91 protein-coding genes and 1 pseudogene (1 of these 92 cut by a window edge) are annotated in these 98,424 nt (G+C 71.4%); 50 read left to right on the top strand and 42 right to left on the bottom strand.

What is annotated here, in order from left to right; genetic code table 11:
- Positions 1-124: 124 nt before the first annotated feature.
- Positions 125-1,000 (bottom strand): D-alanyl-D-alanine carboxypeptidase family protein, encoded by an 876-nt coding sequence (locus ACFY8O_RS19700; RefSeq protein WP_145810047.1) that lies wholly within the window; start codon positions 998-1,000, stop codon positions 125-127.
- Positions 1,001-1,279: 279 nt separating this feature from the next.
- On the bottom strand, positions 1,280-2,179 hold the full coding sequence (locus tag ACFY8O_RS19695; protein WP_387904065.1) for a D-alanyl-D-alanine carboxypeptidase family protein: 900 nt from the start codon (positions 2,177-2,179) through the stop codon (positions 1,280-1,282).
- A 171-nt stretch (positions 2,180-2,350) separates the two neighbouring features.
- Between ACFY8O_RS19695 and ACFY8O_RS19690 the strand changes: the two genes are divergently transcribed.
- Both ACFY8O_RS19690 and ACFY8O_RS19685 read left to right on the top strand, forming a co-directional pair.
- Entirely contained in the window at positions 2,351-3,034 is a 684-nt protein-coding gene (locus ACFY8O_RS19690) for a GntR family transcriptional regulator (protein ID WP_387904063.1), read from the top strand.
- A complete protein-coding gene (locus tag ACFY8O_RS19685; protein WP_387904060.1) occupies positions 3,031-4,338 on the top strand; it encodes an MFS transporter in 1,308 nt (435 codons plus the stop codon). The genes ACFY8O_RS19690 and ACFY8O_RS19685 overlap by 4 nt, the downstream gene beginning before the upstream one ends.
- A gap of 107 nt (positions 4,339-4,445) precedes the next feature.
- On the opposite strand, the gene ACFY8O_RS19680 is transcribed toward ACFY8O_RS19685, so the two are convergent.
- On the bottom strand, positions 4,446-5,270 hold the full coding sequence (locus ACFY8O_RS19680) for a maleylpyruvate isomerase family mycothiol-dependent enzyme (RefSeq protein ID WP_387904058.1): 825 nt from the start codon (positions 5,268-5,270) through the stop codon (positions 4,446-4,448).
- A gap of 200 nt (positions 5,271-5,470) precedes the next feature.
- Here ACFY8O_RS19680 and ACFY8O_RS19675 point away from each other — a divergent pair, with 200 nt between their 5' ends.
- Entirely contained in the window at positions 5,471-6,262 is a 792-nt protein-coding gene (locus ACFY8O_RS19675; protein ID WP_387904056.1) for a carbon-nitrogen family hydrolase, read from the top strand.
- Positions 6,263-6,320: 58 nt separating this feature from the next.
- Here the strand turns inward: ACFY8O_RS19675 and ACFY8O_RS19670 are convergent, their stop codons facing one another.
- Positions 6,321-6,827, bottom strand: a complete 507-nt coding sequence (locus ACFY8O_RS19670; RefSeq protein WP_387904053.1) for an LURP-one-related/scramblase family protein — start codon at positions 6,825-6,827, stop codon at positions 6,321-6,323.
- Positions 6,828-6,891: 64 nt separating this feature from the next.
- On the opposite strand from ACFY8O_RS19670, the gene ACFY8O_RS19665 reads away from it, so the two are divergent.
- Positions 6,892-8,703, top strand: coding sequence for an NHL domain-containing thioredoxin family protein (locus tag ACFY8O_RS19665; protein ID WP_387904051.1), 1,812 nt, complete (start codon positions 6,892-6,894; stop codon positions 8,701-8,703).
- Between the two features lie 42 nt (positions 8,704-8,745).
- On the opposite strand, the gene ACFY8O_RS19660 is transcribed toward ACFY8O_RS19665, so the two are convergent.
- The 3 genes from ACFY8O_RS19660 to ACFY8O_RS19650 form a co-directional block, all read right to left on the bottom strand.
- Entirely contained in the window at positions 8,746-8,967 is a 222-nt protein-coding gene (locus tag ACFY8O_RS19660; RefSeq protein ID WP_145810006.1) for a DUF6458 family protein, read from the bottom strand.
- A 102-nt stretch (positions 8,968-9,069) separates the two neighbouring features.
- Complete coding sequence (locus tag ACFY8O_RS19655; RefSeq protein ID WP_145810004.1) at positions 9,070-10,368, bottom strand: M18 family aminopeptidase; 1,299 nt, start codon at positions 10,366-10,368, stop codon at positions 9,070-9,072.
- A 323-nt stretch (positions 10,369-10,691) separates the two neighbouring features.
- Positions 10,692-12,518: an acyl-CoA dehydrogenase gene (locus tag ACFY8O_RS19650; RefSeq protein WP_387904048.1), complete on the bottom strand. Its 1,827-nt coding sequence runs from the start codon at positions 12,516-12,518 to the stop codon at positions 10,692-10,694.
- A 171-nt stretch (positions 12,519-12,689) separates the two neighbouring features.
- Here ACFY8O_RS19650 and ACFY8O_RS19645 point away from each other — a divergent pair, with 171 nt between their 5' ends.
- The 3 genes from ACFY8O_RS19645 (at position 12,690) to ACFY8O_RS19635 (ending at position 15,399) form a co-directional block, all read left to right on the top strand.
- The gene (locus tag ACFY8O_RS19645) at positions 12,690-13,130 is read left to right on the top strand and encodes an SseB family protein (protein WP_073750539.1); all 441 of its coding nucleotides are present in this window, start codon (positions 12,690-12,692) and stop codon (positions 13,128-13,130) included.
- Between the two features lie 151 nt (positions 13,131-13,281).
- Complete coding sequence (locus tag ACFY8O_RS19640; protein WP_387904045.1) at positions 13,282-14,238, top strand: pirin family protein; 957 nt, start codon at positions 13,282-13,284, stop codon at positions 14,236-14,238.
- 90 nt (positions 14,239-14,328) lie between these two features.
- Entirely contained in the window at positions 14,329-15,399 is a 1,071-nt protein-coding gene (locus tag ACFY8O_RS19635) for an AI-2E family transporter (protein WP_387904042.1), read from the top strand.
- Between the two features lie 75 nt (positions 15,400-15,474).
- On the opposite strand, the gene ACFY8O_RS19630 is transcribed toward ACFY8O_RS19635, so the two are convergent.
- A complete protein-coding gene (locus tag ACFY8O_RS19630; protein ID WP_387904039.1) occupies positions 15,475-17,595 on the bottom strand; it encodes an ATP-binding SpoIIE family protein phosphatase in 2,121 nt (706 codons plus the stop codon).
- A gap of 184 nt (positions 17,596-17,779) precedes the next feature.
- Between ACFY8O_RS19630 and aspS the strand changes: the two genes are divergently transcribed.
- The 3 genes from aspS to ACFY8O_RS19615 all read left to right on the top strand — a co-directional run bounded on the left by aspS (position 17,780) and on the right by ACFY8O_RS19615 (position 21,698).
- Entirely contained in the window at positions 17,780-19,597 is a 1,818-nt protein-coding gene (aspS, locus tag ACFY8O_RS19625; protein ID WP_145809996.1) for an aspartate--tRNA ligase, read from the top strand.
- Positions 19,598-19,760: 163 nt separating this feature from the next.
- Entirely contained in the window at positions 19,761-20,687 is a 927-nt protein-coding gene (locus tag ACFY8O_RS19620; RefSeq protein ID WP_387904035.1) for an intradiol ring-cleavage dioxygenase, read from the top strand.
- A 255-nt stretch (positions 20,688-20,942) separates the two neighbouring features.
- A complete protein-coding gene (locus ACFY8O_RS19615; protein ID WP_387904033.1) occupies positions 20,943-21,698 on the top strand; it encodes a hypothetical protein in 756 nt (251 codons plus the stop codon).
- Between the two features lie 156 nt (positions 21,699-21,854).
- On the opposite strand, the gene metG is transcribed toward ACFY8O_RS19615, so the two are convergent.
- On the bottom strand, positions 21,855-23,468 hold the full coding sequence (metG, locus tag ACFY8O_RS19610; RefSeq protein WP_387904031.1) for a methionine--tRNA ligase: 1,614 nt from the start codon (positions 23,466-23,468) through the stop codon (positions 21,855-21,857).
- Between the two features lie 147 nt (positions 23,469-23,615).
- Between metG and ACFY8O_RS19605 the strand changes: the two genes are divergently transcribed.
- The gene (locus tag ACFY8O_RS19605; protein WP_167526244.1) at positions 23,616-24,269 is read left to right on the top strand and encodes a response regulator transcription factor; all 654 of its coding nucleotides are present in this window, start codon (positions 23,616-23,618) and stop codon (positions 24,267-24,269) included.
- Between the two features lie 62 nt (positions 24,270-24,331).
- Positions 24,332-25,525, top strand: a complete 1,194-nt coding sequence (locus ACFY8O_RS19600) for a sensor histidine kinase (RefSeq protein ID WP_387904547.1) — start codon at positions 24,332-24,334, stop codon at positions 25,523-25,525.
- Here ACFY8O_RS19600 and ACFY8O_RS19595 read toward each other — a convergent pair.
- The gene (locus tag ACFY8O_RS19595; protein ID WP_387904028.1) at positions 25,459-27,468 is read right to left on the bottom strand and encodes a VWA domain-containing protein; all 2,010 of its coding nucleotides are present in this window, start codon (positions 27,466-27,468) and stop codon (positions 25,459-25,461) included. The genes ACFY8O_RS19600 and ACFY8O_RS19595 overlap by 67 nt on opposite strands.
- 359 nt (positions 27,469-27,827) lie before the next feature.
- Here ACFY8O_RS19595 and ACFY8O_RS19590 point away from each other — a divergent pair, with 359 nt between their 5' ends.
- Complete coding sequence (locus ACFY8O_RS19590; RefSeq protein ID WP_387904025.1) at positions 27,828-29,888, top strand: PhoX family protein; 2,061 nt, start codon at positions 27,828-27,830, stop codon at positions 29,886-29,888.
- Positions 29,889-30,122: 234 nt separating this feature from the next.
- Positions 30,123-30,527: an RNA-binding S4 domain-containing protein gene (locus ACFY8O_RS19585; RefSeq protein WP_145809982.1), complete on the top strand. Its 405-nt coding sequence runs from the start codon at positions 30,123-30,125 to the stop codon at positions 30,525-30,527.
- 222 nt (positions 30,528-30,749) lie between these two features.
- Here ACFY8O_RS19585 and ACFY8O_RS19580 read toward each other — a convergent pair whose 3' ends face one another.
- The 3 genes from ACFY8O_RS19580 to ACFY8O_RS19570 form a co-directional block, all read right to left on the bottom strand.
- A complete protein-coding gene (locus ACFY8O_RS19580; RefSeq protein WP_145809981.1) occupies positions 30,750-30,995 on the bottom strand; it encodes a DUF2630 family protein in 246 nt (81 codons plus the stop codon).
- A 35-nt stretch (positions 30,996-31,030) separates the two neighbouring features.
- Positions 31,031-31,969 (bottom strand): NADP-dependent oxidoreductase, encoded by a 939-nt coding sequence (locus ACFY8O_RS19575; RefSeq protein WP_387904021.1) that lies wholly within the window; start codon positions 31,967-31,969, stop codon positions 31,031-31,033.
- A 303-nt stretch (positions 31,970-32,272) separates the two neighbouring features.
- Positions 32,273-33,130: a hypothetical protein gene (locus ACFY8O_RS19570; protein ID WP_387904019.1), complete on the bottom strand. Its 858-nt coding sequence runs from the start codon at positions 33,128-33,130 to the stop codon at positions 32,273-32,275.
- Positions 33,131-33,256: 126 nt separating this feature from the next.
- Here ACFY8O_RS19570 and ACFY8O_RS19565 point away from each other — a divergent pair, with 126 nt between their 5' ends.
- The 4 genes from ACFY8O_RS19565 (at position 33,257) to ACFY8O_RS19550 (ending at position 36,134) form a co-directional block, all read left to right on the top strand.
- On the top strand, positions 33,257-33,667 hold the full coding sequence (locus ACFY8O_RS19565) for a hypothetical protein (RefSeq protein WP_145809975.1): 411 nt from the start codon (positions 33,257-33,259) through the stop codon (positions 33,665-33,667).
- Positions 33,668-33,840: 173 nt separating this feature from the next.
- Positions 33,841-34,812: an ATP-binding cassette domain-containing protein gene (locus tag ACFY8O_RS19560; RefSeq protein WP_387904016.1), complete on the top strand. Its 972-nt coding sequence runs from the start codon at positions 33,841-33,843 to the stop codon at positions 34,810-34,812.
- The gene (locus ACFY8O_RS19555) at positions 34,809-35,666 is read left to right on the top strand and encodes an ABC transporter permease (RefSeq protein ID WP_387904013.1); all 858 of its coding nucleotides are present in this window, start codon (positions 34,809-34,811) and stop codon (positions 35,664-35,666) included. The genes ACFY8O_RS19560 and ACFY8O_RS19555 overlap by 4 nt, the downstream gene beginning before the upstream one ends.
- 105 nt (positions 35,667-35,771) lie before the next feature.
- The gene (locus tag ACFY8O_RS19550) at positions 35,772-36,134 is read left to right on the top strand and encodes a hypothetical protein (RefSeq protein WP_387904010.1); all 363 of its coding nucleotides are present in this window, start codon (positions 35,772-35,774) and stop codon (positions 36,132-36,134) included.
- Positions 36,135-36,282: 148 nt separating this feature from the next.
- Here ACFY8O_RS19550 and ACFY8O_RS19545 read toward each other — a convergent pair whose 3' ends face one another.
- From ACFY8O_RS19545 to ACFY8O_RS19535, 3 genes are all read right to left on the bottom strand, one after another.
- A complete protein-coding gene (locus tag ACFY8O_RS19545; RefSeq protein ID WP_145809969.1) occupies positions 36,283-36,705 on the bottom strand; it encodes a universal stress protein in 423 nt (140 codons plus the stop codon).
- A 94-nt stretch (positions 36,706-36,799) separates the two neighbouring features.
- Positions 36,800-37,459 carry an FMN reductase gene (locus ACFY8O_RS19540; RefSeq protein ID WP_387904544.1) on the bottom strand — a complete coding sequence of 220 codons (660 nt, stop codon included), beginning with the start codon at positions 37,457-37,459 and terminating at the stop codon, positions 36,800-36,802.
- Positions 37,460-37,461: 2 nt separating this feature from the next.
- Positions 37,462-38,565 carry an LLM class flavin-dependent oxidoreductase gene (locus tag ACFY8O_RS19535; protein ID WP_145809967.1) on the bottom strand — a complete coding sequence of 368 codons (1,104 nt, stop codon included), beginning with the start codon at positions 38,563-38,565 and terminating at the stop codon, positions 37,462-37,464.
- A gap of 346 nt (positions 38,566-38,911) precedes the next feature.
- On the opposite strand from ACFY8O_RS19535, the gene trpS reads away from it, so the two are divergent.
- Complete coding sequence (gene trpS / locus ACFY8O_RS19530) at positions 38,912-39,970, top strand: tryptophan--tRNA ligase (RefSeq protein ID WP_387904007.1); 1,059 nt, start codon at positions 38,912-38,914, stop codon at positions 39,968-39,970.
- A gap of 79 nt (positions 39,971-40,049) precedes the next feature.
- Here trpS and ACFY8O_RS19525 read toward each other — a convergent pair whose 3' ends face one another.
- The 3 genes and pseudogenes from ACFY8O_RS19525 to ACFY8O_RS19515 all read right to left on the bottom strand — a co-directional run.
- Entirely contained in the window at positions 40,050-40,511 is a 462-nt protein-coding gene (locus tag ACFY8O_RS19525) for a GNAT family N-acetyltransferase (protein WP_387904004.1), read from the bottom strand.
- Positions 40,512-40,659: 148 nt separating this feature from the next.
- Positions 40,660-42,672: an NAD-binding protein gene (locus ACFY8O_RS19520; RefSeq protein WP_145809961.1), complete on the bottom strand. Its 2,013-nt coding sequence runs from the start codon at positions 42,670-42,672 to the stop codon at positions 40,660-40,662.
- A 218-nt stretch (positions 42,673-42,890) separates the two neighbouring features.
- Positions 42,891-43,253 (bottom strand): annotated as a pseudogene (locus ACFY8O_RS19515) (hypothetical protein); the annotation flags it as partial.
- Positions 43,254-43,544: 291 nt separating this feature from the next.
- Between ACFY8O_RS19515 and ACFY8O_RS19510 the strand changes: the two are divergent.
- Positions 43,545-44,618: a PucR family transcriptional regulator gene (locus tag ACFY8O_RS19510; RefSeq protein ID WP_387904001.1), complete on the top strand. Its 1,074-nt coding sequence runs from the start codon at positions 43,545-43,547 to the stop codon at positions 44,616-44,618.
- Positions 44,619-44,677: 59 nt separating this feature from the next.
- On the opposite strand, the gene ACFY8O_RS19505 is transcribed toward ACFY8O_RS19510, so the two are convergent.
- Positions 44,678-45,133, bottom strand: coding sequence for a tellurite resistance TerB family protein (locus tag ACFY8O_RS19505; protein ID WP_145809958.1), 456 nt, complete (start codon positions 45,131-45,133; stop codon positions 44,678-44,680).
- Positions 45,134-45,280: 147 nt separating this feature from the next.
- Here ACFY8O_RS19505 and ACFY8O_RS19500 point away from each other — a divergent pair, with 147 nt between their 5' ends.
- Positions 45,281-45,802: a BlaI/MecI/CopY family transcriptional regulator gene (locus ACFY8O_RS19500; protein ID WP_387903998.1), complete on the top strand. Its 522-nt coding sequence runs from the start codon at positions 45,281-45,283 to the stop codon at positions 45,800-45,802.
- Positions 45,803-45,813: 11 nt separating this feature from the next.
- Positions 45,814-46,758 carry a M56 family metallopeptidase gene (locus ACFY8O_RS19495; RefSeq protein WP_387903996.1) on the top strand — a complete coding sequence of 315 codons (945 nt, stop codon included), beginning with the start codon at positions 45,814-45,816 and terminating at the stop codon, positions 46,756-46,758.
- Positions 46,759-46,775: 17 nt separating this feature from the next.
- On the opposite strand, the gene ACFY8O_RS19490 is transcribed toward ACFY8O_RS19495, so the two are convergent.
- On the bottom strand, positions 46,776-48,047 hold the full coding sequence (locus ACFY8O_RS19490) for a cation:proton antiporter (RefSeq protein ID WP_145809953.1): 1,272 nt from the start codon (positions 48,045-48,047) through the stop codon (positions 46,776-46,778).
- Between the two features lie 2 nt (positions 48,048-48,049).
- Positions 48,050-48,520 (bottom strand): cation:proton antiporter regulatory subunit, encoded by a 471-nt coding sequence (locus tag ACFY8O_RS19485; RefSeq protein ID WP_145809951.1) that lies wholly within the window; start codon positions 48,518-48,520, stop codon positions 48,050-48,052.
- Positions 48,521-48,976: 456 nt separating this feature from the next.
- Here ACFY8O_RS19485 and ACFY8O_RS19480 point away from each other — a divergent pair, with 456 nt between their 5' ends.
- Positions 48,977-50,059 (top strand): hypothetical protein, encoded by a 1,083-nt coding sequence (locus ACFY8O_RS19480; protein ID WP_387903993.1) that lies wholly within the window; start codon positions 48,977-48,979, stop codon positions 50,057-50,059.
- 36 nt (positions 50,060-50,095) lie between these two features.
- Here the strand turns inward: ACFY8O_RS19480 and ACFY8O_RS19475 are convergent, their stop codons facing one another.
- The 3 genes from ACFY8O_RS19475 to ACFY8O_RS19465 form a co-directional block, all read right to left on the bottom strand.
- Entirely contained in the window at positions 50,096-51,529 is a 1,434-nt protein-coding gene (locus ACFY8O_RS19475; protein WP_387903990.1) for a flotillin family protein, read from the bottom strand.
- Between the two features lie 84 nt (positions 51,530-51,613).
- Positions 51,614-52,135 carry a hypothetical protein gene (locus ACFY8O_RS19470; RefSeq protein WP_387903989.1) on the bottom strand — a complete coding sequence of 174 codons (522 nt, stop codon included), beginning with the start codon at positions 52,133-52,135 and terminating at the stop codon, positions 51,614-51,616.
- Positions 52,136-52,240: 105 nt separating this feature from the next.
- The gene (locus ACFY8O_RS19465) at positions 52,241-52,726 is read right to left on the bottom strand and encodes a peroxiredoxin (protein ID WP_387903987.1); all 486 of its coding nucleotides are present in this window, start codon (positions 52,724-52,726) and stop codon (positions 52,241-52,243) included.
- A 156-nt stretch (positions 52,727-52,882) separates the two neighbouring features.
- Between ACFY8O_RS19465 and ACFY8O_RS19460 the strand changes: the two genes are divergently transcribed.
- The 4 genes from ACFY8O_RS19460 (at position 52,883) to ACFY8O_RS19445 (ending at position 59,569) form a co-directional block, all read left to right on the top strand.
- Complete coding sequence (locus tag ACFY8O_RS19460) at positions 52,883-53,617, top strand: alpha/beta hydrolase (protein WP_145809943.1); 735 nt, start codon at positions 52,883-52,885, stop codon at positions 53,615-53,617.
- Between the two features lie 96 nt (positions 53,618-53,713).
- Positions 53,714-57,256, top strand: coding sequence for a glycosyltransferase (locus tag ACFY8O_RS19455; protein ID WP_387903985.1), 3,543 nt, complete (start codon positions 53,714-53,716; stop codon positions 57,254-57,256).
- A gap of 140 nt (positions 57,257-57,396) precedes the next feature.
- Positions 57,397-59,103: a SpoIIE family protein phosphatase gene (locus ACFY8O_RS19450; protein WP_387903983.1), complete on the top strand. Its 1,707-nt coding sequence runs from the start codon at positions 57,397-57,399 to the stop codon at positions 59,101-59,103.
- 52 nt (positions 59,104-59,155) lie between these two features.
- Positions 59,156-59,569 carry a YunG family protein gene (locus tag ACFY8O_RS19445; protein WP_387903980.1) on the top strand — a complete coding sequence of 138 codons (414 nt, stop codon included), beginning with the start codon at positions 59,156-59,158 and terminating at the stop codon, positions 59,567-59,569.
- A gap of 57 nt (positions 59,570-59,626) precedes the next feature.
- Here the strand turns inward: ACFY8O_RS19445 and ACFY8O_RS19440 are convergent, their stop codons facing one another.
- Positions 59,627-59,845: a hypothetical protein gene (locus ACFY8O_RS19440; RefSeq protein ID WP_145809937.1), complete on the bottom strand. Its 219-nt coding sequence runs from the start codon at positions 59,843-59,845 to the stop codon at positions 59,627-59,629.
- Between the two features lie 442 nt (positions 59,846-60,287).
- Between ACFY8O_RS19440 and ACFY8O_RS19435 the strand changes: the two genes are divergently transcribed.
- The 4 genes from ACFY8O_RS19435 to ACFY8O_RS19420 all read left to right on the top strand — a co-directional run bounded on the left by ACFY8O_RS19435 (position 60,288) and on the right by ACFY8O_RS19420 (position 63,382).
- On the top strand, positions 60,288-60,632 hold the full coding sequence (locus ACFY8O_RS19435) for a MerR family transcriptional regulator (RefSeq protein ID WP_145809935.1): 345 nt from the start codon (positions 60,288-60,290) through the stop codon (positions 60,630-60,632).
- A 305-nt stretch (positions 60,633-60,937) separates the two neighbouring features.
- Positions 60,938-61,141 (top strand): cold-shock protein, encoded by a 204-nt coding sequence (locus ACFY8O_RS19430; protein ID WP_014155340.1) that lies wholly within the window; start codon positions 60,938-60,940, stop codon positions 61,139-61,141.
- 309 nt (positions 61,142-61,450) lie between these two features.
- Complete coding sequence (locus ACFY8O_RS19425) at positions 61,451-63,013, top strand: DEAD/DEAH box helicase (RefSeq protein WP_387903976.1); 1,563 nt, start codon at positions 61,451-61,453, stop codon at positions 63,011-63,013.
- Between the two features lie 60 nt (positions 63,014-63,073).
- The gene (locus ACFY8O_RS19420) at positions 63,074-63,382 is read left to right on the top strand and encodes an SCO5918 family protein (protein WP_145809932.1); all 309 of its coding nucleotides are present in this window, start codon (positions 63,074-63,076) and stop codon (positions 63,380-63,382) included.
- Positions 63,383-63,504: 122 nt separating this feature from the next.
- Here the strand turns inward: ACFY8O_RS19420 and ACFY8O_RS19415 are convergent, their stop codons facing one another.
- Together ACFY8O_RS19415 and ACFY8O_RS19410 are read right to left on the bottom strand one after the other, a co-directional pair.
- On the bottom strand, positions 63,505-64,581 hold the full coding sequence (locus ACFY8O_RS19415) for an acyltransferase family protein (RefSeq protein ID WP_145809930.1): 1,077 nt from the start codon (positions 64,579-64,581) through the stop codon (positions 63,505-63,507).
- 39 nt (positions 64,582-64,620) lie between these two features.
- On the bottom strand, positions 64,621-65,529 hold the full coding sequence (locus ACFY8O_RS19410; RefSeq protein ID WP_387903972.1) for a quinone oxidoreductase family protein: 909 nt from the start codon (positions 65,527-65,529) through the stop codon (positions 64,621-64,623).
- A gap of 302 nt (positions 65,530-65,831) precedes the next feature.
- Between ACFY8O_RS19410 and ACFY8O_RS19405 the strand changes: the two genes are divergently transcribed.
- Positions 65,832-66,596, top strand: a complete 765-nt coding sequence (locus ACFY8O_RS19405) for an SDR family NAD(P)-dependent oxidoreductase (RefSeq protein ID WP_387903969.1) — start codon at positions 65,832-65,834, stop codon at positions 66,594-66,596.
- 78 nt (positions 66,597-66,674) lie between these two features.
- Here ACFY8O_RS19405 and ACFY8O_RS19400 read toward each other — a convergent pair whose 3' ends face one another.
- Positions 66,675-67,628 (bottom strand): ScbA/BarX family gamma-butyrolactone biosynthesis protein, encoded by a 954-nt coding sequence (locus ACFY8O_RS19400; RefSeq protein ID WP_387903966.1) that lies wholly within the window; start codon positions 67,626-67,628, stop codon positions 66,675-66,677.
- Positions 67,629-67,733: 105 nt separating this feature from the next.
- Here ACFY8O_RS19400 and ACFY8O_RS19395 point away from each other — a divergent pair, with 105 nt between their 5' ends.
- The 3 genes from ACFY8O_RS19395 to ACFY8O_RS19385 all read left to right on the top strand — a co-directional run bounded on the left by ACFY8O_RS19395 (position 67,734) and on the right by ACFY8O_RS19385 (position 70,260).
- Positions 67,734-68,378: a ScbR family autoregulator-binding transcription factor gene (locus ACFY8O_RS19395; RefSeq protein ID WP_145809923.1), complete on the top strand. Its 645-nt coding sequence runs from the start codon at positions 67,734-67,736 to the stop codon at positions 68,376-68,378.
- A gap of 91 nt (positions 68,379-68,469) precedes the next feature.
- Complete coding sequence (locus tag ACFY8O_RS19390) at positions 68,470-69,219, top strand: N-acetylmuramoyl-L-alanine amidase (RefSeq protein ID WP_387903963.1); 750 nt, start codon at positions 68,470-68,472, stop codon at positions 69,217-69,219.
- A gap of 171 nt (positions 69,220-69,390) precedes the next feature.
- Positions 69,391-70,260, top strand: coding sequence for a transglycosylase family protein (locus ACFY8O_RS19385; protein ID WP_387903960.1), 870 nt, complete (start codon positions 69,391-69,393; stop codon positions 70,258-70,260).
- A 254-nt stretch (positions 70,261-70,514) separates the two neighbouring features.
- On the opposite strand, the gene ACFY8O_RS19380 is transcribed toward ACFY8O_RS19385, so the two are convergent.
- A complete protein-coding gene (locus tag ACFY8O_RS19380; protein ID WP_387903957.1) occupies positions 70,515-70,733 on the bottom strand; it encodes a hypothetical protein in 219 nt (72 codons plus the stop codon).
- A gap of 162 nt (positions 70,734-70,895) precedes the next feature.
- On the opposite strand from ACFY8O_RS19380, the gene ACFY8O_RS19375 reads away from it, so the two are divergent.
- A complete protein-coding gene (locus tag ACFY8O_RS19375) occupies positions 70,896-71,657 on the top strand; it encodes an HAD family hydrolase (protein WP_387903955.1) in 762 nt (253 codons plus the stop codon).
- Positions 71,657-74,086, top strand: coding sequence for a glycoside hydrolase family 65 protein (locus ACFY8O_RS19370; RefSeq protein WP_387903952.1), 2,430 nt, complete (start codon positions 71,657-71,659; stop codon positions 74,084-74,086). Before ACFY8O_RS19375 ends, ACFY8O_RS19370 begins: the two co-directional genes overlap by 1 nt.
- Positions 74,087-74,138: 52 nt before the next feature.
- On the opposite strand, the gene ACFY8O_RS19365 is transcribed toward ACFY8O_RS19370, so the two are convergent.
- The gene (locus tag ACFY8O_RS19365; protein ID WP_387903950.1) at positions 74,139-74,825 is read right to left on the bottom strand and encodes a class E sortase; all 687 of its coding nucleotides are present in this window, start codon (positions 74,823-74,825) and stop codon (positions 74,139-74,141) included.
- Positions 74,826-74,926: 101 nt separating this feature from the next.
- Positions 74,927-76,585, bottom strand: a complete 1,659-nt coding sequence (locus ACFY8O_RS19360; RefSeq protein ID WP_387903947.1) for an ABC-F family ATP-binding cassette domain-containing protein — start codon at positions 76,583-76,585, stop codon at positions 74,927-74,929.
- 412 nt (positions 76,586-76,997) lie between these two features.
- Here ACFY8O_RS19360 and ACFY8O_RS19355 point away from each other — a divergent pair, with 412 nt between their 5' ends.
- The 4 genes from ACFY8O_RS19355 (at position 76,998) to ACFY8O_RS19340 (ending at position 81,636) form a co-directional block, all read left to right on the top strand.
- Positions 76,998-77,495 (top strand): DUF2975 domain-containing protein, encoded by a 498-nt coding sequence (locus tag ACFY8O_RS19355; RefSeq protein ID WP_387903946.1) that lies wholly within the window; start codon positions 76,998-77,000, stop codon positions 77,493-77,495.
- A complete protein-coding gene (locus ACFY8O_RS19350) occupies positions 77,495-77,713 on the top strand; it encodes a helix-turn-helix domain-containing protein (RefSeq protein WP_145809908.1) in 219 nt (72 codons plus the stop codon). The genes ACFY8O_RS19355 and ACFY8O_RS19350 overlap by 1 nt, the downstream gene beginning before the upstream one ends.
- A gap of 462 nt (positions 77,714-78,175) precedes the next feature.
- On the top strand, positions 78,176-80,482 hold the full coding sequence (locus ACFY8O_RS19345; protein ID WP_387903943.1) for an esterase-like activity of phytase family protein: 2,307 nt from the start codon (positions 78,176-78,178) through the stop codon (positions 80,480-80,482).
- 275 nt (positions 80,483-80,757) lie between these two features.
- Positions 80,758-81,636, top strand: a complete 879-nt coding sequence (locus ACFY8O_RS19340; protein ID WP_208766091.1) for a glycosyltransferase family 2 protein — start codon at positions 80,758-80,760, stop codon at positions 81,634-81,636.
- A 75-nt stretch (positions 81,637-81,711) separates the two neighbouring features.
- On the opposite strand, the gene ACFY8O_RS19335 is transcribed toward ACFY8O_RS19340, so the two are convergent.
- The gene (locus ACFY8O_RS19335; RefSeq protein ID WP_387903939.1) at positions 81,712-82,458 is read right to left on the bottom strand and encodes a DUF1838 family protein; all 747 of its coding nucleotides are present in this window, start codon (positions 82,456-82,458) and stop codon (positions 81,712-81,714) included.
- A gap of 384 nt (positions 82,459-82,842) precedes the next feature.
- On the opposite strand from ACFY8O_RS19335, the gene ACFY8O_RS19330 reads away from it, so the two are divergent.
- Complete coding sequence (locus ACFY8O_RS19330) at positions 82,843-84,024, top strand: macrolide family glycosyltransferase (protein WP_387903938.1); 1,182 nt, start codon at positions 82,843-82,845, stop codon at positions 84,022-84,024.
- 234 nt (positions 84,025-84,258) lie between these two features.
- A complete protein-coding gene (locus ACFY8O_RS19325) occupies positions 84,259-85,020 on the top strand; it encodes a polysaccharide deacetylase family protein (protein WP_387904540.1) in 762 nt (253 codons plus the stop codon).
- Between the two features lie 276 nt (positions 85,021-85,296).
- Here the strand turns inward: ACFY8O_RS19325 and ACFY8O_RS19320 are convergent, their stop codons facing one another.
- Positions 85,297-85,608: an NIPSNAP family protein gene (locus ACFY8O_RS19320; RefSeq protein WP_145809903.1), complete on the bottom strand. Its 312-nt coding sequence runs from the start codon at positions 85,606-85,608 to the stop codon at positions 85,297-85,299.
- Between the two features lie 248 nt (positions 85,609-85,856).
- A complete protein-coding gene (locus tag ACFY8O_RS19315) occupies positions 85,857-86,438 on the bottom strand; it encodes a TetR/AcrR family transcriptional regulator (protein WP_387903936.1) in 582 nt (193 codons plus the stop codon).
- A 140-nt stretch (positions 86,439-86,578) separates the two neighbouring features.
- Between ACFY8O_RS19315 and ACFY8O_RS19310 the strand changes: the two genes are divergently transcribed.
- Entirely contained in the window at positions 86,579-87,397 is an 819-nt protein-coding gene (locus tag ACFY8O_RS19310; protein WP_387903933.1) for an SDR family NAD(P)-dependent oxidoreductase, read from the top strand.
- On the top strand, positions 87,394-88,347 hold the full coding sequence (locus tag ACFY8O_RS19305; RefSeq protein WP_387903931.1) for a DMT family transporter: 954 nt from the start codon (positions 87,394-87,396) through the stop codon (positions 88,345-88,347). The genes ACFY8O_RS19310 and ACFY8O_RS19305 overlap by 4 nt, the downstream gene beginning before the upstream one ends.
- 289 nt (positions 88,348-88,636) lie before the next feature.
- Here ACFY8O_RS19305 and ACFY8O_RS19300 read toward each other — a convergent pair whose 3' ends face one another.
- Positions 88,637-89,791, bottom strand: a complete 1,155-nt coding sequence (locus ACFY8O_RS19300) for a PP2C family protein-serine/threonine phosphatase (RefSeq protein ID WP_387903928.1) — start codon at positions 89,789-89,791, stop codon at positions 88,637-88,639.
- A gap of 788 nt (positions 89,792-90,579) precedes the next feature.
- Here ACFY8O_RS19300 and ACFY8O_RS19295 point away from each other — a divergent pair.
- The 5 genes from ACFY8O_RS19295 to ACFY8O_RS19275 all read left to right on the top strand — a co-directional run bounded on the left by ACFY8O_RS19295 (position 90,580) and on the right by ACFY8O_RS19275 (position 95,677).
- Positions 90,580-91,938 (top strand): ice-binding family protein, encoded by a 1,359-nt coding sequence (locus tag ACFY8O_RS19295; RefSeq protein ID WP_387904538.1) that lies wholly within the window; start codon positions 90,580-90,582, stop codon positions 91,936-91,938.
- A gap of 199 nt (positions 91,939-92,137) precedes the next feature.
- On the top strand, positions 92,138-92,839 hold the full coding sequence (locus ACFY8O_RS19290; protein WP_387903926.1) for a DUF5819 family protein: 702 nt from the start codon (positions 92,138-92,140) through the stop codon (positions 92,837-92,839).
- Positions 92,840-92,912: 73 nt separating this feature from the next.
- Positions 92,913-93,995, top strand: a complete 1,083-nt coding sequence (locus tag ACFY8O_RS19285) for an HTTM domain-containing protein (protein WP_387903924.1) — start codon at positions 92,913-92,915, stop codon at positions 93,993-93,995.
- A 179-nt stretch (positions 93,996-94,174) separates the two neighbouring features.
- Positions 94,175-94,570, top strand: a complete 396-nt coding sequence (locus ACFY8O_RS19280) for a thiol-disulfide oxidoreductase DCC family protein (RefSeq protein ID WP_387903921.1) — start codon at positions 94,175-94,177, stop codon at positions 94,568-94,570.
- Between the two features lie 252 nt (positions 94,571-94,822).
- Entirely contained in the window at positions 94,823-95,677 is an 855-nt protein-coding gene (locus tag ACFY8O_RS19275; protein ID WP_387903919.1) for a helix-turn-helix domain-containing protein, read from the top strand.
- A 173-nt stretch (positions 95,678-95,850) separates the two neighbouring features.
- On the opposite strand, the gene ACFY8O_RS19270 is transcribed toward ACFY8O_RS19275, so the two are convergent.
- The 6 genes from ACFY8O_RS19270 to ACFY8O_RS19245 all read right to left on the bottom strand — a co-directional run.
- The gene (locus ACFY8O_RS19270) at positions 95,851-95,985 is read right to left on the bottom strand and encodes a hypothetical protein (protein ID WP_387904590.1); all 135 of its coding nucleotides are present in this window, start codon (positions 95,983-95,985) and stop codon (positions 95,851-95,853) included.
- 145 nt (positions 95,986-96,130) lie between these two features.
- The gene (locus tag ACFY8O_RS19265) at positions 96,131-96,478 is read right to left on the bottom strand and encodes a transcriptional regulator (RefSeq protein WP_387903916.1); all 348 of its coding nucleotides are present in this window, start codon (positions 96,476-96,478) and stop codon (positions 96,131-96,133) included.
- A 406-nt stretch (positions 96,479-96,884) separates the two neighbouring features.
- The gene (locus ACFY8O_RS19260) at positions 96,885-97,208 is read right to left on the bottom strand and encodes a hypothetical protein (protein ID WP_387903913.1); all 324 of its coding nucleotides are present in this window, start codon (positions 97,206-97,208) and stop codon (positions 96,885-96,887) included.
- Positions 97,205-97,570, bottom strand: coding sequence for a hypothetical protein (locus tag ACFY8O_RS19255; protein ID WP_387903910.1), 366 nt, complete (start codon positions 97,568-97,570; stop codon positions 97,205-97,207). The genes ACFY8O_RS19260 and ACFY8O_RS19255 overlap by 4 nt, the downstream gene beginning before the upstream one ends.
- A 28-nt stretch (positions 97,571-97,598) precedes the next feature.
- Positions 97,599-97,784, bottom strand: a complete 186-nt coding sequence (locus tag ACFY8O_RS19250) for a type II toxin-antitoxin system Phd/YefM family antitoxin (RefSeq protein ID WP_093708058.1) — start codon at positions 97,782-97,784, stop codon at positions 97,599-97,601.
- Between the two features lie 380 nt (positions 97,785-98,164).
- A protein-coding gene (locus ACFY8O_RS19245) for a DNA-binding protein (protein WP_387903907.1) crosses the window boundary here: on the bottom strand, positions 98,165-98,424 show its 3' portion. The gene runs 142 nt beyond the window's last position; the window shows 260 of its 402 coding nt (coding positions 143-402); the start codon falls outside the window, past its right edge; its stop codon occupies positions 98,165-98,167.

The following is a 98,424-nucleotide window of genomic DNA, read 5'->3' as shown; positions in this document are numbered from 1 at the left end:
TGGGGGGGTTCTGCTGAGCTCCCGTCGGCATTTTCTGTGTGTTCCCCCCCGCGGGGGGGGCCCCCCCCCGGCGGGGCCCCCCCACCCTTCTGTTCGTGTCCAGCTGTGCGTGTCCGGTGCCGGATCAGTCGCGCTGTGCGCCCTGGGGCAGCGTACGCAGCTTCATGGTCGACGCGGTGGCGGAGCCGAAGCCGTAGTCCAGCAGCTTGGCCGCGTCGTTGTAGCGGTCGGTGCCGTTCAGGATGACGCCGACGTACGTCTTGTCGCCCCGGGTGGCGGCGAAGAGGAGGCAGGGGCCTGCCGCGGTGCCGGTGCCGGTCTTGATGCCGACGGCGCCGCTGTAGGAACCGAGCAGCTTGTTGGTGTTGTACCAGGTGTACGTGCGCAGTGCGCCGGTGCTGGTCGTCACCGGGGTCACGTACTTGGTGGTGCTCATGATGCCGCGCAGCGTGGAGCCCCGCATCGCGTAGCTGGCGAGCTGCGCGAGGTCACGCGGAGTCGAGTAGTTGTTCCCGGTCGACGAGATGCCGTCGAACGAGTCGAAGAGGGTGTTGGTCATCCCGAGCGAGGCGGCCTTCTTGTTCATCTGGCCGATGAACTGCTTCGTCCGGGCTGCCCGGGTGGTGCCCACGCCGTAGGTGTCGGCCAGCGCGTACGCCGCGTCGCAGCCGGACGGGAGCATCAGGGCGTGGAGCAGCTGACGGACCGTGGCCTTGTCGCCGGTCTTCAGGTCCGCCGTGCTGGCGCCCTTGGCCGTGACGTAGTCGCGGTAGGTCTGCGAGATGGTCACCTTGCGGGACAGATCGACGCCGGGCGTGTTGAGCACCACGGCGGCGGTCATGACCTTGGTGGTGCTGGCCATCTGCCGCTTGATGTCGGCGGACTTGCCGTACTTCTTGACGCCCGTCGCCCTGTCCTGCAGGAACGCGCCCTTGGCGCTGAGTGTCGGCAGGGGGACAGCGGCCTCGGCGGGGGACATGAGGGGCGTGACCGCCAGCATCACGCCACCGGACACGACCGCTGCGACGACGGAGTTGCGCAGGCGCTTGCTGCGTGCCTTGTGGCCGGCCGTGGGGCGGGTCTTGCGGCTCGATATCAATGAACGCTCCGAGTTCGCGAATGCGTAGAGGGGGCCGGGACATGGAGGGGCCCCGATACGAGACTCATGAGCGGCCCGCATGGATGTACGCGGGATGGCAAAGACGTGGACCCGTGGCGCGTGGGCCCGCGCGACGACCGCGCGGGCCCACCGCCGTTTTCGCCTGCTGGGGGCGCCGGGCTACTTCTTGAACCCGTAGTCCAGGAGCTTCTTGACGTCGGACGTCCGCGTCGTCTCGGACGTGGAGGCGAGGACCGCGCCGATCACCGTCCTGCCGTTGCGTGTCGCGGCGAAGACCAGGCAGTACTTGGCGTTCGCGCCGGAACCGGTCTTCACGCCGATCATGCCGCTGTAGCTGCTGAGCAGCTTGTTGGTGTTGGTCCACGACATGTAGCGGTAGCCGCCGCTCTTCGTGGTCACCTTCTGCTTGGTCGACTTCGTCTTCACGATCGAGCGGAACGTGGAGTTCTTCATCGTGCTGCTCGCGAGCTTCGTCAGGTCGCGGGGCGTCGAGTAGTTCGAGCCATTGCTTATGCCGTCGAACGAGTCGAAGTGCGTGTTCTTCAGGCCGAGGGAGGTGGCCGAGGCGTTCATCTTGCCGATGAACGACTTCACGCGTGCGGCACGGGTGGTGCCCGAGCCGAACTTGTCCGCCAGCGCGTACGCGGCGTCGCAGCCGGACGGCAGCATCAGGCCGTAGAGCAGCTGACGCACGGTCACCTTGTCTCCGACGATCAGCCGGGCGGACGAGGCGCCCTTGGAGACGATGTAGTCGCTGTACGCCTTCTGGATCGTGACCTTGGAATCCAGGTTGAGGTTCTTCTGCGTGAGCACCACCCGGGCGGTCATGATCTTGGCCGTGGAGCCCGTGGCGCGGCGGGTGTCCGCCGCCTTGCTGTAGAGGGCCTTGGCCGTGCCGTCGTTCATCACGAAGCCGCCGGGGGCGACGATCTTGGGAACGGCCGGAGTGGCGGCCTGCGCGGTGGAGGCGAATGCCGCGCTCGCGATGACGGCGCTCGCCGTCAGGGCGACCGTGGCCGCGACGGAAGCGCGGCGGGTGCCCAGAATGCCGTGTGTCAAAGTAGACGCTCCAAATGTCCCTTGAGGGCCGTCGCACGGGAGTGCCGCCCTGACATGAGACTCGCGAGAGCGGCGGATGGCTGTGCACCCGAACGGGTGAGTTCGAGCGGTTCCGGTCCGGATCGCGGACGCCGGCGACGGACGCACCCATCTTGTATCTATGCTGTGTGCATGCCTGCCGCACCCCTTGCCTCCCCAGCCGCCCGCAAGGCGGACCCCAAGCCGCCGCCCGCCGCCGAGCGCGTCTACACCCACATCAAGGAAGCGGTGCTCGACCGCCGTTACGAGGGCGGCACCCTGCTGACCGAAGGCGACCTGGCCGAGGCCGTCGGTGTCTCCCGGACCCCGGTGCGCGAGGCGCTGCTCCGCCTGGAGGTCGAGGGGCTGATCAAGCTCTATCCGAAGAAGGGTGCCCTGGTGCTCGCCGTCTCCGCCCAGGAGATCTCGGACGTGGTGGAGACCCGGCTGCTCGTCGAGGAGTTCGCCGCGCGCAAGGCGGTCCCCGCGCCGCCCCGGCTGATCGCCCGGCTCGAACAGCTCCTGGAGGAGCAGCGGCAACTCGCCGAGGCGGGAGACCTGGCCGCGGTGTCCGTCAAGGACCGCTGCTTCCACGCGGAGATCGTGAAGAACGCGGGCAACGAGATCCTCTCGCGCCTCTACGACCAGCTCCGCGACCGGCAGTTGCGGATGGGCGTCGCCGTGATGGAGGCGCACCCCGGCAGGATCGCGGCCAACATCACCGAGCACGGTGAGCTGCTCGACGCCATCAGGGCGGGCGACCCCGAGGCTGCGGCGCAGGTCGTACGGCGCCATGTCAGCCGGGTGAAGGTGCTGGTCCGGGGTGATGACCGATGAGCTCGGCCTCTCCCACCCTCTCCCTGCCCGGAGATCCGCCCGGCGGTCGTCGTGCCGTCCGCGTCTGGGGCATCGGGGTCGCCGTCTACTTCGTCGCGATCATCTTCCGCACCAGCCTGGGGGTCGCGGGGCTCGACGCCGCCGACCGGTTCGACGTCAACGCCTCGGCCCTGTCGACGTTCTCCATCCTCCAGCTGCTGGTCTACGCGGGCATGCAGATACCCGTGGGCCTGATGGTCGACCGGCTCGGGACGAAGCGGGTCCTCACCCTCGGGGCGGTGCTGTTCACGCTCGGACAGCTCGGCTTCGCCCTCTCCCCCTCGTACGGGATGGCGCTCGCCTCCCGCGCGCTGCTCGGCTGCGGTGACGCGATGACGTTCATCAGCGTGCTGCGGCTCGGCGCCCGGTGGTTCCCCGCCCGGCGGGGTCCGATGATCGGTCAGGTGGCCGCGCTCTTCGGGATGGCGGGCAACCTCGTCTCGACCCTCTTCATCGCCCGCGCGCTGCACGGCTTCGGCTGGACCACGACCTTCGTCGGCAGCTCACTGGCGGGCGTGGTGGTGCTCGTCCTGCTGCTGCTCTTCCTCAAGGACCACCCGGAGGGCCACGAGCCGCCGCCCGCCGAGCACGCCGGCGCGGCGTACGTGCGCAAGCAGATCGCGGCGGCCTGGCGGGAGCCGGGTACCCGGCTGGGGATGTGGGTGCACTTCACCACGCAGTTCCCCGGCATGGTCTTCCTGCTGCTGTGGGGCATGCCGTTCCTGGTGGAGGCGCAGGGGCTGAGCAGGGGCACCGCCGGTGAACTCCTCACCCTGGTGGTGCTCTCCAACATGGTGGTGGGGCTCGTCTACGGGCAGGTCATCGCCCGCCACCATGCGGCCCGCGCGCCGCTCGCCCTCGGTACGGTCGCGCTGACCGCGCTCGTCTGGGCGTCCGCGATCTTCTACCCCGGCGACCATGCGCCGATGTGGCTGCTGATCACCCTGTGCGCGGTGCTGGGCGCCTGCGGCCCCGCGTCGATGATCGGCTTCGACTTCGGCCGGCCGGCCAATCCGCCGGAGCGCCAGGGCACCGCCTCGGGGATCGTCAACATGGGAGGCTTCATCGCCTCGATGACCACGCTCTTCGCGGTCGGCGTCCTGCTGGACGCGACCGGGGACGACTACCGCGTCGCGTTCTCCTCGATCTTCGTCCTGGAGGCGATCGGAGTGGTGCAGATCCTGCGGCTGTACGCCCGTGCCACGCACCGGGAACGCGAGCACCACGTCGTCAGCAGGGTGGAGGCCGTGCACGTGCCCGCGTGAGCCGCTCCCGGCGGTACGCCCGTCCCGGTCCGCCGCGGGACGGGCGTCACGTCACGGGCTCCACGGTGCTGCGCGCTCCCCGCTCCGCCTTCCGGAGGGCCCGCCGCTCACGGGGTGACGGCGAAGTGGCGCAGGATCGCGCCGGCCAGCTCCTGGTCGCCGTCGATCTTGATCCGGTCCTCCACGGCTGCCGCCCGGACCCTGCCGCACGCCAGCCGGTAGTACGTCTCCCAGTCCATGGCCAGCGTCGCCGCCGGACCGAGCGACGGCGCGCCGTCGACCGAACCGCGGCCCTCGACGTCGACCCGGACGGTGCGCAGGAACTCCAGCGGTCCGTGCACGTCGAAGACCACGGCCGAGTTGGGCGGAGCGCCCGCGTCCTTGGCGACCACCTTCGGCAGGGCGAGCAGCAGGGTGTCCCGCACGATCAGGGCGCCGGGGGAATCCAGGTTCCCGGGCCGGCCCAGCGTCGTACGCAGATCCTGTTCGTGCACCCAGACGTCGAAGGCCCGCATGCGCAGGGCCAGTTCCAGGGTCTGCTCGGCGCCGAGGGGAGCCCGCACCATGGTCTCGGGGTCGCGCGTCTCGTTTCGCAGCTGACGCATGCGCCGGATGAGCGTGTACTCCAGCTCGGAGGTCATCTCCGGCGCGGTGTGGTGGCGCCGTACGTCGACCTGCATCTCCATGTAGCGCTGGTGGTCGTTCTGCACGTGGTAGAGGTCGCGCGGCAGGGTGTGGATCGGGCGGGGGTCGCCGAGCTGCTCGCACTCCATGCCGATGATGTGCGAGACGATGTCGCGTATCGACCATCCCGGGCAGGGCGTCCGGCCGTTCCACTCCCCCTCGGCGAGTGGCTTGACCAGCTCGGCTATCGACTCGATGGAGTGGGTCCAGGCATCGGCGTAGGTCTGGAGGCTGGGATGGACGGTCACGGGACCCCTCGTGCGGTTCTGCGGTGCATGGGCTGGAGAGCAGGGAGTGTGCCGGCGGGCGGCCGGCACCGACGGTGCTGTCTGCGGGCTGCGTGGGAGGTTCGCTCGCTAAGTTACGCTGCGAGCAGGCACCCCGGCAGTGCTTTCGTGTGACGATCGTAGGCCCGTGTTGACGACTCTCATGCCAGGACGGTGGTAGTGTGCACGCCTCCCTCATCCAGATCGCAGTAAACTCGGATGAATCGGTCAATTCCCGTAGAGAGCGCGCGGCTTCACTGGTCGTGGCCCAGCGGGGCGCCGATCTGGTCGTCCTTCCGGAACTCTGGCCGGTCGGAGCGTTCGCCTACACCGCCTTCGCCGAGGAGGCGGAGCCGCTGGACGGCCCCACCCACGACGTCATGGCGAAGGCCGCTGCCGAGGCCCGCGTCTGGCTGCACGCGGGCTCCTTCGTGGAGCGGGCCGGTGACGGCACCCTGTACAACACCTCGCTCGTGTTCTCACCCGAGGGGAAGTGCGCCGCCGCGTACCGCAAGATCCACCGCTTCGGCTTCGACAAGGGCGAGGCGGTGATGATGGGGGCCGGTGAGGAGCTCGTGACCGTCGCGCTCCCGGAGACCACGCTCGGGCTCGCCACCTGCTACGACCTGCGTTTCCCCGAGCAGTTCCGGGGCCTGGTCGACGCCGGCGCCGAGACGTTGGTCGTCGCCGCGGGCTGGCCGGAGCGCCGTCGTTCGCACTGGACGTTGCTCGCCCAGGCGCGTGCCGTGGAGAACCAGGCCTACGTCCTGGCGGTCGGTTCCGCCGGAACCCATGCGGGGGTCGAGCAGGCGGGCCACAGCATCGCCGTCGATCCCTGGGGCGAGGTGCTCGCCGAGGCGGGAGCCGGCGAGGAAGTGCTCACCGTCGAGTTCGATCCGGCGAGGACCGCCACCACGCGGGCGCAGTTCCCCGCGCTCAAGGACCGGCGCCTGGGGCTTGCCGCCCCGCGCTGAGCCCGGTGCCGGCCTGGCGCCCGGATGGCCCTGTTTCACGTGAAACAGGGCCGGCGGCTCAGTCCTCGCCCTGTTCCTTGCCGTGTTCCTTGTCAGCGAGGACGATCACACAGACGGCCACCGCGAGCAGCAGCGGCACATCGGCGTCCTCCCGCACGACGTCGATGCCGTAGGTGTCGCGCACGGTCAGCCAGCGCCGGGAGATCTGGGCGAGCAGCTCACCGTCGTAGTCGATGGCGAACTCGCGGTCCAGGATCTTTCCGCTGACGTCCAGCTCGGTGCCGTCGGCCATCGTCACGCGGTAGTGGTTGCGCAGCAGCGAGAGCCGCTTCCGCTTGATCCTGGCCAGCTCGTCGCCGTCCCGCTCGATGACCATGGTGTCGCGCAGGCTGATCAGCTTCTGGCGGATCTCCACCAGCACCCTGCCGCCGGGGTCCTTCAGCTCGAAGGTCTCCCGCAGCCGCATCGCCTTGCCGTCGACGAGGAAGAGCTTTTGCCCGTCGGCGTCCTCGATCCAGTAGTCGTCGCCGACGCCGAGCAGTCGCTCACGCACGAGAAGTCTCATGGATCACAGGTTCCCTGACGCCTGACCGGAATGCGTGCAGGCCGCGGTGCTGTTGACTGGTGTCATGACAGCACGTGCACGCGTCCGCGCCCCCGAACTGATCGGCAAGGGCGGTTGGCTGAACACCGGCGACCGCCAGTACACCCTCGCTGACCTGCGAGGGCGCATCGTGATCCTCGACTTCTGGACGTTCTGCTGTGTGAACTGTCTGCACGTGCTCGACGAGCTGCGTGAGCTGGAGGAGAAGCACCGCGACACGGTGGTGATCATCGGCGTCCACTCGCCGAAGTTCGTGCACGAGGCCGAGCACCAGGCCGTGATCGACGCCGTCGAGCGGTACGAGGTGCACCATCCCGTCCTCGACGACCCCGAACTCGCCACCTGGAAGCAGTACGCCGTACGCGCCTGGCCGACCCTCGTCGTGGTGGACCCCGAGGGGTATGTCGTCGCCCAGCACGCCGGTGAGGGGCACGCGCACGCCATCGAGAAGCTGGTCCAGGAGCTGGAGGCCGAGCACGGCGCCAAGGGCACGCTCCGGCGCGGGGACGGGCCCTACGTGGCGCCCGAGCCGGTCGCCACGCACCTGCGCTTCCCGGGGAAGGCACTCGCCCTCCCGGACGGCGGTTTCCTGGTCTCCGACACCACCCGTCACCGTCTCGTCGAACTGGAGGCGGACGGCGAGACCGTGCGCCGCCACTTCGGCACGGGCGAGCGGGGGTTCGCGGACGGCGGGCCCGGTCAGGCCAGGTTCAGCGAGCCCCAGGGACTCGCGGTCCTGCCCGACGGCCGCATCGCCGTCGCCGACACCGTCAACCACGCCATCAGGGCGCTCGACCTCGCCACGGGCGGGACCAGCACCCTCGCCGGGACCGGCCGCCAGTGGTGGCAGGGCTCGGCCACCACCGGCCCGGCCACGGAGGTGGACCTCTCGTCGCCGTGGGACGTGGCGTGGTTCGGTGACCGGCTGTGGATCGCCATGGCCGGGGTGCACCAGCTGTGGACCTACGACCCTGAGCAGGGCACGGTGCGGGTCGCCGCGGGGACGACCAACGAGGGCCTGGTGGACGGGCCCGCGGACGAGGCGTGGTTCGCGCAGCCGTCCGGTCTGTCCGCGGCGGGGGACCGGCTCTGGGTGGCCGACTCGGAGACCTCGGCGCTGCGCTACGTGGACCTGGAGGGCGGAGTGCACACCGTCGTCGGTACCGGGCTCTTCGACTTCGGCCACCGGGACGGCCCCGCCGCGCAGGCGCTTCTCCAGCACCCGCTGGGCGTCACCGCCCTCCCGGACGGCTCCGTCGCCGTCAGCGACACCTACAACCACGCGCTCCGGCGGTACGACCCGGTGAGCGGCGAGGTCACCACGCTGGCCACCGACCTCCGGGAGCCCAGCGACGCCGTGCTCGTGGAGGGGGATCTGGTCGTCGTCGAGTCCGCACGGCACCGGCTGACCCGGCTGCGGCTTCCCGAGGAGGCCGTGCGCGTGGCCGACACGGCGCACCGCACCCAGCGGGCGGCCACCGAGATCGCACCGGGCACGCTCCGGCTCGACGTGGTCTTCCAGGCCCCCGCCGGGCAGAAGCTGGACACCCGCTACGGGCCCTCGACGCGGCTCCTGGTCTCGTCGACCCCGCCGGAACTGCTGGCCGAAGGCGCGGGGCAGGGTACGGACCTGAGCCGTGACCTGGTCCTGGCGGACGGCCACGGCGAGGGCGTCCTGCACGTGTCCGCGATGGCGGCGTCCTGCGACGACGACCCGGAGAACGAGTACCCGGCCTGTCACGTGCACCAGCAGGACTGGGGCGTGCCCGTCAGGGTCACCGCCGGGGGCGCGTCCAGGCTCCCGCTGGTGCTCGCGGGGATGGACGAGCACGCCTGAGCCCGAGGCCGTTGCCGGGGCGGCCGGTGCCGCCCCGGACGGTCACTGGTAGCGGCGCTCGTCCTCCGCCACCACCGTGGTGGTGGGCGGGACGACCATGCGCCGGCGGCGCGCGATGCTCACGTAGACGAAGACCCCGACGAGGCCGACGAGCATCATGATCCAGCCGACCAGGTCGACGTTGACGGTGTCCATCTCCCAGTCGGTGGCGAACGCCAGAATCGCCCCGGCACCGATCAGGAGAATGCATCCTCCGAGTCCCATGATTTCCGCCTCCTCGACGGCCCGGTGACTCCGGGCCGGTGTACGGATCGCGTACCCGGCGAGGCAACAAGCATGTGCGTCAGGGTGGTTCGGGGCTCGGGATCAGCCCGCCATGAACGCGGCGAGGGCGTTGGCCAGCAGATACGGGTCGTCGGCGCCGCAGAGCTCACGTGCGCTGTGCATCGACAGGATCGCCACACCGATGTCGACGGTCAGGATGCCGTGCCGGGCCGCGGTGATCGGGCCGATCGTCGTCCCGCACGGCATCGAGTTGTTGGAGACGAACGTCTGCCAGGGCACGCCCGCCTTCTCGCAGGCCGCCGCGAACAGCGCACGGCCCCCGCCGTCGGTCGCGTACCGCATGTTGACGTTGACCTTGAGGATCGGCCCGCCGTTGGCCACCGGGTGGTGCGTCGGGTCGTGCTTCTCCGCGTAGTTGGGGTGGACCGCGTGGCCCGTGTCCGAGGAGAGGCAGACCGTCCCGGCGAAGGCCCGCGCGCGGTCCTCGTACGCGCCGCCACGGGCGAACACGGACCGCTCCAGGACCGTGCCGAGCAGCGGGCCGTCGGCGCCGGTGTCGGACTGCGAGCCGTTCTCCTCGTGGTCGAAGGCGGCCAGCACGGGGATGTACGGGATCCGGTCGTCCGGCTGCCCGGCCACGGCGATCAGCGCGGCGGTGGCGGCGTGCACGGAGAGCAGGTTGTCCATGCGCGGCCCGGCGAGCAGTTCACGGTCCCGGCCGAGGTAGGCGGGCGGTTCGACGGGGTGCGGCATGAGGTCCCAGCCGGTGACCTCCTCGGGGGCGACACCGGCCTCCTCGGCGACGAAGCGGATGAGGTCGCCCTCCTGCACCTCGCCCAGTCCCCAGATCGGCTGCATGTGCCGCTGCCGGTCGAGCTTGAGGCCCTCGGGGTTGGCGGACCGGTCCAGGTGCACGGCCAGCTGGGGCACGCGCAGCAGGGGCCTGTCGATGTCGACCAGCCGGTGGGTGCCGTCCCGCAGCGAGAGCCGCCCCGCCAGGCCGAGGTCACGGTCGAGCCAGGTGTTGAGGAGCGTGCCTCCGTAGATCTCGACCGCCACCTGGCGCCAGCCGTAGGCCCCCGTGTCCGGCAGGGGCTTGACCCGCAGGTTGGGGGAGTCGGTGTGGGCTCCCACGATCCGGAACGGGGTGTGGGCCGAGGCGCCCTCCGGTACGTACCAGGCGACGATCGCACCGCCGCGCAGGACGTACTTCCCGCCCGTGGAGCCGTCCCACGCGTCCGTCTCCTCGACCCGGCGGAAACCGGCCTTCTCCAGTCGCGCGGCGGCGGTCGCCACAGCGTGGTAGGGGGAGGGGGAGGCCATCAGGAAGGCCATCAGATCGTCGGTGTGCCCGCGGTCGAAGCGGAGGGGAGAGCTCATGTTCTTCACCTTAACGACGCCGGACAGGGAGGCTTCACCGCGGACGGGGGTCGCGCCGCGGGGGTGTCCGGAAAGCAGCCGTCGCCCCCGCCGGCGGTGGCCCCGGCGGCCCTGGGCAACGCCGGTCCGGTGACGGGGGTTCCGCCGCACGGCGGCCTCCCGCCTCTGCGGAGGGCGCGGCCCTTCGGCCTGCCCGGCGATGTCCGGTCCACGCCCGTCCCCCACCTGCAACGCCCGCGGTCCGGTGGCCGCGCTGGGCCGGCCACGACGAAGCCGCCGCCCGGAGAGGCCCGGGCGGCGGCTTCGGTCGAGCGGGGCGAGGACTAGAAGGCGGCCTCGTCCAGCTCCATCAGCGAGTTGTCGACGGTCTCGGCGAGCGCGCGCTCGGTGGAGACGCCCGGCAGGACGTTCGCGGCGAAGAACTTCGCAGCGGCGATCTTGCCCTGGTAGAACGCCGCGTCCTTCGCGGAGGCGTTGCGCAGCTTCTCGGAGGCCACGACCGCGCCCTTGAGGAGCAGGTAGCCCACGACGACGTCGCCGGAGGCCATCAGCAGGCGGGTGGTGTTGAGGCCCACCTTGTAGATGTTCTTGACGTCCTCGCCGGTCGCGGTGAGGTCGGTGATCATCGTGCCGACGATCGCCTCGAGGTCCACGGCGGCCTTGGCGAGGTTGTCCAGCGCGCCGGACAGCTCCTCGTCGCCCTGCGCACCCGCGAGGAACTTCTTGATCTCCTCGGAGAGGGCGTTGAGCGAGGCGCCCTGGTCGCGGACGATCTTCCGGAAGAAGAAGTCCTGGCCCTGGATCGCCGTCGTGCCCTCGTACAGGGTGTCGATCTTGGCGTCGCGGATGTACTGCTCGACCGGGTACTCCTGGAGGTACCCGGAGCCGCCGAAGGTCTGGAGCGACTGGGCGAGCTGCTCGTAGGACTTCTCGGAGCCGTAGCCCTTCACGATCGGCAGCAGCAGGTCGTTGAGGCCGTTGAGCGCCTTGGCGTCCTCGCCCGCGGCCTCCTTCACCTGGATCGCGTCCTGGACGGAGGCGGTGTACAGGACGAGGGAGCGCATGCCCTCGGCGTACGCCTTCTGCGTCATGAGCGAGCGGCGCACGTCCGGGTGGTGCGTGATGGTGACCTTGGGGGCCGTCTTGTCCATGAACTGCGACAGGTCGGTGCCCTGGACGCGCTCCTTGGCGTACTCCAGCGCGTTGAGGTAGCCCGTCGACAGCGTCGCGATGGCCTTCGTGCCGACCATCATGCGGGCGAACTCGATGATGCGGAACATCTGGCGGATGCCGTCGTGCTTGTCGCCGATCAGCCAGCCCTTGGCGGGGTGCTGGTCGCCGAAGGTCATCTCGCAGGTGTTGGACGCCTTGAGGCCCATCTTGTGCTCGACGTTCGTCGCGTACACGCCGTTGCGCGCGCCGAGCTCGCCCGTGGTCCAGTCGAAGTGGAACTTCGGGACCATGAAGAGGGAGAGGCCCTTCGTGCCCGGTCCGGCGCCCTCGGGACGCGCCAGCACGTAGTGGATGATGTTCTCGGACATGTCGTGCTCGCCCGAGGTGATGAAGCGCTTCACACCCTCGATGTGCCAGGAGCCGTCCTCCTGCTCGACCGCCTTCGTGCGGCCGGCGCCGACGTCGGAGCCGGCGTCCGGCTCGGTCAGCACCATCGTCGAGCCCCACTGCTTCTCGACGGCGATCTCGGCGATCTTCTTCTGCGCCTCGTTGCCCTCGTCGAAGAGGATGCCGGCGAACGCGGGGCCGGAGGAATACATCCAGACCGCCGGGTTGGCGCCGAGCAGCAGCTCCGCGTAACCCCAGATCAGGGAGCGCGGGGAGGTCGTGCCGCCGATCTCCTCGGGCAGGCCCAGACGCCAGTACTCGGAGTCCATGAAGGCCTGGTAGGACTTCTTGAAGGACTCGGGGACCGGCGCGGTGTTCGTCGCGGGGTCGAAGACCGGCGGGTTGCGGTCGGCGTCGGCGTACGAGGCGGCGAGCTCGTTCTCCGCGAGGCGGGTCACCTCGTCCAGGATGCTCTTCGCGGTGTCGACGTCCATCTCCGCGAACGGACCCGTGCCGTACAGCTTGTCGCGCCCGAGGACCTCGAAGAGGTTGAACTCGATGTCGCGGAGATTCGACTTGTAGTGCCCCATGGGAAGGCTCCGTAATCAATAGCAGTGGCGCGCAGCGCCCCGGGGAGGAGTGAGGATCGGGCGACGGACGGCCTGGCGTGGGTATATCACCTGACCCCTCCGATGATGCTACCCGTCAGTAATAAGACGCAACCCCTCAAGGCACAGATGTGTCCGATTACTCTTTGCGGCATGTATGGCTACGACCAGAACCCAGGTGCACAGCAGCAGATGGGCGGCGGCTACGGCGAGCAGCCGTTGTACCCCGAGCCCTCGCCGCCGTCCCTGGCCGACGCGGTACGGGCCTTCACGACCGGTTCGCTGTCCGCGGAGGACTTCCAGCAGATCTTCGCCACGGCCAAGGTCTACTGCCCGCGCGGCGACAACCCCGGATTCCTGGCCCTGCACAACACCCAGCAGCCGGTGATCCCCATGTTCACGACGCTCAAGGAGCTGCGGAGCTATGCGGGCAAGGAGTCCAAGTACTTCGTGATCACCGGAGCCGAGGTGATCGACCTCCTGCCGACCGGCTACGGCTTCGTCCTGGACATGGAGGGTGATCACCGCATGGTCTTCGACGCCAAGGCCGTGGAGCAGATGGTGGACTTCGCGATGCGCCGTATGTACGGCTGAGGAGCCCTCCGCGTCAGGGCAGTCCGAGGGCCCGCACCGAGCCGGTGCGGGCCCTCGGTGCTGTCCGGGAGCGGGCGGGAATGGATACCGCCTTGCAAGATGTTCACTGTTCAACTAAATTGGGATCAGAAGACTCCCGGAGGTGGCTCCCATGCCCGCAGTGACCGTCGAAAACCCGCTGACCCTTCCCAAGGTCGCGGCCCCGGCCGAGGCCCAGGCACGTCCCGTGCTCACCGTCACGACCGCGCCCAGCGGTTTCGAGGGTGAGGGATTCCCGGTGCGGCGCGCCTTCGCGGGGATCAACTACCGGCACCTCGACCCGTTCATCATGATGGACCAGATGGGTGAGGTGGAGTACGCGGCCGGTGAGCCCAAGGGGACTCCCTGGCACCCGCACCGCGGCTTCGAGACCGTCACCTACATCATCGACGGCAGCTTCATCCACCAGGACAGCCACGGCGGTGGCGGCGCCATCGAGAACGGCGACACCCAGTGGATGACGGCCGGCTCCGGCCTGCTGCACATCGAGACGCCGCCGGAGGCCCTCGTCATGTCGGGAGGCCTCTTCCACGGCCTCCAGCTCTGGGTGAACCTGCCCAAGGCGGACAAGATGATGGCCCCGCGCTACCAGGACATCCGCGGTGGCCAGGTCCAGCTCCTCACCTCGCCGGACGGCGGCGCGCTGCTGCGCGTCATCGCCGGTGACCTGGACGGACACGAGGGGCCGGGCATCACGCACACCCCGATCACCATGGTCCACGCGACCATCCGCCCGGGCGCCGAGGTGACGCTCCCCTGGCGCGAGGACTTCAACGGCCTCGCGTACGTCCTCGCCGGGCGCGGCAGCGTCGGTGAGGGGCGGCGCCCCGTCCACACCGGGCAGACCGCGGTGTTCGGCAAGGGCTCCTCGCTGACCGTCCGCGCCGACGAGACGCAGGACGGCAACACCCCGGACCTGGAGGTCGTGCTGCTCGGCGGCCGTCCGATCCGGGAGCCGATGGCGCACTACGGGCCGTTCGTCATGAACACCCAGGACGAGCTGAAGCAGGCCTTCGAGGACTTCCAGGCCGGCCGCCTCGGCAAGGTCCCCGCCGTCCACGGCATGTGACACCGGACCGCCGGGCGTACGGGTGACGGACCGTCACCCGTACGCCCGTGCGGGAGGGACACCGTCCCCGGCCCGTGATCGGGTGGGAGAGTGCCTACCCGGAAGCCCCTCCTGCCCGATGTCGCGCGGCGGACGGCCGCCTGGTGCGGCGTTCTGCTCCTCGTGGCCGGTGTCGCGGCGGTGGCCATCTGGCTGTGCGTCGCGCTCAAGACCGCGGTCACCCCGGTCCTGCTGGCGCTGCTGGGGACGGCCCTGCTCGGGCCCGTGCACCGCTGGCTGACCGGGCGGAAGGTCAACAGGTCGGTCGCGGCAGGCCTCACCTGCGCCCTGCTCGTCGCCGTGGGCGGGGGTGCCGGGTACATCGTCGTCACCGCCCTCGTCGACACAGGCGACCAGATCGTGGCCTCGCTGAAGGACACCGCGCAGTGGGTCATCGACCACTTCGACATCGAGGGCGTAGCGAATGTCGACGATCTGGCGGACAACGCGAAGGGTCTGGTCGAGAAGTTCGGCGCGAGCGCGGCGGGCGGGCTGCTCACGGGGATCAGCCTGATCGGCTCACTGGTGGCCACGGGCGTCCTGGCCCTCCTGCTCACCTTCTTCTTCCTGCGCGACTCCGACCGGGCCGTGAGCCTCGCCCACACCCTCGCCCCGCGCGGCACGGGAGACCTCGTCGAGGCCATGGGGCGCAGGGCTTTCGAGGCCGTCGAGGGCTTCATGCGCGGTACCACCTTCATCGCGCTGATCGACGCGCTGTGCATCACGGTGGGGCTGCTGATCCTGCGGGTGCCGGGGGCGGTGGGGCTGGGCGCGCTGGTCTTCGTCGGCGCCTACATCCCGTATCTCGGGGCGTTCATCTCCGGTGCCGTCGCCGTGCTCGTCGCGCTCGCCGACCGGGGCCTCGTGATCGCGCTCTGGACGGTGGGCGTGGTGCTCGCCGTCCAGGTGCTGGAGGGACACGTGCTCCAGCCCGTCATCCAGAGCCGCACGGTGCAGATGCACCCGGCCATGATCATGATCGCGCTGACCGCGGGAGCGAGCGTCGCCGGACTGCTGGGCATGCTGCTCGCGGTGCCGGTGTGCGCCGCGGCGTTCGGAGTGATCGGCGAACTGCGCAAGGGCTACGAGGCGGAGCACGGCGGGGTCCCCGAGGGCCCGTGACGCGGGCGGGGGCCCTGGCCTTGTGGTGCGGCGGAGGCCCCGCGCGTTCTCGCCCTCTCCGCAGGCCCGACGGGGTCACGCGCTGCCGGCCGCCGCGAATTCCGCGGGTTCGGCCGACTCGTACAGCTCGAACCAGATCGACTTCCCCTCGCCCCGTGGGTCCACCCCCCACGCGTCGGCGAGCATCTCCATCAGCACCAGCCCCCGGCCGCTGGACGCCATCTCGCCGGGCCGCCGCTTGTGGGGCAGCTCGTCACTGGTGTCGGCCACCTCGACGCGCAGCCGTCGCTCGCCGCGCTCGCCGCTCACCTCCGCCACGAGCAGCGCGTCGCCGTCCGTGTGGACCAGCACGTTGGTGGCCATCTCGGAGACCATCAGCTCGGCGGAGTCGACCTGCTCCGCGTCCGCCCAGTCGTGCAGCAGCTCCCGCAGCTGCTGCCGCGCCGATGCGATCCGCTCGGGCTCCGCCTGGGCGATGGTCATCGCCGACCGGCGGCCGGGTGCCCTGCGTGCCCGCTGCCCCTCCCGCCGCAGCACCAGGACCGCGATGTCGTCCTCGCGGCGGTCCACCAGCGGTCCCGTCGTGTGGTGGGAGCCCGGACCGTGCACGGCCTGGACCAGGGCGTCGGCGAGCCTCTCCAGGTCCTCGACCGGCTCTTCGAGGACCGGCCGCAGCCGCGTCCAGCCGGTGGCCATGTCGTGGCCGCCGGTCTCGATGAGCCCGTCCGTGCACAGCATGATCGTTTCGCCCGGCCCCAGGACCACACGGGTCGTCGGATAGTCGGCGTCCTTCTCGATGCCCAGCGGCAGCCCGCCCGCCGTCTGCCGGATCACGGCGGTGCCGTCCACGCTGATCACCACGGGGTCCGGATGGCCCGCACGGGCGATGTCGAGGGTGCCGGTCTCCGGATCGGCCTCCGCGTACAGGCAGGTGGCGAAGCGCATCGCGTCGGACGCGTCCTCCCCGTCGCCGAGGCCGTAGGCGTCCGTGAGCCCGGACAGGAACCGCGAGGCCCGGGAGAGCACCGCGTCGGGGCGGTGTCCCTCGGTGGCGTAGGCGCGCAGGGCGATCCTCAGCTGGCCCATGAGCCCGGCCGCCCGCACGTCGTGCCCCTGGACGTCACCGATGACGAGGGCGATACGGCCGTTGGGGAGCGGGATCATGTCGTACCAGTCGCCGCCGACCTGGAGCCCGCCGCCCGTCGGGATGTAGCGCGCCGCCACCGTCAGGCCGGGCACGCCGGGGCCGAGCGAGGGCATCATCGCCTTCTGCAGGCCCAGCGACAGCTCGCGTTCGGTCTCCGCCGCACCGGCGCGGGTCAGCGCCTGTGCCAGCATCCGCGCCACCGTCGTCAGCACGGATCGCTCGTCAGGGGAGAAGGCCACGCTGTGCCGGAAACCGGCCATCCAGGCCCCCATGGTGCGCCCGGAGGAGATGAGGGGCAGGAAGGCCCAGGACTGGCGCCCGAAGCCCTGGGCGAGCGGCCAGGTGGTCGGGTAGCGCCGCTTGTACTCCTCCGGCGAGGAGAGGTAGATCGCCTGGCCCGTCCGCACGACCTCGGCCGCCGGGTAGTCGGTCTGCAGGAGCATCTCGGTGAACGGCTTCTCGTCGCCGACGTTGTGCCCGTGGTGCCCGATGACCGTCAGCCGGTCGCCCGCGACCCCGAAGAGGGCCAGCCCGTCCGGTGAGAAGCCCGGCATCGAGAGTGACCCCGCGACCCGCAGGACCTCCTCGGTGGACCCCGCCTCGGCCAGCGCCCGGCCCGCGTCCAGCAGGAACGCCTCGCGCGAGCGGCGCCAGTCGCCGGTGAGGGGGGTGGAGGCCGCGGAGCCGGTCGGCTCCGCGACCTCCTGCAGGGTGCCCATCAGTACGTACACATGGCGGCCGGGCGACTCGACCGGGACCGGCTTCGACCGGCTGCGCACCGTCCGCAGCACGGCTCCGTGCTCGTCCAGGATGCGCATCCGCGCCTCGGCCACGGTGTCCTTGGCGACCGCGAAATTCACCACCCCGTCGATCTCGTTCCAGTCGGCGGGGTGGAAGCGGGGGCGCACCTCACCGCCGGGGCGGACCGTGGGCTCGGCCGGCAGCCCGAGCAGCCGGGCCGCCTCCGCGTCGAGCGTGACCGTGCCTGACGAGCTGTCCCAGCTCCACAGACCGGTCCCGATCGCAGCCAGGATCTCCTCGGTGCGCATTGCCCCACTTTAGGAAGATGTTCTCCGTCGACGCCACCGAGGGGCAGCCGCACGGAAACGCCCCGCGGGGCCCGTACGGGCCTCCCCGGCGGGTGCACGGCGCCCATGTCAATGAAGTGGTGCCCCTACGGGCGGTAGCCTGGGGTGTCATTCCACCCCGACCGCGAAGACTGGATGAACGACGATGCATCGGTACAGGTCCCACACCTGCGGCGAGCTCCGCGCCTCTGACGTCGGCACCGACGTCCGGCTGAGCGGCTGGCTGCACAATCGCCGAGACCTGGGCGGCATCCTCTTCATCGATCTGCGCGACCACTACGGTCTGGTGCAGCTCGTCGCCCGCCCCGGCACCCCCGGCAACGACGCCCTGGCGAAGCTGACCAAGGAGACCGTGGTCCGGATCGACGGCAAGGTCTCCGCGCGCGGAGCCGACAACGTCAACCCCGAGCTCCCCACGGGCGAGATCGAGATCGAGGTCACCGAGGTCGAGGTGCTGGGCGAGGCCGCCCCGCTGCCCTTCACGATCAACGCCGAGGACGGGGTCAACGAGGAGCGGCGCCTGGAGTACCGCTTCCTCGACCTGCGCCGCGAGCGCATGCACCGCAACATCATGCTGCGGTCGTCCGTGATCGCGTCCATCCGCTCCAAGATGGTCGCCCTCGGCTTCAACGAGATGGCGACGCCGATCCTCACCGCGACCTCCCCCGAGGGCGCTCGTGACTTCGTGGTGCCCTCCCGGCTGAACCCGGGCAAGTTCTACGCCCTCCCCCAGGCGCCGCAGCAGTTCAAGCAGCTGCTGATGATCTCCGGCTTCGACCGCTACTTCCAGATCGCGCCGTGCTTCCGCGACGAGGACGCCCGCGCCGACCGTTCGCCGGGCGAGTTCTACCAGCTCGACGTCGAGATGTCGTTCGTGGAGCAGGAGGACGTCTTCCAGCCGATCGAGAAGCTGATGACCGAGCTCTTCACCGAGTTCGGCAACGGCCGCGAGGTCACCTCGCCGTTCCCGCGCATCCCGTTCCGCGAGTCGATGCTGAAGTACGGCAACGACAAGCCGGACCTGCGCGCCAAGCTGGAGCTCGTCGACATCTCCGACGTGTTCGCGGACTCCGGCTTCAAGGCCTTCGCCGGCAAGCACGTCCGTGCGCTCCCGGTCCCTGACACCGCGGGCCAGTCCCGGAAGTTCTTCGACGGCCTGGGTGAGTACGCCGTCGAGCACGGCGCCAAGGGCCTCGCCTGGGTCCGCGTGGGCGAGGACGGCACGCTGGCCGGACCGATCGCGAAGTTCCTCACCGAGACGGACGTCAAGACCCTCACCGAGCGCCTCTCGCTCGTCCCCGGTCACGCGGTCTTCTTCGGTGCGGGCGAGTTCGACGAGGTCTCCAAGATCATGTCGGCCGTCCGGGTCGAGGCCGCCAAGCGCGCCGGCCACTTCGAGGAGGGCGTCTTCCGCTTCTGCTGGATCGTCGACTTCCCGATGTACGAGAAGGACGAGGACACCGGGAAGATCGACTTCTCGCACAACCCCTTCTCGATGCCCCAGGGCGGCCTGAAGGACCTGGAGGAGAAGGACCCGCTGGACATCCTCGCCTGGCAGTACGACATCGTCTGCAACGGCATCGAGCTGTCCTCCGGCGCCATCCGTAACCACGAGCCCGAGCTGATGCTCAAGGCCTTCGAGATCGCGGGCTACGACCGCGAGACCGTCGAGCACGAGTTCGCGGGCATGCTCCGCGCCTTCCGCCTCGGCGCCCCGCCGCACGGTGGCATCGCCCCGGGTGTCGACCGCATCGTGATGCTGCTGGCCGACGAGCCCAACATCCGCGAGACGATCGCCTTCCCGCTCAACGGCAACGCCCAGGACCTGATGATGGGCGCCCCGACCGTGCTGGACGAGACCCGGCTGCGCGAGCTGAACATCCAGCTCCGCAAGCCCGTCGCGGCAGCGAAGGACAAGCCCGACGTCACGGACGCCGTGGCCAAGGACACCGGCGCGAAGTAAGCGCCACCGGTTCCGCTTCGGTTCCACGTGAAACAGCCCCCGGCCGCTCAGCGGATCACCGGGGGCTGTTTCGTCCGTTCTCCTCGGGTGCGCACCAGGGCCCACAGGAACACACAGCCCGCACCCATGTGACTGCCAGCTCGGCTGCCTAGTCTCCCGGCCCATGACAGAGAATCAGGGACCCGCACACAAGAAGGACCTGACCCGGCGCCGGGTGATCCTGGCCGGCGGGGCGGTCGTGGCCGCCGCCGGAGTCGGAGCCGGTGTGGTCGCCACGGCCTCGGCCGACGAGGAGAGCAGCGCCTCCTCGGGAGGGGCCACCGGCCAGGGGGAGGCCTGCTACCGGCTGACCTCGGAGACCACGGAAGGCCCGTACTACATCGACGCCGACAAGATCCGGAAGGACATCACCGAGGACAAGGAGGGCATCCCGCTGACCCTCCGGCTCAAGGTGATCGACTCCGGCACCTGCAAGCCGCTGAAGAAGGCGGCGGTCGACATCTGGCACTGCGACGCCCTGGGGATCTACTCCGGCTACGAGAACATGAGCCAGGGCGGTCCCGGCGGAGGCACCCCACCGAGCGGGTCACCCTCCGGCGCCCCGCCCGAGGCGCCCTCCGGGGCCCCCACGGGAACGCCCCCGTCCGGGGCTCCGGGCGGCGGCGGACACAGCGAACCCACCGACGACGAGCGCTATCTGCGCGGGACACAGCTCACCGACCAGCACGGGTACGTGGAGTTCACGACGATCTTCCCCGGCTGGTACCAGGGCAGGGCCGTGCACATCCACACCAAGGTCCACGTCGGCGGGAAGATGACCGAGGCCGGCTACGAGGGCGGGCACACCTGCCACACGGGACAGTTCTTCTTCGCCGAGTCGGCGGTCCTGGACTCCGCGAAGGAGCAGCCCTACTCCACGAGCACCACCACCCGTACGACGCTGACCGAGGACACCATCTACGACCGGAGCGGCGTGACGGGCGGACTGCTGAAGCTCTCGTACCGCAAGGGCCGCATGGCACGCGGAGTGACCGGTTCGATCACCATGGGCGTCGATCCCGACGAGACCCACGACGGCACCGGCCTCTGACCGGCACCCGCGAGGCGTACCGGCGGGGCGGTCCACCGGGCGCGGTCACGCCTGCCGGCCCCCGGGCGCAGGGCCCGGAACCACCCACGGTTCCGGGCCCTGCGCCCGCGCACGGGGGACAGGCAGAACTCTCCGGACTCGGGGTACACGGAGCGGGTACATCCGGATGGCCCCGGTTCGGGTTCGGCGCCGCCGGGCCCGGCAAAGACTGGCACCGGAAGCGCCCGTCCCTCCCGCACCGAGGAGTCCCGCACCGTGACCGCCCCGCGTCGCCCCCACGTCATGCTCGTCATCCTGTTCCTGCTGGTCATCGGCTGCTCCGCCGGTGCGGTGCGGACCACTTCCCCTCCGCACGGCGCGGCCGGCCCCGGGTCCCCGGCCGCGTCGTCCTTTCCGGTGGAGCCGGCGGTCCCTCCCGCGGAGATTCCCGGGCTCGGCCCGCAGACCCGCTCGCGGATCCCCGCCTCCGCCCGGCAGGCGGTCGTGGTCACCGGTCAGGGCCCCGACTCCAACCGCTCCACCGTCGTGCTCTACAGCCGCGAGGACTCCGCACGCGGCTGGAGACCCGGGGCGGGACCCTGGCCGGCCCACAACGGCATGGAGGGCTGGACCGACCACCATCTCGCCAACGACCTCCGGTCCCCCGTCGGGGTCTTCGGTCTGACCGACGCCGGCGGCCTGCTGCCCGACCCCGGCTCGCTGCTTCCGTACGACCAGGAGTCCCGCTTCGCGGTGAGCGGGGAGGGCTTCCTCGGGGAGCCGCTGGAGGGCTCCTTCGACCATGTCATCGCCATCAACTACAACCGCACCCCGGGCACGAGCCCGCTGGACCGTACCCGGCCGCTCGGCGAGGAGCGGGGCGGCGGCATCTGGATCCATGTGGACCACGACGGCCCCACGCAGGCCTGTGTGTCGGTGACCGAGGACCGCATGCGGGAACTGCTGCTCACCCTCGATCCCGCGAAGTACCCCGTGATCGTGATGGGGGACGCCGCATCGCTGGCCCGGTGACCGGCGCAGCGCCTCCTGCTCCGCCCGGACACCGGCGGCGGCGCGTGGACGAAGCCCTCAGCCGCGCCCGACGGAGCGCGGTGAGGGAGCGGGTACGACGAAGGAGCCCGGACCCCCGATGCGCTCGGGTCCGGGCTCCTTCGTCGTGCGCGCCGCTTACGCGGGCTTCTCCTCCAGACGCGGGAACAGCACCGCGCCCTTCGTCACCGTCGTGCCGGCCGGGAGCAGGCCCCAGTCGCCCGCGTCCTGCACCCGCTGGTCGGCCAGGGCGCCCAGGGACGCCTCGGCGCCCAGGGACTCCCACAACTTCTGCGAGGTGTCGGGCATCACGGAGTTCAGCAGGACCGCGACTCCGCGCAGCGACTCGGCCGCCGTGTACAGGATGGTCGCGAGCCGGGCCTGGCCCTCCGGCGACTCGTCCTTGGCGACCTTCCACGGCTCCTGCTCCGTGATGTAGCCGTTGACCTGCTTCACGAACTCGAAGATCGCCAGGATGCCGGCCTGGAAGTCCAGCTCCTCGCCGATCTTGGCGTCGGCCGTGGCCACGGCCTTCGCCAGGCCCTCCTGGACGGCCCGCTCCGCGTCACCGGCGGCCGTGGCCTCCGGGAGGGCGCCGCCGAAGTACTTGCCGACCATGGCCGCGACGCGCGAGGCGAGGTTGCCGTAGTCGTTGGCGAGCTCGGAGGTGTAGCGGGCGGTGAAGTCCTCCCAGGAGAACGAGCCGTCGCTGCCGAAGGCGATGGCGCGCAGGAAGTACCAGCGGTACGCGTCCACGCCGAAGTGCGAGGTCAGGTCCTGCGGCTTGATGCCCGTCAGGTTCGACTTGGACATCTTCTCGCCGCCGACCATCAGCCAGCCGTTCGCCGCGACCTTGCCGGGGAGCGGCAGACCCTGCGCCATCAGCATGGCCGGCCAGATCACCGCGTGGAAGCGCAGGATGTCCTTGCCGACCAGGTGCACGTTCGCCGGGAAGGTGCCGTCGAACTTCTCCTGGTTGGCGCCGTAGCCCACCGCCGTCGCGTAGTTGAGCAGCGCGTCGACCCACACGTAGATGACGTGCTTCTCGTCCCAGGGCACGGGGACGCCCCAGTCGAAGGTCGAGCGGGAGATCGACAGGTCCTGGAGGCCCTGGGTGACGAAGTTGACGACCTCGTTGCGGGCCGACTCGGGCTGGATGAAGCCGGGGTTGGCCGCGTAGAACTCCAGCAGCTTCGGGCCGTACTCGCTCAGCTTGAAGAAGTAGTTCTCCTCCTTGAGGAGCTCCACCGGCTTCTTGTGGATCGGGCAGAGCTTCGTGCCGTCCTCGGCCTCGATCAGGTCGCCGGGAAGCTTGTACTCCTCGCAGCCCACGCAGTACGGGCCTTCGTACCCGCCCTTGTAGATCTGCTCCTTGTCGTACAGGTCCTGCACGAACTCCTGCACACGGTCCGTGTGCCGCTTCTCCGTCGTCCGGATGAAGTCGTCGTTCGCGATGTTCAGGTGCTCCCAGAGGGGCTTCCACGCCTCCTCGACGAGCTTGTCGCACCATGCCTGGGGCGTGACGTCGTTCGCCTCGGCCGTGCGCATGATCTTCTGACCGTGCTCGTCCGTGCCGGTGAGGTACCACACCTTCTCACCGCGCTGGCGGTGCCAGCGCGTGAGCACGTCGCCTGCGACGGTCGTGTAGGCGTGGCCCAGGTGAGGAGCGTCGTTGACGTAGTAGATGGGGGTCGATACGTAGAAACTCTTCACGCCGTCGCCCCCTTGCTTCTCGGATCCAGTGGCCGCCATGGCCGAAATCCTAACGGCCCGTGGGAGATCCACTCACATCGATAACGGCGGGTCCGCCCATGGAGAGCTTTGCGAAACATCCTTTCCCGTACCAAAGACGCATCCTGGGAGGAGTGGGCACGCGTGCACGAGGCAGGGGACAACACGATGCGGGTACTGGTCGCCGAGGACGAGGAGATCCTGGCGGAGCTGGTGGCGACCGGGCTGCGGCGGGCCGGATTCGCCGTCGACACCGTGTACAGCGGGGACGCGGCTCTCGCCTATCTCGGGCTGCACGACTACGACGTCGTCGTCCTCGACCGTGATCTTCCCCGGGTCCACGGCGACGACGTGGCGCGCAGGCTCGTGGCCGCCGGCTCCCGCACCAGAATCCTGATGCTCACCGCCTCCGGGACCATGGAGGACCGCGTGGAGGGGCTCGACCTCGGGGCCGACGACTACGTGAGCAAGCCCTTCGAGTTCCCCGAGCTGGTGTCCCGGGTGCGCGCCCTGCGACGGCGCAGCGCCCGGCCCGTACCGCCGCAGCTGGAGCGGCACGGCATCAGGCTCGACAGCGTGCGGCGGGCGGCCACCCGGGACGGGAGGGACCTGGACCTGTCGCCGAAGGAGTTCACCGTGCTCCAGCTGCTCCTGGAGGCCGACGGGGGGACGGTCAGCGCGGAGGAACTGCTGGAGCGGGCGTGGGACGCCAACGCCGACCCCTTCACGGGCGCCGTCCGCGTCTGCATGAGCAAGCTGCGGGCCAAGCTGGGGGAGCCTGCACTGATCCGCACGGTGCAGGGCGTCGGGTACGCCCTGTGAACCGGCTGCTGAGGCTGGTGCGCGCGACCGGAGTGCCCCCGGTGCGGCACTCGACGATCCGGATGCGGATCGCGCTGGTGTACGGCGGTGTCTTCCTCGTCCTGGGGACGGCGCTGCTCACCACGGTGAATCTGGCCTCCCGCGCCGGCACGGACTCCCAGGCGCGTGCCATCGCCACCTCCGCCGCCGTCTCCCAGCCGGGCTTCGCGGTCAACGGCCCGCTGCACGCCCGGGGCCGCCTCGGCCCGCCCACGGTCTACGACGTCACCGACGACGTCAGCGACGCCGCGAGCCGGGAGCTCCTGTACTGGTCGGCCGCCGCCCTGCTCGTCATGACGGGGTGCGCGGTCGGGGTGGGCTGGTGGACCGCCGGCCGGGTACTGCGGCCCGTGCACGCGATGACGGCGAAGGCGCGGCGGCTCTCCGAGCACACCCTGCACGAGCGGATCGCGTCGAGCGGCCCCGACGACGAGCTGAAGGAGCTGGGGGAGACCCTGGACGCGCTGCTCGCGCGGCTGGAGAAGGCCTTCGACAGCCAGCGGCGCTTCATCGCCAACGCCTCGCACGAGCTGCGGACCCCGCTGGCCACCCAGCGGGCCGCGATCCAGGTGGGTCTGGACGACCCTTCGCCGGAGGACCTCGTACGCACCCGGCAGACGCTGCTGGACAGCAACCGGCGCAGCGAGCGCCTCATCGAAGGACTGCTGGTGCTGGCGCGCAGCGAGCGGGGGCTGGCGAGGAGCGAGCGCGAGGAGGTGGATCTCGCGCAGGTGGTGGCGGAGGAGGCCGCCCGGCCGACGGCGGTGACGGAACGCGCGGCCTTCCGCCCGGAGCTCACGGTCGAGGCCGAGCCCTGCGGCGTACGGGGGAACCGGCAGCTGCTCGCGCAGCTGGTGGCGAACCTGCTCTCCAACGCGGTGCGCTACAACGTGCCCGGCGGCTCGGTCCGGGTGTCACTGTCGGCGGGCGGGGAGCTGGTGGTCCGCAACACGGGGCCGGTCGTGGCCGAGGCGGACATCGCGGGGTTCTTCCAGCCGTTCCGGCGCGGGGAGGGACGGGACCGGATGGGCCAGGGCTCCGGCCTCGGTCTTTCGATCGTCCGTTCCATCGCGTGGGCTCACGGCGGTACGGCCACGGCGGAACCCTGCCCCGGGGGCGGGCTCGCCGTGACCGTACGGCTGCCGGTGGATCAGCCCTCCGCGAGGTCTCCACGGGCCGCGGCCCAGACGGGCAGTCCGGCGAGGACCTCCCGGTAGAACGTCGCGTCGGGCACCTCGCGCGGGGCGGGGCCGGCGTGGAAGAACCCGGCGTTCGCCGCGTCCAGCCTGCGCAGGAAGTCGAAGCCCTTCGCGTCCTCGTCGCCGAACGCGACGAACTGGAAGAACAGCGGCAGCCGGGCCGCCTCCACCAGCGCCTGCTTGGCCGCCACCTTGGCGTCCGGGGCGCCGTCCGTCTGGAAGATCACCACAGCCGGGCCGGTGGCACCGGACTTCTCGTAGTGGGTGACGACCTCTTCGACGGCCCGGTGGTAGTTGGTGCGGCCGAGGCGGCCGAGGCCGACGTGCAGCTCGTCGATCCTGCCCTCGTGCGCGGTGAGGTCGATCGCGCCGGTTCCGTCGATGTCGGTCGAGAAGAACACGACGGGCACCGTGGCACTGCTGTCCAGGTGCGCGGCGAGCGCGAGGGTGCGGTCACCCAGGTGCTGCGCGCTGCCGTCCTTGTAGAAGGGCCGCATGGAACCGGAGCGGTCCAGCACCAGGTAGACGGTGGCCCGCAGGCCGGTCAGCCCGTGTGCCTTGAGCGCGGCCTGGGCGGCCTTGTACGGGGCGACGAGCCCGGGTGCGGCGGACTTCACCCGGGCGAGGGTGACGGCCGGCCTGCCGGCCGGAGCGGCTCCCGCCTCGGCGGGGGTCCCGGGCCGGTCCTCGGACACGGGCGCGAGGACGGCGGCGACCGGCTCGGCCTCGACGGCGGACCCGGCGGGGACATCGGTCTCCGGTACGGGGACGGCCTCGGCGGTGGCCAGCTCGGGAGTGATCGTGATGACGGGCTTCGCGGGGACCTCGGCGACCGGCGGGGCGGCGGCGGGCGCGGGCTCGGCGACCGGCTCGGGCTCGGTGACGGCCTCGGGCTCGGTGGCGAGGGGCTCGTCCTGCGCGGCGGGCTCGGGGGCGGCGACCGGCTTCTCCTCCGCGACGGCCTCGGGCGCGGTGGCGAGGGGCTCGTCCTGCGCGGCGGGCGCGGGCTCGGCGACCGGCTCGGGGGCGGGCTCGGCCGTGGTGACGGCCTCGGGCTCGGTGGCGAGGGGCTCGTCCTGCGCGGCGGGCGCGGGGGCCGCGACCGGCTTCTCCTCCGCGACGGCCTCGGGCGCGGTGACGGCCTCGGGAGCCGGCGCCGGGTCCTGGGCCGCGGGCTCCTCGGTGGCGAGGGCCTTCGGCTCCGCGGCGAGGGCCTCGGCGGCCGGCTCCTCCACGGCGGGTTCGACCGCCGCGGGCGCCTCGGCGGCGGGTTCCTCGTCGTCGACCCCGGCTGCGGGGGCCTCGACGGCGGGCGTCTCGGTGACGGGGGTGTCAACGGCGGCCGTCCCGGCGGCGGGTGCGGCAGGCTCGGCCTCAACTCCCGACGTGGCGGCGGCTTCCGGCTCCGGCGTCACGGCAGGTGCCTCGACCTCCGGCTCCGGGTCGAAGTCGATCGTGATCGGCGCGGCGGCGACCGGCTTCTCCTCGATCTCCGCGACGGGCGCGTCCGAGGCGTCGGAGACGACCGGGGCGTCCGGGGTGTCGGAGGTGACCGGGGCGTCGGAGACGGCAGGCGCGTCGGAGGGGGCCGGCGCCGCAGGGGTGGCGGAAGCGTCCGAGGCCTCGGCATTCGCCGCTGCCCGCGTCTCCGGGTCCGACGCCTGGGCCGGCACCTTCGGCGCCGCGGCCGGGGCGGGCGCGGCAGCCGCCTTGTCGAAGGCCGCTGCCACCAGGTCCGAAGCCTGTCCGCTGTCGTGCTCGGTGTCCGTGGACCGGCCGCCCGACGAGGGGGAGGCCGGTGCCGGTACCGAGGCCTTCACGGATTCGGCCGCCGAAGTCGTGGGCTCCGCCTCCGGTTCCGTGGGCTGGGTGCGCTCGGCCTGGGGCGGGACGGTGGCCGTGGCCGACTCGTCCTGCTCCGTGCGGCCGAACACCTTGCGCAGCAAGCTCCGAATGCCCATGGGCGAGGCCTTTCGCATGAGTTGGGTGCGATAAATGTCCGTACTGCGGGAATTGATCCCTGGCCAGGGCGGATACGTAAGGTTAGCGGCCGGATCCGGCCGTTCGGTGGCGCGGCCCGCCCCTGTGTCAACCGAGCTCCGACCGAGTCCCGGCCGAGTCCTGGCCGAACCCGGACCAGGGGGCGGGGCACACGCACGGACGCGGGAGGGGCGAGGGCCCGAACGGGGGCCGCACGGGGCGCGATCGGTCCGGCGGACAGCGGTGTCCTGGACTTCACCCTCCGTTCATCAGCAGTCCCACGAATGGCGCGGATGCGCTCCTAGCGTCACGTGCGACACACAGACGGAGGGACGAAAACGTGCGCAACCTGCTGCCGCTCATCGGCTCGCACCCGGGCGGGCGCTCTGCGCTGACCTGCCGCTACCGCTGCGGTGACGCCTGCTTCCAGGACATCCCGAACACCAGCGACAACGAGTACGCTGGCGATGTCATCGCCGGTGCCCTGTCACGCCGGTCGATGATGCGCGCCGCGGCGGTGGTGACCGTCGCCGCTGCCGCCGGAACCGCCGCTCTCGCCGGTCCGGTGGCGCCGAGTGCCCAGGCGGCGCCGTTCGCGGGTCGCCACGGTGGCAAGCCCGGGCCCGGCACCTCGGGCGCCCGCGGTCTGCGCTTCGCGCCCGTCGCGCCCAACACGGCCGACGCGGTGACGGTCCCCGAGGGCTACGGCCAGAACGTCGTGATCCGCTGGGGCGAACCGATTCTGCGCGGAGCACCCGCCTTCGATCCGGACAAGCAGTCCGCCAAGGCGCAGGCGGGGCAGTTCGGTTACAACAACGACTTCCTCTCCCTGCTCCCGCTGCGTGGGGAGCGTGGCCGCCAGGTGCTGGTCGCCAACCACGAGTACACGGACGAGATCCTGATGTTCCGTGGATACGATCCGGCCAACCCGACCCGTGAGCAGGTCGAGATCGCCTGGGCGGCGCACGGACTCTCCGTGGTCGTCGTCCAGGAGGAGAACCGCACCGGCAAGCTCGGCCCGGTCAGCCGTCACCCGCTGAACCGCCGCCTCACCGCCACCAGCGAGTTCGAGGTCACCGGCCCGGCCGCGGGCAGCCCTCTGCTGCGTACCTCCGCCGACCACACCGGCCGCAAGGTGCTCGGCACGCTCAACAACTGCGCGGGCGGCACGACTCCCTGGGGCACCACGCTGCACGGCGAGGAGAACTTCAACCAGTACTTCGCCAACGGCTCCAGCGCCACCGACAAGCGCTACGGCATCGGCACGGCCGCCACGGAGCGCAAGTGGGAGCGGTTCGACAAGCGCTTCGACCTGGCTCAGGAGCCCAACGAGGCGCACCGTTTCGGGTGGGTCGTCGAGCTCGATCCGTACGACCCCGACTCCACGCCGCGCAAGCGGACCGCGCTCGGCCGCTTCAAGCACGAGGCGGCGCAGCCCCGGCTGACCGCCGACGGCCGTCCCGTGGTCTACATGGGCGATGACGAACGGTTCGACTACTTCTACAAGTTCGTCTCCAGCAAGCGGATGAAGAAGGGGAACTCCCGGGCCGCCCGGGAGCACAACCTCACGCTCCTCGACGAGGGCACGCTGTACGTCGCCAAGCTGACTGGCGACTCCCCCACAGCGGAGTTGGACGGCACGGGCAAGCTCCCCGCCGACGGCGAGTTCGACGGCAGCGGCGTCTGGATCCCGCTCGCCACCGGCACCACCTCGCACGTCCCCGGCATGACGGCCGAGGAGGTCTACGTCTTCACCCGGCTGGCCGGTGACAAGGTCGGCGCCACGAAGATGGACCGCCCCGAGGACGTCGAGCCCTCCCCGCGCACCGGCCGGGTCTACATCGCCCTCACCAACAACACCGACCGCGGCAAGGCGGGCAAGCCCGGCGCGGACGAGGCCAACCCGCGCAACGCCAACAAGCACGGCCAGGTCCTGGAGCTCGCCGAGCACGGGGACGACCCGGCCGGTGACGGCTTCGCCTGGCGGCTGTTCCTCGTCGCGGGCGACCCGGAGGACCCGGCGACGTACTTCTCCGGCTTCCCGAAGGAGAAGGTCAGCCCCATCTCCTGCCCGGACAACGTCGCGTTCGACGACCACGGAAACCTGTGGATCTCCACGGACGGCAACCAGCTCGGTTCGCACGACGGGCTGTTCGGTGTGGCCACCCAGGGTGAGCGGCGCGGTGAGCTGAAGCAGTTCCTCACCGTGCCGAAGGGCGCCGAGACCTGCGGCCCCCTGATCCAGGACCGCCGGGTCCTGGTCGCCGTGCAGCACCCGGGCGAGGTCGACGGCGCGTCCGTCGAGAAGCCGGCGAGCACCTGGCCGGACGGCCCCGGAAAGATCGTGCGGCCCTCGGTCGTCGCCGTGTGGCGCAAGGACGGCGGCGACATCGGCGTCTGAGGCGGCAGCGCCACGGGCACGGGCGGGAGCGCGCTTCCGCCCGTGCCCGTGGGGTGAGCGCCCGAGGTGGGTGTACGAACGGCAGGCGCACCGCTGGTACCCCTGCCGTGACCCGCACACCGGCGCGGAGGGCGGTGCGTGCGGGTGGCTGCCGCACGCCGGTGCCACGGGCGGGAGCCGGCGGGTTCGGCTCCCGGTCCCACCGGGCCGCCTCACCGGATTAGAGTCGGTTCCATGGTTTCCGGTGAGGCACCGCAGGCGGAGGGAAGTGTCCGGGTCGACGCCTGGATCTGGGCGGTCCGGCTGACGAAGACCCGGTCGCAGGCCGCTGCCGCCTGCCGGGCGGGACACGTGCGGGTCAACGGCGAGCGGGCCAAGCCCGCCCAGTCCCTGCGCGCGGGTGACGAGGTGCGGTTGCGGCACGCGGGCCGGGACCGGATCGTGGTCGTCTCCAAGATCGTGAAGAAGCGCGTGGGCCCGCCGGTCGCGGTGGAGTGCTTCGTCGACAACAGCCCGCCCCCGCCGCCGCGCGAGGCGGCACTCCAGGTCCCGGTCCGCGACCGGGGCGCGGGGCGCCCGACCAAGCGGGACCGCCGGGAGATGGAGCGCCTCCAGGGGCGCGGCCCGAATCCGCTCTGAGACCTCCCGCCCGACCCGGATCTGAGCGGACCCGGCCCGCCTGTCCCAGAGCGTGCCGCACGCAGCCCAGGCCATGGGCCGGGCCGCGGCAGGACCGAACCCGGCCCAGCCACCAGCGCACCGCGCGCAGCCCTGGGCGCGGGCCGGATCAGGCGGACCCGCCCCCGGGCCCCGCCATGAGCGTGCACGAGCCCGGCGGCGCCCCGACCGTGCACGAGCTCGTCAGCTCCGGTATCCCTCCACCTCGTCGGCCGGCCGCACCTTCGCCGCCGAGGGGTCCTCGCCGAACTCGACGAGCGCGCGCCGCTGCCGCAGCAGGTCCCAGCACTGGTCGAGCTGGACCTCCACCTCGTGCAGCCGTGACCGGTCCTCGGGCGAGAGGCCGAGCGTCGCGTCGGAGTGGGAGCGCAGGGCACGCTCCTCGGTGACCAGCACGTCTATGCGCTCGAATATGTCCTGGTCGGCCATGAGTCTCTCCGGTGTGTGTCGTACGGGGCGGCGCGTCAGACGGCGAAGACCGTCTTGCCGCGCGCCCCGCCCGCGCGGTTCTGGGCGAGTGCCTGCGGCGCCTTCTCCAGGGGGAGTTCCATGTCGACGGGGACCTCCAGCTCGCCGCCGGCCACCGCGGAGGTCAGAGCGTCGAGGACCCCGGCCGCCGGGGCGAGCCTGAAATCGGTCCAGGCGATGCCCGCCGGGGCGGCCACGCCCCTCGTGGTGACGGCGACCCCGCCGTCCGCGAGCAGCGCGGTGTACGAGGCGAACGAGGCGGTGTCCGTGGAGACGAGGTCGACGAGCGCGTCCACGCCGCCCGGGTACAGCTCCCGCACCCTCGCCTCCAGCGCTCCCGGGTCGGTCGTGTCGACGGTGGCGGTGGCGCCGAGCGCCCCCATCCGCCGCCCCTCGTCGCCCCGCACCGCCGCGACGACACCGATGCCACGGGCCGCCGCGAGCTGGGTCAGGAACCCGCCGACGCCGCCCGTGGCCCCGACGACGAGCAGGCTCACCCCGCTGCGCACCGCCGTGCTCGACAGGATCTGTGCCGCCGTCGCGCCCGCCGTGGGGAGGGCTGCCGCGATCCGGAGCGGCAGGTCGCGCGGGACGAGTGCGATCGGCGAGTCCTGGGGGACGCACACGTACTCGCCGTACGCTCCGCACCGCCCGACGGGCGGGGCCGTCACCCGGCCGAGGACGGGGTCGCCGACCCGGAAGCGGTTGTCGCCGCTGCCGACCATGTCGACCCGGCCCGCGAAGTCGGTGCCCAGCACGAGCGGGAACACGTGGGGGGCGACTCCGTCGAGGGCTCCGTCGGCGGTCTGCCAGTCGAGAGGGTTGAGCGCCGCGTACTCGACCTTCACCCGCACCTCGCCCGGCCCGGGGTCGGGCTTCGGCACCTCGACGAGACAGGGCTCCGCACGAAAAGCGCTGACAGCGATGGCTCGCATACGGCAGACCTCTCAGTCGACCCCCTGCTCTCACGCATCCCACTCTCGCCCGGCCCACGCACCCGCGCATGTCGGGCCCCGGGGCGCGGACTCGGCCGGAGCGGAGCGCTGGGGAGACGAACAGGGCGCGGTGGCCGGGGCCGCCCGGGCCCAGGACCCGGGCGACGGCGCGGGAGCCGGGGACCGGTGTGACGCCGAGCCGCAGGAGCGCGGCGCCCGCACCCCCTGCGGTGCTGCTGCTCCCACCGGAGCCCCGCCCCCGCGAGCGGAGCCCGCCCGCCCTCGTGGCCGCGTCCCGCGCCCCTACCCCCGGCGGCCCGCCACGAGCCGTCCCACCAGGGCGGCGACGGCCAGCACCGCCCCGGCCAGGAGCACGACCCACACCGTCGTCCGCAGGGAGGCGGTCAGCGCGTCGTACACCGCCGCCGCCGCGCCCCGGTCGGTGCCCGGCACCTCGTCCAGCACCCGGTCACGGCCCACGGCGACGGCGATCCTGAGCAGGGCCGCGCCGAGCACGAGCCCGCAGCCCGCCACGGCTGCGGCCAGGAGACCGGCCCGCAGCCCGCCCCGCACCAGCGCGAGGCCCAGTACGAGGACGAGCAGGACCGCCGTCCCGACGGCGGGCCAGACGCTGCAGTGACGCAGCCACCCGAAGGAGGACCGCAGTTCGTCGGCGCGGTCGGCGGAGAGGACGGTGATCGACGTGCCCTGGACGGGGATCAGGTCGGCGAACGGCACTCCCTTCTCGGTCAGCTCCTGTCTGACCTCCTTGATCACGGGCTCCAGGTCGATGGTCACGGCCTGCCCGTCCTCCCCGCGCAGTGCGGCGGTGACCTCCTGGTGCGCCGCGCGGTTGGCACTGTCCCAGGCGCGCCGGAAGGTCTCGGTGCCGGTGAACGACAGGGCGGCCTCGTGCAGGAACTCCTCGACGGTGTCCTGGAGAGGCCCCACGTCGATGTTCCGCATCGCCTCGGCCGTGACCAGGGTCGCCACGGTCTCCCGTACGTCCTCGTCGGAGGCCAGCGGGGACACGGTGGCGAGATACCGGTCGGTGTCGTCCAGTTCGAGATCGACCCACGCGGAGAGGGCGCTCACCGGCACCAGCACGGCAAGCAGTACGAGCAGTACCGCCGAGAGAGCCGCTGAGAGAGAGGTCCGCACAGGACCCAGCCAATCCCGCGCGACGCCGGTGCGCCCCGGGCCGTAGGCCATCCGAGTTGCCGAAGGCCCCGGCCGGGTGTGCGCTGGAGGGAGACAGGCGGGGGCGACGGAAGGAGCTGTGCCGTCATGGCCACACACGCAACGATGCCGACGCGCCGCCGTATGCACGCCCGCACACCTGCCCGGCGGCAGCCCACCGCGCTCGCCTGGGCGGTGCCCGTGGTGCTGGGAGTGATCGTCGGGTTCTGGGCCTTCTTCATCAACCGGGACGGAGGAACCACCACGGCCGGGCAGGTCTGGCTCGGTGTCGTCTCCGGGGTCGTGTTCGCCGTGCTCTGCTACGCGCTCCTGCGGGTCCGCTGGGCCCTGCCGAGGGAGATGCGCGCCGCGGCGTTCGGCGTGCTGGCCGGCGGCACGGTGGGCTTCCTCTCCAGCCTGAACGGCAACAGCGTGCTGACGTCGACCGTGATCGGGCTGGTGGTCGCCGCGGGGATGTTCTGCACGATGTTCTACACCTACTACACCCGCGAGAACTGACACCCGGGCGGTACTCCGAACGGGCCCGTACGGCCTCCGGGGCGGAACCCGGCGACCGTACGGGCCCGTTTCGTGCGATACGCCCCGCGGTGCGGCCGGGCCGTGTCATCGTGTCCCCGTGTCCGCCCTCGACACCGCCGACACGGCTCGGAACCGCCGACAAGGAGGGGCACATGAGCAGCGAACTGGCCATCGAGACCACGGGGCTGGTGAAGGTCTTCGGGGAGAACCGCGCGGTGGACGGCGTCGATCTCGCCGTGCCCGCGGGCACCGTCTACGGGGTCCTGGGGCCCAACGGAGCCGGGAAGACCACCACCGTGCGGATGCTGGCGACCCTGCTGCGTCCGGACGCGGGCGGGGCCCGGGTCTTCGGGCACGACATCGTGCGGGACGCCGACGCGGTGCGGGGCAGGGTCAGCCTCACCGGGCAGTACGCCTCGGTCGACGAGGACCTGACCGGTACGGAGAACCTCGTGCTGCTGGCCCGGCTCCTCGGCCACTCCAGGCCCGCCGCCGGGGCCCGGGCGGCCCAGTTGCTGGAGGCGTTCGGGCTGGGCGAGGCGGCGGGCAAGCAGGTGAAGAACTACTCCGGGGGGATGCGGCGCCGGATCGACATCGCCGCCTCCATCCTGAACACCCCGGACCTGCTCTTCCTGGACGAGCCGACGACGGGCCTCGACCCGCGCAGCCGCAACCAGGTGTGGGACATCGTGCGCGCCGTCGTGGCCCAGGGCACCACGGTCATGCTGACCACGCAGTACCTCGACGAGGCCGACCAGCTGGCCTCCCGCATCGCTGTGATCGACCACGGCAAGGTGATCGCGGAGGGCACCAAGGGTGAGCTCAAGGCCTCCGTCGGCGCGGGCTCCGTCCATCTGCGCCTGCGCGACCCCGCTCAGCGCCCGGAGGCCGAGCGGGTGCTGGCGCTCGTGCTGGACGCCCCGGTGCAGCTGGACCACGACCCGGTGGCGCTGACAGCCACGGTCAGCGGGCACGGCACCGAGAAGGGGGCGGCCGAGCAGGCCGCACGCGCCCTCGCGGAGCTGGCCCGGTGCGGCATCCACGTCGACAACTTCGCGCTGGGCCAGCCCAGCCTAGACGAGGTCTTCCTCGCGCTCACGGACAGGAAGGGAGCCGCGGCATGAGCATCGCGCCCGCCGGGACCCGGCAGGACGACACCGAACTCGCCGCACCGGACGCCGAGACCCTCGCCTCCCTGCTGGTCGGCCAGGAACGGCCGGCGCGGCCCGGGGCGCTGTCGGCATCCCTCACCTTCGGGTGGCGGGCCATGCTGAAGATCAAGCACGTGCCGGAGCAGCTCTTCGACGTGACGGTCTTCCCGATCATGATGGTGCTGATGTTCACGTACCTCTTCGGGGGTGCGCTGGCCGGGTCGACCGAGGGGTACATCCAGTTCCTGCTGCCCGGCATCCTCGTCATGAGCGTCGTGATGATCACGATGTACACGGGTGTCGCGGTCAACACCGACATCGCCAAGGGCGTGTTCGACCGTTTCCGTACGCTGCCGATCTGGCGTCCGGCGCCGATGGTCGGCTATCTGCTCGGCGACGTCGTGCGCTACCTCCTGGCCTCGGTCGTCATGCTCACGGTCGGCCTCGTCATCGGCTACCGGCCGGCCGGCGGAGTGCTGGGGGTGCTGGCGGGTGTCGCGCTGCTGCTTGTGTTCTCGTTCGCCTTCTCCTGGATCTGGACGATGTTCGGGCTGATGCTCCGCTCCGAGAAGTCGGTGATGGGCGTCAGCATGATGGTGATCTTCCCGCTCACCTTCCTGAGCAACGTCTTCGTCGATCCCCGGACGATGCCCGGCTGGCTCCAGGCGTTCGTGAACAACAGCCCGGTCACCCACCTCGCGGCGGCGGTACGCGAGTTGATGGCGGGCAACTGGCCCGCGACGGACATCGCCTGGTCACTGGGCTGGTCCGCGCTGTTCGTGGCGGTGTTCGGCGCGGTGACGATGCGGCTCTACAACCGGAAGTGACGGCACCAGGGCCCTCCCCGCCGGTCATCGCCGCCCTCCGGCGTCGCGCCTCCCCGGGGCCGGGGCCAGACTGGAAGGGGGACGGAGAACGGCTCTGGAGGAGCCATGACGTCAACGACACGGGACGAGACGCCCGTTGCGATGCAGACCGACGACGCGGAGCTGCGCAAGAAGGAGATCGGCGGCGATCTGACGGTCGCCTTCATCCGGCTCGTCAAGGGCGCGGACATGGGCCCGGGGCTCAAGGGCCTCCCCGACGACATGTGCCCCTGTCCTCACTGGGGCTACGTGGTCAAGGGCCGGCTGAAGCTGCGGACCGGCGCCGATTCCGAGGTGTACGAGGAGGGCCAGGCGTTCTACTGGGCGCCGGGGCACGTGCCCGAGGCGCTGGAGGACTGCGACTTCGTGGACTTCTCACCCACGAAGGACTTCGACCAGGTGATCAGCCACCTCACCTCTCAGGCCTGACACCGCACCACCGCACGCGTCAGGGGTACGCGCCGCCGGGACGGCCGCGCGCGTGCCCCCGGGGCACGGCCGGCCCCGCGTCCCCGCGGGCACGGGCTGCGGTCCGCCGCCGTACGGTCCCGCGGGCTCGGTCGTGTACGACGCCGGCTCAATCGCGTACGACGGTGACCGGGCAGGCGGCGTGCTGGGTGACGTGGAGGCTGACCGAGCCGAGCAGCGTCGCCTTGAAGCCGCTGTAGCCACGTGCGCCGACGACCAGCAGGTTCGCCCCCTTGGAACGGTCCAGCAGGGACTGGGCGGGGTTGCCGATCACCACGACCTTCTCGACGGCCGCCGCGCCCTCCGCGCCGAGGGCCTCCTCCAGGGTCTCGGTGAGGGCCACCGTCGCCACCGCCTGCGGGTCGAAGTCCTCGGGCATGCCCGGCATCATGGACGCCCAGCTGGTCGAGGGGTACTCCCAGCTGTTGACGGCCTCGACCGTGTCGCCGGTCAGCTCCGCCTGGCGTACCGCCCAGCGCAGCGCCTTGACCGACGCGTCCGATCCGTCCACGCCCACGACGATCCTGCCCATGTCTGCCTCCGGTGTGTGCGAACTTCTACGGCATTCATCGGCAACTCTAGTCAAACCAGACATCGAGGGCTCTTTCGGGCCCTCGATGCCCGGGTCAGCCGATGTTCAGCTCGGCGAGCTGCTGTGCGAACGGAACGACCGCGTCCTCGCCGTCGTCGAGCGTGAGGGCCCGGGACGCGCCGGAGACGGTCCGCCCGGTGACGGCGGAGGCGAGCTCGCCGCCCGCGCGCCGGATCCGGGACGGCAGCCCTTCGGTGTACTCGTCAGCCTGGGAGCCCCAGTCCTCCGACGCCGCGTACACCGAGGTCGGCAGGGTCACGGCCCGCAGGTAGGCGAAGAGCGGGCGCATCGCGTGCTCCAGGACCAGCGAGTGCCGGGGGGTTCCTCCCGTCGCCGCGATGACGACGGGCTTGCCGGTCAGCGCGGTGTTGTCGACCAGGTCGAAGAAGGACTTGAACAGTCCGCTGTACGAGGCGGTGAACACGGGCGTCACGGCGATCAGGCCGTCCGCGCCCGTCACCGCGTCGAGCGCCTTCTTCAGGCCGGCCGGGGGGAAGCCGGTGACCAGGTGGTTGGCGATGTCGACGGCCAGGTCGCGCAGCTCGACGACCTCGATCTCGACGCGGCGGTCCTGGTCGGCGGCCAGCCTCTCGCGGGTCGCCTCGGCGAGCCGGTCGGCCAGCAGCCGTGTGGAGGAGGGGCTGCTGAGTCCGGCCGCGACGGCGACGATCCTCAGGGGGGCCGTGGCGGGCATGGTCATCGGAGCTCCTTCGGGTCGGCCGAGGCGGCGGCGCGGGCGGCGGTGACCGCCGGGTGGACGGGGGCGTCCGGCACTCCGGCCGGGCGCAGACGGGCGAACTCCTTGCGCAGGACGGGCACGACCTCCTCGCCCAGGATGTCGAGCTGCTCCAGGACCGTCTTCAGCGGGAGCCCCGCGTGGTCCATCAGGAAGAGCTGGCGCTGGTAGTCACCGACGTCCTCGCGGAAGGACAGGGTCCGCTCGATGACCTCCTGCGGGGAGCCGACGGTCAGCGGGGTCTGCTGGGTGAAGTCCTCCAGCGAGGGCCCGTGCCCGTAGACCGGCGCGTTGTCGAAGTACGGGCGGAACTCCCGGACCGCGTCCTGCGAGTTCTTCCGCATGAACACCTGGCCGCCGAGGCCCACGATGGCCTGCTCGGCGGTGCCGTGCCCGTAGTGGGCGTAGCGGCGCCGGTAGAGGTCGACCATCTTCTTGGTGTGCTCCATCGGCCAGAAGATGTTGTTGTGGAAGAAGCCGTCGCCGTAGTAGGCGGCCTGCTCGGCGATCTCCGGGGAGCGGATGGAGCCGTGCCAGACGAAGGGCGGCACGCCGTCCAGCGGGCGCGGGGTCGCGGTGAAGGACTGCAACGGGGTGCGGAACTTCCCTTCCCAGTCGACGACGTCCTCGCGCCACAGCTTGTGGAGCAGCGCGTAGTTCTCGATCGCGAGCGGGATGCCCTGGCGGATGTCCTTGCCGAACCAGGGGTAGACCGGTCCGGTGTTGCCACGGCCCATCATCAGGTCCACGCGGCCGTCGGCGAGGTGCTGGAGCGTGGCATAGTCCTCGGCGATCTTCACCGGATCGTTGGTGGTGATCAGCGTGGTGGAGGTGGAGAGGATCAGCTTCTCCGTGCGGGCGGCGATGTAGCCGAGCGTGGTCGTCGGCGACGAGGGGACGAACGGCGGGTTGTGGTGCTCGCCGGTCGCAAAGACGTCCAGGCCCACTTCCTCGGCCTTGAGCGCGATCGCGAGGGTCGCCTTGATCCGCTCGTTCTCGCTCGGTGTCGTACCGGTCGTGGGGTCGGTGGTGACATCCCCGACGGTGAAGATCCCGAACTGCATGGCGCCCGCCTCCAAGTAGATACTGCGAGGTTGGTTGAACGTTGAACTATGTGAACACACCCTACAACGGAAGGCCCCCGATCTCTATTCCACCCGTCCGGGGAGGCGTCGAAGGCGCCCCGGAGCGGGGTCGTGCGGGCCCGGGAAAGCCCTGCTCCGCAAGCCGGTGCGCGGTACACTCACCCTCATGACCTCCGTCCCGTGCCGTACCTGGTGGCGCTCCTCCTAGGAGCGGCCACCCTTCAGCACGGAACCAGGGCCGTTCGACTTCGGACGGCCCTTTTCGCTGCCCCGGCACCCTCCGGCGGGCCGTCCTCCACGCACAGACCACCGCGAGGAGAGCCACGTGACCATCACCGCCGACCTGCCCGTCAGCCCCGCCCAGCGCCGTAGCGCCGAACTGGAGCGGCAGCTCGCCGCCGATCCGGGCCGCTTCCGCGTCCTCACCGGGGACCGGCCCACCGGCGCCCTGCACCTGGGGCACTACTTCGGCACCCTCCAGAACCGGGTACGCCTCCAGGATCTCGGCGTGGACGTCTTCGTCCTCGTCGCCGACTACCAGGTCCTCACCGACCGGGACGTCGCCGAGCGCCTCACCGAGCACGTGGAGGGGCTGCTCCTGGACTATCTCGCCGTCGGCATCGACCCCGCCCGCGCGACGGTCTTCAACCACAGCGCGGTCCCCGCCCTCAACCAGCTGATGCTGCCGTTCCTGTCCCTGGTCTCCGTCGCCGAACTCGGGCGCAACCCCACGGTGAAGGACGAGATCGCGCACTCACGCCAGGCCGCGGTCAGCGGGCTCATGTACACCTATCCGGTGCACCAGGCCGCCGACATCCTGTTCTGCAAGGGCAATGTCGTGCCCGTGGGCCAGGACCAGCTTCCGCACCTGGAGATCACCCGCACCGTCGCCCGGCGCTTCAACGAGCGGTACGGAGCGGTCTTCCCCGAACCCGACGCGCTGCTCTCCGCCGCGCCCTTGCTGCTCGGCACCGACGCCACCAAGATGAGCAAGAGCCGGGGCAACGCCATCGCCCTCGGGGCCGACGCGGACGAGACCGCACGGCTGATCAAGGGCGCGACCACCGACGCGGAACGCCACATCACCTACGAGCCCGAGCGGCGGCCAGGGGTGGCCGGCCTGGTGCTGCTCGCCGCGCTCTGCCTCGACCGCGACCCCTCCGAGCTCGCCGAAGAGATCGGGAACGGCGGCGCGTCGGGGCTCAAGCTGACCGTGACGGACGCCGTCAACACGCGGATGGCCCCGATCCGAGCCCGCAGGGCGGAGTACGCGCGGGACATGGGGTACGTACGCGGCGTGCTGCGCGCCGGGAACGAGCGGGCGAACGCCGTGGCCGAGGCGACCCTGCGGGAGGTGCGCGAAGCCATGGGAATGTTCCGGTGAGCCAGGGGCGTGCGGCGGCACAAGGCCCACGGCCCCGACAGGCCTCCGGCCGCACCCCCTCGTCCGCGGCCCGCGGGTCCTATGCCGCGGGCTGCCACCGGTAGCGGACGTCCGGCTCCCGTTCCTCGTTGCGGTGGCCGTCGGTGCTCTCGGCGGCGACGAAGCCGTGCCGTTCGTAGAAACGGCGGGCCGGCGCGTTGACCTGGAACGTCCACAGCGCCAGCCCGTCCGGACGACGCCGCTTCGCCACCTCCACGAGACGGCCGCCGACGCCCCGGCCCTGCATGTCCGGATCGACGTAGAGCTGGTCCAGGTCGTCGCCGTCCAGCACCATCAGCCCGGCCACGGCGCCGTCGGCCGTCGCCACCCAGGTCTCCTGACCGGGCACGACCACCTCCCGGCACCAGGACCGGACCTGGTCGTCCGTATGAGCCCGGCGCACGTCCGGAAGCGCCGCGCCGAAGGAACGCAGCCACACCTCGGCCACGGCCACGGCGTCGGCGCCGACCGCACGCCGGATGACGAAATCGTTGGTCTCCACAGCGCCGCATGCTGGCAGACAGGCGGCCTGCGGCGCATCCGACTTCTCCGCGGCACCCGGACCGCGACCCGGTGGACCAGCGTGCCGGAGCGCCGGGGCGGCCCCGCACGGACTCCCCGGGAGCGCCGGCCCGCGCCCGCCTCGCCGTTCAGCGCCGGACCGCGGAACGCTGCCCGCGCAGCAGCTCCGCCAGTCCGCGCCGGGTCGCCGCGATCACCACCCGGTCCTCGGGCCGCAGCACATAGCCGGGGTGCAGGTCCCAGACGAGGCCGGCGGGCCGGTCCGGCCCCCCGGGACCGGCCGGCGCCAGGGGGTCGTACGGCGGTACGGCGGCCAGATCGGGAAGGCGGTCGGCGGGCGGGGTGGCGTCCAGGGCCAGGACCCGCCAGGCGCCGGCCCGGAAGGCCTGGTCGACGGTGCGGCCCTCCAGCCGGGGGTTCCCGGCCACCTCCAGCGCGGCGAACAGCATCACCTTGCGCTCGACCGGGACCGCACCGAGGATCTGCCGGCCCATCATGGCGACGGCGAAGGCCGGGGCGGCCAGGTGGGACACCGAACGCGAGCGGGTCAGGGCCTGCGGGTGCGCGGTGCGCAGGGTGCGGTAGACGGCGGTGGCGAACTCGTCGTCGTACAGGCGCAACGCCACCCGCAGGTCCGGCTTCACCGAGCGGGCGTACAGCGTGGCCTCGAGATTCGTCGTGTCGACGCTCGTCAGGGCGAGCAGCGCGCGGGCCCGGCGGATCTTGGCCGCCTCCAGGACGCCCTCCTGGGTGACATCGCCCAGGACCGTGGGGACGTGCAGGCTGCGGGCCAGCGGGATGCCGCGCGCCTCGGGATCCTCCTCCACGACCACCACGGGGATGTCCAGCTCGCGCAGCCGCACCAGGACGCGCGTGCCGATCTTGCCGAGACCCAGCAGCACCACATGGCCGGACAGGCCGCGCGGCGGACGGCGCAGCGAGGACGCGGTGCGCATCGTGCCGAAGGCCTCCAGGACCGCGGCGACCAGCAGGGGCAGCAGCAGGAGCCCGGCCGTCCCGGAGAGCAGCTGGATGAGTCGGCGCGACAGCGAGTCGGTGTCCTCCACGGCGGGGTCGCCCATCGCCAGCAGGTCGAGCAGGGTCATGTGGGCGGCGTGCAGCGGGCTGTCACCCGTGGTGATCACCGACGCCACGGCGAGGGCGACCACGGCCGCCGCCACCCCCAGCGCGGACCAGCGCAGCCGGCGCGAGAAGACCTGGCCGAGCGGTGCGCCCCTGCCTCCCATGCGGCGGGGGGCGCGGTCGGGGCCCGCCTGGCTGATCGCCTCCAGGACGACGGTGCCCCGGCCCGTGGCGGCGTTCACGGTCTCCCGGTCGGGCAGCAGCTGGGGACCCTCGTCCCCGCTGCTGTCGGAGCCCTCGGTGCCCGCCGGGTCCTGGCTGGTGGAGGAGAGCAGGGCGAGGGTGCACAGGCCGGGGTCGGCGAGTTCGCCCGGCGCGGGCGGGGTGCGCTCCACGGCGCGCAGGAGCAGGCCCTCGGCCTGGATGACCTTGCTGCTCCCGGTCAGCGCGGTGGCCGCCAGGGCCGGGGCCGCGGTGTCGGCGTCGGACAGGACGGTGGTGGAGGCGTCCAGCACGGCGGGATCGATGCCGGGTACCGAGACGGCCGCCGCCTGGTCGAGCAGCGTCTCCAGATGCTGGCCCAGCTTGCGGTTGTAGAGCCGGATGACCAGCCGTAGACGGGGGTTGAGCCGACGGGCCGTCAGGGCGGCGCGGATGTTGCGCTCGTCGTCGTCGTAGACGAGCGCGAGCGCGGCGGCACGGTCGACGCCCGCCTCCTCCAGCACCTCGTCCGAGGGTTCGTGGGCCTCCATGATGCGGACGGCCTCGACCCCGGCGTTCGTGTCGCTGTCGCCGCTCCCGCCGCCCGCCCCGTTGCGGTTCATCGCGGCCGACATCCGGCCGAACAGGGCCACCGCGCGCGCCCGTTGGGTGAGCGGCAGTTCGGGCCTGGTGGTGTCACGGCCCGGCGGGAGCAGGAGCGTGACCCGCTCCCCGTACACGTAGCGCAGTTCGACGGCGAGCCGCCGGGCGAGGGTGTCGTCGCCGCAGACCACCATGTGGCCTCTGCTCGGCGGGTGTTGGGGCTGCTGCGGAAGGGGAGGCACGAAACCCAGCATGCCTTGTCCTGCCCTTCGTCCGTCTTCCCGGTGGGTGTCGGGCGTCCGCGCGCGGACCGCCTGCGCGGACGCCCGCGGCGGTGGTCGGTCGCTCACGTGGCCGGAGCCCCGCGGCGGTGGTCGGGGGCCGGGCGGCGGGGCGCCGCACCGGCCGGCCGGCGCGGGTGGCCGGCGGTCGTGTGCGCGGGTCAGCGGGGTTCGGCGTCGTAGGCGTACCGCTCCGCCGGCGACCGTCCGCGGATGAGCCGGACCAGCAGCCGGACCGCGCGCCAGGCGATCAGCAGCGCCCCCGCCAGCACGGCGACGTGGAGCACGGCCCGTACGGTGCCGGTGACCCCGCTGTGGATCACCAGGGCCGACCCCGCGAGGGCCGCGAACCAGGAGACCACCACGACCAGCGAGACCGACAGGGCGACCGGCACCCCGGCGAAGCCGACCGCCTCGGCGTCCAGGTCGGTGTCGAAGGAGCCCGGCCCGGTGAACCCGGCCAGGACCAGCAGCCAGAAGCAGACGACGACCACCAGCGCCGCGCCGAAGATCACGGTGGGAAAGGCGAGTGCTGCGGAAAGCAGTTGGGACATGCGGTCCACCCCCGAGGACTCCGCGCGCCTGTACGGTCCGGGAGATGCCGCGGTGGGGGGACCGGAGGTGCCGGCGCCACGAGACCGCTGACGGTCCCGCGGCCACCGGTTCTTCCCCCGTGATCCCCCGTGCTTCCCCCGTGTGGTGCTGAACAGATCATGTCAGCGGGGACCGCCGAACGCACTGCCGGAGTCCGGCAGAGTTCACGGGGTCCCGCTGCCGGGCACCAGCACCCGCCCTTGATCGTTGGTGTGTTGAGATTGCTGGTCGGTGTGGAGGAGGAGTGCCCTGTGGCGGAGCCGGAGATCCCCGGGAGATTTCTGGAGGGCTATGCCCCGATGCTGGCCGAGGTCGCCGACACCGGCCGCCGGCTCACCCGGGACGAGCTGGACACGAGGCGCACGCTGGGCCGGGAGGCCGCGGAGGCCGGGCACCAGCTGAGGGCCCTGGTCGGGCTCCACCTCGCCGCCACCCGCACCGCCTGGCCCCCGGCCGCCTCCCGGCAGGGGGCCGTGGCCACCGATGCCGTGCTGGCGGCGGTGGAGCAGGCGGTCGACGCCTTCGCCGAGGGATTCGAGCGTGCGCAGCGCCTGACCGTGCGGCGTGAGGAGGCGGCCAGGCGGGAGTTCATCGACGACCTCCTGTACGGACGCAGCGACCTGGGCCGGCTCGCGGAGCGGGCCACCCGGTTCGGGCTGCGGCTCTCCCGGGCCCACGCGGTCGCGGTGGCCGCGGGCCCCGAGGCGTACACCGAGTCCGACGGCGTGTCCCGCAGCGTGGAGTCCGCCCTCCTCGCGCGCTTCAGCGGCCGGAAGATCCTGCTGACCACCAAGGACGGGCGTCTCGTCTGCATAGCCCCCGGCAGTCAGCCGGACGTCCTGCGGTACTTCGCGAAGCAGGCCCATGTCGCGACGGACGGCGGACAGGTCGCGGTCGGCCGCCCCCACCGCGGCCCCGGCGGGGTGGTCCACTCGTACGACGAGGCGCTCGAAGCCCTCGACCTGGCGCGGCGGATGGAGCTGGAGGACCCCGTGCTGTACGCCGCCGACCTGCTCGTCTACCCGGTGCTGACCAGGGACCGGCAGGCGATGGCGGACCTCGTGCGCAGCGAGCTCGGCCCGCTCCAGCAGGCGCGCGGCGGTGCGGAACCGCTGCTGCGGACGCTGTCCGTGTACTTCGACGCGGGCTGCGTGGCGGCGGAGACGGCCCGCAGGCTCTCGCTGAGCGTGCGCGCGCTGACGTACAGGCTGGAGCGCATACACAAGCTGACCGGATCGGACCCCTCGGACCCGACGCACCGGTACACGCTCCAGACCGCGGTCATCGGCGCCCGGCTGCTGGACTGGCCCGCGAACGAGCTCTGAGGGCAGCGGCCCGGCAGGGGCGCACGGCCCGGTGCTCCGGGCCGCACGCGCCGGTGGTCCTACAGGTCGAACTCGTGCGGGGGCAGGTCGAGCGCGAAGCACGCCTCCCGCACGACGGCCTGCTCGGACTTGTCGAAGTCACCGTCGGCGCCGCCGATGACGATGCCGATCTGGATGACGGCACGCGCCTCGGCCGGCTTCTTCCTGGCCTTGGCGATCTCCTGGAGCACGCTGACCTTGCCGAAGGCGAAGTCGGCGGTCAGCTTGTCCACATAGGCGTTGAAGCGGCGCTGGAGGTCGTCCGCGGGGAAGTTCTGAAGCACGTCGTTGGTGGCGATCAAGGTGGCGACGCGCTGCCGCTCGGACGGGTCGATGGAACCGTCGGCCGCGGAGACCAGGGCGCACATGGCCATGCTCGCGTCCCGGAACGCCCCGCTCCTGAGGTCGTTCTTCTTCGCCTCCAACTGCGTCTGCATCGTCGACGCGGATTCCTTGATCCGATCCCAGAGGGCCATGTCGTCTCCATACGTTGCGGTGCGTGTGGTGCGGGAACCCGTCAAACTCTACAGCGGTGTAGAAGAACCGTGGAGGGACCCCGGGAGCACGGGGCCGACATACGGGTGTTCGGACCATCGGTCCGGACACTCAGTAGGATGCGGCGGATGAACAGGACCGGAGCCAGGGACGACGGCGCCGCCGGGGACGGCCCGCGGCTGCCCAGGCGGGGCCAGGGACAGCTGGAGTCCCAGGTCCTGACCGTCCTGCGGTCGGCGGGCGGCCCCGCCACGGCGGGCTGGGTGCAGGAGCACCTCGACGGCGACCTCGCCTACACCACCGTGATCACGATCCTCACCCGCCTCTACGCGAAGAACGCGGTGACGCGCACCCGCGAGGGGCGTTCCTACGTCTGGACCCCCGCCTCCGACGAGGCGGGCCTCGCGGCCCTGCGGATGCGCCGGGTCCTGGACGGCGAGCGCGACCGCGAGGCCGTCCTCGCCCGCTTCGTCTCCGCGCTCTCCCCGGGCGACGAGGCCCGGCTGCGCGAGCTGCTCTCCCGCGCGGACGCCGAGCCCGGCCCCGGCGGCCACGACGAACCCGCGCCCGGCCATCCCGCGGCGCCTGCCCAGCCCGGCGGCCACCCGCGACCTGCCGGCCCCGGTGACCCCGACGCTCCGGAAGGCTGAGAGCGACCACGATGGGCGTCTTCGTCTACCTGCCACTCGTCCTGCCGCTGACCGCGCTGCCCATGGCACGTCTCGCCGAACACCACCTGCATCCCAGGAGCGCCACCCGCCTGCTGGCCGCCGTCGGGACGACGCTGGCGCTGTGCAGCACCCTGTGCCTGGCCCTGCTCGTGGTGGTGGGTACGGCGCAGCTCCCCGGCAACCCGCTGCCGGACGGCTGGTCCGACCCGGAGGTGCGGGCGGCGCTGCCGTACGAGGAGCGGACGGGCCCGGTCGCCATCGGTGTCCTCGCGGCGGTGCTGGTGGCCTGCGGCGGCACCCTGCTGCGGCACGTCAGGACCCGCGTACGCGCCACCCTGGCCCTGCCGCCCTCGGCCGGACCCGGCGGCCTCGCGGTGGTGCCGTCCCCCGATCCGTACGCGTACGCCCTACCGGGAACGCGCGGTCGTGAGGGCCGGATCGTCGTCTCCACCGCCCTGCTGGACTGCCTCGACGACCGTGAGCGGCAGGCGCTCGTCGCGCACGAACGCGCGCACCTGGAGGGCGGGCACCACCGCCATCTGCTGGTGACGCAACTCGCGGCGCGCGCCAACCCGTTCCTGCTGCCCCTGCGCACGGCGGTGGCGTACAGCACCGAACGCTGGGCGGACGAGGAGGCGGCCTGCGCGGTCGGCAGCCGGCGGGCGGTGGCCACGGCCGTCGGCAAGGCGGCGCTGTTCTCCCGCGGCGCGCCGGGCCCCGGCGCGCTCGCCGCCTTCGCGGCGGCCGGACCCGTCCCGCGCAGGGTCGCCGCGCTGCTCGACCCCGAGCCCCCGGCCGGACTCTGGCCGCCGGCCTCGGCGCACCTGGGCCTGGCGGCCCTGGTCGCGACCGTGGGCACGGCGGCCTCCGCGGTGTCCTCGCTCAACGCGACGGTGACGCTCGTGCGCATCCTGCACGCGGCGACACCGCTCTGACCTCGGTCCGCTCCCCGTCAGTCGGAGTCGCGCCCGGCGTGTTCCGGGGTGAGGTCGTCGTGCGACGGCATCGGCCCGTCGGCCGCCGGGGACGGGATCGCCTCGGCCGCCTCGGCCGGCTTCTTCCGCCTGTCGGCCAGTGCGGCCTGGAGCTTCGAGGCGACCGGTTCCGTCCACCGGGCGGTGAGCGGCCCGGCGATCACGAGGATCAGTACGTACGCGGTCGCGATGGGCCCGATGCGCGGTTCCGTCGCCACGGCCAGCCCGGCGATGACGATCGAGAACTCCCCGCGCGCCACCAGGGTGCCGCCCGCCCGCCAGCGGCCCCGCGGGCCGATGCCCGCCCGGCGCGCGGCGTACCAGCCGGTGCCGATCTTCGTGAAGACCGTGACGATCGCCAGCAGCGCGGCGGGGAGCAGCACCGGGGGGATGTCGGCCGGATCGGTGGACAGCCCGAAGAACACGAAGAAGACGGCGGCGAACAGGTCCCGCAGTGGCGTCAGCAGCTTGCGGGCGCCCTCGGCCACCTCACCGGAGAGCGCGATGCCCACGAGGAACGCGCCGACGGCCGCGGAGACCTGGAGCTGCTGTGCCACCCCGGCCACCAGGACGGTCAGCCCGAGGACGACCAGCAGCAGCATCTCCGGGTTGTCGGACGACACCGCGCGGCTGATGAGCCGCCCGTGACGCAGCGCCAGGTAGAGCACGAAGCCCACGGTCCCGAGAGCGATCAGGAGCGCGACACTGCCCCCGGCCAGACCGACTCCGGCCAGCATCGCGGTGAGCAGCGGCAGGTAGACGGCCATCGCGAGGTCCTCGATGACGAGGACGCCGAGGATGACGGGCGTCTCGCGATTGCCGAGCCGCCCCATGTCGGTCATCACCTTGGCGATCACGCCGGACGACGAGATCCAGGTGACCCCGGCGAGCGCGACGGCCCCCACGGGCCCCCAGCCGAGCATCAGACCGGCGGCGGCGCCCGGTGTCGCGTTGAGGACGAAGTCCACGGCTCCGGACGGGTACTGCGTCTTGAGGCTGGTGACGAGCTCCGACGCGCTGTACTCCAGCCCGAGCAGGAGCAGCAGCAGGATGACGCCGATCTCCGCCCCGATGGCGGTGAACTCCTCGCTGGCTCCGAGCGGGAGCAGCCCGCCCTCACCGAAGGCGAGCCCGGCCAGCAGATAGAGGGGGATCGGCGATAGCCCTATTCGCCCGGCGAACCTCCCGATGATGCCGAGTCCGAGGATGACGGAGCCCAGCTCCACCAGCAGTGCGGTCGTGTCGTGCACGGTCAGCCCTCCGCAATGATCTCGGAGAGCGTGTCCACGCCCTCACGCGTACCTACGACGACGAGCGTGTCCCCGATGGCCAGCCGGAAGTCCGGCCCCGGCGAGGGATGCGCACTGTGGGTGCGCAGCACGGCCACGATCGACGCGCCCGTCCGCGTCCGCGCCCGCGTCTCCCCGAGGAGCCGCCCGCCGTACGGGGACCGGGTGCCGAGCGGGATGTGCTCGGTGACCAGGTCGATGCCCTCGGTCCGCACGGCATCGATCGGCGCCGCGTCTATGAGATGGGCGAGCCCCGTCGCCTCCGCCGTGGTCAGGGGTACGGACAGGACGCACGAATCTGGGTCGTCCTTCTCGTAGAAGCCGAGAAACCTCCGCCCGTCGTGGTGCACGACCACGGAGATGTGCTGTCCCGACTCGGTCGTGTAGTCGTACTGCACGCCGACTCCCGGCAGCGATGTGCGGTGGGTTCCCATGGCTTCCTCCGGAGGCACGCGCGGCGGCGGGGCGACGCTTTTGGTCAACTCTTTATCGGCTCATTACCCTAACCGGCCCCGGAACCCCGCCTCCGGGAGCCGGTGAGGGCGGCCCCGTGCCGGACAGCGGACGTGCGCCGGGGTGAGGAGGGGCCGGGGCGGGCGGGTGCGTCCGGAGCGCGGTGAGGCCCATCCGCAAGACGGCTCGGGACAAACGGAGTTGACGCCTCCTGGGGCGCACCGAGCGGCCTCTGCCCCGGGGGGCCGGTGGCGGGCGGGCTGCCCCGCCACCCTCCGGAGTGATGGATCAGCTGAACGGCGCTGAGCGCGTTCCGGCTGCGGTAGCGTAATCGCGTCATCACGCTCCGTGCGCAGCAGCACGTAGGGCGGTCCCCGGAGGTGTGCAACCACCGGCCGAGGACCTACACACCAGTGACTGAAAGCGAGTCAACCGGGATGCTTTGGCATGCTATCGCGCCGTCTCGCGGCTATACGAAGGCCGCGAACGAGCTGGTCCGCAGTCAGCGTCTCAGCAGCGACGCGAAAATCCTCCTCCTCTATGTGCAAGGGCTCCCCGAAGACCGGCGCGCGGTGGCCCTCAGCGAGCACGCGCGTGCCCTCGGGATCACCGGGCGGGCCTATCAGAAGGCAAAGGAGCTGCTGGTCACGCACGGGTATCTGTACGAGTGGCGGCAGCAGGGCGGGCGCGGTTTCTGGACGACCGAGCAGCTCCTCGCCAATGTGGCCCTCGGTCCGGAAGAGGCCAGGCGGCTCCGGGACGGGGGCCCGGCGCCGGTCGCCGTGTCTCCGGGTGAGCGGAATCCGACGGTCGGGCAGCCGGAGGGCCGGGTCGCCGGTCGCTACACACCGGTAGACGAAGAACCGGGGAAGAACTCTTCCCACCCACCCACCGAACCGGCGCCGCAGGTAGCGGAACTGCCCGCTCGGGAGCCGGAGGACGACGAGGCCGAGCGGGTGCTGCTCTCCCTGCGGCACGCCCACCGGTCGCTGCACCTGGGGGTCGCGGAAGCCCGCAAGCTGGTGAAGCTCGCCGTGGTGTGGCTGCGGCGCGGGGTGACCGCCGCCGAGATGCGCAGGGTGCTCGTCAGCGATCTGCCGGTGAGCGGGGTGCGCTCGGCCGTCGGGTTCCTGCGGCACAGGCTCGTGCAGAAGCTCCCCGAGGATCCCGCGCCCCTGCCGGAGCGGCCCGGACCGGCCCGGCCCACCCCTGCGTTGACCGTCTGCACCGGACCCGGGGAGGAGCACCTCTTCCGGCCGGAACCCGGCGCGCACGGGGAGGACGCCGAGACCCGGTGCGGGCCGTGCCGCCGGGAGGCCGCGTGGGCGGCGTGGGCCGAGACCCGGTCCGCGCAGCTCGCCACGGAGGCCGCTGCCCTCGCGGACGAGGACTCCGATCCGTACGCCCACACACCGTGGCGGGAGAAGTTCGCGGCCGTCGAGGCCGCGAAGGACGCCGGAACGGCCGTGCCCGGCCTGTGCGCCGCTCCGGGTCCGGGTACGGGCGTGCCCGGCCGGTGAGCTGCTGCCGGCCGGGCACGGGGGAGCGGGGCGGGGTCAGTCCCTGATCTCGATCTTCTCGCCGTCGGCCGAGGGGGCGGGGACCGCCGGGGCCGTCGCGCCCGCCTTGGCCCGGAGGTTCTGGAGCAGCGCTCCCAGGTCGACCCCCGTGGTGGAGCTGAGGAGCTCCAGGCCCTGGGCGACGTTGTCCGTGACCGTACGGGACAGCTGGGTCGCGCCGTCCGTCGAGATCACCGTCAGCTTGTCGATGGCACTCAGCGGCTCGGAGGCCTTGGCGACCACCTGGGGCAGCACCTCGACCAGCATCTGCAGGACGGCCGCGTCGCCGTACCGGTCGAAGGCGTCGGCCTTCTTCTGCATGGCCTCGGCCTCGGCGGAGCCCCTCGCGGCGATGGCGGCGGCCTCGGCCTCACCTTCGATGCGTACGGCGTCGGCGAGGGCCGAGCGGTGGAGCTTCTCACCCTGACCGGTCAGGCGGGAGCGCTCGGCGTCCGCCTCGGCCTCCTTGACCTGGGCGATACGACGGGCCTCGGCCTCCTGCTCCGCGCGGTAGCGGGCGGCGTCGGCGGGCTTGCGGACCTTGGTGTCGAGCTCGCGGTCGGTCAGGGCGGCCTGGCGCTGGGCGACCTTCTCCTGCTCGGCGAGGACCTCCTGCTGACGGGCCGCCTCGGCGAGCGGTCCAGCGGCGTTGGCCTTGGCGGCAGCGGCCTCGGTCTCCGCCTTGATCTCGGCCTGCTTGAGGTAGAACGTCCGCTCGGCGATGGCGATCTCCTCGGCCGCCTTCAGCCGGGCCTGCTCCGAGGCGCGGCGCGCGATGGCCTCGGCGATGTCGGCCTCCTGCTTGGCGCGGGCGGCCTCGGGGCGGCCCAGGTCCTCCAGGTAGGAGCCCTCGGTGGTGATGTCCTGGATCTGGAAGGCGTCCAGGATGAGGCCCTGGCCGGAGAGGCTGGCCTCCGCCTCCTCGGCGACCTGGCCCGCGAAGGCGGCGCGGTCGCGGATGATGTCCTCGACGGACATGCGCCCGACGATGGCGCGCAGGGCGCCGGAGAGCACCTCCTGGGTGAAGCCGACGATGCCGTTCTGCTGCTGGAGGAAGCGCTGGGCCGCGGCGCGGATCGCGTCCTCGCTGCCGCCGACCTTGACGATCGCGACGCCTTCGAGATTCGACTTCACGCCGCGCAGGGTGACGGCTCCGCGCACCGCGACGGGGATGTGCCTGCTGGAGAGGTCCAGGGTGAACTTCTGCTGGACGAACGGCACGACGAAGACCCCGCCGCCGACGACGACCTTCTGGCCGCTGTTGTCGATGCTGGTGCGGCCGGTCACCGGATCGACGGACTTCTTGCCGCGACGGCCGGTGATGATGAAGGCCTGGCTGGGCCCCGCGACCTTGTAACGCGTGATCACGGCGAGGGCCAGGAGCACGACGAGGACGACGATGCCGATGATGGCGATCACTACTGGACTCATGAGAGGTGTCCCCCCTGCCCTCCCGACGGGACGGCAGTGTGTTCGGCTGTACGGGTTTCGGACAGACGGGTGGCTCGGTGGTGGTCAGCGCTCGACGGGGCGGACCGTGACCGAGGTGGTCGAGAGGGTGGCCTCGACCCAGACCTCGGCGCCGCGCTCGACCGGAACGGCGCTCTTCGCGGCGAACTTCACGGTCTGGCCCGCGAGTCGCAGCAGGACCTCCCCGTAACCGTCGGCCGGGATCGGTGTCACGACCGATCCCGAGGTGCCGACGAGGTCCTCACCACGCGGGGTGGCCGTTGTCTGGTCCCGCATCAGGGCCTGGCTGAACTTCCAGGTCAGCCAGGCCGCGACGATCCCCGCCCCGGCACCCGCCGCGACGGCCACCGCGGTGCCCGCCTCCGTGGTGCCGAGGACGATCGCGCCGCCGAAGCCGAGCATCGACAGGAAGCCGGCGATGACGGGCAGGGAGAGCAGCCCGTCGAAGAAACCGTTCAGCAGCCCGCCCAGCGCGTCGCCGAGCAGCCCTTCGAGGATTCCGTCGAAGATCAGGGAGAGGACCAGCAGAGCGATTCCAGCCATGCCGAGACCGAGAAGGACGGTCACGCGATCACTCCCCCAGCGTTCGCAAGCCCCCGAGATGATTCCGTCGAACTGGCTGAATGGTCCCATACGGTGCCCGCCACCGGTACTGCCGGAATCCGGCAGTTTTCAGGCCGTCGCGATGCCGGAGAGCTGCTCGGCGAGCGTGTCGATCGACTGGAACGTGGCACCGAGCAGGGCGACGTGCTTCCACCGCAGCACCCCGTCCGGCCCGATCAGGAAGACCGAGCGGCGAACCCCGATACCGGGGGCCGTGACCCCGTAGGCCCGGGCGGTCTCACGTCCCGTGTCGGCCAGGAGCGGCATGCGCAGGCCGTGGCCGCGGGCGAAGGACTCATGACTGTCCACACCCTGTGGACTGATTCCCCAGACGTCGGCGTCGAGGCCCTCGAAGGTCTCGAAGCCCGAGGAGTACGAGCAGAGCTGCTTGGTGCAGACGGTCGTGTTGTCGCCCGGGTAGAAGGCGAGGACCACGCTGCGCCCGCGAGCGGCGGAGAGGGTGTAGTCGCTCCGGTCGAAGGTGCCGTCGGTGAGTATGCCGCCGGGGAGCGTGAAGTCCGGTGCGGGCGAGCCGATCTGGGGTCCTGACGCCATGAGGGTGCCTCCTTGGGTCGCGTACGGATGGATTCGTGCTCGTCCAGTGAACGGCACTTTCCACGCATCGACACGTTCGACCCATCCGTATGCCGTCCGGGACCGAATATGGGGTGTGAGCGGGCGCCGCCCGCACCCCGAACCGGAGGTACACGTGTGACCGGAAGACCGCCGTCGGCAGCGGTGCTCGTCCTCCACGGCGGCTACGAGACGGGCCTCGCCGCGCCCGCCCCCGGCCCCCTGAACCTGCCGGGCCTGCGGATGCTGCCCGTCGCGCGCGCGGTCTCCCGTGCGGTGCGCGGCGAGGCCAAGGTGCGTGTGCAGCGCGTCCGTTACACGCACCGCGGCTGGAACGGACCGCGCGAGGACCCCCTGCACGACGCCTTACGGGTGCTGGACGAGCTGCGCCACGAGGCGGGGGACATCCCCGTGGTGCTGCTCGGGCACTCCATGGGGGCCCGCGCCGCCCTCCACGCCGCCGGGCACCCGCTGGTGCGCGCCGTGGTGGGCCTCGCCCCGTGGTGCCCGCCCGGCGACCCGGTGACACAGCTGTCAGGACGTGAGGTCGTCCTGCTGCACAGCACGCGGGACCGGGTGACGAGCCCTCTGGCGTCCCAGTCGCTCACCTCCAGGGCCCGCCGAGCGGGCGCCCGTACCTGCCTGGTCACGATCCCGGGCAGCGACCACGCGATGATCCGCCGGGCCGGTGTCTGGCACCACCTCGCGGCCACCCTCGTCCGGGGCCTGCTGGGCCAGGGACCGGTCCCCGACCGTGTCGCCACCGCCCTGGACCTGCCGGCCGACGCCCGGGCGGCGGACGGGACGATAGCCCTGGCCGGCCTGCCCGCCGTACCGGGCGGCGGCACGGAGCGCCGCTCGCGGCAGCGCTGAGGTGATCGCGGCGCGGAGTCCGAAGTGCGCGGGAGACCAAGCCCCTTACGGTGTCGGCGGCTGCCAGTAGCATGGTCGGCGAGGTGAGGGGAGCCCGTGGACAAATCCCAAGTGCCCAACCCGTACGACTACCGGAACCCCGTCCGCAACGCCGCTCTGTTCGTCGGCCGCGCCGCCGAACTGGCCACCATCGACTACGAGCTGGGCCAGGCGGGCCTCGACCGGGCGTCGATCCACATCGCCGTGCACGGCCAGCGCGCGTCCGGCAAGACGAGCCTCCTCAACCGGACGGAACATCTCGCCCGGGAGCGCGGCCTGCTGCCCGTCCGGGTGGACCTGGTCCCCGGGCACGCGTCCGCCGCCGCCTTCTTCCGCAAGGTGTACGAGGAGGTCGCGGAGGCCGTCATCGCCGAGGGCGTGCTCACGGAACCCGAGCCCGTCTCCGGCGCCCAGATACGCAGGATGTTCGCGGGGGCGGCCCCGGAGCCCGGCTTCCCGCTCCAGTTCCCCGAGGCGCTCGCCCTCGCCGGCCCGCTCGGCGTGGTGCCGGAGACCCCGCTGCGGCTGGACCTCGCCCACTTCGTGAAGGCGCTCGGCCGGCCCATCGTCCTGCTCATCGACGAGGCCCAGCTGATCGCGGGGGAGCAGGAGGTCCTCTCCGTCCTGCGCTCGCTCGGCACCCGGCTCGACGGCTTCGTCTTCGTGCTCGCCGGCACGCAGAGCCTGCTGAGCACGATCGACGAGGTGTACTCGCCGCTGCTCCGCCAGTTCACGGAGATCAAGGTCGAGCGCTTCGAGGAGCCGTCCGACATCGCCGCCTGCGTGTTCCAGCCGCTGCTCCACCTGGGCCTGCTCCGGCTGCTCTCCGAAGGACTGCGGGAGACCGCACACGAACTGGTGCGCCTCACGGACGGCAATCCCTACGAGATCCAGCTCTACTGCCACGAGATGTTCGCCCGCTGGCAGACCGGCGCCGCGTCCACCATGGCGCTGACCCCGGACATGCTGGAGGCCGTGCGCTCCCGCATGGAGAGCAACCGGGACGTCCGCGACCGGGCCCTCATCCGGGCCGTCCGCGAGATGTCACCCGAGCGGCTCAGGGCCTTCAACGTGCTGTGCTGGGCGCTGGACCGCGCGACCCTGGACGACATCTGGTTCGCGTACAGCCTGCTGGGCGGCGGTTCGGTCACGCGCGAGGAACTCGTGGAGTGCCGGGCCGAACTGATCGAGGCCGGGCTCCTCGCCGACTCCGAGATCGTCCGCTTCGAGGAGGAGACGGATCTCTTCGACGAGATCTACGTGCGGCTGTGGACCGTCGGCCGGGTCGAGCGTGAGCCCCATTCACCGCTCCTGGGCCGGCGTGAGACCGTCGGGCTGCTCACGATGAGGCTCTCCTGCCTCCTCAGCGAGCTCGCGGAGGGCGATGTCCGCAAGCTGTCGACCTGCTGCCCCGGGATGAGCCAGGAGGACGTGGACGGCGCGCTCCTGGCGCTGGAGGGCCTCACCGCGAGCGACGCGCAGCCGATCCCGCCGACCGTCGAGTTCCTGCACCAGGCCGTCCTCAGGGCGGGACGCCCCGCCGCGCTCGACCTCACGACGGTCACGTGTGTGTACGGCGAGTACACCACGGCACGCTGGCTCTACTCACGGGACGACGTCGATCACGACCTGGAGCAGGATCCCGGCTTCCGGGCCGCGGCGGAGCGGGTCGCCGCGCTCGGCGGCGAGCTGCGGATCGACCGGGTCAGGGTGCCGGTGCGGCGCTGGGACGAGCTCACGGCGTGGCTGCGCAAGGCCACGGGCCCCCTGCGCGCGGATCTCGCCGAGAACTACGTCACGGCCGCCTACGCCGCGTACGAACAGGGTGACCGGGCCGGGGCGCTGGAGCTGCTGGGCGAGGCCTTCGAGCTGGAGCGGTCCGGCCTGGCCGCCAACAACCTGCTGTACCTCTCCTTGACCAGCGGCGACCCGGACGCCGCCCTCACCTGGGCCGCGCATGCGGTCGAGCTCGCGGAGGACCCGACCGCCAGGGCGCTGAGCAGGTACAACGCCGCCATGGCCCATCTGATGAACGAGAACTGGCCCGAAGCCGCCGCGATGCTGGAACGGGCGGCGGCGGACGTCGCGCCGCTGGCCGTGCCCGAGGCCAGGGTCGGCTACCTGCTGGTGCCCCGGACCGTCCAGGGGAGCGCGCGCCTCGAGTTCCCGGAGGAGGGCGGGGCCGATCTGCTCGCCGCGATCGGCAGGGCCGCCGAGCTGGTCCGGAGCATCGCCCCGGTGACGGACGACGCGGGAACGGACGAGGCGGCGCCACGGACCGCGGCCGTCGCTCCCACCGCCTCCGAGCCGCAGGGCGTTTCCGCCGCCGGGGCGGTCCCCGGGCCGCGCGCCGCCTCCGCCGCTCCCGTGACGCCCCGCCCCGCCGTCGTCCTGGTGGTGGCGACCGAGTGGTGGTCGGTCCACGGCGGGCTCAGCACGTTCAACCGCGACCTGTGCACGGCCCTGGCGGCGGCGGGAGCGGTCGTCCACTGCGTGGTGCTCAGCGCGTCCGACGCCGAGCTGGCCGCCGCGCGCGACAGCGGCGTGAACCTCCTCGTGGCGCCGGGCGCCGGGGAGGTCGTCGACGACGTGCGGCTGACCATGCGGCCGAAGCTGCCGCCCGGCACGTCCGTCGACCTGGTGATCGGCCACAGCCGCATCACCGGGCAGGCGGCGGCGCTGCTGGTGGACCACTTCTTCGACGGCGCCCGGCGGCTGCACTTCATCCACATGGCGCCGGACGAGATCGAGTGGCTCAAGCCCGGCGGGGACACCGGGACGGCGCTGGCCGCCGAGGACCGTACGGAGACCGAGCGGCGGCTCGGCAAGGACGCGTACCGGGTGGTCACGGTGGGCCCCCACCTGCACGAGCGATTCCTCGGCGAGCTGGAGAAGGCGCCGCTGCGCCTCGATCCGGGCTTCGACGTCGCGGACCCGGCCCCGAGGACGCCCCCCGCCGGCGCCCCCCTGAAGGTGCTCGTCGTCGGGCGTATGGAGGACCACCATTTGAAGGGCCTGGACCTGGCGGCCCGCGCCTGCGGAAAGGCCGCCGCCTGGCGCGACAGGGAGGGGCTCAGCCGGATCGGCCTGGTGGTCCGGGGGGTGCCCAGGACCGGCGCGGAGGAGCAGCGGAAGGCGATCAAGGACTGGGCCGGGAACGCCCGGCTGGAGGTCGTGGTGCGGGTCTACTCCGCGGACCGCACCCGCCTCGCGGAGGACATGAACCGGGCGAGCATCGTCCTCATGCCCTCACGGGCCGAGGGCTTCGGCCTGGTCGGTCTGGAGGCGCTCACCGCGGGCGTTCCCGTGCTGATCAGCGAGGCGAGCGGGCTCGCCCAACTGCTGCGGGAGAAGCTCGGTCACGAGGTGGCGGCCCGTGTGGTGGTGCCGATGTCGGGCGACGACGAGGTGGACGCCGAGGCCTGGGCGCGCAAGACGGACATGGTCCTGGCCGACCTGCCCAGTGCGTTCCGCCGGGCGGCGGAGCTCAGGGAGGTGCTGGCGCGCGAGGTGACCTGGGCGGATGCCGCGGCATCCGTGCTCGCGCAAGCGGCGGGCACCGTCCCGGACGCATCCGTCCCGTCCGCGGCGGCGGGCTGAGACACCCGCGTCCCTTCACGGACGGCCGCTGAGATGCGGGGCCGGACGGTGCGGCAGAAGATAAGGGGCCGGAGCGCCCGGTGCCTGGTGAGGGCGGACCGCTCCGGACCCTGCGGGCACGCACCCCTCTGGAGGCTCCGTTGCAGGCCGAAGAGCACGCCGACCAGCCGCCCCTCGACGTGCCCTTCGACGCGTCCGCGCTGGACGCGACGATCGGCAGCAGCCCGGCGGGCGTGGCCGTCTTCGACACGGAGCTGCGCTACGTGTACGTGAACCCGGCACTCGCACGGCTCAACGGGGTCCCCGCCGCCGCCCACCTCGGGCGGTACATCTCCGAGGTGCTTCCGGAGATGGACGTCCGCACGGACGTGATGCGCCGGGTGCTGGCCGACGGCCGGCCCCGCGAGATCACCACCAGCGGCCGGACCTGGGTGGACTCCCTCATCGAGCGGCGGTACTGGCGTGTCGCCCTCCACCGGATGGAGCAGGACGCACAGGTACGCGGACTGGTCGGGATCGCCCAGGAGGTCACGGCCACGGAGAACGAGCGGGACGAGCTGCGCCGGGCCAGGAGCTATCTCACGCTGCTCGACAACGCGGCCGCGGAGATCGGCACGACGCTGGACGCGCGGTCCACCTGCCAGCAGCTCGCGGAGTTCGTGGTGCCCGTGATGGCAGACGCCGCGGTTGTGGAGATGATCCCCCAGGAGGACGGGCACAGCAGGAGAGAGCCACCGGCCGGGGTGGTCCGGCTGCGGCGCTACGGGGCGGCGGCGATTCCGGAGCTCTCCGGCGCGATCGAGCCGTACGGCGGACAGGGAGCGGAGATCGACTACCAGGAGGACGCGGCGGTACCCCGCTGTCTCGCCGCAGACGAGCCGGTGGTCGTGCACCTCACCGGGGACGACGAGTTCGGCCGGGCCGACCCCACCCCCGAGCGGGTCGCCGCCTACCTGGCCGTCGGACTGCACTCCGCCGTCGTCGTTCCCCTCACCGCGCGCGGACGCCCGCTGGGGACGCTCAGCCTGCTGAGGGCGGGGGACTCGCCGCCCTTCACCGAAGGGCTGGACGTCGTCGTCGCCCGGACGCTCGCGGGGCGCGCCGCCGTCGACGTCGACCACGCCTACCGCTACACGCACGAACACGGTGTCGCCCGGGAGCTCCAGCGCTCCCTGCTCTCCGAGCCGCGCGTACCGGACTCGGGGATCGAGATCGCGTCCCTCTACCTGCCCGCGGGAGAGGGGGCGCTGGTCGGGGGCGACTGGTTCGACGCCATCCCGCTGACGGGCGGACGGCACCTCAAGGTGATGGGCGACGTGATGGGCCACGGGGTGGAGGCCGCCGTCGCCATGAGCAACTACCGCTCGATGCTCCGCATCATGGCAGAGGACGAGCAGCCGCCGCACCGCATCCTGGAGAGGCTGGACCGGGCCGTGGAGCGGTCCGGCCTCGACCGGGCCGCGACCTGTCTGGTCGCGGTCGTCGACCGCCGGGAGGGGGTCTGCGAGGTGGCCAGCGCGGGCCACCCCCCGCCCGCCTTCATCGACCCGGGGGCATCCGGGGCGCGGGTGGCGCGGATACCCGTGGGGCCTCCGCTGGGCACGGGCCTCGGGGGTTACGTGACGACGGTGCTGCCGTGCGGTCCCGGGACGGTGCTGTTCATGTACACCGACGGGCTGGTGGAGCGCCGGGGCGAGGACATCGACGTGTCGGTCCACCGGCTCTCGGGGCTCACGCTTCCGGTGAGCGGGCGTCTCGAAGATCTCCTGGAGGAGGTCGTGGACCGTTTCGCGGACACCGCCGAGGACGACATCGCGGTACTCGTCTCGCGTAGCCGGGGATACTGAACGCCGCTCTCGGCCGGGGGCGTTGTCAGTGGCGGGTGCGAGGATCGGCGGCATGGAACCTCTGCTCCTCGCCGACATCGAAGCCGCAGTCCGCAGCAGCTGGGACGCGGACACGACCACGCCCGAGTACCGCGCGCGGTGGAATCCGGGAAATCCCGCCCGGGACCAGTGCGGGGTCACCGCGCTCGTGCTCAACGACCTGCTGGGCGGGGAGTTGCTCCGGGGTGAGGTGCGGGTCGACGGCGAGCGGGTCGACTACCACTGGTGGAACCGGCTGGGCGAGGGCGTGGAGATCGACCTGACGCGCGAGCAGTTCGCCGCGCACGAGCACGTCACCCCGGGTGTGGTGATCGAGCGCCCCGCCGAGATCGTGCGGCTCCGCGCGGAGTACGAGCTGCTGCGCGACCGGGTGCTGGAGCGCCTTCGCGGTCGGAAGCGGGCGGGCACGCCGGACCGGGCGCTCTGAACTCCCGGGCCCTCGGGGCACGCCGGACCGGGCGCTCCGGGCTGCCCGGCCCTCAGGTCATCGGGCCTGCCGGTGGGAGTGCCTGCGCAGCCGGCGCAGGACGAGCAGGGCGGACGTGATCAGCGGCAGCAGTCCCGCCACGGTGTTCGCGGTGGTCAGCCTGTCGTGGGTGCCCCGGGACCTGCGCATCTGCCGGAGGGTGCGGATGACGGCGAGCGCGCTGCCGCCCAGGCTCAGGAGCAGACCGACCTTGGAGTTCGTGGGTGTCCTGGGCATCTGCGTGCCTCCCGGTTACGTCGCCGAGCCTGCCCCCCCGACCCACGTAACCGGGTCCCGCGCCGGTCCGCAATCGGGGCCGTCCGGTGGGCCGGGGAGATGCGGGGCGCACGTGAAGTAGCCCTTCACGACGGGGGATGCGTGAAGGGCTACCGGGAGCAGTATGACCCTTCCCAGGTCTGCCGACAACTGACCGGTCGGTCAGCCCTGTTGGGGTGATCATGCGGCTACGGACGGCTTCCGCCGACGGGCGTGCGACCCCGCGCGCGGGGGGCGCGGGAGGCTTGCGCCGGTGTGCCCGCGACCCGGGGTGCGGGCGTGCGGACGCCCGGACCGGGCGAAACCTGTTCCGGCGGCAATAGACATGACCTACCCCTACGCCTAGGGTTTCTCGTGCAGCCAGGCCATATCGGTGGCCCGGTGCGTAGCAGAAGAGGTGCAGATGCCCCCGGAATCTCCGTCGCATGCCACGGACCGTCTCGACGACGACGACTACCCCGCTTACACGATGGGGCGAGCCGCGGAGATGATCGGTGCCACGCCGGGTTTCCTGAGGGCCATCGGTGACGCCCGCCTGATCACCCCTCTGCGCTCCGAGGGCGGTCACCGCCGCTACTCGCGCTACCAACTGCGCATCGCCGCCCGGGCCCGCGAGCTGGTGGACGGCGGCACGCCGATCGAGGCCGCCTGCCGCATCGTCATCCTGGAGGACCAGCTCGAGGAGGCCCTGCGTCTCAACGAGGAGCTCAGACGGCCGGCGGCCGGCCGGAGTGGCGCCGATTCCTGACCGGCGCGCGGGTGTATATCTGTTTCCGTCGGCACAGAAATGCGCGCAAAGAGCGGTGAGAGTTTATACCGTGTGCGGCTCAGCGCCGGGCGGGTGATATGGCGCACCGCTCACTTGTGCCCGAATCGTGCTACTGTTGATCTCAGTTGCAGTTGTGGTTCCCAAAACTTCAAGTGCTCTCGCCGTTTTCACTCCGGTGGGTGCGCTTTTGTATTTCCGGTCTGTTCCGGACGGGGCAATCATTTGCGGCGACGTAGGACTCGCACAGTGCGGGTCCACGGGCAACGCCCCGAAGGAGATATGACATGGCTACTGGCACCGTGAAGTGGTTCAACTCGGAAAAGGGCTTCGGCTTCATCGAGCAGGAGGGTGGCGGCGCTGACGTCTTCGCCCACTACTCGAACATCGCCGCCCAGGGCTTCCGTGAGCTGCAGGAAGGCCAGAAGGTGAACTTCGACGTCACGCAGGGCCAGAAGGGCCCGCAGGCGGAGAACATCACCCCTGCCTGATCTGCCAGGCGTATGACGCAGCTGGGGCCCGCACCTTGGGGTGCGGGCCCCAGCTCGTTGTGTTTTTCCCGGCCGTGACCACGGCCGTCCACGGCCGGCGCGCCGTCGAGGGAATCCCCGACGCGCGCCGCCCGTGAAGTGGTCGTCATGCAGTCATATGGAGTACCGAATACCGCTGGTTCACCCGGCGGACGGACTTCGTTTTTCGTTATTTCACCGGCTCGTTCTTGCGATTCTTGGCGCCGTACATGGCTGCAGCCGCCCGGAAAGAATCCCTCGACACGTGCCATTCGAGGGAAAGGTTCTGCATTGAACCGCGATCGCACATCTCGCACGAACGACCGATTTTCCCGGACCCGCTCCGGTGGGACCAACGGCAGTCGTACCGCCAACGGATTCCGCTCGGCGGGATCCGGCAGGCCGGGCGCTCTCGGTGGGCAGGGCCGCTCCGGCGGGCCCAAGCGCTCCGGCGGCTACGGCCGTCGCTCCGCCCCGTCGGGTGAATTCGCCCTGCCGGTGACCATCACTCCCGCCCTCCCCGCCGTGGAGTCCTTCGAGGACCTGGAGATGCCCGCGCCCCTGCTGGCGGCGCTGGGTACCGAGGGCGTGACGGTGCCGTTCCCGATCCAGGGGGCCACCCTGCCGAACTCGCTCGCCGGACGGGACGTCCTGGGGCGCGGTCGCACCGGCTCGGGCAAGACGCTCGCCTTCGGCCTGGCCCTCCTCGCCCGCACCGCGGGCAACCGTGCCGACGCACGCCGCCCGCTGGCCCTCGTGCTCGTCCCCACCCGGGAACTGGCCCAGCAGGTCACCGACGCGCTCACCCCGTACGCCCGCTCGCTCAAGCTGCGGCTGGCGACGGTCGTCGGCGGCATGTCGATCGGCCGCCAGGCCAGCGCCCTGCGCGGCGGCGCCGAGATCGTGGTCGCCACCCCGGGCCGGCTCAAGGACCTCATCGAGCGCGGCGACTGCAAGCTCGACCGTGTCGCGATCACCGTCCTCGACGAGGCCGACCAGATGGCCGACATGGGCTTCATGCCCCAGGTCACCGAGCTGCTCGACCAGGTCGGCCCCGACGGCCAGCGGATGCTGTTCTCGGCCACCCTGGACCGCAACGTGGACCTGCTGGTCCGCCGCTACCTGCACGACCCGGTGGTCCACTCCGTGGACCCCGCGGCCGGAGCGGTGACGACGATGGAGCACCACGTGCTCTACGTCCAGGGTGCCGACAAGTACGCCACCACCACCGAGATCGCGGCCCGCGACGGCCGGGTGATCATGTTCCTGGACACCAAGCACGCCGTGGACAAGCTCACCGACCACCTGCTGAGCAGCGGTGTGCGGGCGGCGGCGCTGCACGGCGGGAAGTCCCAGCCTCAGCGGACCCGGACCCTGGACCGGTTCAAGACCGGTCACGTCACGGTGCTGGTCGCCACGAACGTCGCCGCGCGCGGCATCCACGTCGACAACCTCGACCTCGTCGTCAACGTGGACCCGCCCAGCGACCACAAGGACTACCTGCACCGCGGCGGGCGTACCGCGCGGGCCGGGGAGTCCGGCAGCGTCGTCACGCTCGTGCTGCCCAACCAGCGCCGTGAGATGACCCGGCTGATGGCCGACGCCGGGATCACGCCCCAGATCGCCCAGGTGCGGTCCGGAGAGGCGGAGCTCAGCCGTATCACCGGCGCCCAGACACCCTCGGGCGTTCCGGTCACGATCACCGCACCGGTGACGGAGCGCAAGGGCGGCAGCTCGGGTCCCCGTGGACGGCGTGGCGCGCGTCCCGGCCAGGGGCGCCGCTCCAACGCCAACACGGCGACGCCGCAGGCCCGTGCGGCGGCGGCTCAGCGCCGGACCAACAAGGCCGCGTAGCGGTCCGGCCGTGCTCCGGCCGACCCCGTCCGGCTTTCTCTACGACCTTGTCGAGGCCCCATGCGCTGTGTCATCGCCCGTTTCCCCTTCGATCTGTTCAAGAACGAGGTGGAGGCATCGATGAAGGGCATCAAGCCCGAACCCGTCATCGGTGACGCGGTGGTCGTCGGCCGCCGTGTCTACCCCGTCAAGCAGGTCGGCGAAGTCATCACCCGGCAGGACCGCCGTGACTTCAGTGCCGCCGAGGTCACCAGGGCGCTGTCGCGCCTCGGCTTCACCTGCCGGCCGGCGGAGGTGCCCGCTCCCGCGGTGCCCCTCACGCCGCTGGAGAACGCGTCCGCGCTGCTCGGCTCGCCCGGCGGCGTCTGAGCCCGCGAGCACCGCGAACACCGCACCCCCGGGGCCCTCGGCCCCGGGGGTGCGGTGCGTTCCCGGCCCGCCGGGGCCCGGATCCCCGTCCAGGACGACGGAGGCGTCGCGGACGAGCCCCGTCAGGGCGCCGTCGCCGGCCTCCGTGCCCAGTCGAGCCGGGGCTCGACGACGTACCGGAACACCCGCCGCACGGGAGTGCTGCACAGGGCGGTGACCATGGCCGCGGCGGCGGCCGACACCAGGAGCCGGCCAAGCGGGGTGGACAGCACGTCCGCCTCGAAGAGGTCCAGCCTGACCGCGCCCTTGATGACGAAGCCGTGCAGCAGGTAGCCGTACAGCGTGCCCGCGCCCAGCGCAGTCATCCACAGCTTGCGGCCGGGGACCCAGGCGAGGAAGCAGGCGCTGAGGACCACCGCGCACGCGAACAGGAACAGGGTCACCGGGGCGCCGGTCCAGGCGGGCGAGCCGAGCTGCTCGGCGCCGTACCGGCGGAAGAACCACGAGGTCGTCGTGCGCGGCACCGCCCAGTAGGCGGCGGCCAGGGCGACCAGGCAGACGGGCACGGAGGCGATGCGCACCGCCCGGCGGCGGACGAAGGCGAAGTGCTCAGGCCGCAGGCACAGTCCCAGCACGTAGAACGGCAGGAACTGCAGGACCCGCTGGAGTTGCAGGTCGCCCCCGATGTTGCTGGTGACCGCCCCCACGGCCGCGACGGCCAGGGACACCGCGACCGGCCACCGGACCGTCTGCCAGAAGGGGGTCGTGAGCCGCCACAGGAACAGCGCGGGCAGGAACCACAGCAGCCAGTACGGGGTGAGCGGGCTCAGCGGGAAGCCGGGGGCGCCGGTGAGGCGCTCGAAGAGGGTGTAGGCGACCTCGAAGACGACGTAGGGCACGACCAGGCTGGTGACGAGCTTCCACACCCGGTCGGGCCGCAGCTCGAACCCGCGCGAGAAGTACCCGGCGATCAGGATGAAGACCGGCATGTGGAAGGCGTAGACGAAGGTGTACACCGTCTCGACCAGGCGCCCGCTGCCGGGCAGCGGCTCCCAGGCGTGCCCCATCGCGACCAGCACGATGGCCAGGTACTTCGCGTTGTCGAAGTACGGGTCACGGCCCGGCCGGGAGGGGGCGGGGGCCGGGGCCCCGGCCCCGTCGGCGGCGGGACCCGGGGAGTGTGAGGTCAGCGAGGGCATCCGGTCACCCTACAAAGCTCCCCCGGCGCCCGGGCCCCCTCACGTGGTCAGGATCACCTTGCCGGTCGTGCGGCGGGCCAGCAGGTCCTCGTGGGCCCGCCGGGCATCGGCGAGCGGATAGCTGCTGCCGGTCACCGGGCGCAGACGGCCCTCCGAGACGAGGGTGAAGAGCTCCTTGAGCGGCCCGCTGACCGCCCCCGGAAGCGCGAGCGTGGGACGCAGCCAGAATCCGACGACGGAGGCGTTGAGACGGCTCAGGAGGGCCGGGTCGACCGGGGTGAAGCCCTGGCGGGCGGAGTTGCCGTAACTCACGAGCCGGCCGAAGGAGGCCAGCGAGCCCAGCGCCTGGTCGAAGAGCTCCCCGCCGACGGCGTCCAGGACGACGTCCGCCTTCTCCGCGAGGGGGTAGCCGACCACCGCGTCCGCCCCGAGGTCCAGGACGAGCCGCTCCTTGGCCGGGGCGGAGACCTGGGCGAGCACCCGGCCCGCCCCGAACTCCCTGGCCAGCTGGACGGCCAGGGAGCCCACGCCGCCCGCCGCCGAGTGCACCACGACGCTCTCGCCGGTGCGCAGCCGGGCGGCGGACCGCAGCAGGTGCCAGGCCGTGAGCCCCTGCACCATCAGGGCCAGCGCCTCCGCGGCGCCGAACTCCTCGGGGATGTCCAGGACGGCGGACTCCTTCGCGGTGACCTGCTCCGCGTATCCGTGCGACACGCGGGCCAGGACCCGTCTGCCGTCGGGGGTGCGGCCCACCACCTCGCTGCCCGGGACGTACGGCAGGGCGTCGGCGCCGAGGTAGGAGCCGTCCACCTGGTGGGTGTCCGCGAAGTTCACCCCCGCCGCCTCGACGGTGAGGAGGACCTCGCCGGGGCCCGCCACGGGGGTGGGCAGCTCGACGGGACGCAGGACTTCGGGACCACCGAAACGGTCGAACTGGATGGCGAGCATGCCGCACGGTATCGCGCGGCCCTCCGGGGCGGCCCGGGGCTCCGAGTGTTTCCGGAACGCGCTGTCGGTCCTGGGGCCGGAATGCGCGGAATCCGATAAGAACAGAACGCTCGGTATGTTCCGCCGATGACTCTGTGTCGCAGCTCTGGGGCACGCTTCGGACACCGGGTCCCGAAGCGCCGGCCCTCGCGTACGCACCGGAGTTCCGGTGGGCCGGGGCAGGACCGGGCGGTACGGGAAGCCCTGGCGGGTGGCGCGGGAAGTCCGTGGTGGCTGCCGGGGAGGCCTGCCAGACTGCGCCCATGAGTGATCTTCTGAACGGCAAGGTCGTCCTGGTCACCGGGGCGAGCAGCGGCATCGGCGCATCGGCGGCGCGCGTGTTCTCCCGGGAGGGCGCGACGGTCGTCCTGGCCGCGCGCAGGGAGGGCCGACTGGCCTCACTGGTCGAGGAGTTGACGCAGAAGGGGGCGCAAGCCTCCTACGTCGTCTGCGACGTCACGGTGGCCGAGGACGCCGCCCGCGCCGTGGCCTTCACGGTCGACACCTACGGGCGCCTGGACGCGGCCTTCAACAACGCGGGGCTCGGCGGCGACCGGACTCCCCTGCACCTGATGGGCGACGACGTCTACGACGCCGTCATGGACACCAATGTGCGCGGCGTGTGGAACTGCCTGCGGCACGAGATCGCGGCCATGCTGACGAACGCCTCGGGCGGCGCCATCGTCAACAACAGCAGCGTGGGCGGTCTGGTCGCCATACCCGCCGCAGCGCCCTACATAGCGGCCAAGCACGCCGTCGTGGGCCTCACCAGGGCGGCGGCGGACGAGTACGCGCAACAGGGCATCAGGGTCAACGCGGTGGCACCGGGCACCACGCGCAGCGAGATCACGGCCGACTGGTTCGGGCGCAACCCGGGCCTGGAGGAGATGGTCAACAGCATGACCCCGCAGGGGCGTACGGCCGAGCCGGAGGAGATCGCCAACGCGGCGGCCTGGTTGCTGAGTGACCGGAGCCCGTTCCTCACGGGTACGGTCCTCCCGGTGGACGGCGGCTTCCTCAATCAGTGAGCCGGTGCCGCTGAACCGGCTGTCCACAACGGGCCGTCCGGCCCGGGTGCCGCTGAACCGGCCGTCCTCCAGGGCCCGTCAGGCGCGGGTGCCGCTGAACCGGCCGTCCACCAGGGGCCGTCCGGCGCAGGGCCCGCTGAACCGTCCCCGGAAGACCGTGGCTCCGTCCTGGGTCGCGGTGATTCGGACGGAGACCTCCCCGTGGGCGGCCGGCAGCACCTCCGCCTCGATCCAGCAGGGGCGGTCGAACTCGGTGTACATCTCGAACACGCAGTTCACCGTGGTCGCTTCGAGCGTGGCGGGCCAGAGGGCGGCGATCGCGGCCTGGTGGGCCGCCTCCATGAGGGCGAGCCCCGGGACGTGATCGACCGGGTGGTCGTACAGCACGGTGTTGGCGACGTCGTTGCGCAACTGCCAGCGAAGAGGCCTGTCGCCGGCCGAAAGGGCCACGTCGGAGTGTTCGGTCCGGCGGACGGTACGGGGATCGACCGGAGCGGGCAGCGGCCACGCGTTCCAGTCGACGGTGAAGTGGTCGCCGCGAAGGCGTCGGTAGACGCGCGTGGAGAGCCACCCGAACTCGGAATCCGCACGGGCCACCATGCTGCCCTCGTGGAAGACGCGGAATTCCATGTCGAGTGAACTGACTTTTCCGCCACGCTCCTTGGCGTTCTTGACCGTGACCTCGACGCTGATGTCGCAGGGTGCGCCCGGGGGGACCGCGAATCCGGGAACGACGTTCAGGTCGAAGTAGTTCAGAACGGTGTGATCGGACAGAGGCGCGTCGTAGGCTGCGTGCGCGATGGTCAGGCCGCTCTGCCGGACGGTCTGGGTGAGCATCCGCTGGTCGTAAGGGAGGCCGACGGCGGGGGCCGGCCAGGTGCCGGACAGCGAGAACTCGCCATCTTCCACGCGCTGCCAGGACGTGAGGAGGACCATGTCGGAACGTCCCAGGTGGACGTGGTCCTTGAGGATTCCGTTCCGCCCCTCGGCCGCGGCGAGCGGCGGGTGCGGAACGGGAGATATGTCGGGCACGGCCCCCCCGGACCTGGCGCAAAATGGTTGTTGCAGCGCTGATATGATACCGGTTCACCGGTACTTTTTGAAGTAGCGTCATGCACGTTCAACGGGGGGCGCGAGTTGGCACGACAGCAACGGGCGATCCGCACGCGCCGCATCTTCCTGCAAGCCGCTGCCGAGGTCTTCGACGAGCACGGCTACGACGCCGCCACCATCGCCGCGATCCTCGACCGGGCGGGTCTCACGCGAGGCGCCCTCTACTTCCACTTCACGTCCAAGGAAGAGCTGGCCCGCGGAGTCCTCCAGGAGGCGGTGACCCTGGACGGGGTGACCCCGCAGACCTTCAAGCTGCAGGAATGGGTGGACATGGCCCTCCTGCTCGCCTACCGGCTGCCACGGGAACCCCTGCTCAGCGCCTCGATCCGGCTCTCCGTCGACCCCCGGGCGCGCGGGCTCTTCGGGACCCGCTGGCCGGACTGGATCGCTCTCGGCACCGACATACTCACCGAGGCCAAGGAGCGCGGCGAGCTCCTTCCGCACGTCGATCCGGAGGCCACCTCCAGGCTGGTCGTCGGCGCGTGGACCGGCGTCCAGCTGGTCACCGAGTCCATGGCCGAGCCGCTGGACCTGGTCGCCGAGATCTCCGCCCTCTTCGAGCTCATCCTCCCCAACAACGCCGTCCCGGGTGTGCTGGCCCGGCTCGACACCTCCCCGCACCGCGCGGCACGCATCATCGAGCAGCAGCGGGCGGTCCCCGTCCCCTGACCTCCGGGCCCCCCGGCAGGCGGCGCCGCGGTGTTCACCCGACTGGCTGCGCGTATCTGCGAAGTGGCTGGTCAGCACGCATGGTGGGCCTATGTGGCTTCGCCGAACAGCCGTGTGCGCCATGGTCGTGCCGCTGGCGTTCCTGGTCCTCCGGGACGCGCCGGTGCGGCTGACCGCGCCCGCGCCCGCCACCGCGAAGCCGGCCGCTCCCCCCGCCGCACCGAGGCCCCCCATCGTGACCCGGGCGGCCTGGCACGCGGACGAGAGCCTGGTCAAGGAGGACGCGGTGTACACCGGCACCGTGCGGGCGGTCTTCGTCCACCACACCGGGCACACCAACGCCTACGACTGCGCCGACGCCCCCAGGATGCTGCGGGCGATGGAGGAGGCGCACGTCCGGGGCGAGGGGTGGGACGACATCGGCTACAACTTCGTCGTCGACCGCTGCGGAACCATCTACGAGGGCAGGGCGGGCGGTGTGGGGCGCTCCGTACGCGGGGCCCACGCCACCGGGTTCAACGCGCACAGCGTCGGGGTCGCGGCCCTGGGCACCTTCGCCCCCGGGGTCCCGGTGCCCAAGGCGCTCATCGAGGGGATCGCGAAGGTGGGCGCGTGGAAGCTGGGCCGGGACATCGACCCGGAGGGCTTCGTGCGGATGGTCTCCACGAACGACGAGAGCCTCTACAAGCGCGGCGAGGAGGTCTACCTCCACGCCGTCGCGGGGCACCGGGACACCTTCCAGACGTACTGCCCCGGTGAGGCGCTGTACGCCCAACTCCCCACGATCCGCAAGGAGATGGCCCGGCTGAGGGCGGCGGCCAAGGCGCGGCGCACCGACTGAGAGCAAGCGGTGCGCGGCACTCGCCCCGACTGCTGGGCACGGCCCTTAGGGACCCACCACCCGGGTGAAAGTGGGGACGTCGCACGCGTCGAAGCCGGACTAAAAGCATATCGGCGGCTTATCTGTTCGTGCCCTTGCACACCTTTCGGAGCACAGCGGAGGACTACCGTCATGCCGGCATCACCCCTCGCCAAGCGGCCCGTCGAATCGGTGCTCGCCCTTCTGCTCGTCCTGCTCAGCGTGCTGGCCCTCTCCGGCCGCAGCGCCGAGGCCGCGCAGGTCCGGACCCCCGCAGAGGTCCCCGCCCTGACCGTCTCCGCCCCCACGGTGACGGCCTCCACGGGCGGCGCCCCCACCGTCACCGCGCCGGCCGCCGCCACGGGGACCGACTGGGACCGCATCGCCGAGTGCGAGAGCAACGGTCGCTGGGACATCAACACCGGCAACGGCTACCACGGAGGCCTCCAGTTCGCGCCCTCCACCTGGCGGGCCTACGGCGGCGGGCAGTACGCACCGCGTGCCGACCTCGCCACCCGGTCCGAGCAGATCGCGGTCGGCGAGCGCGTCGCCCGCTCCCAGGGACTCTCCGCCTGGCCGACCTGTGGACGCCTCGGTGCGAACGGCGCGTCGAGTTCCTCGTCGAACGGATCCGGCGGATCAAGCGCGTCCGGCCAGAACGACACGGCGCAGGCGGCCCCGCAGCGGCAGTCGTCGGGCGGTTCGGGCAGCGGGTCGTCCGGTAGCTCCTCCGGCACCACGGCGAGCGGTTCGTCCGACGGTTCCTCCGGCAGCTCGCACGACGGCTCCGGCAACGGCTCCGGCAGCGGCTCCGCGAGCGGGAACAGCGGCGCGACGCACTACTCCGAGGACCTCGTCGACGAGGAGACGTACGTGGTCGAGTCCGGCGACTGCCTCTCGGTGATCGCGGAGCGGGCCGACGTGTCCGGTGGCTGGCCCGCGCTGTACGAGCTGAACCGCGACGTCCTGGACCGTGGGCCGCACCTCATCTTCCCCGGTCAGCACCTGCGCCTGAACGCCTGACCCCACACGGGCACCACCTGAGGTGAGCGGACTTTGGCCCCCCGGGGACCGAGGACCTGGACTCCCCGACGTACGGAACGGCCGCACCGTGAGCGGCACACACGCAAGGAGAGAGCGGATGGCGCGGACGGCGGACCGTCTCCTCGAAGGCACGGCGGGCGAGCACGCCCCGGCCGGACGAGGTGGCGCGGGCCAGGGACATGCGGTGCGCGGCAAGGGCATTCAGCGCGCGCGGGTCCGGCTCGCGGAGGGTCTCAGCGTCCGGCGGCCCGCGAGGGAGCGGTGCGCTCGCTCGGCGACTCAGGGCTCTCCCCGTACCTGTGGCACTCGGGGTTGTGGCAGGGCCCCGGACCCCAGTGCGGGACGAAGATGCCCAGGGTCTTGTGCCGCGCGAGCACGGTGTCGACGGGTTTCTTGCAGGCCGGGCATGCGTATGCGGCCTGCCGATCGGTCTGACGCTCGGTACTGGCCATGCCTTCACGGTAGTCCTCAGGGAGACAAACCGAAACTTTCCAGACTTTTTACCCCGCCCCGCTTGGTGAGAGGCGAGGAGCGGCCACCGGGCCCACAGGGAGCGGGCACGTCCGGAACCTGGTGCCATGGAACGGGGAAGGTCTCGACGAAGGGACACGGTCATGGCACGCGCACCGTCACCGGCCGCGGTCCTGCTCTCCGTGCACGCGGTGGTCTTCGACACGGACGGGGTGATCACCGACTCCGCCCGGGCGCACGCCGCGGCCTGGAAGGAGGCGTTCGACGCCTGCCTGGCCGGCCACGAGGGACAGCGGCCCTTCGACGAGGAGGACGACTACCGGCGCCACGTCGACGGCAAGGCGCGCAAGGACGGTGCCGCCGCCTTCCTGGCGGCCCGGGGGATCGATCTCCCCGAAGGCGACCCCGACGACCCCCCGGGCACGGGAACCGTGTGGGCCGTCGCCGCGCGCAAGGACCAGGCCTTCACCCGGCGCCTGCGCACCGACCCGATCGCCGTGTGGCCGGGCACGGTCCGTCTCCTGCACGTGCTGCGCGACGCGCGGGTCCCGTTCGCCGCGGCGTCCGCCTCCCGGCACGCGACCGAACTGCTCGCCGGGGCGGGCCTCCTGGACCTTTTCACCGCCGTGGTCGACGGCAATGAGGCGCGCCGCCTGGAGCTGCCGGGCAAACCCGATCCCGCCCTGTTCACCGAGGCGGCGCGGCGCCTGGGCGTGCCCCCGGGTGACAGCGCCGTCGTCGAGGACGCGCTCGCCGGTGTGGAGGCGGGACGGCGCGGAGGCTTCGGACTGGTCGTCGGGGTGGACCGGACGGACACCCCCGAGGGCGCCGCGGCCCTCCGGCGGCACGGTGCGGACCTGGTGGTGTCCGATCCCGGAGACCTGCTGATCAGCGGGGCGAACTGATGGTGCGGGGCTGGGTGTGGCCGTACGAGGGGTACGAGCCGGAGAAGGAGCGGCTGCGCGAAGCCCTGTGCACCCTCGGCAACGGCTACTTCGCCACCAGGGGAGCCGCGCCCGAGGCCCCCGCGGGCGACGTCCACTACCCGGGCACGTACGTGGCGGGGTGCTACAACCGGCTGACCTCGTCGGTGCAGGGCCGGCAGGTCGAGAACGAGGACCTGGTCAACGTCCCCAACTGGCTCCCCCTGCGCTACCGCGTCCACCCGGCGGGCACCCGCCCCGGGCCGTGGCTGACCCCCGACCACGCGTATCTCGTGGAGCACGGCCAGTTCCTCGACCTGCGCGGCGGCACGCTGACCCGCCGCTCGGTGTACGAGGACGGCGAGGGCCGCAGGCTGACGGTCGTGCAGGAGCGCCTGGTGCACATGGGCGACCCGCACCTCGCCGCGCTCCACACGACGTTCCGCGCCGGGGGCTGGTCGGGGGAGCTGGAGGTGGAGGCCGGGATCGACGGCGATGTGCGCAACACGGGTGTCGCCCGCTACCGGGAGCTGGCCGACCGTCATCTCCTCGGCTGGGAGACCGGCACGGAAGCGGGGTCCGTGGTGTGGCTGCGCTGCCGCACGGTCGAGTCGGACATCGGCATCGCGCTGGCCGCCCGCACCCTGGCCTCCTGCGGCACGGAAAGCGACGGTGAGCACCGGGCCGAGCCCCGGCAGGAGCCGCGCGCGGTCCACCAGACGATGATGCTGCCGCTGGCCCCGGGCTCCGACGCCGTCGTCGACAAGACGGTGGCCCTCCACACCTCGCGGGACCAGGCGATCGGCAGCGCGCTGCGGGCCGCCGTGTCCGCGGTCGAGGCCGCACCAACGTACGCCCGGCTGCTCGCCTCGCACCGCCGGGCCTGGGCGGATCTGTGGCAGCAGGCCAAACTGGAGGTCCCGGGGGAGCCCGGGCGCATCCTGCGGCTCCACCTCTTCCACGTGCTCCAGACGCTCTCCCCGCACACGGCGGGACTCGACGTCGGGGTGCCGGCCAGAGGACTGCACGGGGAGGCGTACCGGGGGCACGTGTTCTGGGACGAGCTGTTCGTCCTGCCCTTCCTGAACCTCCATCTCCCCGAGATCTCCCGGGCGTTGCTCGACTACCGCCATCGCCGGCTCCCCGCGGCCTGCGCCGCCGCCCGCGCCGTGGGCCGCAAGGGGGCGATGTATCCGTGGCAGAGCGCCGACGAGGGGCGCGAGGAGACCCAGGAGGTCCATCTCAACCCCCGCTCCGGGCGCTGGCTGCCGGACCGCTCGCGGCTCCAGCACCATGTCGGCTCGGCGGTGGCGTACAACGTGTGGCAGTACTGCGAGGCCACCGGCGACACGGAGTACCTCTACTCCAAGGGCGCCGAGATGATGATGCAGATCGCCCGGTTCTGGGCGGAGAGCGCCGCGTGGGACGACTCCGTCGGGCGGTACCGCATCCGGGGGGTCGTCGGGCCGGACGAGTACCACGACGCCTATCCGGACTCCGACAGGGCGGGCCTGGACGACAACACGTACACGAACGTGACGGCGGCCTGGGTGCTCGCGCGGGCCGGCGAACTCTGCCGCTCGCTGCCCGCGAGCCGCTGCCGGCAGCTCCTCGACCTGATCCGGCTCGACCCGGGGGAGCTGGAGCGCTGGGACGACATCTCGCGCCGGCTGTACGTGCCCCATCACCGGGGTGTCATCAGCCAGTTCGCCGGTTACGGGGACCTGGCCGAGCTGGACTGGGAGGGCTACGGCGAGCGGTACGGCAACATCCGGCGCCTCGACCGGATCCTGGAGGCGGAGGGCGACACCGTCAACCGCTACCAGGCGTCCAAGCAGGCCGACGTGCTCATGCTGGGCTATCTGTTCTCCCCCCGGGAGCTCGCCACGTTGTTCCGCAGGCTCGGGTACGAACTCGACGACGAGACCTGGCGGGCCACCGTCGACTACTACGTGAAGCGCACGAGCCACGGCTCCACCCTCAGCTCCCTCGTCCACGCCTGGGTGCTGGCCCGGGTGCACCGCGACGACGCCTGGGTGTACTGCGAGGAGGCGCTGATCGGCGACGTCGCCGACATCCAGGGCGGGACGACGGAGGAGGGCATCCACCTGGGAGCGATGGCCGGGACCCTCGACTTCGTCCAGCGGGGAATGACGGGCCTGGAGACCCGCGACGACGCCCTGTGGCTGGCTCCGGCGACGCTGCCCCAGCTCTCGAAGTTCCGGATGCGGCTCCGGTTCCGCCGGCACTGGGACGTGGACCTGCGGCTGCGTGCCGAACGCATCCGGATCGCCGTACCGGACTCGGAGCGGCCGGGGGTCCGGGTGAGGCTCGACGGCAGTTCGTACGTCGTGGAGCCGGGGACGGCGCGGTGGCTGGAGCTGCCGACCGACATGCCCGGCGGTTCGTGACGGCGGCCCGGACCCCTCACCGGGCGGGCCCGGGCGCGGACGGCCGCGCGGGTCAGGAGGCCCGGGAGGAGACCAGGACGCCGATCTTGTCGATACGGTGCTCCGGGTTGCCGTGCGCGTCGCGCCAGACGTTCCCGGCCGCGTCGTCCTCCGGGGTCGCGCAGGTGGAGAGGGTGATCATGGCCTTCGCCGGCTTCTCGCCCGGACGGCCCGGCACCTCGGCCCGCTGCTCGGCGAGTGAGCGCGCGGAGCGGAACGAGGTCTGCCGGGTCCCGGTGATCCGGTACTCGTACAGCGTGCCGCCCTCCGTGACCAGGACCTTGTCCCCCTTCTCCAGCGACGGCAGGTCGCGGAGCGGGCCCCCGGCGGAGAGCCGGTGGGCCGTCACCAGGTAGTTCCCGATCTCCCCCGGCCCGACCCCGCCCTCCTCGCCGTACGGGCTGGCGGCCACCCCGCGGTTCTGGACACGGGTCCCCGCCGCGTCGTCCGTCGTGCCCTCGTACGGCACGACGCGCAGGTCGCTGACTCCGATCGACGGGATGTCGAGCTCCGCCGTTCCCGTACGCGGGTCGGTCCTGTCGGCCGGGGTGACGGCCTGCGGCGCGGCCGTCACCCGCGCCGGTGCGGTGGTGGCCGGCGGAGGCACGGCCGCCGCCGCGCCCGCGCAGCCGGTGGCCAGGACGGCGACGGCAGCGGCTGCGCAGGCGCGGGGGAGGCGGTGTGCACGGTGAGGGCGCATGGCGGTTCCGGAGGGGTTGCCGGCCGGGCCGCCAGGGGCCGCGAGGCCGGTGGGGCCGGGGGCCTGGGGGCGGCCCGCACCTTCCAGTACACCACCGGCCGTCAGGCCGCGCCCGGGTCCAGCAGCTCCCGCACCTCGTCGAGGGTCGTCTCGGTGAGTTCCTCCCCCACGAGCAGCCAGCGCGTGATCCCGACCGACTCCAGGAACGGCAGGTCGTGGCCGGCGATCACCAGCGTGCCCTCGTAGGACGCAAGCGCGCTCGTCAGCTGCCGCACGCTCGCCAGGTCCAGATTGTTGGTCGGCTCGTCCAGCATGAGCAGCTGGGGCGCCGGGGTGGCGAGCATCGTCGCCGCGAGGGTGGCGCGGAACCGCTCCCCGCCCGAGAGCGTGCCCGCCTGCTGCTCGGCGCGGGCCCCCTTGAACAGGAAGCGCGCGAGCTGGGCGCGGATCTCGTTGTCGGTGGTCCCCGGTGCCATCCGGCCGACGTTCGCCGCGATGCTGAGCTCGTCGTCCAGCACGTCCAGGCGCTGCGGCAGGAACCGCAGCGGCACGAAGGTCCTGGCCTCGCCCTCCGCCGGCGCCAGCTCCCCGGTGAGGGTGCGCAGCAGCGTGGTCTTGCCCGCGCCGTTGCGGCCGATGAGCGCGATGCGTTCGGGGCCCTGGACGTGGAGGCCGGCGTCGCGCAGGCTGCCGAAGCGGGGCGTCAGCCCGTCCAGGGTCAGGACCGTGCGGCCCGCCGGGACGGCGGTGGCGGGGAGACGCACATGGATCTCCGCGTCGTCGCGGACGGCCTCCGCGGCGGTGTCGAGCCGCTCGCGCGCCTCCTGGAGACGGTCCTCGTGCAGACCGCGGAGCTTTCCGGCCGCCTCCTGCGAGGACCTCTTGTGCCCGCCCGCCACGATCTTCGGCGCGCGCCGCTGCGCGTCCATCTTCTTGTTGTGGCGCTGTCTGCGGGCGACCTTGATCTGGGCCTCCTCCAGCTCGCGCTTCTGACGGCGTACGTCGGACTCGGCGGCCCGGACCATGCGCCCGGCGGCCTCCTGCTGGGTGGCCAGCGCCTCCTCGTAGGCCGACCAGCCGCCGCCGTACCAACTCACCGTGCCGGCGCGCAGATCGGCGATGCGGTCGACCCGCTCCAGCAGGTCACGGTCATGGCTGACCACGACGAGCACACCGGAGCGCCAGGAGTCGACGGCGTCGTACAGACGGCGGCGTGCGAACACGTCGAGGTTGTTCGTCGGTTCGTCGAGCAGCAGCACGTCGGGACGTTCCAGCAGCAGCGCCGCCAGGCGGAGCAGTACCGTCTCACCGCCGGACAGCTCCCCGGCGGTGCGGTCGAGACCGACGTCGCCGAGGCCGAGCGAGCCCAGGGTCGCCAGGGCCCGCTCCTCGACGTCCCAGTCGTCGCCGACCGTCTCGAAGTGCTGCTCGGAGACGTCCCCGGCCTCGATCGCGCGCAGCGCGGCGCGCCGCTCGGTGATGCCGAGGGCGTCCTCCACCCGCAGATCCCTGTCGAGCGTGATGTTCTGCGGCAGGTAGGCGAGGTGGCCGTCGACGGTCACCGAGCCCGAGGAGGGCCGTAGCCGGCCGGCCAGCAGCCGGAGCAGGGTGGACTTGCCGGAACCGTTGGTCCCGACGAGGCCGGTGCGGCCCCGCCCGAAGCTGAGGGAGAGTCCGTCGAAGACCTGCGTGCCGTCCGGGTGGCGGAAGGCCAGGGCGGAGCAGCTGAGGGAGGCGGCGGGCGTGGTGGGCTGAGACATGTGATCCTCGCGGTCGCAAGCATGTGAACAGGGGCTTCGTGTGCGAGCACCACGCGGCGACCGGCCGAGGAAGGGGGGTGCGGTCCTCCGGGGAACGGGGGACGGTTCATGCACCGAGGTCGCATCCACGCGGGAGTCACGGGCGGCGGGAGAGCCGACAGGGCGTGACGGGCTACGGCAGGGCCGTACCGCGCGATGATCGCGGACCTCAGATGCGCAACGTCCACCTCTATCGGAGACAACAGGACTCGAAAACTGTACACCGCGAGGGGCTCGGGCGGGGTGGGGAACGGCGCGCGAGGGCGCCGGGCCCTCCGTCCGGCGGGCCGTCACCCGTGCTTGTCTTCGCACTGATCTATCGAGTATCAATAGATATAGGTTGCTATTCGATAGCTCTATGGAGGGGGACACGATGGGAAGACTGCCCGTGCTCGCACTGCGCGCGGTGCTCGCGATGCTGCTCACCGGTTCGGCGTTCGTGCAGGCGGTGATGGTGCCGCTGCTCGCCGCCGATCTGGACGGACTCGATACGGAGTACGCGTACCTCCGCGCACCGCTGCTCCTGATCGTCTTCCTGGGAGTGGTGACCGTCGAGGTCGTACTGGTCTGCGTGTGGCGCCTCGTGACGATGGTGCGGCGCGGCACGGTGTTCACCCACGCGGCCTTCCGTCATGTGCACGTGGTGATCGGTGCCGTCGTGGCCGCCGCGCTCCTGGTGTTCACGCTCGGGGCCCTGCTGGCACCCGGAGAAGCGGTGGCGCCGGGCGTGGTGCTCCTGGTGGGCGGGGCGGGCGTGGCGGTCCTGGGGGTCGCGCTCGTCGTCTTCGTCCTGCGCATGCTGCTCGCCCAGGCCGTCGCGCGCGATGTCGAGGCCACACAGATGCGGGCCGAGCTCAACGAGGTGATCTGATGCCGATCGCCGTCGACATCGACGTGATGCTCGCCAAACGCAAGATGTCCGTGGGCGAGCTCGCGGAGCGCGTCGGGATCACCCCCGCCAACCTGGCCGTGCTCAAGAACGGCAGGGCGAAGGCGGTCCGCTTCACGACGCTCGCCGCGCTGTGCGAGGTCCTCGAATGCCAGCCGGGAGACCTGCTGCGCTGGGAGGCGGAACCCTCGGACGGATGACACCCGGCCGGGCGGCGCCGTCCCCACGGCCCCCGGGCGACGCGGTTTCCACAGCCTGTGCAAAGGGGTTCTTCAGGTGCCGTTCACCTCGGTGGGCGAGGGTGGAACCCCCACGGAGGCCCTCCGTCCGGGGGAGCCCCGCGGTGACCCTCCGTCCCGCGCGTACGACTGCCGATCCCGACCCCCGACCCGCTCCTCGCCGCTGCGCACCACCCCCTGACGGGCATCCGCCGCCTCGCTCCAGCAGCCCCGGCACACCCCTGGCGCCCGCCACGGACCGCGAAGCCCCAGGCCGTTCCCTCAGGCCTGGGGCTTCCTCGTGCAGGGGAGGCGGGACACATGACGACCGGTAAGGAACCGGCGGTTGGACGGCTGTTCACCCGGACGCCGCTTCACGCTCGCCCACAGGTGGCACCATCTCGCTCCGCCCCAGTCGTGCCCCTGTCGTGCAACGGAGAGACGATGCCCCCGAAGAGAACCCACGCGGCGCTGGCAGCCGTAGCCGTCGCCGCGGGCCTGCTGGCCGGTACGGGCGCGGCGAGCGCGCACCAGCCGCCGCGGTGGCCGGTCGCCTTCGACCGCACCGCCACCTACCCGGTGTTCCAGAACCGGCCCGCCGGCGAGGACCCCGCCTCCCCGACCGTCGCCGAGATCTCCGCGGTCGGCGAGGACGGCAGGACCCTCGTCCACACCGACGCACTCGCGCGCCGCATCGGATTCCTCGACATCAGCGATCCCGGCAGACCGCGCGGACTCGGCACGCTGTCGCTGGCCGAACTCGGCGACGCCGAGGACGAGCCGACCTCCGTGGCCGTCGTCGGCCGGTACGTCCTGGTGGTGGTGAACACCAGCGCCGATCGTTCGAAGCCCTCCGGGCGCCTCGACGTCATAGAGCTGCGCGACCGCAAGCGGGTGCGCAGCTTCGACCTGGGCGGCCAGCCCGACTCCATCACCGTCACCCAGGACGCGCGGTACGCCGCCGTCGCGATCGAGAACGAGCGGGACGAGGAGGTGACCCCGCCCGGCGGCCAGGAGGGCGACCTCCCTCAGGCCCCTGCCGGTTTCGTGCGGATCGTCGACCTGAAGGGCGGCTCCCCCCGGAGCTGGACCACCCGGGCCGTACCGCTGACCCGCCCCGACGGCACGGCGCTCCCCGTGCTGGCCGACGCCGGGATCGCCGCTCCCACCGACCCGGAGCCGGAGTACGTCTCCGCCAACAGCCGTGACCAACTCGCCGTGACCCTCCAGGAGAACAACGGCATCGCCCTGGTGGACCTGCCGACCGGCCGGATCACCAAGGCCTTCGGCGCCGGTACGGCCACCGTGGACGGCATCGACACGGTCAAGGACGGCGTGATCGACCAGACCGGTTCGCTCACCGGCGTCCCCCGCGAGCCCGACGCCGTCAGCTGGATCGACGACCGCTACCTGGCGACGGCCGACGAGGGCGACTGGAAGGGCGGCACCCGGGGCTGGTCGGTCTTCGACAGCCGGACCGGCACGGTCGTCTGGGAGGCGGGGAACAGCTTCGAGCGGCTCGCGGTCCGCTACGGCCTCCACAACGAGGGCCGCTCCGGCAAGAAGGGCAGCGAGCCGGAGGGCATCGCGGTCGCCACCTACCGTGGTGTGCGGTACGCCTTCGTCGGCTCGGAGCGCAGCAACTTCGTCGCCGTGTACGACCTGAGCCGGCCGGCGGCTCCCGTCTTCCGCCAGGTGCTGCCCACCACCAACGGCCCCGAGGGCCTGCTGCCGATCCCGTCGCGCGACCTGCTCGTGGTCTCCAGCGAGGAGGACGACGCCTCGGTGAACGTACGGGCCTCGGTGAGCCTGTTCGAGCTGGGCACGGGCACCCCCGCCGCCGCCCCCGGCATCGTGTCCGCCCCGGATCCCACCGGCGCACCGATCGGCTGGGGCGCGCTCGGCGCGCTGTCCGCCGTCCCCGGCAGGCCGGACCAGCTGTACAGCGTCACGGACGCGGCGTACGCCGACACCCGGATCATGACCATCGACACCGCGCGCCGGCCGGCGGTCATCACCCGGGCGCTCACCGTCCAGGACGCCGAGGGCCGCCCGGCCGGCTACGACGCCGAAGGCGTCTTCGCCCGTCCCCAGGGCGGTTTCTGGCTCGCCGTCGAGGGCGCGACGGGCGCCGGCAACAAGCTGGTCAGGCTCGACCGCGACGGCGTGACGCGGCAGGTCGTCACGCTGCCCGCGGACGTCGCCGCGGGTCTGACGAAGCAGGGCTTCGAAGGGGTCACGGCCACCACCGACCGCGCGGGCCGCGAGGTGGTCTGGGCCGCGCTGCAGCGGGAGGTCAAGGGCGACCCGACGGGAGTGGTCCGGCTCGGCCGGTACGACGTGGCGTCGGGTACCTGGAGCTGGTACGGCTACCGGATCGGCACCACCACCACGCCCGGGGACTGGATCGGCCTCTCCGAGATCACCGTCGTCGGCGACGAACTCGCCGTGATCGAGCGGGACAAGCTCAACGGCCCGGCCGCCAGGATCAAGCGGGTGTACACGGTCGGCCTCCCGAAGTCCGCCGCCCCCGGTGGCGAGCTGCGGATCCTGCCCAAGAAGCTCGCCCACGACGTGCTCCCGGACCTGCGGGCGACGCACGGCTGGACCCAGGAGAAGCTGGAAGGGCTGACCGTGGGCGGCGACGGCCAGGTCTACGCCGTGACCGACAACGACGGCGTGGACGACGCCACCGGCGAGACGGCCTTCCTGCGCCTCGGTTCCGGAAGGAAGATCTTCGGGCGCGACTGACCCTCTCCAGCCCTCGCCACGGCCGCCGCCAACCCAGCCGGCGGCCGTACGGCTGTCCGGGAGCGGGCAGCCCCGCACCGGCTTCACCGGGCGGTCCGGCGACCGTGTGCCCCCGCGCGGGCACACGGCCCGCCCGGGCACCCCCGCGCGGAGGCCCGGACGAGCGCCAGGTGGACGGCGACCGAGGGCAGGACGCACGCCGGGTGAAGGGGCGGGGCCGTCCAGCCGCTAGCATCCGGGCTCCGGATGTTGCCGAGCGGTGGACGGAGTGGACGGTGGCGCGACCGCGTGTGGGTGTGGCGGTGCTGACGATGGGGACGCGGCCCGCCGAGCTGCGGGCGCTGCTCGACTCCGTGGCCCGGCAGGACGAGCCGGCCGCCCGCGTCGTCGTGGTCGGCAACGGCCGGGGGTCCCTGCCCGAGCTGCCGGACGGCGTGACCGGGGTCGAGCTGCCGGAGAACCGAGGGGTGTCGGGCGGCCGGAACGTCGCCATCGAGCAGCTGCGCTCGGCCGGTGACGTCGACGTCCTGGTGGACCTCGACGACGACGGGCTGCTCGTCGACGCCGACGTGTTCCGCCGGCTCGCCGACCTGTACGAGGCGGATCCCCGGCTGGGCATCGTCTCGTTCCGGATCGCCGACGAGACGGGCGAGACACAGCGCCGGCACGTGCCCCGGCTGGGTGCGAAGGACCCGATGCGCCGGGGCGAGGTGACGACCTTCCTCGGGGGCGGCCACGGCCTCTCCATGCGCATGCTCGACGAGGTCGGCGGCTGGCCCGAGGACTTCTTCTTCACCCACGAGGAGACCGACCTCGCCTGGCGTGCGCTCGACGCCGGATGGACGGTGCTCTACGAACCGCACCTGCTGCTCCAGCACCCGAGGACCAGCCCGGCGCGCCACGCCGTCTACCACCGGATGACGGCGCGCAACCGGGTCTGGCTGGCGAAGCGGAACCTTCCGGCCCTGCTCGTCCCCCTCTACCTGGGCGTGTGGACCCTCCTGACCGTGGCCCGTACGCGGTCCCTCTCCGGTCTCCGCGCCTGGGCCGGCGGATTCCTCGAAGGCGTGCGCAGACCCTGCGGAGCGAGGCGGCCCATGCGCTGGTCCACGGCCTGGCGCATGACCCGCCTCGGCCGCCCGCCGGTCATCTAGTGCGCTGACCGCGCCGGTTCGCCGCACCGGGCGCCGCGAGGGCCGGCCGACGGGCCGACGGGGCGCGTGCGCAGCTCACTTCGGCGGGTTGAGCGCGCGGAAGTAGGTCCAGCTGGTCTCGTTCGGCTCGCTCCACTCCTGCGGCGCGTGGGCGAACTCCGGGTGACGGGCGGCGATGTAGGCACGGGTCCGCGCGGGGACCTCGGCGTACGAGCCGAGCTTGCGCCCCCGGCAGTGGAAGGTGAGTCCGCCGGGTGCCTGGCCCCTGGCCATCCACGGGAGCCACGGGGACATCCTGGTCCACGACATGGTGGCCGGGACGCCGGGAGCCGGGCCGTCCAGATCGGCGCGGTCGGCGAAGAACTGGAAGAGCTCCAATGCCTTGTACGTGTCGCCGGCCGAGTGGACGGGGTACTCCGCCACGGGCAGGGGCGAGGGGTAGGACAGGGGGATCTCCAGGCTGAAGCAGACCTGTCCGCCGAGTTCGGTCCGTGGGACGGGGAAGGGGCGCCACCGCTGGTTCGCGGGGTCGTTCCAGACGTGCACCACCGGCAGGTCCTGCCAGGTCTCCAGGATCTCGCGGCTGACGGGGTCCAGGTAGAAGGCGGCCTCACGGGTGAGGAGCTGGAAGGCGTCCGGCCCTGCCTCGGCATCCTGGACCAGCCGTGCGACGTTGAGCCCCTCGAAGCCGAAGACCCGCCGGTAGGGCTCGTCCGGGGCCCAGGAGTACACGTCTCCCGACCACCAGTACGTGACTTCCTCGCCGTCGAGAGAGGCCCGGGTGCGGGCGAAGGAACGGAGCTGCTCTGCGGGTGACGTCATACGCACCACTGTGCGCCCCTGCCGCAGCGGCGGGACGGGAACGCGCCACTCCGCGCCCCTGCCGCCGGCCGGGCGGGAGACGGGCCACTCGCGCCCCGCCGCACCGGCGGGGCGGAAGCGCCACTGTCGCAGGACGGCCGGTTTCGGGGCGGCGTCCGGGCGGCGGGCGGGTGCCGAAAAACCCGAGGCACGCGAAGCCCCGCGTGGTTATAGTCGCGGGCATGCATCTCCCTCTGATCTACGGCTGACAGCGGCCGGGGCCCGTCGCCGCCCCGTCCTGCCGCGAGTCCGGTGCGCCGCCCCCGCCCGAGTCCTTCCCGGACGGGCCCGGCGTACCGGCTCGGCCTGTCCTTGTCGCCGTAACCCTGAGAAGAGTGAGCCTCCATGCCCTCCACGTCCCGTCGCCGTGCCCACATCGCGATGGCCGGCATCCCCGCCGTCAGCCACGTCCTGCCCAGCCTCGACATCATCCGCGAGCTCGTGGCCCGTGGTCACCGGGTGACCTACGCCAACGACCCGGCGGTCTCCGCACTCATCGAGCCCACCGGCGCCGAACTCGTCCCGTGCACCTCCGGACTGCCGGTCGCCGACAACGACTGGCCCGCCGACCCCATCGCCGCGATGGGCCTCTTCCTCGACGACGCCGTCCAGGCGCTGCCGCAGTTGCGCGCCGCGTACGACGACGATCCGGCGGACCTGTACCTGTACGACATCGGGGCCTACGCCGCGCGGGCCCTGGCCGAGTCGCAGGACCGGCCGCTCCTCCAGCTGTCCCCGACGTTCGTGGCCTGGGACGGCTACGACCAGGACGTCGCGGCCCAACTGCGGCAACTGCCGGGAGCCGACGCCTACCGGGAGCGGTTCGCGCGGTGGCTCAGCGGCTGCGGGGCGTCCACCACCGATGTGGACGCCTTCTCCGGGCCTCCCGCGCGGGCTCTGGCGCTCATCTCCCGCGCCATGCAGCCGCACGCGGAGAAGGTCGACAGCCGCAGGGTGACCTTCGTCGGCCCCTGTTTCGACGCGGACGGCGACGGCGGCTGGACCCGTCCCGAGGACGCGGAGAACGTGCTGCTGATCTCGCTCGGCTCGGCGTACACCAGGCAACCGGAGTTCTACCGCCAGTGCCTGGCGGCCTTCGGAGACCTGCCCGGCTGGCACGTCGTCCTCCAGATCGGCTCGTACACCGACCCCCGCGAACTCGGCAGCATCCCGCCCCACGTCGATATGCACTCCTGGGTGCCGCAGCGGGCGATCCTGGCGCAGGCGGACGCCTTCGTCACCCACGCGGGCATGGGCGGCTGCGGCGAAGGGCTCCTGGCCGGCGTCCCGATGATCGCCGTACCGCAGGCCGCCGAGCAGTTCATGAACGCCGACCGGCTCGTGGAGCTGGGAGTGGCCCGCCGCATCGACACCGCCGACGCCACGGCCGGGGCCCTGAGGGCGGCTCTGGAGGAACTCACCACCGACCCGGACGTCGCCCGCCGCTCGGCACAACTGCGCGCCGGCGCACGGGCGGAGGGCGGCACGCAGCGTGCCGCCGACCTCGTCGAGAGCATGCTGCCCTGAGCCGGCCGGCACCTCCGCCGGGCAGACCGGGAGGCATTCCACGTGGTGCGCCTCCCGGCCGCCGGCGTCCCGCCACGGCGGGGTGAGCCACGCGTCCGTAGCGGAATCCCTCCGTTTGTCGCCGGCCCTCTGTGGATTCGTCCGTGATCGGTAACAGAGGCAGCCTGCGGGAACGTCGGCATGTCCTCATGGGTGCACGGCATCGGCGGCGACGGAAAAAAGGGGCGGGCGGACATGGCGAAGCACAAGGGAAGGGGATGGAACGGCCGTCTTCTCGCGGCGGCACTCGGGGTGACCACCCTGGCCGCCGTCACCTCGGTGTGGACCGCGCAGGCCGACCCCGGCGACGCGGGGAAGCCTCAAGCACGTGCCTCCGCCCCGGTGGTGGCCGCCGTGTCCGCCGAGATCGTGCACGCGTCCGACCGCGGTGAGCGGGGCGTCAACCTCACCATCGACGACGGCCCGGACCCGAAGTGGACGCCGCAGGTGCTGCAACTCCTGAAGGACAGCGGGGTGAAGGCCACGTTCTGCATGGTGGGCACCCAGGCCCAGGCCTACCCGGACCTGGTCAAGGCCGTCGTCGCGGACGGGCACCGGCTGTGCAACCACACGGTCTCGCACGACACCACCATGGACACCAAGTCCGAGGCCTACCAGTCGCAGCAGATCCTGGACGCCGAGCGCATGATCGCCAAGGCGTCCGGTGGTGTGCACTCGCAGTACTACCGGGCCCCGGGCGGTGCGTTCACCCCGTACAGCCGCCAGCTCGCCGCGTCCCACGGCATGCGCCCGCTGGGCTGGAACGTCGACTCCCGGGACTTCGAGCGTCCCGGCACGGACGCCATGGTCACCACCGTCAAGAACGAGATCGCCAACGGGCCGACCATCCTCTTCCACGACGCGGGAGGGGAACGCTCCCAGACCGTGGAGGCTCTGCGCGAGGTGCTGCCCTGGCTGAGGGAGCAGGGCTACGTCTTCGGCTTCCCCGTGCGGTGAGTTCGCGGCCGGGGCTCCTCCGCGTGGCCCCGCGCCAGGGACGAGCCCACGTCCGACTGGGCCTGACTCGCGCGCCGTTGGACCGGGCCGAGCCCGAACGCCTGCCCGATGACGGCGGCGACAGCCGCCCTGCCCGCGCTCCATGGACGAGCACCCGATCCGCCGGCGGCTGTCCGCCCCACGCGGCGTACCGAGTCCGTGGACGTCGTCGCGCTGCGCCCGGCCGTGCGCCGGGATCGCGCCACCCCCTCCCGCCTGCGCCGCCTTCCGCCCGGCCTAGGACAGGTCGTCCAGCGGCCTGAGGAAGCGGCGCTCGTAGCGCTTGATGCAGCGGGTCTCCCGAGCCAGCGCGAACGCCTCCTGGCACTCCGGGTCGGAAGCACTGTCCGCGCGGTACTGCTCGTACGCGGCCAGACCGGGGAAGGAGAACAGGGCGTAGGCGATGTCGCTGTCGCCCTCGCTCGGCAGGAAATAGCCGTGGTGCGTCCCGCCGAAGCGGTTGACGAGCCGGACCCAGCGGCGACCGTACTCCTCGAAGCTCTCCAGCTTGTCCGCGTCGATCTCGTACTTCAGATGAATGGTGATCATGCCTGCATGATGCCGTGTCACGGACAGGCACCCGTACGGCGAGACTCGTGGGCGCCACGTCGTCGCGCCCCGGCGCCGGACGGGCGCGGTGGTGGCCGGACGGGGTCGGCGGTGGAGAGTGCACCCGCCCGCGTGGCACGGAGGGGTGCGGCAACACCGCTGTCGTGCGGGTGCGGGTGCGGGTGCGGGTGCCGGTGGCGGTCCGGACGCGGTGTCCGGGCGACGGGGACGCCCGGTCCGTGGTGGGCTCAGGTGCGGGGGCCCGCGCCGTGCAGCAGGGTGTCGATGATGCGCGCGGCGAGGGTGTCGGAGTCGGCGCCGGTGTCGTCCGGGCTTCCGTGCAGGGACTCCCCGAGCAGGGCGTAGTAGACGCGCCGCACCCAGAGGAGGTCGGCCGACCCGTCGATGAGCTTGTCCGCGCGGGCCCGCTCCAGCACGGTGATGCACCGTCGGCCGAGCTCCTCATGGAGGGCGGCGGCTTCGCTGCCCGGATCGGCCGGCAGCTCCAGGGCGAATGTCCAGGCACCCTTCACCTCCAGCACGTTGGCCGTGATGCGGTGCAGTGCCACCAGCGGAGGAGCGGTGTCCGGCCGGCCGTCCTCGACGGCCTGGGCGAGTTGGCGTGCGGCGGACGCCGCCAGGGCCTCGATCAGCGCCTGCCGATGGGCGAACCGGCGGTGGATCGTCGTCCTGGCCACTCCTGCCGCGGTCGCGATCTGTTCCATCGAGGCGCCGGGATCCCTGGAGAGCACCCGTTCGGCCGCCTCCAGGATCGCGCGCACACTGCGCTCCGCGTCCGCCCGCAACGGTCGTGCCGCTGGCTCACCCATGACCCCTCCCGCTTCTCTACCCGAGCCTGAAAAGGTACACCACTGACCCAGCTCCGCATTAACTGCATCTTATGTGTTGCAGTTAAATGGAAAGTAGGTACTCTTCGGTCACATTTCATCGTCGAGTGGAGGAGATCTCCGTGCACAGCACAGCGCTCATCACCGGTGCCTCGTCCGGACTCGGGGCGGAGTTCGCCGCACAGCTGGCCGCCCGCGGGCACGACCTGGTCCTGGTGGCGCGTTCCGAGGGAAGGCTCACCGACCTCGCCGAGCGGCTCGCCGAGGAGCACGGCATCCGCGCCCATGTCCTGGTCCAGGACCTTGCCGAGCCCGACGCGGGCCGGCGGATCGCCGAGCGCCTCACCGCCCGCGGCCTGCACGTCGACCTGCTGGTCAACAACGCCGGATTCGGTACGTGCGGCCGTTTCGAGGACATCGCCGCGGACCGTGACCACGACCAGCTGATGGTCAACGTCGTCGCGCTCGTCGACCTCACCCACGCGCTGCTCCCCGGCATGCTGGAACGCGGCACGGGCGCGGTCGTGAACGTCGCGTCCACCGCGGGCTTCCAGCCCTCCCCCTACTTCGCCGTCTACAGCGCGGCCAAGGGCTTCGTGCTGAACTTCGGCCTCGCCCTGCGCCAGGAGTACCGAGGGCGCGGCATCCGCGTACTCACGCTCTGCCCCGGCCCGGTCGACACCCCGTTCTTCGACGCCATCGGCACGCGCAAGGCTGCCGTCAACGGCTCGATGACCACACCGGAGCCGGTGGTACGCGCCGCCCTGCGCGCACTCGACCGCGACCACGGCTACGTCACGCCCGGACTCGGCAACGCCCTGTCCGCGCATCTGCTCCCCCGCCGGCCGCGGACCCTGGTCGCCGCCCTCGCCGAGCGCGTCACCCGCAAGGTCCTCGGTCCCGAGGGCACCGTCCTCCGGCCGAAGGAGTACGCGGCATGAGTTCCTCCACGGTTCCGGCCGCGGGTGCTGCCGCCGCGATGCTGCTCGTCGGCACCTCGACGGCCGTCTCCGCGACGATCGCCGACTATCCCGTTCTCAGCGGTCAGGCGCTGCGCTATGCGCTGGCCGCGGCGATCCTCCTCGCCGTCGTACGCCACCGCCGGTTACCCCGGGCCGGCTTGACCTACCGTGACGTCCTGCTGCTGCTGGCGCTCGCCGCCACCGGCCTTGCGGGCTTCAACATCTTCCTGGTCGAAGCCACCCGCCACGCGAGCCCCGCCGTGATCGGCACCGTGGTCGGAGCGATCCCCATCGTCCTCGCACTCGTCGGGCCGCTGACGGAACGCCGTCGGCCGGCCGCGCGCATCGTCGGCGCCGCGGTCGTCGTGACCCTGGGCGCCGCTGTCGCCGCAGGGTTCGGCGGCGGCAGCCTGCGCGGTGTGCTGCTGTCACTGGGAGCGCTGGCCGGAGAGGTCGCCTTCTCCCTGCTCGCTCTCCCGCTGCTGCCCAAACTCGGCCCCCTGAGGGTCGCCGCGTATCCCGCGGCGCTGGCGGTGCCCATGCTGCTGGCCGCGGGCATCGCCCTGGACGGGACGAGCTCCCTTCGCCTGCCGACCCCCACGGAAGCGGTCGCCTTCGGCTACCTCGGCGTACTCGTCACGGCCACCGCCTTCTTCCTCTGGTACGACGCGCTGCGCCGGCTGGGCGCCGCACGTGCCGGACTCTTCGCCGGACTCGTCCCGGCGGGTGCGCTGGTCACCACAGTCGCACTCGGGCTCGGCGAGGCGGGCGTCGCGGATGTGGCCGGCGCCCTGATCGTCGGCGCGGGTGTCCTGATCGGCCTGCGGCAGCCCGCGCAGACCGGCCTCGACGGACAGGCCGACCGCCGTGTCCCGCGGTCCCCGGCCGAGGACGAGCAACCGGTGCCGACGGCGCCGGAGCGCCAGTAAGGCAGGCGCGCCGGCGCTGTGCTTGGCATGCGGAGCTGCCGGTATGGCCGAGCTGGGGTCGAGGCCGCCAGCGCTCACCGATCAGGATGAAGGGGGACCTGACCTGCATTTTCGCGCGAGTAAGCGTGGACTGCCGGGTGGCCACCATCAGGATGCGGTTGCCCCGATGGTTGGCGACAGACGCCGCAGGCCGGCTCTCAGGGCGTCCTGGTGCGGTGTGGCCGGTCGTCACCAGGTGGTCAGGTCGACTACATGGACACAGTGGAGGGGCTGTTACCCAGCGTTCCTGTTACTGCGGGCCGTGCCAGTCCAGGCACAGGACTGTGGCGTCGTCTTGTGGGGGGTGGCCGTGGTAGGCATCGGTGACCGCGGCGACCAGAGCACGTACGGCCTCTCGTGGGTGATCGGTGGCTGTGGCACGGATCAGGCCGGGCAGATCTACGGTGTTCGCTTCGCGTTCTTGCATCCCGTCGGTGTGGAGCACGAGGCGGTCACCGGGGCGCAGATCGAGGTCCTGCACCTGGTAGGCGCCCTGCAAGGAGATACCGAAGGGCATGTCAGCCGCCAGAGGCAGTTCGTCGACTGTGCCGTCGCGCAGCCGGAGTGGCTGGGGGTGGCCGGCGTTGACGAACTTGGTGCTGGTCCCATCCAGGGCGATGCGTAGCAGTTGTCCGGTGGCAAAGGCGGGTTGCCCGTGGTCGAGGAGGGCCTGGTGGATCTGGCGGGCCTGTTCGGCGAGGCCGGTTCCGGCGCGGCGGGCGCCGCGGGAGGCGTTGACGAGGAGGGTAGCGGTGAGAGCGGCGTTGACGTCGTGGCCCATGGCGTCAGTGACGGACATGTGAAGGGTTTCGTTGTCGAGGCTGTAGTCGTAGGTGTCGCCTGCGATGTCGGAGGCCGGGACCAAGGCGCCGGCGAGGGTGAAAACGGTGGCTTCCAGGGAGGCGGCCGACGGAAGGAGTTGGCGCTGGATTTCCGCGGCCAGGCTGACTGAGGTGGTGCGATTACCCCAGTGGTAAAGGTCGGTGAAGCGACGGTCGGTGACGACGATGTACGCCAACGCGTGCGCCGCCGCTTCGACCTGTTCCAGCACGTCCTGGGTTACGTGATCGAGAAACAGCTCCAGGACACCGATGGTGTCGCCGCGGTTGGTGACCGGTGCGAGCACCCGCCGCCGGTGTTCCCTTTCCGGAGCCAGCACCAGCCGCTGGGCACGAAGGACCTTGTCGTAGAGGCCGCTGTCGGCGAGGGGCACTTGTTCGGCGCAGCGCTCCTGCGGCGTAGCCGCGGTGTCGTTCACCCGCAGCAGGCGTCGTCCGACGACGTCGACGAACAGGAACGACACGGATCGGGCGCCGAACCGGTCGCGCAGATTGCGCGCCACGACATCGATGGAGTCAGCCGGAGCGGCATCCTCCGCCGCCGCCAGCACCTCAGCCAGTCTCATTCGATCACGTGCCACATCAGCCTCCCGGAACGGCGGACTCCTGCGGACTCTGCCTCCCGCGGCATAACAGTACGTGCCTCATCCATTACTCAATGCGATAAGTGGTGAACCCGCCTCTCGCCGAGCAACCCGTCCTGCCGGTGCAACCGGACCGAGTGCCGCGCCTGACGGCCCCGACGGCGGTCTGCCGGGTGATCTGGGACTGAAATCGGGAGCCGAGCAGCACGCGACCGTCAGGTCGTTCGGGGCCGGGCCGGCCGTTGGACACCGGATCAGCCCAGCGGCAGTTCGGCGGTGTCGCATCGGGAGGGCGCACCAGAGGCCGCGGAAGCCGCGCACCAGTGACCGGGGTCGTGGTCGTTGTCATATGCCTGGGCGCCGACGGCCTGAACGGCGGCGATGGCGGACGGGATGCCGAATGTGTCGGGTCTGTGCGGGAGATGAGGTCACGGGCGTGCCGCGCCCGTATGCAGGCGATTCATTGATCTCACCTGGACGGCGGCACGAGAACATCCCGGATGGGACTTGTTCGCAGCCGCGACTGAGACATTGCGTCATGTGAGTTAAGGAAAGAGACGCACCAGAGTGAATAGAATTATGGTCAGCCGTTCCTTCATCTTGTGATAGTCGCTTTATTGGAATGGCATTGTCGCTGGTATTTCTGGCTTCGTGTCCAGGGTGTGGAAAATTGCTGCGTAATATTCGGCGGAAACGTGACGGCTGCTCGGACGTTTGGCTGGGCCGGGTGCGCCGTGGACCACGACTCTCCGACAGGAAATGGCCTCTCGATGAAGTTGAAGATCCCTAAGCTGGCTTCCCGCCGCGGCCTCTCCGGCTGGCTTGCCTCGGGGCTTGCGGCGACCGTTGCCGGCGTCATGGTCGCTGTGACACCGACGCAGGCGCTGGCCATCGCGACCCCCGTGCCGTTGGGCACGGCTGCCTCGTACTCCGTTCTGGCGGGCTCGGAGATCACGAACACGGGGCCCTCGCTCATCAGCCAGGATCTCGGGGTGAGTCCGGGGACGGCTATCACCGGGTTCCCGCCCGGGCAGGTGCTCGGTGCGGTGCATTCCGCGGACGCCGCGGCGCTGCAGGCCAAGAGCGATCTGGTCGTGGCTTACAACAACGCGGCGGGCCAGGCCACGGATTTCGCACTCGCGGCGGGTATCGGGAACGGAGACACGCTGCTGCCGGGTGTGTACACCGCGGTGTCGGGTGTGGGGCTCACCGGTGACCTGATTCTGGATGCCGGGGGGAACCCCAACGCGGTCTGGGTGTTCCAGATTCCCGAAGCTCTCACCACGGCGTCCTCCAGCCGGGTGCTTCTGACGAACGGCGCGTCCGCCTGCAATGTTTACTGGCAGATCGGCAGTTCGGCCACGCTGGGTACCACCTCCACGTTCGTCGGCACGATCATGGCTCTGACCTCGATCAGTGTGACCACGGGGACGAACATCCAGGGCCGTGCGCTGGCCCGCAACGGTGCGGTGACGCTCGACAACAACCGGATCTTCCCCGGAACGTGCTCGACCACGACCACGGGCGGAACGACGACCGGCACCACCACCGGCACCACGACCGGGACCACCACTGGAACGACGACCGGCACCACGACCGGTGTCCTGGGTGGCGTGACGACCGGCGGTACGACGACGGGCGCGGTCGGCGGTCTTCTGGGCGGCATCTCGACCGGGGGCCTGGTCGCCGGCCAGGTGACCGGCGGTACGTCCGGGAACATTTCCGGCAACACCGCAGGGAATGTCGCGGGCAACACGACCAGCGGCAACACCGCAGGCAACACGACCGGCGGTAATACCGCGGGCAACACGACCGGCAACAACACCGCAGGGAACGACACCGGCGGTCACGGTGGTGGGCCGGGCGGCCCCGGTCAAGGCGGTCCGGGTCACGGCGGCCCCGGTCAAGGCGGCCCGGGTCACGGCGGTCCGGGTCACGGCGGTCCGGGTCACGGTCACGAGGGTGGGCCGGACAAGGGACACGAGGGCAAGCCCGGGCACGGTCCCGAGGGCAAGCCCGGGCACGGTCCCGAGGGCAAGCCCGGCCGCGGCGACGACAAGCACGGTGAGCACCACGGCTACGGGGACAAGCCCGATGAGCAGGGTGGCCCTGAAGGTCACGCGGGCTAGGTCTCGGACCTGAGACGGCGGTTCCGAGGCTTTCGGGGGCCAGGCCTCGGACTGACCGCCGGTATCGAATGACTGGATGACAGCTCGACGGCATGCGGCAGATTCCTCTTTCTGCCGCATGCCCTCAGTGGTATTCGCGATAACGGCAGTAAATGCGAGAGTTGGCATGAGAAGAACTGGGTGGGCGGTGTCCAGCGGAATGCAAGCAGTGGACACGGAACGAGCACAACAGTCCGAGTCCGGTGTGTCCAACGCCGGGGTCAAGGGGGCGGGCACCTCGTCGAAACGGGAGAAAACTGCCCGTGCCCTGCACAAAGGTCTGTTCACCGTGGTGCTCATGTGTCTGGTGACAGCACTGACCCACGTCGCCATGGTTTTCCTCCATGTAGCACCCGCGAATCATGTGTCGAAGCGATACAGCTCTCAGGTGAACGCGTGGGTGTATCCCCTGTTCGAGCAGAACTGGCGGCTGTTCGCCCCTGATCCGGACTCTGCCAACCGGCAAATCCTGGCGAGGACGTCGCACACCGCGCCGGATGGATCAGTCCAGGTGAGCGGCTGGTTCGACCTGGCCGCTGTTGATTCCTCGGCAGTCGAGCACAACGTGTTCCCGAGCCACACAGCGCAGAACCTGTTGCGCCGCGCGTGGACGACCTACGTCGAACTGCACGGTGGCGACGACGCGGCGGACTCGGAACGGGCCGTGATGTTGCAGCAGTACCTGCGCAACATCGCCGCTGACCGTTTCGCGGACCACAACAGCGGCCCCTTCGAGTTCATCCAGCTCCGTGTCCTGACACTGCCTATCGCAGCCCCCGGGACAGCGGCATCCAAGCGTCCGCCCGTCCCGGTCGAGAACCGGCTTCTGCCCTGGTGGAAAGTGACCCGTCATGGGAACTGAGCAGCTCCCCCCATACCCGTCGGCCGTGACCCCGGACCGGACGGCCGAACAAGAAACTACGAACAGAGTCGTCATGCGGTGGCTGAGTGAGCGGGCCGCAGCGTTCTGGGCTCTGGTGACCGGCCGACCGGTGTCCTTGTACGCGGCTGCGGTGCTGCGTATCGGTTACGGACTGCTGTACCTCGCCTTCCTCCTCCGGGAGTTCCCCCACCGAAACGAGATCTGGGGCCCCGGCTCGCCGTGGACACCGGAACTGGCACAGCAGCTCTTCGAGCAGTCAGGCTGGAACAGCATCCTGACTCTGTCCGGCAGCCGCACCTACTTCGAGGTCTGCTACGCGGCGGCCGTGGTGACGTCCGTCCTGTTCACGCTGGGTTGGCGGACCCGCATCATGTCCGTGCTGTTCGCTGTCGTGGTGGTCTCCTTCCACGCGAGGGCGATCTTCATGACGGACGGGGGAGACAACCTGATCCTGCTGATGGCCCTCTACCTCGTCCTCACCGCGTGCGGCCGGCGCTGGTCCCTGGACGCGCGCAGAACCCGACGGGCCGTCGCACGAGCGGGCATGGCGCCGCCGCCTGTGAAGACCTTCTGGATTCAGCAACTCACCGACGCGCGGGTCACGCTGACGACCGTCGTACACAACTGCGGAATCTTCGTCATCGCAGCCCAGGTATGCCTCCTGTACGGAGCGGCCGGCCTGTACAAGGTCCAAGGCGCCTCGTGGGGTGGGGGCACCGCCATCCACTACGTGCTGAACCTCGACCTCTTCCAGCCCTGGCCAGCGCTCTCGCATCTCGTGGACCAGTACCCGACCGTGATCGCTGTCGCCAGCTACGTCACCGTTCTCCTGCAGGTCGCCTTCCCTTTCGTACTCTTCGGCAGACTGAAGTACCCCGTCCTCGCCCTGCTGCTGGGCATGCACATCGGCATCGCAGTACTCATGGGACTACCCCTGTTCTCCGGGGCCATGATCGTGGCCGACGCGGCGTTTCTCCCCGACCGCTTCTACATGTTCCTGGCCCGCGCCGCCCGGCGCATTGCTCCGCGAGCCAGCACGCGGCGGCCCAGCGCTTCCGAGGGGCCGGACTCCCGGTCCGTGCCTCCACAGCTCAGGGGCGGCTACACACCGCGAGTCAGCAGATCGCTCCGGTAAGGGGGCGTCCGGCTTCAGCCGACAAGGCCAAGTTGCTCCCCGACCCGCGGTGAGTGCGGCAATGCGGTATCGCACGACACCACCATCGCAACTCACGTACCGCAACCGCTTCCGACGCCGGGCTGCGGATACCGGACAGCTTCCCCGCGCAGGGAGGTGCACTCAGACAGGACGAGCCCATGCCCAAGCGATCTGTACTCCCAGTGCTGGTCTACGACGGTGACTGCGCCTTCTGTACCACCTCGCTGACCTATCTCATGCGGCGCTTGCGGCCCAAGTGCGCCATCACGCCTTGGCAGTTCACAGACCTCGATGCTCTCGGCATCAGCCGACGGAGAGCCCAGCACGAACTCCTGTACGTCTCGCCGACAGGAACGGTGTACGGCGGCGCGCAGGCCGTCGCCAAGCTCCTGCTGCGCGCGGGCGGCATCTGGGCCTGGCCCGGTGGGTTGCTCACCTTGCCGCCGGTCCGCTGGATCGCCCATGGCATCTACCGGATCATCGCCGCCCACCGGGACCGAATGCCCGGCGGCTCACCGACCTGTGCGATGCCGGCCGCATACCAAGCGCCCTGACCTGCGGCCTTTCACAGAGCGGTGGTTCCGGTTCGCGTCGGAGCGCGTCGCAGGCGGTGACCAAGGCCAGGCAGGACCCCTCTGTCACAGCAGTGGGCACTCGTGTTACGCCATAAGGGCGGACTCCCCCACGCGGTTGGCTATCACCGCGGGCACAGCGATGCACAATGTGCTCAAGATTTGATCTTGGCAGCCTGTTGACCAGCAGTGCGCCCATTACGCCCGGAGATGCACTACCCCGTGGTTTCGAGGATGAGCCCCACTGTCAGGAAGCGCCGTCTGGGAGCCGAGCTCCGTCGACTCCGCATCGACAGCGGGCTGACCGGCGGGCAGGTCGCAGAGCGCCTCCTGATCTCCCAGCCGAAGATCAGCCGTCTGGAGAACGGCCACTGCGCCATCAGCCCCCGCGACGTCCGCGACCTGTGTGCCCTCTACGGCGTCACTGATCAGCAGGTACTCAACTCGCTGATGCGGATGGCGAAGGAATCCGCACAGCAGGGCTGGTGGAATTGCTACGGCGACATCCCCTACAGCATCTACATCGGCCTGGAGACCGACGCTCACTCCGTTCACTGCTTCGCACCCTTAATCATTCCCGGCCTGCTGCAGACCCCCGCTTATGCCCAGACAGTCATCGAGGAAACGATCCCTCTGATCACCGCTGAGCAGGCATCCAACCGCCTGAAGGTACGGCTGCGGCGCCAGCACCGGATCTACGACCCCACTGGCCAACTGCGCCTATATGTCATCCTCGACGAATCAACGCTACGTCGAGTCGTTGGCGGCCCCGACCTCATGCGCGAGCAACTGGAGCACCTGAACGCACTCAGCGCCGAACCGCACATCACCGTGCAGGTCCTCCCCTACAGCGCGGGTGCCCTCTCAGGTGCTGCAGGACAGTTCTCGATCCTGAGCTTCGCGGACAGCCCCGAAGCAGGTGTGGTCTACCTCGAAGGATCGACCAGCGACCTCTACCTGGAAAAACGTTCCGACCTGGAGCATTACGACCTCATCCACACCCACCTGCGAGCCCGGGCACTCAGCCCCGACAACACTCGGCACTTCGTCTCCGACATCATCGGGAACTATGGCGCCGCAACACCGTGAACGGCGAAGGAATGAACCGGGCGTGGTGGAGTATCAGGGCGTGCCCCCCTGACGCCAACGGCTCAGAAGAGACAGGGCCGGCCCTCCACACCGCGAATCCGGCCTGCGCAGCGGAGCGCGAGCCGCTCTGGTTGGCCCGCGACGCGGGCTGCCTGTTCGCGGAGCTCTTGGGTCTAGGGGCCATCGGAAGCGGCGGTGAGTTCGTCGGCGGTCCATGGTTCGTCCATGGCGATGCTCCTGAGCAGGGTCCACTCGTGCAGGCGGCCGGTGAGGTAGTTCCGGCCCTGGCCGTCCGTGCGCACGCCCATGAGGACCACGACGCAGGAGTGGGCCTGCCCGAGACGGACCTTGGGCCGTGTGCCTGGACCGCGTAGCCGTCGGTGACCGCGAGGGGGTACCCGCCGCCCACGGCGAGCACGTCTGCAGGCAAGCGGCGGTGCAGGTCGGTGAGGTTCACGCAGCGGCCCGTGCGCTGCCGCCCAGCTCGCCGAAAGCACTCTCCCAGACGTCACGGACATCTCGGCTGATTAGTGTGCGCAGTGTGGGCCACCGGCCGACGAGAAGGTCCCGGTCGAGGTACTGGGCCAGGTCGTCGTGCTGGCCTTCGGCCAGGACGATGCGGTAGTAGCTCATCCGCACCCGGGGCTGGTGGAGGTCGAAGGTGGTCAGCCCCGACCATGCAAGATGGAGCGGCAGACGCACAGGGCCGTGCTGGGGACCGGCGAGCTCGGAGAGCGCTGCGGGCAGGCGTCGGGCGAACTTGGCACGGCGGAGATCGGAAAGGCCGGGCTGTGATGCCATACGTCGATTGTCCAGGAAGAGTCGGCAGCGAGCTGCTTGGTCCGCAGACAACGCAACTGTGAGCACGTGGCGGGCCCGACCGGCGGCTGGCCCGCCAGCTGCGAGCTGCCAACAAAAACAGCCCCCGGCCCCTGGCCGAAAGCTGTTGCATGGAGCGGGTGACGAGAATCGAACTCGCGCTCTGAGCTTGGGAATCATCGGTTCTCAGGATGCCAGAGGGGTCCTGAACTGGGGTTTTGCAGCGGGTGGGTGAATGGGTCCCTGTCTCTGGTAGCCGTATCTGACCGCTGTTGTCCGCTCTGCTGGGCACGTCGGCGGCGGGTCGTCAGTCTGAGGTTCTGCGCTGGAGCGGGTGATGGAACGGAACGGGACCACCTGTGCTGCAGATGCTCCGGTGGCGCAGACGTCAGGCCCAGAAGGCTTCGGTGACGACGATCTGGGGATCGGCGTGGCGCCGCATGAAGGTGAAGATGAGCCAGCCGCGTCCGCCGGCCAGATCCACGATGTGGGGGCCGCCGGGGCTTGTAGAGGCCAGAGGCCGGACGGTCATCCAGTGCGGGAGCGAGGCATCGGCGTCGATCCCCCGGAAGTACGGGTCTTCGGCCGTGATCAGTTCCGCACGGGCACTCATGATCAGATCACTGCCCTCGACAGGCATGTTCTGGAAGTCGTGCTGCGCCTGCTTCGTCCAGTCCATTTGCCAAGGCGGCCGGAGTGGTTCGTCGGTCACTCTCCGGGCTTCCTCTCAGCGGCTTCGTGCCGGAGGCGGCTGTACTCCTCCAGAAGTCGGCTGGACTCCTCGGGGTCCTCGGACTTAGCGGCGCGGGCTTCGAGTTCGCGCAGGTGCGAGTCGAGGGCGGGATTCCGCGCGATGGCGTACTGCGTCCACCACAGGCGCATGAAGGCGGGCACGGGCGTGATGTTGAAGGCGTCGCCGATGACGCGCTTCCAGTGCGCCTCAAAGTCCGGGAGGAGGTGCGGAGTGTGTTCCTGAATCGCCAACCGAAGTGCCTGAGGCGTGTGTTCGGGCATGGGCGGCAACCGCAGGGGTTCCCCCTCGTACCCATCGAAATGGAATGCGTGGGCGGGCATGGTTCGTGCTCCTTGGTGTGGGGGTGGGTCAGGCCGCCTCGTGTCGGTCCTCGCGCTCGCGGGCCATCTGCTCGAACCACTCGGCCGGCACCAGGTAGGCGACCGTCTTCCCCTTGCGGGTGATGGCGGCGGCCTCGCCGGCGATCCGGGTCCGGTCCAGGATCTCGCCCATCCCCTTGCGCAGGTCGATGGTTGTGTACGTCTTCGTCTCCATACGCTCAAGCGTATAGCAACTATCATAGTTGACATATGTGCCCGCGGGTGCGAGGGCTGGAGGAAACCAACGGGCACGTCGGGTGCGGAGCAGGCGCGGGGTGCGTGATGGGACTTACGGCAACAAAGAAGCCCCCGGCCTCTGGCCTGGGGCTTTGGTTCGAGCTGTGGAGCGGGTGACGAGAATCGAACTCGCGCTCTGAGCTTGGGAATCAACGGTTCTTACGGTGTTGGAGGGGTTCTGGCCTGCGATTTCGGATTGGGCAGGCCAATGGCTCCCGGTCTCTGGGAGCCATATGTGACCGCTGTTGTCCGCTCCGCTGGGCACGGATGGGGCACGAGAGCTGACAGCGCGAGGCGTGCTCCGGGCGGGCCGACCGGTCAGAGGTGGATGACGCGGACCTGGTTGCCGCAGAGTCTGGTCATGTCGTCGCTGTCGGACGTCAACAGGGCGACGGGTTTCGGCTGGCGCAGGGCGACCTCGGCGACTGTGGTGTCGATGGCGTACTTGTGCCCGTGCAGTCCGGCACCTTTGAGGAGTTCCGCTGCTGCTTTCGCCGTCTGTTCGGTGACGGGCTCCACCTTGACGCGGGACAGGGCCCAGTTCAGGCGGGGCATGTTGGTGCGGGAGTGGGTGACTT

Origin of the sequence: Streptomyces argenteolus (genome assembly GCF_042902585.1) — a bacterium.
GTDB lineage: Bacteria > Actinomycetota > Actinomycetes > Streptomycetales > Streptomycetaceae > Streptomyces > Streptomyces argenteolus.
The sequence above is the reverse complement of the archived record's forward strand: the minus strand, read 5'-3'. Positions and strand labels throughout refer to the sequence as shown.

Bases quoted from the DNA above. Each gene is read 5' to 3' on its own strand.
- ACFY8O_RS19685 (WP_387904060.1), top strand. From the start codon at position 3,031: ATGAGCTCGGCCTCTCCCACCCTCTCCCTGCCCGGAGATCCGCCCGGC.
- ACFY8O_RS19405 (WP_387903969.1), top strand. From the start codon at position 65,832: ATGAGTGATCTTCTGAACGGCAAGGTCGTCCTGGTCACCGGGGCGAGC.
- aspS (WP_145809996.1), top strand. From the start codon at position 17,780: ATGCATCGGTACAGGTCCCACACCTGCGGCGAGCTCCGCGCCTCTGAC.
- ACFY8O_RS19375 (WP_387903955.1), top strand. From the start codon at position 70,896: ATGGCACGCGCACCGTCACCGGCCGCGGTCCTGCTCTCCGTGCACGCG.
- ACFY8O_RS19620 (WP_387904035.1), top strand. From the start codon at position 19,761: ATGACAGAGAATCAGGGACCCGCACACAAGAAGGACCTGACCCGGCGC.
- ACFY8O_RS19500 (WP_387903998.1), top strand. From the start codon at position 45,281: ATGAACAGGACCGGAGCCAGGGACGACGGCGCCGCCGGGGACGGCCCG.
- ACFY8O_RS19585 (WP_145809982.1), top strand. From the start codon at position 30,123: ATGGTTTCCGGTGAGGCACCGCAGGCGGAGGGAAGTGTCCGGGTCGAC.
- ACFY8O_RS19295 (WP_387904538.1), top strand. From the start codon at position 90,580: ATGAAGTTGAAGATCCCTAAGCTGGCTTCCCGCCGCGGCCTCTCCGGC.
- ACFY8O_RS19575 (WP_387904021.1), bottom strand. From the start codon at position 31,969: ATGCGAGCCATCGCTGTCAGCGCTTTTCGTGCGGAGCCCTGTCTCGTC.
- ACFY8O_RS19370 (WP_387903952.1), top strand. From the start codon at position 71,657: ATGGTGCGGGGCTGGGTGTGGCCGTACGAGGGGTACGAGCCGGAGAAG.
- ACFY8O_RS19330 (WP_387903938.1), top strand. From the start codon at position 82,843: ATGCCCTCCACGTCCCGTCGCCGTGCCCACATCGCGATGGCCGGCATC.
- ACFY8O_RS19415 (WP_145809930.1), bottom strand. From the start codon at position 64,581: ATGCCCTCGCTGACCTCACACTCCCCGGGTCCCGCCGCCGACGGGGCC.
- ACFY8O_RS19650 (WP_387904048.1), bottom strand. From the start codon at position 12,518: ATGGGGCACTACAAGTCGAATCTCCGCGACATCGAGTTCAACCTCTTC.
- ACFY8O_RS19630 (WP_387904039.1), bottom strand. From the start codon at position 17,595: ATGCGCACCGAGGAGATCCTGGCTGCGATCGGGACCGGTCTGTGGAGC.
- ACFY8O_RS19655 (WP_145810004.1), bottom strand. From the start codon at position 10,368: ATGAGCTCTCCCCTCCGCTTCGACCGCGGGCACACCGACGATCTGATG.
- ACFY8O_RS19320 (WP_145809903.1), bottom strand. From the start codon at position 85,608: ATGATCACCATTCATCTGAAGTACGAGATCGACGCGGACAAGCTGGAG.
- ACFY8O_RS19345 (WP_387903943.1), top strand. From the start codon at position 78,176: ATGCCCCCGAAGAGAACCCACGCGGCGCTGGCAGCCGTAGCCGTCGCC.
- ACFY8O_RS19325 (WP_387904540.1), top strand. From the start codon at position 84,259: ATGGCGAAGCACAAGGGAAGGGGATGGAACGGCCGTCTTCTCGCGGCG.
- ACFY8O_RS19535 (WP_145809967.1), bottom strand. From the start codon at position 38,565: ATGCAGTTCGGGATCTTCACCGTCGGGGATGTCACCACCGACCCCACG.
- ACFY8O_RS19420 (WP_145809932.1), top strand. From the start codon at position 63,074: ATGCGCTGTGTCATCGCCCGTTTCCCCTTCGATCTGTTCAAGAACGAG.
- ACFY8O_RS19365 (WP_387903950.1), bottom strand. From the start codon at position 74,825: ATGCGCCCTCACCGTGCACACCGCCTCCCCCGCGCCTGCGCAGCCGCT.
- ACFY8O_RS19645 (WP_073750539.1), top strand. From the start codon at position 12,690: ATGTATGGCTACGACCAGAACCCAGGTGCACAGCAGCAGATGGGCGGC.
- ACFY8O_RS19380 (WP_387903957.1), bottom strand. From the start codon at position 70,733: ATGGCCAGTACCGAGCGTCAGACCGATCGGCAGGCCGCATACGCATGC.
- ACFY8O_RS19270 (WP_387904590.1), bottom strand. From the start codon at position 95,985: ATGGGCGTGCGCACGGACGGCCAGGGCCGGAACTACCTCACCGGCCGC.
- ACFY8O_RS19560 (WP_387904016.1), top strand. From the start codon at position 33,841: ATGAGCAGCGAACTGGCCATCGAGACCACGGGGCTGGTGAAGGTCTTC.
- ACFY8O_RS19410 (WP_387903972.1), bottom strand. From the start codon at position 65,529: ATGCTCGCCATCCAGTTCGACCGTTTCGGTGGTCCCGAAGTCCTGCGT.
- ACFY8O_RS19335 (WP_387903939.1), bottom strand. From the start codon at position 82,458: ATGACGTCACCCGCAGAGCAGCTCCGTTCCTTCGCCCGCACCCGGGCC.
- ACFY8O_RS19670 (WP_387904053.1), bottom strand. From the start codon at position 6,827: ATGAGACTTCTCGTGCGTGAGCGACTGCTCGGCGTCGGCGACGACTAC.
- ACFY8O_RS19285 (WP_387903924.1), top strand. From the start codon at position 92,913: ATGCGGTGGCTGAGTGAGCGGGCCGCAGCGTTCTGGGCTCTGGTGACC.
- ACFY8O_RS19315 (WP_387903936.1), bottom strand. From the start codon at position 86,438: ATGGGTGAGCCAGCGGCACGACCGTTGCGGGCGGACGCGGAGCGCAGT.
- ACFY8O_RS19445 (WP_387903980.1), top strand. From the start codon at position 59,156: ATGGAACCTCTGCTCCTCGCCGACATCGAAGCCGCAGTCCGCAGCAGC.
- ACFY8O_RS19275 (WP_387903919.1), top strand. From the start codon at position 94,823: ATGAGCCCCACTGTCAGGAAGCGCCGTCTGGGAGCCGAGCTCCGTCGA.
- ACFY8O_RS19385 (WP_387903960.1), top strand. From the start codon at position 69,391: ATGCCGGCATCACCCCTCGCCAAGCGGCCCGTCGAATCGGTGCTCGCC.
- ACFY8O_RS19580 (WP_145809981.1), bottom strand. From the start codon at position 30,995: ATGGCCGACCAGGACATATTCGAGCGCATAGACGTGCTGGTCACCGAG.
- ACFY8O_RS19640 (WP_387904045.1), top strand. From the start codon at position 13,282: ATGCCCGCAGTGACCGTCGAAAACCCGCTGACCCTTCCCAAGGTCGCG.
- ACFY8O_RS19280 (WP_387903921.1), top strand. From the start codon at position 94,175: ATGCCCAAGCGATCTGTACTCCCAGTGCTGGTCTACGACGGTGACTGC.
- ACFY8O_RS19545 (WP_145809969.1), bottom strand. From the start codon at position 36,705: ATGGGCAGGATCGTCGTGGGCGTGGACGGATCGGACGCGTCGGTCAAG.
- metG (WP_387904031.1), bottom strand. From the start codon at position 23,468: ATGGCGGCCACTGGATCCGAGAAGCAAGGGGGCGACGGCGTGAAGAGT.
- ACFY8O_RS19595 (WP_387904028.1), bottom strand. From the start codon at position 27,468: ATGGGCATTCGGAGCTTGCTGCGCAAGGTGTTCGGCCGCACGGAGCAG.
- ACFY8O_RS19305 (WP_387903931.1), top strand. From the start codon at position 87,394: ATGAGTTCCTCCACGGTTCCGGCCGCGGGTGCTGCCGCCGCGATGCTG.
- ACFY8O_RS19540 (WP_387904544.1), bottom strand. From the start codon at position 37,459: ATGCCCGCCACGGCCCCCCTGAGGATCGTCGCCGTCGCGGCCGGACTC.
- ACFY8O_RS19550 (WP_387904010.1), top strand. From the start codon at position 35,772: ATGACGTCAACGACACGGGACGAGACGCCCGTTGCGATGCAGACCGAC.
- ACFY8O_RS19440 (WP_145809937.1), bottom strand. From the start codon at position 59,845: ATGCCCAGGACACCCACGAACTCCAAGGTCGGTCTGCTCCTGAGCCTG.
- ACFY8O_RS19660 (WP_145810006.1), bottom strand. From the start codon at position 8,967: ATGGGACTCGGAGGATGCATTCTCCTGATCGGTGCCGGGGCGATTCTG.
- ACFY8O_RS19505 (WP_145809958.1), bottom strand. From the start codon at position 45,133: ATGGCCCTCTGGGATCGGATCAAGGAATCCGCGTCGACGATGCAGACG.
- ACFY8O_RS19555 (WP_387904013.1), top strand. From the start codon at position 34,809: ATGAGCATCGCGCCCGCCGGGACCCGGCAGGACGACACCGAACTCGCC.
- ACFY8O_RS19435 (WP_145809935.1), top strand. From the start codon at position 60,288: ATGCCCCCGGAATCTCCGTCGCATGCCACGGACCGTCTCGACGACGAC.
- ACFY8O_RS19475 (WP_387903990.1), bottom strand. From the start codon at position 51,529: ATGAGTCCAGTAGTGATCGCCATCATCGGCATCGTCGTCCTCGTCGTG.
- ACFY8O_RS19250 (WP_093708058.1), bottom strand. From the start codon at position 97,784: ATGGAGACGAAGACGTACACAACCATCGACCTGCGCAAGGGGATGGGC.
- ACFY8O_RS19565 (WP_145809975.1), top strand. From the start codon at position 33,257: ATGGCCACACACGCAACGATGCCGACGCGCCGCCGTATGCACGCCCGC.
- ACFY8O_RS19600 (WP_387904547.1), top strand. From the start codon at position 24,332: ATGCGGATCGCGCTGGTGTACGGCGGTGTCTTCCTCGTCCTGGGGACG.
- ACFY8O_RS19465 (WP_387903987.1), bottom strand. From the start codon at position 52,726: ATGGCGTCAGGACCCCAGATCGGCTCGCCCGCACCGGACTTCACGCTC.
- ACFY8O_RS19430 (WP_014155340.1), top strand. From the start codon at position 60,938: ATGGCTACTGGCACCGTGAAGTGGTTCAACTCGGAAAAGGGCTTCGGC.
- ACFY8O_RS19300 (WP_387903928.1), bottom strand. From the start codon at position 89,791: ATGAGACTGGCTGAGGTGCTGGCGGCGGCGGAGGATGCCGCTCCGGCT.
- ACFY8O_RS19290 (WP_387903926.1), top strand. From the start codon at position 92,138: ATGCAAGCAGTGGACACGGAACGAGCACAACAGTCCGAGTCCGGTGTG.
- ACFY8O_RS19255 (WP_387903910.1), bottom strand. From the start codon at position 97,570: ATGCCCGCCCACGCATTCCATTTCGATGGGTACGAGGGGGAACCCCTG.
- ACFY8O_RS19520 (WP_145809961.1), bottom strand. From the start codon at position 42,672: ATGCTGGGTTTCGTGCCTCCCCTTCCGCAGCAGCCCCAACACCCGCCG.
- ACFY8O_RS19480 (WP_387903993.1), top strand. From the start codon at position 48,977: ATGCTTTGGCATGCTATCGCGCCGTCTCGCGGCTATACGAAGGCCGCG.
- ACFY8O_RS19390 (WP_387903963.1), top strand. From the start codon at position 68,470: ATGTGGCTTCGCCGAACAGCCGTGTGCGCCATGGTCGTGCCGCTGGCG.
- ACFY8O_RS19665 (WP_387904051.1), top strand. From the start codon at position 6,892: ATGACAGCACGTGCACGCGTCCGCGCCCCCGAACTGATCGGCAAGGGC.
- ACFY8O_RS19700 (WP_145810047.1), bottom strand. From the start codon at position 1,000: ATGCTGGCGGTCACGCCCCTCATGTCCCCCGCCGAGGCCGCTGTCCCC.
- ACFY8O_RS19690 (WP_387904063.1), top strand. From the start codon at position 2,351: ATGCCTGCCGCACCCCTTGCCTCCCCAGCCGCCCGCAAGGCGGACCCC.
- ACFY8O_RS19265 (WP_387903916.1), bottom strand. From the start codon at position 96,478: ATGGCATCACAGCCCGGCCTTTCCGATCTCCGCCGTGCCAAGTTCGCC.
- ACFY8O_RS19485 (WP_145809951.1), bottom strand. From the start codon at position 48,520: ATGGGAACCCACCGCACATCGCTGCCGGGAGTCGGCGTGCAGTACGAC.
- ACFY8O_RS19495 (WP_387903996.1), top strand. From the start codon at position 45,814: ATGGGCGTCTTCGTCTACCTGCCACTCGTCCTGCCGCTGACCGCGCTG.
- ACFY8O_RS19350 (WP_145809908.1), top strand. From the start codon at position 77,495: ATGCCGATCGCCGTCGACATCGACGTGATGCTCGCCAAACGCAAGATG.
- ACFY8O_RS19360 (WP_387903947.1), bottom strand. From the start codon at position 76,585: ATGTCTCAGCCCACCACGCCCGCCGCCTCCCTCAGCTGCTCCGCCCTG.
- ACFY8O_RS19355 (WP_387903946.1), top strand. From the start codon at position 76,998: ATGGGAAGACTGCCCGTGCTCGCACTGCGCGCGGTGCTCGCGATGCTG.
- ACFY8O_RS19605 (WP_167526244.1), top strand. From the start codon at position 23,616: ATGCGGGTACTGGTCGCCGAGGACGAGGAGATCCTGGCGGAGCTGGTG.